Source organism: Pseudomonas sp. Kh14, from assembly GCF_900291005.1.
Taxonomy (GTDB): domain Bacteria; phylum Pseudomonadota; class Gammaproteobacteria; order Pseudomonadales; family Pseudomonadaceae; genus Aquipseudomonas; species Aquipseudomonas alloputida.
Genome location: NZ_OLKJ01000028.1, coordinates 57,539 through 166,871 on the forward strand (window position 1 = coordinate 57,539; position 109,333 = coordinate 166,871).

At 60.5% G+C, this 109,333-nt stretch carries 125 protein-coding genes and 4 pseudogenes (1 of these 129 only partly in view); 84 read left to right on the forward strand and 45 right to left on the reverse strand.

The window, feature by feature from the left end; all coding sequences use genetic code 11:
• The first annotated feature begins 285 nt into the window (after window positions 1-285).
• The gene (locus FQ668_RS13940) at window positions 286-1,227 is read left to right on the forward strand and encodes a helix-turn-helix domain-containing protein (RefSeq protein ID WP_014591135.1); all 942 of its coding nucleotides are present in this window, start codon (window positions 286-288) and stop codon (window positions 1,225-1,227) included.
• A gap of 85 nt (window positions 1,228-1,312) precedes the next feature.
• Here the strand turns inward: FQ668_RS13940 and FQ668_RS13945 are convergent, their stop codons facing one another.
• The 3 genes from FQ668_RS13945 to FQ668_RS13955 form a co-directional block, all read right to left on the reverse strand.
• Window positions 1,313-1,789, reverse strand: a complete 477-nt coding sequence (locus FQ668_RS13945) for a nuclear transport factor 2 family protein (protein WP_014591134.1) — start codon at window positions 1,787-1,789, stop codon at window positions 1,313-1,315.
• A 54-nt stretch (window positions 1,790-1,843) separates the two neighbouring features.
• A complete protein-coding gene (locus FQ668_RS13950; protein WP_076403846.1) occupies window positions 1,844-2,410 on the reverse strand; it encodes a TetR/AcrR family transcriptional regulator in 567 nt (188 codons plus the stop codon).
• 126 nt (window positions 2,411-2,536) lie between these two features.
• Window positions 2,537-3,427: a LysR family transcriptional regulator gene (locus FQ668_RS13955; protein WP_014591133.1), complete on the reverse strand. Its 891-nt coding sequence runs from the start codon at window positions 3,425-3,427 to the stop codon at window positions 2,537-2,539.
• Between the two features lie 105 nt (window positions 3,428-3,532).
• Here FQ668_RS13955 and FQ668_RS13960 point away from each other — a divergent pair, with 105 nt between their 5' ends.
• Together FQ668_RS13960 and FQ668_RS13965 are read left to right on the forward strand one after the other, a co-directional pair.
• Window positions 3,533-4,540, forward strand: coding sequence for a zinc-binding alcohol dehydrogenase family protein (locus FQ668_RS13960; protein WP_019438519.1), 1,008 nt, complete (start codon window positions 3,533-3,535; stop codon window positions 4,538-4,540).
• Between the two features lie 118 nt (window positions 4,541-4,658).
• Window positions 4,659-5,045 carry a putative quinol monooxygenase gene (locus FQ668_RS13965; protein ID WP_019438518.1) on the forward strand — a complete coding sequence of 129 codons (387 nt, stop codon included), beginning with the start codon at window positions 4,659-4,661 and terminating at the stop codon, window positions 5,043-5,045.
• Between the two features lie 109 nt (window positions 5,046-5,154).
• On the opposite strand, the gene FQ668_RS28550 is transcribed toward FQ668_RS13965, so the two are convergent.
• Genes FQ668_RS28550 through FQ668_RS13975 form a run of 3 tightly spaced genes read right to left on the reverse strand, consistent with a single transcriptional unit; the run spans window position 5,155 to window position 7,850 of the window.
• The gene (locus FQ668_RS28550) at window positions 5,155-5,298 is read right to left on the reverse strand and encodes a hypothetical protein (RefSeq protein WP_178095693.1); all 144 of its coding nucleotides are present in this window, start codon (window positions 5,296-5,298) and stop codon (window positions 5,155-5,157) included.
• Between the two features lie 56 nt (window positions 5,299-5,354).
• Window positions 5,355-6,266, reverse strand: a complete 912-nt coding sequence (locus tag FQ668_RS13970) for a magnesium transporter CorA family protein (RefSeq protein ID WP_023390185.1) — start codon at window positions 6,264-6,266, stop codon at window positions 5,355-5,357.
• Window positions 6,267-6,269: 3 nt separating this feature from the next.
• A complete protein-coding gene (locus tag FQ668_RS13975; protein WP_019438515.1) occupies window positions 6,270-7,850 on the reverse strand; it encodes a RimK family alpha-L-glutamate ligase in 1,581 nt (526 codons plus the stop codon).
• A gap of 94 nt (window positions 7,851-7,944) precedes the next feature.
• Here FQ668_RS13975 and FQ668_RS13980 point away from each other — a divergent pair, with 94 nt between their 5' ends.
• Window positions 7,945-9,039, forward strand: a complete 1,095-nt coding sequence (locus FQ668_RS13980) for a GNAT family N-acetyltransferase/peptidase C39 family protein (protein WP_019438514.1) — start codon at window positions 7,945-7,947, stop codon at window positions 9,037-9,039.
• Between the two features lie 91 nt (window positions 9,040-9,130).
• On the opposite strand, the gene grxC is transcribed toward FQ668_RS13980, so the two are convergent.
• Together grxC and FQ668_RS13990 are read right to left on the reverse strand one after the other, a co-directional pair.
• Complete coding sequence (gene grxC / locus FQ668_RS13985) at window positions 9,131-9,385, reverse strand: glutaredoxin 3 (RefSeq protein ID WP_019438513.1); 255 nt, start codon at window positions 9,383-9,385, stop codon at window positions 9,131-9,133.
• Window positions 9,386-9,398: 13 nt separating this feature from the next.
• Complete coding sequence (locus tag FQ668_RS13990) at window positions 9,399-9,917, reverse strand: carboxymuconolactone decarboxylase family protein (RefSeq protein ID WP_019438512.1); 519 nt, start codon at window positions 9,915-9,917, stop codon at window positions 9,399-9,401.
• 129 nt (window positions 9,918-10,046) lie between these two features.
• On the opposite strand from FQ668_RS13990, the gene FQ668_RS13995 reads away from it, so the two are divergent.
• On the forward strand, window positions 10,047-10,865 hold the full coding sequence (locus FQ668_RS13995) for an AraC family transcriptional regulator (protein ID WP_019438511.1): 819 nt from the start codon (window positions 10,047-10,049) through the stop codon (window positions 10,863-10,865).
• A 62-nt stretch (window positions 10,866-10,927) separates the two neighbouring features.
• Here FQ668_RS13995 and FQ668_RS14000 read toward each other — a convergent pair whose 3' ends face one another.
• Window positions 10,928-11,806: a LysR family transcriptional regulator gene (locus FQ668_RS14000; RefSeq protein ID WP_019438510.1), complete on the reverse strand. Its 879-nt coding sequence runs from the start codon at window positions 11,804-11,806 to the stop codon at window positions 10,928-10,930.
• Window positions 11,807-11,913: 107 nt separating this feature from the next.
• Between FQ668_RS14000 and FQ668_RS14005 the strand changes: the two genes are divergently transcribed.
• Entirely contained in the window at window positions 11,914-12,915 is a 1,002-nt protein-coding gene (locus FQ668_RS14005) for a zinc-dependent alcohol dehydrogenase family protein (RefSeq protein WP_026031938.1), read from the forward strand.
• 228 nt (window positions 12,916-13,143) lie between these two features.
• Here the strand turns inward: FQ668_RS14005 and FQ668_RS14015 are convergent, their stop codons facing one another.
• The 4 genes and pseudogenes from FQ668_RS14015 to FQ668_RS14030 form a co-directional block, all read right to left on the reverse strand.
• The gene (locus FQ668_RS14015) at window positions 13,144-13,659 is read right to left on the reverse strand and encodes a GrpB family protein (RefSeq protein ID WP_019438508.1); all 516 of its coding nucleotides are present in this window, start codon (window positions 13,657-13,659) and stop codon (window positions 13,144-13,146) included.
• A 118-nt stretch (window positions 13,660-13,777) separates the two neighbouring features.
• A pseudogene (locus FQ668_RS28995) lies at window positions 13,778-13,909 on the reverse strand (histidine phosphatase family protein); the annotation flags it as partial.
• Between the two features lie 51 nt (window positions 13,910-13,960).
• Entirely contained in the window at window positions 13,961-14,989 is a 1,029-nt protein-coding gene (locus tag FQ668_RS14025) for an SDR family oxidoreductase (protein ID WP_023389937.1), read from the reverse strand.
• A 3-nt stretch (window positions 14,990-14,992) separates the two neighbouring features.
• Entirely contained in the window at window positions 14,993-15,181 is a 189-nt protein-coding gene (locus tag FQ668_RS14030) for a hypothetical protein (protein WP_019438506.1), read from the reverse strand.
• Window positions 15,182-15,298: 117 nt separating this feature from the next.
• Here FQ668_RS14030 and FQ668_RS14035 point away from each other — a divergent pair, with 117 nt between their 5' ends.
• Entirely contained in the window at window positions 15,299-16,180 is an 882-nt protein-coding gene (locus tag FQ668_RS14035; protein WP_019438505.1) for a LysR family transcriptional regulator, read from the forward strand.
• Between the two features lie 130 nt (window positions 16,181-16,310).
• On the opposite strand, the gene FQ668_RS14040 is transcribed toward FQ668_RS14035, so the two are convergent.
• Window positions 16,311-16,874, reverse strand: coding sequence for a helix-turn-helix domain-containing protein (locus tag FQ668_RS14040; RefSeq protein ID WP_023389941.1), 564 nt, complete (start codon window positions 16,872-16,874; stop codon window positions 16,311-16,313).
• Between FQ668_RS14040 and FQ668_RS14045 the strand changes: the two genes are divergently transcribed.
• Window positions 16,869-17,867 carry an NADP-dependent oxidoreductase gene (locus FQ668_RS14045; RefSeq protein WP_019438504.1) on the forward strand — a complete coding sequence of 333 codons (999 nt, stop codon included), beginning with the start codon at window positions 16,869-16,871 and terminating at the stop codon, window positions 17,865-17,867. The genes FQ668_RS14040 and FQ668_RS14045 overlap by 6 nt on opposite strands.
• Before the next feature lie 46 nt (window positions 17,868-17,913).
• Window positions 17,914-18,702 carry an SDR family oxidoreductase gene (locus FQ668_RS14050; protein WP_014591118.1) on the forward strand — a complete coding sequence of 263 codons (789 nt, stop codon included), beginning with the start codon at window positions 17,914-17,916 and terminating at the stop codon, window positions 18,700-18,702.
• Between the two features lie 88 nt (window positions 18,703-18,790).
• Here FQ668_RS14050 and FQ668_RS14055 read toward each other — a convergent pair whose 3' ends face one another.
• From FQ668_RS14055 to FQ668_RS14065, 3 genes are all read right to left on the reverse strand, one after another.
• Window positions 18,791-21,229, reverse strand: coding sequence for a TonB-dependent receptor (locus tag FQ668_RS14055; protein WP_019438503.1), 2,439 nt, complete (start codon window positions 21,227-21,229; stop codon window positions 18,791-18,793).
• A gap of 78 nt (window positions 21,230-21,307) precedes the next feature.
• Window positions 21,308-22,144 (reverse strand): FecR family protein, encoded by an 837-nt coding sequence (locus FQ668_RS14060; protein ID WP_019438502.1) that lies wholly within the window; start codon window positions 22,142-22,144, stop codon window positions 21,308-21,310.
• Window positions 22,141-22,665, reverse strand: a complete 525-nt coding sequence (locus FQ668_RS14065; protein ID WP_014591115.1) for an RNA polymerase sigma factor — start codon at window positions 22,663-22,665, stop codon at window positions 22,141-22,143. Before FQ668_RS14065 ends, FQ668_RS14060 begins: the two co-directional genes overlap by 4 nt.
• Window positions 22,666-22,971: 306 nt before the next feature.
• Between FQ668_RS14065 and FQ668_RS14070 the strand changes: the two genes are divergently transcribed.
• From FQ668_RS14070 to FQ668_RS14095, 6 genes are all read left to right on the forward strand, one after another.
• Window positions 22,972-24,483, forward strand: a complete 1,512-nt coding sequence (locus tag FQ668_RS14070; RefSeq protein ID WP_026031937.1) for a diguanylate cyclase — start codon at window positions 22,972-22,974, stop codon at window positions 24,481-24,483.
• A 126-nt stretch (window positions 24,484-24,609) separates the two neighbouring features.
• Window positions 24,610-25,272 (forward strand): hypothetical protein, encoded by a 663-nt coding sequence (locus tag FQ668_RS14075; protein ID WP_019438500.1) that lies wholly within the window; start codon window positions 24,610-24,612, stop codon window positions 25,270-25,272.
• A 247-nt stretch (window positions 25,273-25,519) separates the two neighbouring features.
• A complete protein-coding gene (locus FQ668_RS14080) occupies window positions 25,520-26,080 on the forward strand; it encodes a nucleotidyltransferase family protein (protein ID WP_019438499.1) in 561 nt (186 codons plus the stop codon).
• Window positions 26,081-26,166: 86 nt separating this feature from the next.
• Window positions 26,167-26,583, forward strand: coding sequence for a GNAT family N-acetyltransferase (locus tag FQ668_RS14085; RefSeq protein WP_230678082.1), 417 nt, complete (start codon window positions 26,167-26,169; stop codon window positions 26,581-26,583).
• Window positions 26,584-26,784: 201 nt separating this feature from the next.
• Window positions 26,785-27,234: an NUDIX domain-containing protein gene (locus FQ668_RS14090; protein ID WP_033724970.1), complete on the forward strand. Its 450-nt coding sequence runs from the start codon at window positions 26,785-26,787 to the stop codon at window positions 27,232-27,234.
• A gap of 204 nt (window positions 27,235-27,438) precedes the next feature.
• Window positions 27,439-28,329, forward strand: coding sequence for a serine hydrolase (locus FQ668_RS14095; protein WP_033724968.1), 891 nt, complete (start codon window positions 27,439-27,441; stop codon window positions 28,327-28,329).
• Between the two features lie 92 nt (window positions 28,330-28,421).
• Here the strand turns inward: FQ668_RS14095 and FQ668_RS14100 are convergent.
• Together FQ668_RS14100 and FQ668_RS14105 are read right to left on the reverse strand one after the other, a co-directional pair.
• A pseudogene (locus FQ668_RS14100) lies at window positions 28,422-29,041 on the reverse strand (tyrosine-type recombinase/integrase).
• A gap of 110 nt (window positions 29,042-29,151) precedes the next feature.
• Window positions 29,152-30,108, reverse strand: coding sequence for a LysR family transcriptional regulator (locus FQ668_RS14105; protein ID WP_019438495.1), 957 nt, complete (start codon window positions 30,106-30,108; stop codon window positions 29,152-29,154).
• A 41-nt stretch (window positions 30,109-30,149) separates the two neighbouring features.
• Here FQ668_RS14105 and FQ668_RS14110 point away from each other — a divergent pair, with 41 nt between their 5' ends.
• Window positions 30,150-30,581, forward strand: a complete 432-nt coding sequence (locus tag FQ668_RS14110) for a GFA family protein (RefSeq protein WP_014591111.1) — start codon at window positions 30,150-30,152, stop codon at window positions 30,579-30,581.
• Window positions 30,582-30,952: 371 nt separating this feature from the next.
• Here the strand turns inward: FQ668_RS14110 and FQ668_RS14115 are convergent, their stop codons facing one another.
• Window positions 30,953-31,852, reverse strand: coding sequence for a LysR family transcriptional regulator (locus tag FQ668_RS14115; protein WP_019438494.1), 900 nt, complete (start codon window positions 31,850-31,852; stop codon window positions 30,953-30,955).
• 93 nt (window positions 31,853-31,945) lie between these two features.
• On the opposite strand from FQ668_RS14115, the gene FQ668_RS14120 reads away from it, so the two are divergent.
• From FQ668_RS14120 to FQ668_RS14150, 7 genes are all read left to right on the forward strand, one after another.
• Window positions 31,946-32,893: a ketopantoate reductase family protein gene (locus tag FQ668_RS14120; RefSeq protein ID WP_019438493.1), complete on the forward strand. Its 948-nt coding sequence runs from the start codon at window positions 31,946-31,948 to the stop codon at window positions 32,891-32,893.
• On the forward strand, window positions 32,890-33,288 hold the full coding sequence (locus FQ668_RS14125; protein WP_010953899.1) for a VOC family protein: 399 nt from the start codon (window positions 32,890-32,892) through the stop codon (window positions 33,286-33,288). The genes FQ668_RS14120 and FQ668_RS14125 overlap by 4 nt, the downstream gene beginning before the upstream one ends.
• On the forward strand, window positions 33,285-33,740 hold the full coding sequence (locus FQ668_RS14130; protein ID WP_019438492.1) for a MaoC family dehydratase: 456 nt from the start codon (window positions 33,285-33,287) through the stop codon (window positions 33,738-33,740). The genes FQ668_RS14125 and FQ668_RS14130 overlap by 4 nt, the downstream gene beginning before the upstream one ends.
• The gene (locus FQ668_RS14135) at window positions 33,737-34,969 is read left to right on the forward strand and encodes a CaiB/BaiF CoA-transferase family protein (RefSeq protein WP_014591106.1); all 1,233 of its coding nucleotides are present in this window, start codon (window positions 33,737-33,739) and stop codon (window positions 34,967-34,969) included. The genes FQ668_RS14130 and FQ668_RS14135 overlap by 4 nt, the downstream gene beginning before the upstream one ends.
• The gene (gene aroE / locus FQ668_RS14140; RefSeq protein ID WP_019438491.1) at window positions 34,966-35,784 is read left to right on the forward strand and encodes a shikimate dehydrogenase; all 819 of its coding nucleotides are present in this window, start codon (window positions 34,966-34,968) and stop codon (window positions 35,782-35,784) included. Before FQ668_RS14135 ends, aroE begins: the two co-directional genes overlap by 4 nt.
• Before the next feature lie 4 nt (window positions 35,785-35,788).
• Entirely contained in the window at window positions 35,789-36,226 is a 438-nt protein-coding gene (gene aroQ, locus FQ668_RS14145; RefSeq protein ID WP_014591104.1) for a type II 3-dehydroquinate dehydratase, read from the forward strand.
• A gap of 241 nt (window positions 36,227-36,467) precedes the next feature.
• Window positions 36,468-36,725, forward strand: coding sequence for a hypothetical protein (locus tag FQ668_RS14150; protein WP_014591103.1), 258 nt, complete (start codon window positions 36,468-36,470; stop codon window positions 36,723-36,725).
• Between the two features lie 51 nt (window positions 36,726-36,776).
• Here FQ668_RS14150 and FQ668_RS14155 read toward each other — a convergent pair whose 3' ends face one another.
• The 3 genes from FQ668_RS14155 to FQ668_RS14165 all read right to left on the reverse strand — a co-directional run bounded on the left by FQ668_RS14155 (window position 36,777) and on the right by FQ668_RS14165 (window position 38,645).
• A complete protein-coding gene (locus FQ668_RS14155; RefSeq protein ID WP_014591102.1) occupies window positions 36,777-37,469 on the reverse strand; it encodes an anti-sigma factor in 693 nt (230 codons plus the stop codon).
• Window positions 37,466-38,014 carry a sigma-70 family RNA polymerase sigma factor gene (locus FQ668_RS14160; RefSeq protein WP_010953906.1) on the reverse strand — a complete coding sequence of 183 codons (549 nt, stop codon included), beginning with the start codon at window positions 38,012-38,014 and terminating at the stop codon, window positions 37,466-37,468. Before FQ668_RS14160 ends, FQ668_RS14155 begins: the two co-directional genes overlap by 4 nt.
• Before the next feature lie 103 nt (window positions 38,015-38,117).
• Entirely contained in the window at window positions 38,118-38,645 is a 528-nt protein-coding gene (locus FQ668_RS14165; protein ID WP_014591101.1) for a DUF3455 domain-containing protein, read from the reverse strand.
• A gap of 216 nt (window positions 38,646-38,861) precedes the next feature.
• On the opposite strand from FQ668_RS14165, the gene FQ668_RS14170 reads away from it, so the two are divergent.
• From FQ668_RS14170 to FQ668_RS14180, 3 genes are all read left to right on the forward strand, one after another.
• Window positions 38,862-39,149 (forward strand): hypothetical protein, encoded by a 288-nt coding sequence (locus tag FQ668_RS14170; protein WP_012052457.1) that lies wholly within the window; start codon window positions 38,862-38,864, stop codon window positions 39,147-39,149.
• A 403-nt stretch (window positions 39,150-39,552) separates the two neighbouring features.
• A complete protein-coding gene (locus FQ668_RS14175; protein ID WP_014591100.1) occupies window positions 39,553-39,921 on the forward strand; it encodes a hypothetical protein in 369 nt (122 codons plus the stop codon).
• Between the two features lie 200 nt (window positions 39,922-40,121).
• A complete protein-coding gene (locus tag FQ668_RS14180) occupies window positions 40,122-40,430 on the forward strand; it encodes a hypothetical protein (protein ID WP_019438490.1) in 309 nt (102 codons plus the stop codon).
• Window positions 40,431-40,655: 225 nt separating this feature from the next.
• Here FQ668_RS14180 and FQ668_RS14185 read toward each other — a convergent pair whose 3' ends face one another.
• Entirely contained in the window at window positions 40,656-40,856 is a 201-nt protein-coding gene (locus tag FQ668_RS14185; RefSeq protein WP_014591097.1) for a hypothetical protein, read from the reverse strand.
• Window positions 40,857-41,025: 169 nt separating this feature from the next.
• Here FQ668_RS14185 and FQ668_RS14190 point away from each other — a divergent pair, with 169 nt between their 5' ends.
• Window positions 41,026-41,385: a hypothetical protein gene (locus tag FQ668_RS14190; protein WP_019438488.1), complete on the forward strand. Its 360-nt coding sequence runs from the start codon at window positions 41,026-41,028 to the stop codon at window positions 41,383-41,385.
• A gap of 42 nt (window positions 41,386-41,427) precedes the next feature.
• On the opposite strand, the gene FQ668_RS14195 is transcribed toward FQ668_RS14190, so the two are convergent.
• Complete coding sequence (locus FQ668_RS14195; protein WP_019438487.1) at window positions 41,428-41,634, reverse strand: hypothetical protein; 207 nt, start codon at window positions 41,632-41,634, stop codon at window positions 41,428-41,430.
• Between the two features lie 226 nt (window positions 41,635-41,860).
• Between FQ668_RS14195 and FQ668_RS14200 the strand changes: the two genes are divergently transcribed.
• From FQ668_RS14200 to FQ668_RS14225, 6 genes are all read left to right on the forward strand, one after another.
• A complete protein-coding gene (locus FQ668_RS14200) occupies window positions 41,861-42,841 on the forward strand; it encodes a quinone oxidoreductase (protein ID WP_019438486.1) in 981 nt (326 codons plus the stop codon).
• Between the two features lie 13 nt (window positions 42,842-42,854).
• Window positions 42,855-43,703 (forward strand): TauD/TfdA family dioxygenase, encoded by an 849-nt coding sequence (locus FQ668_RS14205; protein WP_012052451.1) that lies wholly within the window; start codon window positions 42,855-42,857, stop codon window positions 43,701-43,703.
• 54 nt (window positions 43,704-43,757) lie between these two features.
• The gene (locus FQ668_RS14210) at window positions 43,758-44,810 is read left to right on the forward strand and encodes a 3-keto-5-aminohexanoate cleavage protein (protein WP_014591094.1); all 1,053 of its coding nucleotides are present in this window, start codon (window positions 43,758-43,760) and stop codon (window positions 44,808-44,810) included.
• 127 nt (window positions 44,811-44,937) lie between these two features.
• Entirely contained in the window at window positions 44,938-46,218 is a 1,281-nt protein-coding gene (locus tag FQ668_RS14215) for an MFS transporter (RefSeq protein ID WP_019438485.1), read from the forward strand.
• Window positions 46,219-46,222: 4 nt separating this feature from the next.
• Window positions 46,223-46,876 carry a DsbA family protein gene (locus tag FQ668_RS14220; RefSeq protein WP_014591092.1) on the forward strand — a complete coding sequence of 218 codons (654 nt, stop codon included), beginning with the start codon at window positions 46,223-46,225 and terminating at the stop codon, window positions 46,874-46,876.
• Window positions 46,873-47,205 carry a Rieske 2Fe-2S domain-containing protein gene (locus FQ668_RS14225; RefSeq protein WP_019438484.1) on the forward strand — a complete coding sequence of 111 codons (333 nt, stop codon included), beginning with the start codon at window positions 46,873-46,875 and terminating at the stop codon, window positions 47,203-47,205. The genes FQ668_RS14220 and FQ668_RS14225 overlap by 4 nt, the downstream gene beginning before the upstream one ends.
• On the opposite strand, the gene FQ668_RS14230 is transcribed toward FQ668_RS14225, so the two are convergent.
• Entirely contained in the window at window positions 47,168-48,199 is a 1,032-nt protein-coding gene (locus FQ668_RS14230) for an AraC family transcriptional regulator (protein WP_019438483.1), read from the reverse strand. The two genes, FQ668_RS14225 and FQ668_RS14230, sit on opposite strands and share 38 nt — an antisense overlap.
• Before the next feature lie 246 nt (window positions 48,200-48,445).
• Here FQ668_RS14230 and FQ668_RS14235 point away from each other — a divergent pair, with 246 nt between their 5' ends.
• The 9 genes from FQ668_RS14235 to FQ668_RS14275 all read left to right on the forward strand — a co-directional run bounded on the left by FQ668_RS14235 (window position 48,446) and on the right by FQ668_RS14275 (window position 60,944).
• Window positions 48,446-49,024, forward strand: a complete 579-nt coding sequence (locus tag FQ668_RS14235) for an alpha/beta hydrolase (RefSeq protein WP_019438482.1) — start codon at window positions 48,446-48,448, stop codon at window positions 49,022-49,024.
• Window positions 49,025-49,098: 74 nt separating this feature from the next.
• Window positions 49,099-51,054, forward strand: coding sequence for a DUF1302 domain-containing protein (locus FQ668_RS14240; protein ID WP_019438481.1), 1,956 nt, complete (start codon window positions 49,099-49,101; stop codon window positions 51,052-51,054).
• Window positions 51,055-51,092: 38 nt separating this feature from the next.
• A complete protein-coding gene (locus FQ668_RS14245; RefSeq protein WP_019438480.1) occupies window positions 51,093-52,451 on the forward strand; it encodes a DUF1329 domain-containing protein in 1,359 nt (452 codons plus the stop codon).
• Window positions 52,452-52,472: 21 nt separating this feature from the next.
• Window positions 52,473-53,483 (forward strand): YCF48-related protein, encoded by a 1,011-nt coding sequence (locus FQ668_RS14250; RefSeq protein WP_019438479.1) that lies wholly within the window; start codon window positions 52,473-52,475, stop codon window positions 53,481-53,483.
• Window positions 53,483-55,948: an RND family transporter gene (locus FQ668_RS14255; protein ID WP_019438478.1), complete on the forward strand. Its 2,466-nt coding sequence runs from the start codon at window positions 53,483-53,485 to the stop codon at window positions 55,946-55,948. The genes FQ668_RS14250 and FQ668_RS14255 overlap by 1 nt, the downstream gene beginning before the upstream one ends.
• On the forward strand, window positions 55,941-57,719 hold the full coding sequence (locus tag FQ668_RS14260; RefSeq protein WP_019438477.1) for an acyl-CoA dehydrogenase C-terminal domain-containing protein: 1,779 nt from the start codon (window positions 55,941-55,943) through the stop codon (window positions 57,717-57,719). Before FQ668_RS14255 ends, FQ668_RS14260 begins: the two co-directional genes overlap by 8 nt.
• Window positions 57,719-59,371, forward strand: coding sequence for a fatty acid--CoA ligase (locus FQ668_RS14265; RefSeq protein WP_019438476.1), 1,653 nt, complete (start codon window positions 57,719-57,721; stop codon window positions 59,369-59,371). Before FQ668_RS14260 ends, FQ668_RS14265 begins: the two co-directional genes overlap by 1 nt.
• A gap of 201 nt (window positions 59,372-59,572) precedes the next feature.
• A complete protein-coding gene (locus FQ668_RS14270) occupies window positions 59,573-60,373 on the forward strand; it encodes an LPS biosynthesis protein (RefSeq protein WP_019438475.1) in 801 nt (266 codons plus the stop codon).
• Between the two features lie 70 nt (window positions 60,374-60,443).
• Entirely contained in the window at window positions 60,444-60,944 is a 501-nt protein-coding gene (locus FQ668_RS14275) for a methylated-DNA--[protein]-cysteine S-methyltransferase (protein WP_019438474.1), read from the forward strand.
• Between the two features lie 4 nt (window positions 60,945-60,948).
• Here the strand turns inward: FQ668_RS14275 and FQ668_RS14280 are convergent, their stop codons facing one another.
• Together FQ668_RS14280 and FQ668_RS14285 are read right to left on the reverse strand one after the other, a co-directional pair.
• The gene (locus tag FQ668_RS14280; RefSeq protein ID WP_014591082.1) at window positions 60,949-61,191 is read right to left on the reverse strand and encodes a hypothetical protein; all 243 of its coding nucleotides are present in this window, start codon (window positions 61,189-61,191) and stop codon (window positions 60,949-60,951) included.
• On the reverse strand, window positions 61,188-61,931 hold the full coding sequence (locus FQ668_RS14285; RefSeq protein WP_019438473.1) for a carbon-nitrogen hydrolase family protein: 744 nt from the start codon (window positions 61,929-61,931) through the stop codon (window positions 61,188-61,190). Before FQ668_RS14285 ends, FQ668_RS14280 begins: the two co-directional genes overlap by 4 nt.
• A 215-nt stretch (window positions 61,932-62,146) precedes the next feature.
• On the opposite strand from FQ668_RS14285, the gene FQ668_RS14290 reads away from it, so the two are divergent.
• Window positions 62,147-62,872 (forward strand): serine/threonine protein phosphatase, encoded by a 726-nt coding sequence (locus tag FQ668_RS14290; protein WP_019438472.1) that lies wholly within the window; start codon window positions 62,147-62,149, stop codon window positions 62,870-62,872.
• Here the strand turns inward: FQ668_RS14290 and FQ668_RS14295 are convergent.
• Window positions 62,820-63,434 carry a LysE family translocator gene (locus tag FQ668_RS14295; RefSeq protein WP_014591078.1) on the reverse strand — a complete coding sequence of 205 codons (615 nt, stop codon included), beginning with the start codon at window positions 63,432-63,434 and terminating at the stop codon, window positions 62,820-62,822. The genes FQ668_RS14290 and FQ668_RS14295 overlap by 53 nt on opposite strands.
• A gap of 83 nt (window positions 63,435-63,517) precedes the next feature.
• On the reverse strand, window positions 63,518-64,327 hold the full coding sequence (locus FQ668_RS14300) for an AraC family transcriptional regulator (protein ID WP_019438471.1): 810 nt from the start codon (window positions 64,325-64,327) through the stop codon (window positions 63,518-63,520).
• 131 nt (window positions 64,328-64,458) lie between these two features.
• On the opposite strand from FQ668_RS14300, the pseudogene FQ668_RS14305 reads away from it, so the two are divergent.
• The 3 genes and pseudogenes from FQ668_RS14305 to FQ668_RS14315 all read left to right on the forward strand — a co-directional run.
• Window positions 64,459-64,827 (forward strand): annotated as a pseudogene (locus FQ668_RS14305) (LysE family translocator); the annotation flags it as partial.
• 86 nt (window positions 64,828-64,913) lie between these two features.
• A complete protein-coding gene (locus FQ668_RS14310) occupies window positions 64,914-65,213 on the forward strand; it encodes a hypothetical protein (protein WP_144180298.1) in 300 nt (99 codons plus the stop codon).
• Window positions 65,214-65,216: 3 nt separating this feature from the next.
• Entirely contained in the window at window positions 65,217-65,687 is a 471-nt protein-coding gene (locus FQ668_RS14315; protein ID WP_144180301.1) for a hypothetical protein, read from the forward strand.
• 88 nt (window positions 65,688-65,775) lie between these two features.
• Here FQ668_RS14315 and FQ668_RS14320 read toward each other — a convergent pair whose 3' ends face one another.
• Window positions 65,776-66,396: a LysE family translocator gene (locus FQ668_RS14320; protein ID WP_144180304.1), complete on the reverse strand. Its 621-nt coding sequence runs from the start codon at window positions 66,394-66,396 to the stop codon at window positions 65,776-65,778.
• Window positions 66,397-66,580: 184 nt separating this feature from the next.
• Between FQ668_RS14320 and FQ668_RS14325 the strand changes: the two genes are divergently transcribed.
• Window positions 66,581-68,206 carry a recombinase family protein gene (locus tag FQ668_RS14325; protein ID WP_144180307.1) on the forward strand — a complete coding sequence of 542 codons (1,626 nt, stop codon included), beginning with the start codon at window positions 66,581-66,583 and terminating at the stop codon, window positions 68,204-68,206.
• 4 nt (window positions 68,207-68,210) lie between these two features.
• Here the strand turns inward: FQ668_RS14325 and FQ668_RS14330 are convergent, their stop codons facing one another.
• From FQ668_RS14330 to FQ668_RS14375, 9 genes are all read right to left on the reverse strand, one after another.
• Window positions 68,211-68,483 carry a hypothetical protein gene (locus tag FQ668_RS14330; protein WP_144180310.1) on the reverse strand — a complete coding sequence of 91 codons (273 nt, stop codon included), beginning with the start codon at window positions 68,481-68,483 and terminating at the stop codon, window positions 68,211-68,213.
• Window positions 68,480-68,674 (reverse strand): hypothetical protein, encoded by a 195-nt coding sequence (locus FQ668_RS29000; RefSeq protein ID WP_144180387.1) that lies wholly within the window; start codon window positions 68,672-68,674, stop codon window positions 68,480-68,482. Before FQ668_RS29000 ends, FQ668_RS14330 begins: the two co-directional genes overlap by 4 nt.
• Window positions 68,675-68,706: 32 nt before the next feature.
• Window positions 68,707-69,228 (reverse strand): hypothetical protein, encoded by a 522-nt coding sequence (locus FQ668_RS14340; RefSeq protein ID WP_144180312.1) that lies wholly within the window; start codon window positions 69,226-69,228, stop codon window positions 68,707-68,709.
• Entirely contained in the window at window positions 69,225-71,102 is a 1,878-nt protein-coding gene (locus FQ668_RS14345) for a DNA cytosine methyltransferase (RefSeq protein ID WP_144180314.1), read from the reverse strand. The genes FQ668_RS14340 and FQ668_RS14345 overlap by 4 nt, the downstream gene beginning before the upstream one ends.
• The gene (locus tag FQ668_RS14350) at window positions 71,099-71,908 is read right to left on the reverse strand and encodes a hypothetical protein (RefSeq protein ID WP_144180316.1); all 810 of its coding nucleotides are present in this window, start codon (window positions 71,906-71,908) and stop codon (window positions 71,099-71,101) included. The genes FQ668_RS14345 and FQ668_RS14350 overlap by 4 nt, the downstream gene beginning before the upstream one ends.
• Before the next feature lie 53 nt (window positions 71,909-71,961).
• On the reverse strand, window positions 71,962-72,279 hold the full coding sequence (locus tag FQ668_RS14355) for a pyocin activator PrtN family protein (protein WP_060710101.1): 318 nt from the start codon (window positions 72,277-72,279) through the stop codon (window positions 71,962-71,964).
• A gap of 158 nt (window positions 72,280-72,437) precedes the next feature.
• A complete protein-coding gene (locus FQ668_RS14365) occupies window positions 72,438-72,722 on the reverse strand; it encodes a phage antirepressor KilAC domain-containing protein (RefSeq protein WP_178095695.1) in 285 nt (94 codons plus the stop codon).
• Window positions 72,723-72,731: 9 nt separating this feature from the next.
• Window positions 72,732-73,043, reverse strand: coding sequence for a hypothetical protein (locus tag FQ668_RS14370; protein WP_144180322.1), 312 nt, complete (start codon window positions 73,041-73,043; stop codon window positions 72,732-72,734).
• 276 nt (window positions 73,044-73,319) lie between these two features.
• Complete coding sequence (locus FQ668_RS14375; protein WP_144180389.1) at window positions 73,320-74,051, reverse strand: LexA family transcriptional regulator; 732 nt, start codon at window positions 74,049-74,051, stop codon at window positions 73,320-73,322.
• A 78-nt stretch (window positions 74,052-74,129) separates the two neighbouring features.
• Here FQ668_RS14375 and FQ668_RS14380 point away from each other — a divergent pair, with 78 nt between their 5' ends.
• From FQ668_RS14380 to FQ668_RS14555, 36 genes are all read left to right on the forward strand, one after another.
• Window positions 74,130-74,393: a hypothetical protein gene (locus FQ668_RS14380; protein ID WP_144180324.1), complete on the forward strand. Its 264-nt coding sequence runs from the start codon at window positions 74,130-74,132 to the stop codon at window positions 74,391-74,393.
• A 586-nt stretch (window positions 74,394-74,979) separates the two neighbouring features.
• Window positions 74,980-75,498 (forward strand): phage regulatory CII family protein, encoded by a 519-nt coding sequence (locus FQ668_RS14385; RefSeq protein WP_144180326.1) that lies wholly within the window; start codon window positions 74,980-74,982, stop codon window positions 75,496-75,498.
• Complete coding sequence (locus FQ668_RS14390) at window positions 75,491-75,709, forward strand: TraR/DksA C4-type zinc finger protein (RefSeq protein ID WP_144180327.1); 219 nt, start codon at window positions 75,491-75,493, stop codon at window positions 75,707-75,709. The genes FQ668_RS14385 and FQ668_RS14390 overlap by 8 nt, the downstream gene beginning before the upstream one ends.
• Window positions 75,699-77,912 carry a VapE domain-containing protein gene (locus FQ668_RS14395; protein ID WP_144180329.1) on the forward strand — a complete coding sequence of 738 codons (2,214 nt, stop codon included), beginning with the start codon at window positions 75,699-75,701 and terminating at the stop codon, window positions 77,910-77,912. The genes FQ668_RS14390 and FQ668_RS14395 overlap by 11 nt, the downstream gene beginning before the upstream one ends.
• Window positions 77,909-78,274: a hypothetical protein gene (locus FQ668_RS14400; protein ID WP_098091301.1), complete on the forward strand. Its 366-nt coding sequence runs from the start codon at window positions 77,909-77,911 to the stop codon at window positions 78,272-78,274. Before FQ668_RS14395 ends, FQ668_RS14400 begins: the two co-directional genes overlap by 4 nt.
• 512 nt (window positions 78,275-78,786) lie before the next feature.
• Window positions 78,787-79,134, forward strand: coding sequence for a phage holin family protein (locus tag FQ668_RS14405; protein WP_039613516.1), 348 nt, complete (start codon window positions 78,787-78,789; stop codon window positions 79,132-79,134).
• Window positions 79,135-79,294: 160 nt separating this feature from the next.
• Window positions 79,295-79,894: a terminase small subunit gene (locus FQ668_RS14410; protein ID WP_144180331.1), complete on the forward strand. Its 600-nt coding sequence runs from the start codon at window positions 79,295-79,297 to the stop codon at window positions 79,892-79,894.
• A gap of 4 nt (window positions 79,895-79,898) precedes the next feature.
• Window positions 79,899-81,947, forward strand: a complete 2,049-nt coding sequence (locus FQ668_RS14415; RefSeq protein WP_144180333.1) for a phage terminase large subunit family protein — start codon at window positions 79,899-79,901, stop codon at window positions 81,945-81,947.
• Between the two features lies 1 nt (window position 81,948).
• Window positions 81,949-82,155 (forward strand): phage head-tail joining protein, encoded by a 207-nt coding sequence (locus FQ668_RS14420; RefSeq protein ID WP_056806607.1) that lies wholly within the window; start codon window positions 81,949-81,951, stop codon window positions 82,153-82,155.
• Window positions 82,152-83,633, forward strand: coding sequence for a phage portal protein (locus tag FQ668_RS14425; protein WP_144180335.1), 1,482 nt, complete (start codon window positions 82,152-82,154; stop codon window positions 83,631-83,633). The genes FQ668_RS14420 and FQ668_RS14425 overlap by 4 nt, the downstream gene beginning before the upstream one ends.
• A complete protein-coding gene (locus FQ668_RS14430; protein ID WP_144180337.1) occupies window positions 83,630-84,781 on the forward strand; it encodes a head maturation protease, ClpP-related in 1,152 nt (383 codons plus the stop codon). The genes FQ668_RS14425 and FQ668_RS14430 overlap by 4 nt, the downstream gene beginning before the upstream one ends.
• Window positions 84,778-85,125 (forward strand): head decoration protein, encoded by a 348-nt coding sequence (locus FQ668_RS14435; protein WP_088512452.1) that lies wholly within the window; start codon window positions 84,778-84,780, stop codon window positions 85,123-85,125. The genes FQ668_RS14430 and FQ668_RS14435 overlap by 4 nt, the downstream gene beginning before the upstream one ends.
• Before the next feature lie 60 nt (window positions 85,126-85,185).
• A complete protein-coding gene (locus FQ668_RS14440; RefSeq protein ID WP_144180339.1) occupies window positions 85,186-86,181 on the forward strand; it encodes a major capsid protein in 996 nt (331 codons plus the stop codon).
• A gap of 2 nt (window positions 86,182-86,183) precedes the next feature.
• The gene (locus tag FQ668_RS14445; RefSeq protein ID WP_144180341.1) at window positions 86,184-86,498 is read left to right on the forward strand and encodes a hypothetical protein; all 315 of its coding nucleotides are present in this window, start codon (window positions 86,184-86,186) and stop codon (window positions 86,496-86,498) included.
• Window positions 86,495-87,157: a hypothetical protein gene (locus FQ668_RS14450; protein ID WP_144180343.1), complete on the forward strand. Its 663-nt coding sequence runs from the start codon at window positions 86,495-86,497 to the stop codon at window positions 87,155-87,157. Before FQ668_RS14445 ends, FQ668_RS14450 begins: the two co-directional genes overlap by 4 nt.
• Window positions 87,150-87,680, forward strand: a complete 531-nt coding sequence (locus FQ668_RS14455) for a hypothetical protein (protein WP_144180345.1) — start codon at window positions 87,150-87,152, stop codon at window positions 87,678-87,680. The genes FQ668_RS14450 and FQ668_RS14455 overlap by 8 nt, the downstream gene beginning before the upstream one ends.
• Window positions 87,677-88,279 (forward strand): phage baseplate assembly protein V, encoded by a 603-nt coding sequence (locus FQ668_RS14460; RefSeq protein WP_144180347.1) that lies wholly within the window; start codon window positions 87,677-87,679, stop codon window positions 88,277-88,279. Before FQ668_RS14455 ends, FQ668_RS14460 begins: the two co-directional genes overlap by 4 nt.
• Before the next feature lie 7 nt (window positions 88,280-88,286).
• Window positions 88,287-88,607, forward strand: coding sequence for a hypothetical protein (locus FQ668_RS14465; protein WP_056804588.1), 321 nt, complete (start codon window positions 88,287-88,289; stop codon window positions 88,605-88,607).
• A 141-nt stretch (window positions 88,608-88,748) separates the two neighbouring features.
• The gene (locus tag FQ668_RS14470; RefSeq protein ID WP_256677201.1) at window positions 88,749-88,916 is read left to right on the forward strand and encodes a hypothetical protein; all 168 of its coding nucleotides are present in this window, start codon (window positions 88,749-88,751) and stop codon (window positions 88,914-88,916) included.
• Window positions 88,917-88,918: 2 nt separating this feature from the next.
• Window positions 88,919-89,245, forward strand: coding sequence for a GPW/gp25 family protein (locus tag FQ668_RS14475; protein WP_144180351.1), 327 nt, complete (start codon window positions 88,919-88,921; stop codon window positions 89,243-89,245).
• On the forward strand, window positions 89,242-90,222 hold the full coding sequence (locus FQ668_RS14480) for a baseplate J/gp47 family protein (RefSeq protein WP_144180353.1): 981 nt from the start codon (window positions 89,242-89,244) through the stop codon (window positions 90,220-90,222). The genes FQ668_RS14475 and FQ668_RS14480 overlap by 4 nt, the downstream gene beginning before the upstream one ends.
• The gene (locus tag FQ668_RS14485; protein WP_088512442.1) at window positions 90,219-90,941 is read left to right on the forward strand and encodes a phage tail protein I; all 723 of its coding nucleotides are present in this window, start codon (window positions 90,219-90,221) and stop codon (window positions 90,939-90,941) included. Before FQ668_RS14480 ends, FQ668_RS14485 begins: the two co-directional genes overlap by 4 nt.
• Window positions 90,938-91,804, forward strand: a complete 867-nt coding sequence (locus FQ668_RS14490; protein ID WP_144180355.1) for a phage tail protein — start codon at window positions 90,938-90,940, stop codon at window positions 91,802-91,804. Before FQ668_RS14485 ends, FQ668_RS14490 begins: the two co-directional genes overlap by 4 nt.
• A gap of 6 nt (window positions 91,805-91,810) precedes the next feature.
• A complete protein-coding gene (locus tag FQ668_RS14495; RefSeq protein WP_144180357.1) occupies window positions 91,811-92,572 on the forward strand; it encodes a hypothetical protein in 762 nt (253 codons plus the stop codon).
• Between the two features lie 17 nt (window positions 92,573-92,589).
• The gene (locus tag FQ668_RS14500) at window positions 92,590-93,054 is read left to right on the forward strand and encodes a hypothetical protein (RefSeq protein WP_144180359.1); all 465 of its coding nucleotides are present in this window, start codon (window positions 92,590-92,592) and stop codon (window positions 93,052-93,054) included.
• Between the two features lie 66 nt (window positions 93,055-93,120).
• Window positions 93,121-93,444 carry a hypothetical protein gene (locus tag FQ668_RS14505; RefSeq protein ID WP_144180361.1) on the forward strand — a complete coding sequence of 108 codons (324 nt, stop codon included), beginning with the start codon at window positions 93,121-93,123 and terminating at the stop codon, window positions 93,442-93,444.
• A gap of 63 nt (window positions 93,445-93,507) precedes the next feature.
• Window positions 93,508-94,674 carry a phage tail sheath family protein gene (locus tag FQ668_RS14510; protein WP_144180363.1) on the forward strand — a complete coding sequence of 389 codons (1,167 nt, stop codon included), beginning with the start codon at window positions 93,508-93,510 and terminating at the stop codon, window positions 94,672-94,674.
• Between the two features lie 12 nt (window positions 94,675-94,686).
• Window positions 94,687-95,196, forward strand: a complete 510-nt coding sequence (locus FQ668_RS14515; RefSeq protein WP_088512436.1) for a phage major tail tube protein — start codon at window positions 94,687-94,689, stop codon at window positions 95,194-95,196.
• 49 nt (window positions 95,197-95,245) lie between these two features.
• On the forward strand, window positions 95,246-95,542 hold the full coding sequence (locus FQ668_RS14520) for a phage tail assembly protein (RefSeq protein WP_098090186.1): 297 nt from the start codon (window positions 95,246-95,248) through the stop codon (window positions 95,540-95,542).
• Between the two features lie 131 nt (window positions 95,543-95,673).
• Window positions 95,674-99,534 carry a phage tail tape measure protein gene (locus FQ668_RS14525; protein ID WP_144180365.1) on the forward strand — a complete coding sequence of 1,287 codons (3,861 nt, stop codon included), beginning with the start codon at window positions 95,674-95,676 and terminating at the stop codon, window positions 99,532-99,534.
• A 9-nt stretch (window positions 99,535-99,543) separates the two neighbouring features.
• A complete protein-coding gene (locus tag FQ668_RS14530) occupies window positions 99,544-100,389 on the forward strand; it encodes a phage tail protein (RefSeq protein WP_144180367.1) in 846 nt (281 codons plus the stop codon).
• A complete protein-coding gene (locus FQ668_RS14535; protein WP_064490571.1) occupies window positions 100,364-100,570 on the forward strand; it encodes a tail protein X in 207 nt (68 codons plus the stop codon). The genes FQ668_RS14530 and FQ668_RS14535 overlap by 26 nt, the downstream gene beginning before the upstream one ends.
• Window positions 100,571-100,630: 60 nt before the next feature.
• Window positions 100,631-101,674: a phage late control D family protein gene (locus FQ668_RS14540; protein WP_144180369.1), complete on the forward strand. Its 1,044-nt coding sequence runs from the start codon at window positions 100,631-100,633 to the stop codon at window positions 101,672-101,674.
• A gap of 37 nt (window positions 101,675-101,711) precedes the next feature.
• A complete protein-coding gene (locus FQ668_RS14545; RefSeq protein WP_144180371.1) occupies window positions 101,712-102,281 on the forward strand; it encodes a glycoside hydrolase family 19 protein in 570 nt (189 codons plus the stop codon).
• The gene (locus tag FQ668_RS14550) at window positions 102,281-102,835 is read left to right on the forward strand and encodes a lysis system i-spanin subunit Rz (protein WP_144180373.1); all 555 of its coding nucleotides are present in this window, start codon (window positions 102,281-102,283) and stop codon (window positions 102,833-102,835) included. Before FQ668_RS14545 ends, FQ668_RS14550 begins: the two co-directional genes overlap by 1 nt.
• A gap of 151 nt (window positions 102,836-102,986) precedes the next feature.
• A complete protein-coding gene (locus FQ668_RS14555; RefSeq protein WP_144180375.1) occupies window positions 102,987-103,781 on the forward strand; it encodes a DNA adenine methylase in 795 nt (264 codons plus the stop codon).
• 74 nt (window positions 103,782-103,855) lie between these two features.
• Here FQ668_RS14555 and FQ668_RS14560 read toward each other — a convergent pair whose 3' ends face one another.
• From FQ668_RS14560 to FQ668_RS14575, 4 genes are all read right to left on the reverse strand, one after another.
• Entirely contained in the window at window positions 103,856-104,860 is a 1,005-nt protein-coding gene (locus tag FQ668_RS14560) for a hypothetical protein (protein WP_144180377.1), read from the reverse strand.
• 359 nt (window positions 104,861-105,219) lie between these two features.
• Window positions 105,220-106,881, reverse strand: coding sequence for an AIPR family protein (locus tag FQ668_RS14565; RefSeq protein WP_144180379.1), 1,662 nt, complete (start codon window positions 106,879-106,881; stop codon window positions 105,220-105,222).
• A 299-nt stretch (window positions 106,882-107,180) separates the two neighbouring features.
• A complete protein-coding gene (locus tag FQ668_RS14570) occupies window positions 107,181-107,387 on the reverse strand; it encodes a hypothetical protein (RefSeq protein ID WP_144180381.1) in 207 nt (68 codons plus the stop codon).
• A 275-nt stretch (window positions 107,388-107,662) separates the two neighbouring features.
• Entirely contained in the window at window positions 107,663-108,022 is a 360-nt protein-coding gene (locus FQ668_RS14575; protein WP_256677202.1) for a helix-turn-helix transcriptional regulator, read from the reverse strand.
• 128 nt (window positions 108,023-108,150) lie between these two features.
• On the opposite strand from FQ668_RS14575, the pseudogene FQ668_RS14580 reads away from it, so the two are divergent.
• A pseudogene (locus FQ668_RS14580) lies at window positions 108,151-108,414 on the forward strand (LysE family transporter); the annotation flags it as partial.
• Here FQ668_RS14580 and FQ668_RS14585 read toward each other — a convergent pair.
• Window positions 108,411-109,333 carry the 3' portion of an autotransporter outer membrane beta-barrel domain-containing protein gene (locus tag FQ668_RS14585; protein ID WP_019438469.1) on the reverse strand. It continues 1,555 nt past the right edge of the window, so only the last 923 of its 2,478 coding nucleotides appear in the window; its start codon lies off the right edge, out of view; its stop codon occupies window positions 108,411-108,413. The pseudogene FQ668_RS14580 and the gene FQ668_RS14585 overlap by 4 nt on opposite strands.

Genomic DNA, 109,333 nt, shown 5'->3' on the forward strand with positions numbered 1-109,333 from the left:
ACGTCGCTTTGTTCGCAAGGACAATCGTTTGGTTGGAAACGACAGCGCCGTAACACCCGCTTGAGGATGAGCCGCGATGGTGCAGCGTCGAGGGAAAAGCAGCATTTTTGCCCCGAAATGGGGAGCGATATGGGAGGTTTTAGAAAGCGCCTGTTGGCGCTATAAGGACGAAGGCTGAGATGGCCGCAGCATGGACCAGCGAATACCGCTGGCGTGAATATTGCCTACGCGAACTTCTGTAACAGTGCCCCTTTTTCGATATGCCACATGAAGGTGAGCGCCATCATGGCTGAGACCAACCACTATTCGACCCTTGCCGTTTCGCCATCCCGTCGCTTTGATTACTGGCGGGAGGTGGTCTGCCGCCATTGTTTGTCGGCAGACAGCAAACCCTCCTCGCAGAGCAACTTCGAGGGGGCGCTGCAGGTCAACGGCATCGGCCCGTTGGATGTCACGACGCTGTCGTCGCCGCTGCACCACTGGGTGCGCTCCGAGCAACACCTGCGCAGCGACCCCGCCGAAGATATATGGTTGGGAGTCACCCTGGACGGTTACGGCGAAATTGAACAACACAACCGCAAGGCCAGGCTCACGGCCGGCAATGTGTTTCTTTACGACGCAACCCAACCGTTTCGATTCAGCCTGGGTGGTACCGAAAACCACCTTATCCGCATCCCCCGGCCGCTGCTCGCACAGCGCGTCCCGCACATCGCTGACATCACCGCGCTGGTGCTGGAAGAGGGGCGCCCCGGAGTGATCCCGCTGCGGCAGATGATTGGCCAAGCGGCCAGTTATGCGCCGTTGCTGCAGGACGAAGGCGTCTCTCGGCGGTACTCCAACACCATCGTCGACCTGCTGGTGCTCAGCCTTGAGTTGCAGGACCTGAATACTACCCATCGAGAACTGGATCTTTATGGGCGAATCATGAACTACATTCAACGCCATTTGACTGAGCCGGAGCTGTCGATCGAGTCGATTGCCCTGGCACATCACGTGTCGACAAGGACGGTGACACGTGCGTTTGCCCGGCATCAGAAGTCACCGGTTGCCGAGATCTGGAAGGAACGGCTGAACGCTAGCCGCGCAGCGATTGAGTGTGGGCAGGTAAGGAGTGTTTCGCAGGCGGCGTTGGAGTTTGGTTTTTCCGACTTTTCGCATTTTAGCCATGCGTTTCGCAAGGCGTTTGGAGTGGCGCCGCATTCGTTGTTACGGCGCAGTAGGGGGTGAGGATTGAAACCTGCGGTTGGCCATGCTCTGCGCTCCTCAAACAAAAAACCTGATCCCCAATGTAAAGGATCAGGTTTAACCTGACTTACAGGCCCAGTTCGGTCAGCCCTGGGTGATCATCCGGACGGCGACCCAGTGGCCAGTGGAACTTGCGCTCGCTTTCCTTGATGGGCATGTCGTTGATGCAGGCGAAACGGCGGTGCATCAAGCCATCGGCTTCAAACTCCCAGTTTTCGTTGCCGTAGGAGCGGAACCAGTTGCCCGAATCGTCGTGCCACTCGTAGGCGTAACGGACGGCGATGCGGTTGTCTGTGAAGGCCCAGAGCTCTTTGATCAAGCGGTAGTCCAGTTCTTTCTTCCACTTGCGGGTAAGGAAGTCCCGAGCTTCTTCACGGTTGTTTGCAAACTCGGCACGGTTACGCCATTGGGTGTCCACCGTATAGGCCAGGGCAATCTTATCGGGTTCGCGGGTATTCCAACCATCCTCAGCGAGTCGAACCTTTTCAATCGCCGATTCGCGAGTGAAAGGAGGAAGTGGCGGACGAGCGTGTTCGTTGGACATGGTGGTGCCTCCAATCTTTTTGGATGGTTCAGTTGAGTGGGTATTTCTTTAACTTTAAGCGCTTGCGCGCTGCACGTCTTTGAGCAAGACCTTTGTGATTTCTCGTGCACTGTCGAGCGCGGTGTGATCACCCATGACGTGGGCCACGGTTATCGTGCCCTCTATAATCAAAAGAAGTTGCTTGGCCAAGCCAGTTGGATCGTTAACACCTAATTCGCTGGTCAGTTCTAGCGTGTAGTCCAGTAGCTTTTGTTTATGCAGTTTTGCGATCTGTCGAACAGGATCGTCTGCGTCACCCACCTCTCCGGCTGTGTTGATAAAAGCACATCCGCGAAAACCGTCTGACTCGAACCAACTTTTGAGGGCATCAAAAATGCCAAGGATGCGTGCTTCTGGCGTTTGCGCTTTTTCGCATTCACTTCTGAACCACGTCATCCAACGTATATCGCGTGCATTGAGTGCCGCCGCTGCTACGTCGTCTTTATTCGCAAAATAGCGATAAATACTTTTACGGGCGACGCCCGAGGTCTTTACCAAGAGGTCCATGCCCGTGGCGTGAATCCCGTTTTCGTAAATCAGCTTCTCGGCAGTCGCCAGGATTTTTTCGCGTGTATCGGTCATTGGCTTATCCATGTAGCCAGAGTAGAACGATCGTTCTCCCTGGTCAAGCATCTCTTTAAATTGTTCGATTGCGCGCGAGCGGGGCGCCGGCATGCGTTCGATCAGGGTGGCTGGCTTCCCGGCTGCTCAGTCGCGCTCCAGTTCGGCAAAGCGGCTGGTCAACCAGGCATGCAGCTGCCTCACCGCAGGAGACAACTGCTTGCGGTGCGGGCACACCAGGCTCAGGGGCATGGCGGGCCCGGGGTGATCCTGCAAGAGCACGACAAGTCTTCCCGCCAGCACATCGTCGCTCACATCCAGCCAGGACTTGTAGGTTATCCCTTCGCCGGCCACGGCCCAGCGCCGGGCGATATCGGCGTCGTCGCAGAGCAGGGCGCCACGCACCTGGACAGTCTGCGTTCCCAGTTGCCACTTGTCGTAAACCCGCCCCTGCTGCATGTACAGCAGGCACTGGTGTTCGAGCAGATCTTCGGGGGCTTGCACGGTGCCTTGCCGCGCGAGGTACTCGGGTGAGGCCACCAGCACCTTGCGGTTCCAAGGTGCCAGTGGCAGGGCTACATAGTTGGCGTCGGCGTTCAGGCCATAGCGGATGGCGATATCCACCGGATCGCGGAACAGATCGGCAATCTGGTCGGAGAGAAAGAAGCGCAGGTTCAACTGTGGATGCTCTCGGCGAAACGCCGTGAGCCAGGGCAGCAGCACGTTGCGTCCCAAATCGGAGGGCGCGGCCACCTGCAACGTTCCGCTGAGCTGGGCGCTTTCCTGACGCAGGTTGTCGCGCCCGTGCCTGAGGGCTTCCAAGGCGATCAGGGCCGAGGGTAGGTACTGCTCGCCTTCGGCTGTGAGGCGCAAGCTGCGCGTGGTGCGGGCAAACAATCGCACATCCAGCTCTCGCTCCAGGCGCTTGACTGCTTCGGCCGCCTGGCCGGGTAGCAGGTCGGCCTCGTGGGCCGCCGCGGTAAAGCTGCCCAGCGCGGCGCTGCGAACGAAGATGCCCAGGTCGTCGAGACGGATCATTATCACTCCTGCAATGAAAGTGTTGACGGGCAGGGCCCGTTTTTCCCGGGCGTCTGGCACGCCAGACTGAATGCCAAATCAAACCACATTCAGCAGCGAGTGCCTATGAAAGCGATCAGTTTCATCCACAAAGGCTTGCCTATCGAAGACCCTGCGTCTCTCCAGGACATCTTCATGCCCAAGCCCAGCCCTGGGCCCAGGGACCTTCTGGTCGAGGTCAACGCCGTGTCGGTCAACCCCGTCGACACCAAGGTGCGCGCCAGCACTTTCACGCGTGAGCCGAAAATACTCGGCTGGGACGCGGCCGGTATCGTCCGCGAAGTCGGGGCCCAGGTGACCCTGTTCAAGCCCGGAGACCGGGTGTACTACGCCGGCTCCATCGCCAGGCCCGGCAGCTACAGCGAATATCACCTGGTTGACGAACGTATCGTCGGGCATCAACCGCGTAGCCTGGGTGCAGCACAGGCAGCCGCGCTGCCGCTGACGGCCATCACCGCCTGGGAACTGCTGTTCGATCGCTTGGGCATCGTGGAGGGCGGCGGGGAGGGCGATGCCCTGCTGATCGTTGGCGCGGCCGGCGGCGTCGGTTCGATGCTGGTGCAGTTGGCCCGGCAACTGACCCGCCTGACGATTATCGGCACGGCTTCCCGTGCCGAGACCAGCAACTGGGTACGCGAACTGGGCGCCCATCACGTCATCGATCACAGTGCGCCGCTGCAAGGGCAGCTGCAGGCCTTGGGGATCGAGTCAGTCAGCCATGTCGCCAGCCTTACCCATACTGATCAGCACTTTGCGCAACTGGTTGAAGTGCTGCGACCACAAGGTCGCCTGGGCGTGATCGACGACCCGCAGACCCTGGACGTCATGCCGCTCAAGCGCAAGTCGCTGTCGCTGCACTGGGAGCTGATGTTCACCCGCTCGCTTTACGAAACCGACGACATGGTGCGCCAGCACGAACTGCTCGAGCGCGTGGCCGGGCTGATCGACCAAGGCATCCTGCGTACCACCCTGGGCGAGCATTTCGGCGCCATCAATGCCGCCAACATGCGCCGTGCCCATGCGCTGGTCGAGAGTGGCAAGGCGCGCGGCAAGATCGTCCTGGAAGGCTTCTGAAACCTGTTTGACAGACAACGGCGGACCGGTCGATCCGGTCTGCCAGGAGCCTGCATGCTTGAACGAACCGTGTTTCTCTGCGCCGCGCACATTCCCGGCGCTACGCCCGGTGAAGCGCATGCACACATTGAAGCAGGCACTACCGTGCCTGCTCTTTGCAACTGACCAGGAGCTTGATGTGAACCGACAAGATTACCCCCTCGTTTCCCTCGCCATCCTCACGGCCAAACCAGGCCAGGCACTAACGCTCAAAGCGGCCTTGCTGGCGTTGATCGAGCCGACTCGGGCGGAGCCCGGTAACCGCGACTACATGCTGTTCGAACGTAGCGACGAGCCAGGGACGTTCTACATGCGCGAGGCGTTCGATAACCAGCAGGCCCTGGACGCGCACCTGACCACCGCTCACTTCCAGCGGTTTGCTGAGCAGGCCGAACAGCTGTTGGCGGAGCCCTTGCAACTGATCTTCCTTGACCCGGTGTCATCTGCCGTTGCGCCCCATCCCTGAGGGAGGCCAGGCAATGCGACCCGCCCTGGGGCACTGTTACCTCGACCGATGTGGATGGCTGTTCTCGAGGACGTTGGCGCCAGTTTGCGAGTGGGTCGCCATTTCACTATCAAGGACGCTGCTGAACTTTGGTTGCCGGCTGCTTGATGCTGGGTTCTTCTGAGCGTACGGCGCGGTGTTCAAACAGACTTATCAGGGTGCCTGTAATTGCAATCAGCGCCAGCATAAATAATCCGATGTCTGAATTTTCCATGGTCTCGTCCTGCGGGTTGATGGGTACAGGTTGACACTATTTCTTGGCACGGCGGGTCATGCCATACGCCGTAAAGCCACGGCCATGGCCCCGCCAAGTACCGCCATGGCCAGCAGCAGCGTGGGGAACGTCAACCACCAGGGCAGGCCGGCGGTCATCATGCTGAACTCCGACATGCCGCCGATGCTGGCGAGCAGGTTCAAGGGCAGGAACACCACATTGATCATGGTCAGGTTGCGCAGCGCGTGGTTCATGCCGTTGTTGGCCAGGTTGCCGCGGGCCTCGATCAGGTTGGTGAAGACTTGGGCATGGATCTTCGCCTGCTGGTAGCTTTGCTCGTTTTCGATGATCAGGTCATTCAGCACTTCCAGTTGTTCGGGCCCGAAGCCGTGTTTCTGGCCATGGCTGCGCAGCAGGGCTAGCACGGCGCCATTGCTTTGAATGGCGTTGACGTAATACACCAGGCTTTCGCTCAGGCTGTACATCTGCACCAGGTGCTGGTTGTCCATGGACCGATCGAACTGCAGCTGGATTTCACGGGCCACCTGCTTTACCACCCGCAGGTGGCCCAGGTAGTGATGCACGCTCTCAGCCAGCATCGCCATCAGCACATCCAGTGGGGTACTCATGCCGGCCTGCCGGTCTACCCCGGCGAGTAGCGAGTTGGCGGCGCAGATCACCACCAGGCGCTTTTCGCTGAGTACAACGCCGAATGACGAGACATTGAATACCCGGCCATCAAAGCTTTCCGGGCGCTTCCAGATCAGGAACAGGTGATCGGGCTTGATCTCGATACGCGCCACTTCATCCGGGTCCAGGGAGGACTCCAGCGACTGGGCACTGACCCCCAGGCACTCGCACAACCGGGATTGCTCCGCTGCGTCCGGCGCGACACACAACCAGACGCTGGCTCGTTCCTCGGGGGCTTCAAGGAGAGCACCGTCTACGGCGAGGTAGTATTCGATCATCGTTTACCAGGCCTGGCCGAGGTGTTTACGCTCAAGCCGCTGCACGAAAGCCTGCAGCACTCGCTGGTAAAGCGCGTTACCCAGCACGGCGTCTTCGGTGCCAGCATCAAGGTTGGGGTTGTCGTTGACTTCGATCACCAGTACGCGGTCGCCGGTCTGCTTCAGGTCCACACCGTACAGCCCGTGCCCGATCAGCCTGGCAGTGTCGACGGCCAGCTTTACGACTTCGGGCGGTGCCTGTTCCACCGGGACCGCGCGGCACAGGCCGTTGACTTCGCCGGCCTGGGCCTTGTGGTTGTAGATTTGCCAGTGGCCCTTGGACATGAAGTACTGGCAGGCGTACAGCGCCTCACCGTTGAGTACGCCAATACGCCAGTCGTATTCGGTGTAGCAGTACTCCTGGGCCAGCAACAGTACCGAGTGTTCGAACAACTCCTGTGCCGCCGAGGCCAGTGCCTGGGCGTCGGCGACCTTGATCACGCCTTTCGAAAAGCAGCCGTCGGGAATCTTCAACACCAGCGGAAAACCGAGGCGCCGGCCCACAAGTTCGAGTTCCTGCGGGCGGTCCTTGTACAGGATCTCCGTGGCCGGTGCGCCGAGGTTGTGGCGTTTGAGCAGATCGGCGAGATACACCTTGTTGGTGCAGCGCAGGATGGAGGAGGGGTCGTCGATCACCACCAGGCCTTCGCTTTCGGCCTTTTTGGCAAAACGGTAGGTATGGTCGTCCACCCGCGTGGTCTCCCGAATGAACAAGGCGTCAAATTCGGCCAGGCGTGCATAGTCCTTCTTTTCGATCAGCTCTACATCGATGCCCAGCTGTTTACCGTTTTCGATGAATTGCTCCAGCGCCTCAGGATTGGACGGTGGCAGCGCCTCGGCCGGGTCATGCAGAATCGCCAGGTCGAACCGGGCCAGGCGTTTGGAGGCGGGCTGGCGCCACGTCCGGCGGTTGAAGGCATCCAGCGCGTTGGCAAACAAGTACTGCTGCTCATCCCGCAGTTTGTGCAGCGCGCCGGCCTTGATCCCGTCGATCTGCCAGGTATCACGCCTGCGAAACTCCACCAGCAAGACAGGGCAGGGGAACGACTCGAACAGCTGCCGACCGATATCCTGAAGGGGTTCAATGGCGGTCCGCCCGAAATACAAGGTGAGGGTGAAAGCCTCGGTGCTGCCATAGGGGTGATCGGCCAGGGCTCGCTCCAGCGTGCGTTCCAGGTCATCCAGCCCCACGCCATAGAGCGCCTTGCGGGTAAGCTCGCTGATGGTTCGCACCGACGGGAACACCTTGTGGCCCCGTGCCTCGGCGAGCAGCGAGCAGTAGTAGCCTTGCCCCAGATACTTGTAGCTGCGGCACAGGTTGATTACCTGCGTACGCCTCGCAACGTCGTCGCTGTGTTCAAAGTAATCCTGGGCCAGCATCAGGCTCTCGCTGGGAAAGTAGCTGGCCCAGTCTTCCTTGCGCTCCACCACGATCAACAAGCGGTTACCGGCGCTCCGCTTACTGGGTGGCTCCTCGGAGAGGGTTATTGTGGAAACTTCGGTTTTGGCCAATACTTCGGCCACGTTGGCTTGCACCGCTGACATGAGTATTCGATCCCTGTTGAAGAAGACGCCCCTTCAATAAATCACGGGTTTCCCGACCTGTCCCGGTTCGTTACTCAAACATTACGGTGTTGCCATGGCTTTTGATTTTCGCTTTGCATCGGTGGCCGATATCGATGCGCTGGTTGCCCTGGAGCAGGACTGTTTCACCCTCGACCGCCTGAGCCCGCGTAATTTCAACTGGATGGTGCGACGCGCCAATGCCTGCCTTATTGTCGCTGAACAACAGGGGCATCTGGCAGGCTATGCGCTGCTGCTGTTCCATCGCGGCACGTCACTTGCCCGTCTGTATTCAATTGCCGTAAGCCCGGCCTGGCGCGGCCATGGGTTGGGCCAGCAGTTGCTGGAGCAGGCCCAGGCAAGTGCGCTAGAGCGTAATTGCGCCTGGCTGCGCCTGGAGGTGCGCGCGGACAACCCTGCGGCCATCAGCTTGTACGAAAGCAATGGCTATCAACGCTTCGCTGTGGTTGAGAACTACTACGAAGACCACAGCCAAGCGCTGCGTTTCGAGAAGCGTATCCTGCGCAGTGCTCCGCCCCCTGCACGGCAAGTGCCGTACTACGCGCAAACGACCGAGTTCACCTGCGGAGCGGCCTGCCTTTTGATGGCCATGGCTGCGGTCGAACGGGGGCGGGCCATGCACCGCAGCGAGGAAATTCAACTGTGGCGAGAAGCGACCACCATCTTCATGACGGCAGGGCACGGCGGCTGCAGCCCGCAGGGGCTTGCACTGGCGGCCTGGCGCCGCGGGTTCGAAGTGTGCATGGTGGTCAGCCAGCCTGGATCGCTGTTCCTCGATGGGGTGCGCAGCGCGCAGAAAAAAGACGTAATGCAATTGGTCGAGGACGGCTTTGCCGGGGCGTTGGCCGAAACCGACGTGCATCAGGTGCTGGCGCCCGGCCTTGATGTGCGGTCAGCGTTGCAAGCCGGGTTCAGGCCGGTGGTGCTGATTAGCAGCTACCGTTTCACTCGTCTGAAAGCTCCGCACTGGATCTTGGTCACGGGTTGCGATGATGAATTCGTGTACCTGCATGATCCTGATGTGGATCACAGCCGCCAAAAACGCATACTGGACTGCCAGCATCTGCCAGTAAGCCATGCCGAATTTCAGCGCATGAGCAGTTTCGGCAGGCAGCGGGTAAGGGCCGCTGTGCTGTTGCGCGGGCGATAGAACGGCTGTGCAGGTGGGCACGTATGGCATGGGCATTGAGTGAACATGAATAGTGCTCCGGATGGGCTCACATGCCGGAGCACTTTGCGCTTCAAGCGTGAAGCAATGTCTCGAGCTGGCCCTTGCGGTCAAGACGGGCCAAGTCATCGAAGCCGCCGACATGCACCTTGCCAACAAATATCTGTGGGACAGTTCGGCGCTGGGATCGCTGCATCATTTCCCCCAGGTGCAGGGGTGACGTTTCAACGTTGATTTCGTCAGGGGTGATGCCCTTGCTCGACAGCAGTCGCTTGGCGCTCAGGCAGTATGGGCAGTGCGGGGTGGTATAGATAGTCACATGGCTCATGGCGGTTACCCTCCTAGCTTGCCGATGGCGGAAAGTCGATATCGGTAGCGGCGATGTTGTTCAGGTAGTTGGTCAGGGTTAACAGCGTGACCTGTGCCACCACCTCCACGATCTTGCTATCAGTAAGCCCTGCCTCACGCGCGGCAGCGATCTGCTCGTCACTCAACTGGCCGCGCCTTGCCGTGATCTGCTGCGCCAGTGCGGCAACCGCGCTGAGTGTGCCGGCTCGGGCTTGGCTTACGGCCTCATCGCTCAAACCCGCCTTGCCGCCGAAGAAGGTGTGTGCAGCCAGGCAGTAGTCGCACCCGTTGATTTCCGAAGTGGCCAGGGCAACGACTTCACGCTCGGCGGCGCTCAGTGAGCTTTTACCCAACGCTTGGGCGAGGCCCAGGTAACCATTGAGCGCCACCGGAGCGTGCGCCAGGGTCTTGAATGCGTTGGGAATGAAGCCGAGACCTTTTTGAATGCCTTCGAGGGCTGCGCGCGAGCCAGTAGGCGCCTGGTCCAGCGAGAGAGCGGTAATTCGAGTCATGGTCGTTCTCCAAAGGGTTGATTAACCGGCTTGTCTATCAAGCGTGGAGTCCATACTAGAGAGGCAGACTTTTCTTTCGGCTTCAGATCGTCGAAGTTATGCAACAGATCGTCTAAACCTGAGTGCGCTATGGACCGATTGTCGACCCTGCTTAAACACTTCAACCTGCACGCTAGCGCGTTTCACCAGGGTGGGTTCTGTGGAACCACCCACCTTGGGCACAGTGTCGGCCACGCCCATCTGTTGCGCTCGGGGCGTCTGGCCTTCAAGGACAAGCGTGGCCAGCGAATCGAGTTGACCGAACCCACCCTGATTCTGGCGGTGCGCCCGCAGGAGCATCACTTGCTGGCCACCGCCGCCGATGAAGCGGAGTTAGTGTGCGCCACCCTGCAGTTCGATGGCGGCGCCAACAATCCGCTGACCCTGGCTTTGCCGGACTTCATCATCAAGCCCCTCGGCGAATTGCAAGGCCTTGATGGCACCCTTGACTGGCTGTTCGAAGAAGCCTTTGGAGATGAGTGTGGTCGTGATGTCATTCTCAATCGCTTGTTCGAGCTGATGATCATTCAGCTGCTTCGCCACCTGATCGCCAGCCGCAGCATCGCCTCGGGAATGATGGCGGGTCTGGCCAATGCTCAGCTGTCTCGCGCTCTTGTGGGGATCCACGATGAGCCGCAGCGCAATTGGTCGGTGGCGGAACTGGCGAATCTTTCGGGCATGTCGCGGGCAAGCTTCGCTTCGCACTTTCGCGAGATCGTGGGTATTACGCCTGCGGACTACCTGGCGAACTGGCGCATCAGTTTGACGCAAAAACGCCTTCGCGAAGGGCGCCCCATTGCCCTGATCGCCGATGAGGTCGGCTACGAAAGTCCTTCTGCGCTAGCCCGAACCTTTCGCCGCAAGGTGGGCGCGAGCCCGAAACAATGGCTGCAGCAGGGAACGGTGTGACGCCTGGTCGACCGACTTGCACGCCAGGGAATGAGCAAGGTCCTGCGCCTCATCGGGGTGGCTTACACGTTCTCCCGAAGAAAATCGATGAACGCCATCGTCCTTGCCGAGCGGCGCCGCTCACGGCTGAACACGGCGCTGACCGGCAGCGCGGTCGTCTGGTATTCGTCGAGCAGGCTACACACGCTACCCTGCTCGAAGTCTGAAGCAAACAGCCATTGCGCAGACAGGGAGATGCCCAGGCCACCGAGGACCATTTCACGAATGGCCTCGCTGTTGTTGCTGGTGACGTTGCCTTTGATTGCAACCTCAAGTGCTTCGCCACGATGGGTGAAGTGCCAGCGGTCGTAATGCTCAAGCAAGGTGAAGGCGATGCAGTTGTGGCCTGCCAGTTCGGCGGGCTCGCGTGGCTGGCCATGGCGATCGAGATAGGCCGGTGCAGCATAGACTCGCCGTGTGCTGGTACCCAGGGGCACGGCCACCAGCCCCTCGCTTTTCACCACACCAATGCGGATGGCCAGGTCGATGTTTTCCATGAGCAGGTCTTCGTTGTAATCGTTCAGGCGCAGGTCGATCTGCACATCGGGGTGGCGCTGTAGAAAAGCCCCGATCAGGGGCGCTATGCACAGCCTCCCATAGCTGACCGGTGCGGCAATTCGCAGGGGGCCGGCGATCTGCTCCTGGCCGCTGGCGAAGCTGCGCGTGGCATGCTCCAGCTGGCTGAGAATCTCCTGGCAGTGGCTGTAGAAGCGTTGCCCTTGATCGGTGAGGGCGAGGTGCCGGGTGCTGCGGGCGAACACGGCTCCGCCCAGGTACTGCTCCAACGCACGGACCTGCTTGCTGACTGCCGGCTGCCCCATGTTCAGCTCCCGAGCCACTGCGGAAAACGAGCCACGCTCCACGACGCGCACGAAGATGCGCATGCTGTCGAACAGATCCATCGCTATTGGGCCTCTTTGGGGAATAAGTAATATCCAAATTTGGTTTCTTATCGGAATGAGGAAGACGATGCAACCTGTAAGCGTCCACTCATTCAGAGGTTCCCGTCATGAATCAGACCATGCTTGCCGCTATCGCCGAATCCGCCCAGACCCCGCTGGTCGTGCGCCACATCGCCCGCCCTGTGCCCGGTAAGGGACAGGTTTTGGTGCGGATTCACGCCGCCGGGGTCAACCCGCTCGACACCAAGATTGCAATCGGTGCGGGTGCTCACGCCCGCCAGGAGTTGCCGGCCGTGCTCGGCCTGGATCTCGCCGGTACGGTCGTCGAACTGGGCGAGGCAGTTGATGGCTTCACGCCTGGCCAGGAGGTCTTCGGCATGGCCGGCGGAATCGGCGGCGCCCAAGGCACCCTGGCCGAATACATCGCCGTGGATGCCAGGCTGATTGCATCAAAGCCGCATGCACTCGGCATGCGTGAGGCTGCCGCGCTGCCGTTGGTATTCATCACCGCCTGGGAAGGTTTGGTAGATCGCGCCAATGTTCGTAGTGGTCAGCGTGTGCTGATTCATGGCGGCGCAGGTGGCGTCGGCCAAGTTGCGGTGCAATTGGCCAAGGCTCGCGGTGCCGAAGTCTACGCCACCGGTTCCGCGGGCAGTCTAGACTTCATTCGCTCGCTGGGGGCCACGGCAATTGACTATCAGGCGCAGGGTGTAGAGGCCTATGTCGAACAATATACGGCCGGGGAAGGTTTCGACATCGTTTATGACACCGTCGGCGGCAGCACGTTGGACGCGTCATTCAAGGCAGTAAAGCCTTATACCGGGCACGTACTCAGCTGCCTCGGTTGGGGCCAGCACAGTCTCGCGCCTTTATCCTTCAAAAGTGCCACCTACTCGGGCGTATTTACCCTGGCACCGCTGCTAACCGGCAAGGGACGCGAACACCATGGAAGTATCCTGCGCGAGGCCGCCGTTCTGGCCAATGCCGGGCAACTGGCGATCCGGGTGGACCCGCAACAGTTTGCATTGGATGAGGTCAACGACGCTTTCCGACAGGTCGCTGAAGGTCGCGGCAGGGGCAAGACGGTTATCCAGTTGATAAGTGAATAGTCTCCTGAGCTTTATCAATCAGTAATTACCCGCCAGAAACGCCCGCTTCAAGCCTTGGCTGGCCTTCGCAAACAACTGCCAAAGGCGGACATGGCAAGTGATCATGAAAGTCGTTCCTTGATGTGAGGGGCTTTGTTCCAGGCGGCCGGCGGCCGGCCAAGCTGGCCGCAATCGAAGTGGTGACTTCGTCGCTACTGTCGGGAGGAAAGGGTGTGCCAGAAAAATCGATCATTCACGCGTGGTTATACCGGCATGAAGCAGCGCCGCGATAATGAAAGGCGCCTTTTTCTCTAGATACTCAGCCATCCCACCCGTATTGCTCGACTCCAACTGAAGCTTCAGCGTTTCATACTGTTGGCGGATCGAGGCATCGCGCCTAAGCAAATCTCTGAACCCCAGCATCTGAGTGATCGTCAGGTGGTCGCGGGTACAAACATGGAGCTTGTGCGTGCGAATCCCATCCACATTGCGCCGGTAGAAATGATGGCCCTCTGACAGATCACTTCCCCGTACATACCCCAAAGCCATCAACACCTCGTCCCGCGTCGAGGTATTGCGATGCGCGTGAACCTCAATGAGCACATCGAGTTCGGGCTTCGCCGCCAGCCCTGGGACAGACGTGCTTCCAACGTGGTGGATAGCAATCAGTTCAGCGTCGAATGCCGAGGCAATGAGTGGCTTGTCTGTCAGGAAGCGGGCGGGCCATGTGGGATCGTAGGGGGTAATCTTGCTGGTCAGTGCCATGTCCGTTCCTTGGCGATAACTACTTGAGGCGCCGGATTGTCCATCAAGGCGTGTGCATTTACCACCGACTTACAGGTCAATAACTGTCGGCAATATGTGTATTCGGAATCCGGGCGATTCACGCTTCAACACCCGCATATCGATAGACCGTCGCACTCCAATACTGGCTGCCGGTACGCGTTTGGCGTTTCCATCCGTCTGCCATCAGGTGCTTGGAGATCATCCGATTCATGAAACCATGACCGAACAATGGCTGCGACTCGTTTTGGCTGGCCGTGGCGCATCAGGATTATTTCCCCGCTCACAGTAGGCTGCCTTTTTCAAACCAGCCGTGATCACGGTACCACGCCACGGTGTCGGCGATTGTCAGCTCTAGTGCCCGGAAACTCAGTCCAAGCTCCTGTTCACTCTTGCGGTGGTCGAAACGGGTGCGGTCCTGCTCTCGAACCAGTAGACGCAACGTGGCCATGCTCAGCAGAATGGGTCTGCCGGTCAGGCGCGCATAGATCTCCTGCACAGCCGCCAAGGTGTATAGAAAGGGCAGCGGTATTTGTCGGGCTGGTGTCTTGACGCCCGCCATGCGTCCTAAAACAGGCACCAGTTCGCGCATTGTCATATGTCGGCCCGCCGCGAGATAGCGCTCACCTCGGCGCCCATGTCTGGCTGCGGCAATTTGTGCCAATGCCACATCGCGGGCATCGACAATGGAAAAACTGCCAGGGATCAACCCGGGCAATTTGCCCTGTACCACATCGTTGACCAATTGCCCCGACGAGGTTGGGCCAATGTCGCCAGGCCCCCACATCCAGCCAGGCAGGACCATACAGGCATGCATCTGGGGGTGGCTCTCAAGGAACGACAACACGACACGGTCAGCGAGGATCTTGCTGCGGTAGTAGTCATCTGCGTCGGCGTCGGCCCTCAGGCAGTTCTCCTCGATGGACGTGCCAGGTGCGCCGTCGAGCACAGCAATGGAAGACGTATGGATGAACCGTCGTATGCCGGCCCGGTAGGCCTGCTCAAGCAGGCGCCGCGTACCCGACACGTTTATCTGTTCGAGTTCGTTCCAGTGGCTGCCGCCCTTGTAGCTATCGCGGAAGAACGCGGCTGTGTGAAATACCGTATCGCAGCCTTGCAGCGACGCTGCGAATGCGTCGACCTTGGCCATGTCCCCAACGACCAGTTCCACCCCCGGCAGATTGTTGAACTGCTGTTCACCTTTGGCTTTTGAGCGGACCAGGCCTTTGACCGTGTAGCCGCGAGCGACCAATTCACGCACCAGGTTGTTGCCCAGCAAGCCGGTTGCTCCGGTCACAAATACGCTGCGCATGGCTCAACACGCTCGCTGTTCGGTTAACGGCAGCAACACGGCGCTGTCGAAAAAGGCCTTGTCATTGACGACCCGACCCATGGTATCGAGGTGGATGCAATCGTCGCCAACCACTGCAAGCAACGCCTCTGGATCTGGTCGTTTGAAAGCGCCAGAGGCGTGCTGCGCATAGACGTTGGGGGTGATAGTCATAAAATCCGGTCCATTCGTATCGAAGGGCTATAGATATACCTTTGAGGGGGCTTTCGAAAAACAGCAATCATTGCATAATGGCTTTGCATATTCGCAAAGCCAGGAATGACTGACAGTATGACGTTGCACGCAAATTGGGATGATCTTCGCCTTCTGCTGGCCGTCTCGCGACGTGGCAGTTTTCTTCAGGCTGGACAATTGCTCGGTATCGCAGCTTCTACATTGTCACGCCGCCTGACCCAACTTGAGATTGCAGTGGGCGAGCCACTTGTCGAGCGCGGCGTTGAAGGGTGCCGGCTGACGTCCCGGGGGCAATCCCTGGTGGAAGTTGCTATCGCTGCAGAATCAGGCTTGAGGCGGCAAACCCTTTCTGGCACATCGCAGCAGCCTACCGAGCTGTCCGGCAGTGTGTTGGTCAGTGCAGGGGAGGGGTTCTCGGATTACGTTCTGGAGGCGATAAGGCGCTTTACATCCCTGCACCCGCGTTGCTCCGTGGAGCTAACGGTGGCAGCCGACTTTCACAAGATCGCCCGCGGTGTGGCAGATGTTGCTGTGCGCACCGCCCATCTGGGGGAACCGTCACTGATTTATCGACCCATTGGCCGGCTCGCCTACGGCATCTTTGCTGCCCCGGGTTATCTGAAGCAATTTCCAGGCGTGACACTTACCACGGCAGTCAGTGTGTCCTTGCTTCCCCCGCTGCATATTTTGCCGCAAATGCGAGCGGCAAAGGCCGCAGGTCTGGACCGCGCGCAGATCAGCGTGAACTCGTTCGCCGTGCAGCTCCAGTCGGTGAGGCGAGGGATGGGGGTGGCTGTGCTGCCCCGTATCGCGGCTACCGATTTGGTCGAGCTGTTCCCGCATCTCCAGCTTCCAGATATGGAGATCTATTTGGTGACCCGGCCTCAGGCCTTGAAGCAAGCTCACATCAAATGCTTTTTTGACACCTTGGAGCGGGTTCTGCTCGAAGCCCTATCCTCGGCACATGTCGACGGTTGATCCACCAGCACCCTGATCACTGCGCAGCACCTCACTGGCCGTCGACCCGTCCCCCAAACCCGCAGGCATTCTTCGGCCGAAGACGGCATGGTGCTGCACGCCCGCTGGTTCCAAGGCTGCAGAGGTCGTGTCAATTTTCCTCAGGTGTGACAATGCGCAGGGGGCGCGTGCCGATCTTCGCCCCCGTAATCTCGTCCACGGCGACAGCTTTGATTTCTGTGCCTGTTTGCGCATCGAAGAAGCGAGTCAGCTTACCACCGCCTCGGTATTGCTGGCCCCATGCACCAATCATGAACAGCACAGGCAGAAAATCGCGACCCGCAGCGGTCAGCAGGTACTCCTCCCTAGGCGGGTGCTCCGAATAACGCCGCTTCTCCAGTAATCCTTCCTCCGTCAGTGTCGCCAGCCGGCGGGTCAGCATTGTCGGTGCAATACCCAGGCTTTTCCTGAATTGGTCAAAGCGAGAAAGGCCGGCATGGGCATCACGCAGGATCAATATGCTCCAGGCATCACCGGCAACTGCCAGGCTGCGGGCGATCGGGCACGGGTTATCGCAACTATTTTTCACGTCCATACTATTTTGATAGTGACCTGCCTGCGAAAGGGTAGTATTGTCTGTATCAAATCGATAGTAACACCTCGATGACAAGCCATCCACCCGCAAAAACCAATGATGAATAGCCGAACCATGCAAGCACTGACCTTCAAGCGCTACGGCAAGTCACCCGACATCGGGTTGGCCGACGTTCCCCGCCCCACGCCAAAGGCTGACGAATTACTGGTGCAAGTCCACGCTGCTGGCCTGAACCCGATCGACAACATGATTCCAACGGGGATGTTCAAGCCTGTATTGCATTTCCAGCTGCCAGCCACCCTGGGCAGCGATCTGGCCGGCATCGTGACCGAGGTGGGTAGCAATGTGACCCGCTTCAAGCCAGGCGATGCTGTCTTCGCCAGCATCTTCGATCTTGGCACAGGGGCGATTGCGGAATTCGCGGTTGTGCCGGAAAGCGCCGCCGCGCTGAAACCGGCCAATCTGAGCTTCGAGCAGGCGGCGTCGATCCCGATGGTCGGTCTCACCTCATGGCAAGCGCTGAAAGAGCGCCTCAAGCTTCAGGCCGGGCAGAAGGTGTTCATTCCTGCCGGGTCGGGCGGTATCGGTACGTTCGCAATCCAGTTGGCCAAACACCTCGGTGCAAAGGTGGGCACCACCACCAGTACAGGCAACGTTGACCTGGTGCGCGCTCTGGGGGCGGACGAGGTTGTGGACTACAAGGCGCAGGATTTCGAGACCGTGCTGCGCGACTACGACGCGGTGCTCGGCACCGTAAGGGGGGATGCGATTGAAAAATCCATGTCCATCCTCAGACCCGGAAGCCAGATTGTCTCGCTCATTGGCCCACTGGATGCTGCGTTCGCCCGGGCCAAACGCCTGAACCTCCTCCTGACCTTCGTGTTCGGCCTGATGAGCCGCAAGATCATGCGCCTGGCAAAGAGGCGGAATGTCCAATACTCGTTTCTTTTCGTGCAGCCCGACGGTGCCCAACTCGCCGAAATCGGCAAGCTTCTGGACACCCAGCGGATTCGGCCGGTGATCGACCGGGTATTTCCGTTCGAGGACGCAAAGGGTGCGCTTGAGTACCTTGCTCAAGGGCGTTCCAAGGGCAAGGTCGTAATCAAGATGTGACTGCCGCCGTATTTCTCACACAACCATCGACATAAAGGTAACGTCCATGACCACACGTCCGACCGTACTCATTACCGGCGCCTCCAGCGGCATTGGCGCCACCTACGCCGAGCGTTTCGCCCGTCGTGGCCACGATCTCATCCTTGTGGCGCGCGACACATCGCGCATGGAGGCGCTTGCATTACGCTTGCGCGAGGAAAGCCATGTGGCCGTTGAAGTGCTGCCAGCCGACCTGACCAGCTCGGCAGACCTGTCCGTGCTTGAAAGTCGGCTGCGCGACGACGCCAATATCGGCGTGTTGATCAACAACGCGGGTATGGCCCAATCGGGTGGTTTCCTGGACCAGTCCGCTGAAGCTATTGAGCGCCTTGTCACGCTCAACACCACCGCGCTGACGCGGCTCGCTGCTGCGATCGCGCCGCGCCTAGCGCAGTCGGGCACTGGTGCGATCGTCAACGTGGGTTCAGTGGTGGGTTTTGCGCCCGAGTTCGGCATGTCCATTTACGGCGCTACCAAAGCCTTCGTGCTGTTTCTGTCACAGGGGCTGAGTCAGGAGCTGTCACCCAAGGGCGTCTACGTGCAAGCCGTGCTGCCGGCAGCGACCCGTACCGAGATCTGGGCGCGTGCCGGCATTGACGTCAACACACTCCCGGAGGTGATGGAGGTCGGTGAGCTGGTCGATGCTGCACTTGTCGGTTTCGATCGTCGCGAGTTGGTAACCATCCCGCCACTTCATGTTGCCGAGCGCTGGAATGCGCTGGAAGGTGCGCGTCAAGGGCTGATGTCTGACATTCGACAAACCCACGCGGCTGAACGATATCAGCGCCCACTGTGAACGCGTGATTGTGTACGAATGATCGAATCCGCCACCCAGGAAACAATGACCACCAGGCTCGTAATCGGCCTGGTGGTTTTTCACCACCTTACCAATTGTGCGTATAACTGGCAGTCAACACAGTGCCTGGCGCCGGCAAATGGCTGGTGTTGTTGTTATTGCGCAGCAATTGGCTGTAGAGCGGGTAATAGGCGCGATTGAACAAGTTCTGGATGCCGACGCTTACCTTGTCGTCGGCAGAGATCTGGTACTGGCTGACCACGTCTACTGTCGTATAGGTACTTACCTGATGCCGACCAAAGCTGTCCACACCGTCGAGCCTGTAGTCCTTGGCGTCGAAGAACGTGGCTTGCAAGCGGTTGCTCCAATCCAGGCTCGGCTTGTACTGAACGTAGGCAGTCAGCTTCAGGGGGGGAACACGATAGCCGGTCATGTCTTGCCAACCTTTGCCGTCCGGCTTTTCTCGCCCGCGCATCCAGGTAGCACTCCCCCCTGCGCCCCACACCGCATCGTCCGATAGCCAATCGGCACTGGCTTCAGCACCGTAGATACGCTCCTTTGTGCGGGTCAGAATCAAGCCATTGTTGAAACTTTGCACGTCCCCCAGTTTGGAGGTGGTGTAGAACAGCGCCAGGGTGCCGAGGGTGTTGCTACCTAGCTCTCCTCGCCAGCCAAGCTCATAGTTGTTGGTTTTGACCGGTTCCAGGTTCGATGCGCCGATGTCGAAGCCACGGCGCGCATTGCGCAACTGAATGCCCACGTCGGGCAACTGGAAGCCCTGGCTGAAGGAGGCGTAGATTTCCTGGCCGAGTACCGGTGAGTAGACAATGCCCAGGTTCGACAGCACCGCATCGTAATGAATGTCCCCACCCTTCACTGCCACAGGGGAGGCAGCCCTGGATTCGGACAAAGGGACGAAGTCATCGAATTCGGCGGTGGAGTATTCGTAGCGCAGGCCGCCGTCGACCGACCAGTGCTCATCGAAGCGATGCTGAAGCTGCGCGAACGCACCGGCGCTTCGGGTCTTGAGCGGGGGCATGTAGGTGAGCTTGCCGGTCTTGTCGAAGACCAGGCCGCCACTGGCGTCATAAGCCGCAGGGTCGAAGACGTCGAGCGGCATGTCGCTGCGCTCCTGGTTATAGTCGCCACCCCACACCAGCTCGGTACTGCCGCTGTCGCCAAGTGGCGTGCGCAGGGTCAGGCGGCTGCCGAACACTTCGCTGTTCTGCATGATCTGGTCCACGTTGCCGCCGCGGGTTGCAACGGCCCGGGCGTCGAACGGCGTGAACCGGGTGAAGTAGTCCCGGTAATACATCTGGGCAGAAAGTCGGCTGCCGAGAATGTCGAGGTTCTCGTACTCCAGGTTCAGCAGGGTGTTGCGAATGCGGTTCTGTTCGTCGAGATCCAGGCCCTTGATCGCATTGGCCGGCACCGAGCCTGCGGGGAGTTTCGCGACGCTGGGGTCTGTAGCGTAGTCGGTGTCCTGGCGTGCATCGTAATGGCTGATGGCGAGCTGGATTCGCTGGTTCTCGTCAATGTGCAGCCCCAGCTTGCCGCCAATGTTGTAGATGTTCGAATCGAACAGGTCGCCCTGACTAGGTTCCGGAGCGATCCGGTCGCCGTGCGCATCGTACGAGGCACCGATGTGGCGGGTACCGAAGTCGAACGAGTAGTCCACCGCGCCCTGAGAGCCTGCAAAATACTGCTGGAATTGGCCCCCCAGGCCATCGCTGCCCAGGCGGGTAAGTGGCGAGGTGGCGCTCAGGCTGGTTTCGGCACGGTTTTCACCGCCAGCAGGTCGTGTAGTGATGGCGATGATGCCCCCCGTGGCACCGCTGCCGTATATAGCGCTGCTGCCACGAATGACTTCGACCCGTTCGATCAGCGCCGGGTCGATGTTGGCCAGGTTGCGCGAAGAGTCGCGGTTGGTATTGAGCGGCACCCCGTCGACCATGACCAACATGCTGCGCCCACGCAGGGTCTGGCCGTACTCGGTGACGGTGCGGCTGGAGTCGGACATGCCCGGAATCGCCTTGGCCAGTACCGTGGCCAGGCTCTCTGAACCCTGGCGCAGCTCCTGCAGTTGTTCATGCTCGAGAACAGTGGACTGCCGCGTCGCGGACACCAGGCTACTGCTGGTGCGCGAGGCCGTGATTTCCATCTGCGCCATTTCCACGGGTACGCTTCGGGTTTCGGAACTGGGTGCAGGGGAGCCTTGCGCGATGATGACGAAGGTGCGCTCATCCTTGGCCTGTACTTGCAAGCCACTGTCCTTGAGCAGCGTTTGAAGTGCTTCCTCAGGTGTGAACCGCCCCTTCACCGCGGGCGCGTTTCGGCCTGCACCGAGCTCGCTGGCAAAGATGATCTGTACCGAAGACTGCTGAGCAAGGGCGTTGATGGCCTCCCCAAGCGGCGCGGCAGGGAGATCCACGTTCACCCGTTCCCGGCCCTGGGCCGACATTGCGATGAGCAGGCTACTGGCAAGCAATGACAGGCGTAGTTGGCGACTGCGGAGGGGAAAATGCACTTCTCGAGTTCCTTTTATTGGCTGGGCTTTTTTCAATAGCCGCCATGGGAATCGAGAAACCCTACCTGCGCTTGATTATTATTTTCTTGTCGATTTACGTTGAATCCGGACGCTGCCATCCTCTTGTTTCAACACGGCGACGGGCAGGATGCTCGGTAACAGATCCAGCAGCAGGTCGACATGGTGCGTCTCGAAGACCCCTGTCACCTTGAGTGCAGCCAAGCTTGGGTCGCTTAGCTCAATGGATGCCTTGCGATAGTGACGCAACAACGACACCGCTTCATCCAGCGGCGTCTGCTCGAACACGATGCGATCATCTTTCCAGGCCATCGCCTTGGAGGCGTCGACCTTCGCCACTGGCATCAGTTGCCCGCCAATCGAGTCGACCTGTTGCCCTGGCCTGAGGGTGACAGGCGCTTGCGCGGCAGTTGCCACGGCGACGTCCACTCGCCCACGGGCCAGGGTGACACGAACCGCCTCGTTATCCAGGCGGCGAACATTGAACAGCGTACCGAGCACCTCGACTTTCGCCAGGCCAGCAGATACTACGAAGGGGCGGTACACGGCCGAGGACACATCGAAAAGGGCCTGCCCACTGCGCAGGTCGACTTCGCGGCTGAGCAGGCGCCAGCTGATATCGACATGCGTGCCACTGTCGAGCAGCAGTTTGCTTCCATCGCTCAGCAGCACAGCGCGCCGCTCACCCATGGCGGTAGCGAGACGCTCGCTCTTGTAGGCCGGGTTCAACCAGGCCAGGGCTGCAAAAGCGATCGCAACTGCTAGTGTGATACCTGCCGACTTCACCGCTTTCGAGGGGGCCGGCCTGGTCGGTGGCAGGGGGAACAGATGCTTGAGCTCTTCGCGATGTCGCCCCAGCGCTTCGTCCAGTGGCGCCTGTTCGGGCTGCTTGGTCATGGATGCACCTCATCGCGCCCAAGCCGTTGCCTGCACGTCGCCAACCCCAGGCGGAGGTGCTTTTCCACTGTCTTGATGGAAATACCGAGACGAGCGGCTACTTCTGCCTGGGGAATTTCGTGAACTTTATGCATGACAAAAACGGCCTGGCAGCGAGGTGGGAGGCCGGCGATAGCGCTCACGAGCAGTTGAAACTCGCGCTCGCTGTCATACCGGCTCATCGGCGTGGCTGCCGGGCAGGCTACCTCCGGGAGCTCGGAAACTGCCTCTACCCAGGCGCCTCGGCGGCGATCGCTACGATAGCGACTCACGGCGGTGTCGTTGGAGATTTTCCGTAGCAACGCTAGCGGGGTCCGAACGTTTTCTTTCTCACCGCGCTCAAGCAACTGCACACACACGTCATGCACGACATCGCGCGCCAGGCTTCTGTCGCCGAAGCGTCGGCGAATGTGGTCCACCAGGTCGTCATAGTGACGTACCAATGTAGACAGCAGCGTCGGTTTGGCGGGATCGAGCGACACGATGCATCCTGAAAAAGGTAGGCTCCGAAAACAAGACGCAAGTGTAAATGAGAAATAGTTGCGAATAAACAAGCGACAGCGTCGAGCCATGCAAATTCACAGGAAGGTCAGAAATAGTCAGTCCGTTGGCATTGGCGCTGGCTTCAAGCTCAGCGCTTCGACATGAGTAAATCTGTCGGACATTCCAATAATTTAGGTGTGCTATATTTTGGGGCATGGACCAGATAGTTACATCCTGACCGTTTGGTTACTGACAGCGTGTCGGCGCTCAGCGTGGTCTTTAGGGAAAAAGGCGTGTGAATTGACGTGAAGCGTGACATCCACCTTGTTGTGCTACTGCTATCGGTCATAGGTTTTTCTCTCGCCTCGCTAACGCTGTGGAAGGTCATGGCCTCTCGCGAGCGCGCCTTGGAAGACATCAATGTCCATGGCCTGAACCTAACCCAGGCACTGTCTACCTATTCGGAAGGTATCGTCCGACAGAGCTCGATGTTGCTGCTCGGCCTGGTCGAGCGCCTGGAAACCGAGGGCGCCGGACCTGCGCAGATCGAACGGCTGGGTCAGTTGGTCAAGCGTCAGCAACCGTTGATGCCGCCAATGAGCGGCATCACCATCTATGCCAAGGATGGGCGCTGGCTCATGTCGTCCAACCGTCCAACCCCCGTCAGCGCCAACAGCAGCGACCGGGCCTTTTTCATCCACCACCGTGACGACCCGTCCCGCGACCCCTTCATCGGCCTGCCAATCCGTAGCCGGGTCACCCAGGAGTGGGTGATCACCATCAGCCGGCGATTCAACGATGACCGCGGTGAGTTCGCCGGCGTTGTTGCCATGACACTTGGCGTGGAAAACTTCCTGCAGCTGTTCGGCAAGCTGGACGTTGGCCATGACGGTGCCATCGGGCTGACCTTTACCGACGGCTCCCTGCTGGTGCGCTATCCGTTTCGGGAACAGGACATGGGGCGCAACTTTTCGAAGTCGCCAATCTTCGCCAAATACCTCATCGACCAGTCAGCCGGCACCGCTTCATTCACCTCCAGCCTGGACGGCGTAGAACGCCTCTATGCGTTTCGCAAGAGTGACAAGCTCCCCCTGGTGACAACGGTCGCGCTGGGCAAGCAGGAAGCACTTGCAGCCTGGCGGCTCGAGGCGCTGCTGTCGTCGCTGGTGGTCGCTGCGCTGCTGGCACTGACCGGAACCATTGGCTGGCTGCTGATTCGAGCCATGAGCCGGCGAAGTGCGGTCGAGAACGAGCTTCGACTGACCCAACAGCAGTTGCTTGAGAGCAACCAACAGCTCGAAAGCCTGGCGATGCACGATGCGCTGACGGGGCTTGCCAACAGGCGCTGCTTTGACGAAGCGCTGACCCAGGAGATCCGCATGGCCCATCGAAACGGGACCCCGCTGGCTTTGCTGATGATCGACATCGACCACTTCAAACGCTACAACGACACCTATGGGCATCCGGCTGGCGACGCCTGCCTGCAGCAGATGGCTTACCTGCTCTCTTCCTGCATCCGCCGCCCTCGCGACCTGCTGGCGCGCTACGGGGGGGAGGAAATGGCCGTGATCCTGCCCGATACCGACATCGACGGAGCGGCTGTCGTTGCCCGGCTGATGCATGAGCGCCTGACCTTGCAACCTGTCCCTCACGAAGGCAGCCCTTTCGGGCATGTGACCGCCAGTATCGGCATCGCCTGCTGCGATGGGACGACCCTCGACAGCCCGCCATCGCTAATTGAACGCGCCGACCGGGCGCTTTATATCGCCAAGCAAGCGGGCCGCAATCGCCTGCAAGTCGACCGGGCGAATGCATAAAGCCAATGACAAGGAAAGTATTGACGCAATCTCATTTCGGCAAAGGCCAAAAGCGGATATCTGCGTAAGCTCTGAAGCAATAGTGGTGCCGTGCCTGGCCGGGCAAATGGAGGATCAGGATCTGGATTGGATCTCAACTACACCCTGAATCCTCTCGGCAACGGCACGTACCTGTACCTCAATGGTCAATTCGACTACGACTGCGCCGCCGCTATGCTCTACAGCGCGAAGTCTGGCCAGCCTTTGGGTGCAGCGATTAGCAACACTTGCCGCTCGAGCTACTTCCTACAACAAGAGAAGCTGCGAATGGCAGGAAAACCCTACGACAAAGGGGCGCCTGCTTACGACCCCTACAACCCGCCCAACACTTACTGGGCCAAAATTGTTGCTCGAACCACCAGCCAGCTGGAGGCGGCCAGTCAATTCAATGTGCGCTTTGCGGGGTATCCGCAGTTAGACCGCAACGGCAAGATCACCATCCGTGTGCAGTTCATGGGGGTAGCCCTCGGCCAATATGCATCCTTGGTGACCGTACCAGAACGAACAGAGGTCCTGCTGGACGACCCGCAGTTTGAAGCGGCGTTGCGCAAGCAATCCCAAGGATTGAACACGGTGATCCCCCAAGTGATTTCATGCGATGCGGTGCTGGACTACAGCAAGGCAGTCGACAAAGGGCCGCGTCCCAGCGGTATTCCCAATGGGGAGTACTCTCGCTATGAGGTGCAATTTGTGGTGAAAAAAATGGGCTGCCAGGATCAACAGCGCCATTTTTCCACTGTGATTCGGTAACTCAACTTAGCCAAGAAAAAACCTTTCAGTGTCGGTCAACCGCAAAGCCAATTGCCGAAGGTCTAGTGTCTGGGGCTGCCCTTCAGGAAGGGCAGCTATGGGTCGAAAGCGGACGGTCGTGGGCTGGCGCTGCCGACTCAATGCTGCTCTTGGTGGATAGCGGCAATCGAGTTGTACCGGTGTCTTCACTGGTCACACTGTCGGCAGGTAAGCTCGGCTTTCTGCGACGACACCAAGGACGGCATACATGTGTTCCCTTAGCAATGAGCAGCTATTAGAGATCGTCCATCAGAACCCGATAAACCGGGCGCTGTTGGAGACGCTACCAACACTCGAAATTCCGAATTCCATGTTGGTCGCAGGGGCGTTGTTCCAGACGCTCTGGAATCACCGCTCGGGAGAACCTGTCGAGTGGGGCATCAAGGATTATGACATCGCCTACTTCGACGCAGACTTGTCATGGGAGGCGGAAGATCGAGTCATAGCTAAGGTTCAGCAGGCGTTCTCTCATTTAGGCATCAACGTCGAGATCCGCAATCAGGCCCGCGTGCATTTGTGGTACGAAGAGAAATTTGGCGGGGCCTACCCACCGTTGGAAAAGGTAACGGATGGTATCGACCGCTATCTCATTCGATCGACCTGTCTAGGCGTTGATGCCGGTACTGGTAAGCTCTATAGCACCCATGGCTTGAACGATCTCTCGAACAACTGGCTCAGGATGAACGAGTTGAATCCACGCCCAGATTTATTTAGAGCGAAAGCTGCCAGCTATCAGGCTCGCTGGCCATGGCTTCAATTGGTTGAATGAGCGTCAGCCAGTGGTAGCAGGCGTGGATCAGCAGAGCATAGAAAGCAGAGACCGATGGAATGGCGCTACGACTAAGAAAAGCTTGCGTGACCGATCTACCGGCCATTTACCGCGGCGAGGAGAGCTATATCCGTTCTTGGGAGCCAGTGCATGAAGCTTTCTGGCGTCGTGATCTTGAGCGGCATCTGACGCGGTGGGTAGAGAACTTCGACCATCTCACAGTCGCTGTCATCAACGATGTGTTCGCTGGATATTCACTGTGGATTCCAGAGGGTGTCTACGCAGAGCTTTGTACCATCCACGTAACCCCGGGCTCTCGTCGCAGCGGCGTTGGCGCTAAGCTGCTGAAAGCGTACATGTGCGATGCCGCATGTCAGAAATTCACTCGATTACGGTTGAGTGTGCGGCCAGACAACCCTGCAAGGTTGATGTACCAGAAAGCGGGTTTTTCATGCACAGGTGTGGGTGCGCAGGGTTATTTGATCTATGAGCGTCTTGCTTGAACAGTTTGGTGTGCGGCAGCGTTTGATCGATAACGGCTATTTGCGACCGGCAGCCAGCGACTCGAAGCAACCTTTCGCGAAGGGTAAGTATTGGATAAAAGTAAATCCAAGATACGGTGCTGGCCTCAATGATTCGGCTTCCTGCCCCTCAAAGCAAAGGCGTAACATGAATCGCCATTTATGTCGCATAGGGAGATTGCGATGACCCCCGACAAAGTCTGTCCTGTGGTGCTCTCGTATTCGCTACCTACCAAGATTCTTCTGTTCAGGCACCCTTTGGCAGGCACGCAACTGGTGAAGGGCACTATCGAGAATGGAGAAACACCCAGCGTGGCTGCATTGCGTGAGCTGGCAGAGGAGACCGGAATTGTTGACGCAGTGATCGGCAGCGATCTAGGTTGCTGGAAGGCTGATCACCAACATCAGGTGTGGTCGTTTCACCTTTGTCGCGCAGGGCGCGAACTGCCCGAATCTTGGGTTCATCAGACGCTGGATGATCACGGCCACCGCTTCGATTTTTTCTGGGCTTCGCTCGACAACCTGCCCTACACCGACTGTCACCCAGTCTTCCAGCGAGCACTGGTATTTTTATGCGAAACACTGAGAGCGTCCGGCCATTGGAGAGATGAGGGGCCCCAGCACGATCATTGAACGGCTGGTCGAAAGCAGCCGGTCACCACTGGCCGCGCTATTGACCCATGGCGGCTGTTCGTGGAAGGTAGTAAACGGCCGCCAGTGAGCGTTCGCGTGGAAACCTCGAATCAAAAGACATCAGATTGAAGGGGGGCGCGGTGGTAATAGGGTATGTTGTCGCCCAATCTCCAGACTCAACTGTCATTCTCGCCCGAGTACTCGATGCTGATCTCTACCCTTATCGACGGCCGATTGATAACGCCACCCCTGCAGGACGAACCTCTCGTACCCTGGTGGAGTTTCACGAAAACGGTGTTAGCCGCGACAGCCCTGACGTTAGTGCGCGATGGTAGGCTCGACTTGGATGCTTCCCTTCCCGAGGGTGATTTCACTTTGCGCCAACTTCTGCGTCACGAGGCGGGCCTGGCGGACTATGGCGAACTTCCCGAGTACCACGCCGCCGTAGCCAATCATGAGTCTGCATGGCCCGTAGGCGAAATGATGGAGCGCCTGGATGGGCACCGACTCCGATACAGCCCTGGTACGGGTTGGCATTATTCGAATGTTGGTTTCATGCTGGTAGCCCAGATCATCGAGCGTGCTGCCGATCTGTCGCTCGCAGACGCTCTCAAGCAGCAAGTACTGAGGCCGCTCGACATATCGACGGTTCGCTTGGCAACGGAACGTGCTGATCTGAATGGGAAGTACCTGGACAGGTCGTTGAGTTACGACCCCGGCTGGGTATATCACGGATTGCTGATTGGCCCTGTTTCACAAGCTGCCTGGCTCCTAGATGGCGTGCTTGCTGGAGATCTCCTACCGGACAATCTGCTTCGGGAAATGCAGACGACGCGAGTACTGGGTGGCCCAATGACAGGTCGGCCTTGGTTGGCGCCTGGTTACGCGCTCGGCATGATGCGAGGCGGAATCGAGGATGATCTGATGTTGGCTGGGCATACCGGATTGGGGCCAGGCAGTGTTATCGCGGTCTATCGATGTTCCGTTGGTAACTCCGCCGCATGCTGTGCAGTTCACTCGATTCGGGCGGATGAGGCAGGCGTCGAAAAGCTGGTAGTTCAAGAAATACGAGCGGTGCTGGCAGTGACACGCTGAAGTTACGCGTGCCTCTCGGTGCGGCCTCTCTTCGCAACGTCCGCTATGGGTCGGACAGCGACGGTCATAACTCGACCGCCGCTGTAGGCCTCTCAGGCCTCCGTCTGCTGCGCCACCTCCAATGCGTCATCGACTTCAATACCTAGGTATCGCACCGTGCTTTCAAGCTTCGTATGGCCGAGCAGGAGTTGAACTGCCCTCAGTTTTTTTTCCTGCGATAGATCAATGATGCCTTCGTACGTCTCATCGTGTGGGTACCGTACATTGCTGGGTCAAGGCCAATAGCCTTTATCCACGCTTTGACGATTCGGGCGTACTGCCGAGTGGAGAGATGCACTGAGGCGTGTAGCCGGCTTGGAAAAAGGCAATCCTCGCTATGGAGACGAGCTTGATGTATCCACGCCTCAAGGGCCAGCCGCGTTTGCTCTGTAATCTCAAACTGTACGGGGCGCTGGGTTTTCTGCTGCATCACCATTGCTCGTGATGACACGTGCTCCCCATGAGCAACGTCGCGTACGCGAAGCTTGGTCAGATCGCAGGCTCGCAGCTTGCTGTCGATGGCCAAATCGAAGAGAGCTAAATCACGAGTGTCTTGCGCGATTTGAAGCCTCACCCGAATGGCCCAGATATCTTTCAGTCGAAGCGGGGCTTTCTGCCCGACCAGTTTCCCTTTGTTCCAAGGCTGACGTCTGTTGGTTGTAATAGCTTTCATGGCTTGTCCTCCATCTGAGGGAGGGCAAGGATGGCCAACTCGGCCCAGAGGCGCTAACCGACCCATTGCAGCCGTTTAGACAAAGCAGTGGATGCTACGGCCTACGCTGCTCACTGATCGGCCAAGCATAGATACTGATGTAACTGCTCTCCAAGAACCTCGAACGCCTGAGCGATCCTGTTAATTTTGCGCAGGTCATTGTGCATTGCGATCCACACCTCAACCTCAAATCCAAAATCGTGTGGTAGCACATGTACCAGGCCGTGCGATTTTGCGATTTGCGTCGGGCAGAGTCCGAAGCCTAAGCCCGCTCTCAGAGCGGCCAGCTGAGCAAGGTGATGATCAGAGGCAATGGCGAAATGCTGGTCGGCATCGCACAGACCAGAGTCGATAAACCGACGCAAATCCGCTGAGCGTCTGTCTGGCCCGATCAGCGGTCGCTGGCGCAGCGACAGCAGGGAGGCTGGATTACCGTAGCGCTCCAGGCACCCGGCACTGGCATGGATGCCAATCTGCAAACTGCCGACACGCCGCACCGTGATATCCGCTTCATTGGGCCGCATCAGCCGCACCGCAATATCCGATTGCAGCCTGGCGATGTCTTCAAGGGCATCGCTTATGCTCAGCTCAAGTTTGAGTCCGACGTATTCGTAATGGAAAGGGCGCAGCAGGTCGGGCAATACTTCGACGCCAAGCAACTCGCCACAGGCAAGCCGGACTGTACCGTGATCCATCGACGCTTCAGAGCTGGCCATGCGGTTGAAGGTTTGCGCGGCCAGATCCATGGCCTCCACATGTTCGATCAGGCGCTGCGCTCCAGCAGTAGGCGTCAGTCCTTGAGGTGTGCGGGTGAACAGACTCACACCGAGAGCGTGTTCAAGACAGTCGAGGCGCCGGCGCGCAGTGGCCTGGGCGATACCCAGCAGCTTCGCGGCGCCGCTCAGGCTACCAGAGCGCAACACGGCGAGAAATACACGCTGGCTTTCCCATTCAATACCGCTCATACATTCTTGGCCAACAGTTGCTCCTAATTTGATCTTCTGCCCGAGCCTGTGAAAAGCGATCATTCGCCCACATTTTTCCGGGCGTCATTGTAAGGAACTAACGCATGAGAATCACCGGTCAGTGCCGATGTGGGCAAGTCACCCTTGAGATCGTGGCGCGGCAATTGCCGCCGCTGTATGCCTGCCACTGTTTGAACTGCCAGCGCTGGAGCGGCAGTGCGTTTGGTCTGCACATGCTGAGCGCGGCTTCGGCTGTTCAGGTGTCTGGCGAAACGGCGATCTTTGAGCATGAACACCAAGGTCAAACGTCTACCCAACATGCCTGCGGTACATGTCATACCCGGCTGTTCAACGAGACGACGGCAGTACCCGGCATGCGAGTGGTACGGGCCGGCATCCTGGAAGGGGCTGAGCGCTTCGAGCCGGTTGCGCATATCTGGACTCGGCGCAAGCAGCCATGGCTGGTGCTGCCGGGAGCTATCGCACAATGGCAGGAGAGCCCCACGCCAGAAGCATTCGCCGCCGCATTAGGGTAAAAGAGCTTGCTCTTCCATAAGTGAAGGTGTCGCTCGCCAAGCGGCAAATTATCAGGGTTGACTACGTCCGCTTCGGGTCCAGGCTGTGTGAAAACCCAAGCGGTTCTCTGAAGAGCGCGAGCGTACGTGAAATCTGAAATGGATTGGTTATTCAGCTAACCCAGATTTCGCGCAGGAGCGCGAAATTCTGGTCGTTTTCTTACCAGTCGGATCGCGCCAAGCGTTTTCACACAGTCTGGGCCGAGAGCGGCCGGTCGTGAATGCCAATTTACGACCCAAGCCCATCCTTCGCGAAGATAGGCGTGCGGCCAGAGCGGATGGCCTAAATCAGACCTGTTATCTAAGCCGAAACGGGATCATGCTTGGCGGGCTTACTGAAACAATCCGCGAACGACTTCCCTCAACCATCGATTTCCATTGTCCTGATGATAGCGGGCATGCCAATGCTGTTTGACCGTGAATCCCTCCACTTCGAACGGGCAGTCATGCACCTGTAGCCCATACATATCGGCCAGTGTCTGCCCGATATGCCGCGGCAAGGTGCCCAGTAGGTCGGTAGTTCCGATTATCTTCCCCAACCCGAGAAACGCTGGCAGCTCCAGCATGATCCGCCGTTCGATCCCGGCCCGCGCCAATCCCGCTTCCAGCAGCTTCTGCCCGGTGCCGAAACTGATCTGCACATGCCCCTCGGCCCGATACCGCTCCAGGCTCATGCCATTGCCCAGGCGCGGATGCTGCGGGTTGCTCAGGCACACCCAGTCCTGCTCGAACAGCACCTGCTGATACATCCCCCCGCCCAGCCAGGGCACGAAGCCGATGGCCAGGTCCGCTTCGCCCGATTCCAGCGCGCTCTCGGTATTGCCGTCGATCCGCGCCGCCTCCAGGCGGATACCCGGCGCATGGCTGCGCAGATGGTTGAGGATGCTGGGCAGCAAGGTGATGTGGCTGGCATCGCTGACACACAGGCGAAAACGCCGCTGCGCTGTGGCGGCGATGAACTGCGGCTCCCAGGCGGTCAGCCGGCGCAGCGATTCCAGCACCTCGCGGCACGGCCCTATCAGTTGATCGGCGCGCGGGGTAGGGGCCATGCCGCCCGGCGTGCGCACGAACAGCGGGTCGTTCAATTGCTCGCGCAGGCGCGCCAGCCAGATGCTGATGGTCGGCTGGCTCTGCCCCAGCTGTTCGGCGGCACGGGTCACGCTGCGGCATTGGTACAGCACGTCGAACAGCTGCAGCAGCTTGGGTTCGGGCAGGGCCTCCAGGCGAGTCATTATTGAAAATCTCAATAGCTGTATTGAGGCCATTGTATAGCGCAAATAAACCCTGCTGCATAAGGTGATCGCAAATCACAGGAGGTCTGCGACGTGAAAATCTGCATTCTGGGCGCCGGTGCACTGGGTTGCGCCATTGGCGCGGCCCTGAGCGAGGCAGGGCATGAAACCTGGCTGCTGAACCGCGGCCGCGCGCACGTCGAGGCGATGAACCAGCATGGGCTGCGGGTGCAGGACGAACGGGGCGAGCGCTATGTACCGGTCAACGCAGCCATCGAAGCCGAAGACGTTGGCGTGACCGATTTGGTGGTGGTGCTGGTGAAGTCGTTTCACACTGCCGAGGCCATCGCCGGTGCCCTCGCGCTGATAGGCCCGCAGACGCTGGTGCTGTCGCTGCAGAACGGGCTCGGCCACGAGGACATCCTGGCCGAAGTGGTGGGTCGCGAGCGGGTGCTGGCTGGCAAGACCTATGTCGGCGGCGTGCTCCTCGCGCCGGGCTCGATCCGCGCCGGTGTGGCCGGCAAACAGACCTTCATCGGTGAGCTCGACGGCCAGCTGACGCCCCGCGTGCAGGCCATCGCCGAAGCGTTCAACAATGCCGGGCTGGCCACCACGGTCAGCGACAACATCCTCGGCACCATGTGGGACAAGCTGCTGGTCAACGTCGCCACCGGTGCGTTGAGCGGCATCACCATGCTCAGCTACGGCCAGCTGTACAGCGAGCCGCTGCTGGAAAGCACCGCCAAGGCCGCCGTGGCCGAGGCCATCGCCGTGGCCGAGCGCGCCGGCATCCGCTTGAGCCTGACCAGCCCCGAGGCTGCCTGGTCACTGGCCGCCGAAGGCCTGCCGGCGAGCTTCCGCACCTCGATGCTGCAGAGCCTGGAAAAAAACTCGATCACCGAAATCGACTTCATCAACGGCTCCGTCGTGCGCTGGGGCCAGCGCCATGGCGTGGCCACGCCGGTCAACGCGACCCTGGTGGCCTGCATCAAGGGTATCGAGCGCGCCATGGCCGATCACCAGAAGGGAGAAACTCCATGAGCCAGCCAAAAGCCTACCTCGAACACGTGGCGTTCTGGGTGCAGGACATTCAGTGGCATATCCGCTTTTTCAGCGAGGTGTGCGGCATGACCATGCGTGAAGTGCAGGGTGACGTCGAGCAACCGGCGCAGTACTGGACACTCGGCGGCCTGCAGTTCATTCACCAGCCGGACTTCGCTGGCCCGGAAGGGCGCCTGGCGCACCTGGGCATCATGTGCGAAGACCTGGAAGCGGCACTGGCCGCCGCCCAGCGCTTTGGCGTCAGCGAAATGCCCCAGGGCCGCAACTGGCTGCGCCTGCCTGATGGCCTGGCGGTGGAGTTCATCCAGGCGCTGCCGGCCAAATGCGTAGCCCAGGCACTGGCCATCGACCCGCGCGCGGAGGTGCAGGCATGAGCGTGATTGAAAAGTACTGGGACGATGCCCGCGAAGGCGATGAGTGCATCAGCCCGACCTACACCGTGACCCGCGAACGCATCCTGGCCTACGCCGACCTCACCGGCGACCACACCCCGGTGCATGTCGATGAGGCCTACGCCAACGCCAGCCATTTTGGCTGCCTGGTCGCCCACGGCCTGTTCGGGCTGTCGATCGCCGACGGCCTGAAGACCCAGTGCGAGTACCGTTTCGTGCCGGGCATGTCGCTGGGCTGGACCTGGGACTTCGTGCTGCCGATCAAGGTCAACGACGTGCTCCACGTGCGCATGCGGGTGGGGGCGATGCGCCCGAGCAACAGCCGGCCTGGCTGGGGCATCGTGGTGCTGCCTTCGGAGCTGATCAACCAGCACGGTGAAGTCGTGCAACGTGGCGAGCACCGGTTGATGGTGCCGCGCAGGGTAGCAGCATGAGCCAGGCATTGCCATTGGCGGGTATCCGCGTCATTGACTACAGCCACTTCCTCGCCGGCCCCTATGTCGGCCGTTGCCTGGCGGCGCTCGGCGCAGAGGTGATCAAGGTCGAGCGGCCGGGTAGCGGCGACGCTGGCCGCCAGCATGCGTTCACCCTGGACGACCAGCAGAGCGGTTATTTCCTGCAGCTGAACATGGGCAAGCAGGGCGTCAGCGTCAACATGAAGGACCCGCGCGGCAAGGCGTTCATGCAGCGCCTGACCGATTCGGCCGACGTGTTCATCGAGAACTACCGCCCCGGCGCCCTGGACAAGCTGGGCCTGGGCTACGCCGAGCTGTCGGCGCGCAACCCGCGCCTGGTGTACTGCTCGATTTCCGCCTACGGCCATACCGGGCCAGACGCCCACCGCGCCGGCTTCGGCCTGATCGCCGAGGCCAAGAGCGGGATCATGCAGATGGTTGGCGTGCCGGGCGAGGCACCGCCGCTGCTGCGTATTTCCCTGGGCGACATGTACACCGGCATCCACGCGGTGGCGGCGATCAATGCCGCGCTGCTCGGCCGGGTGAGCAGTGGCCGTGGCCAGCACATCGACATGGCGCTGTACGACACCCTGGTGTCGATGCACGAATACGCGGTGCAGTGTTACACGCTGTCCGGTGGCACTGTGTTGCCCCAGCAGACCGGCCACGACATGCCCACCTCGACCCTGTACGGCGTGTTCCGCGCCACCGACGGCGACCTGGTAATCGCCGCCCAGGTCGACGATGCCTGGCAGCGCTTCGCGGCCATGCTCGAAGCTAACGGCGGCCCGCCCGGGTTCGGCAGCGACTGCCGCTACCACAGCCTCAACGGCCGCAACGCCCATCGCGAGGCGATCCTGGCGGTGGTCCGCGACTGGGTTGGCGCGCGCCGGGTGGCCGAGATCCTGGCGTTGCTCGATGGCATCGACATCCCCAGTGCCAAGGTCCAACGCATCGACGAGGTGCTGGCCGACCCGCAGATCCAGGCACGCAACATGGTCATCGAGCAACAGCACCCACGCTACGGCACGCTGCGCCTGGCCAACCTGCCGTTCCGCTTTTCCGACTGCGACACCACGATTCACCAAGTAGCCCCGGACCTTGGCCAGCACAACGCCGAAGTGGCCGCCGGGCTTGGCTTCAGTACTGAAGAAATCACTGCCTTGCAGGCGGATGGCGTGTTGTTTACCCACGGAGATGCACGATGAGCGACCGCTACGCAGTGATCGGCCGACCGATCAATCACACCAAGTCCCCGCTGATTCATGGCCTGTTCGCCCAGGCCAGCAACCAGCGGCTCGAATACGGGGCTATCGAGGGCTCGCTGGACGACTTCGAAGCCCAGGTACTGCAGTTTTGTAGCGAAGGCGGGAAGGGCATGAACATCACTGCCCCGTTCAAGCTGCGTGCCTTCGAGCTGGCTGACCGGCGCAGCGAGCGGGCGCAATTGGCACGGGCGGCCAATGCGCTGAAGTTCGAGGATGGCCGCATCGTCGCCGAGAATTTCGATGGCATCGGTTTGCTGCGGGACATCGAGCGGAACCTTGGCGAGCCGCTGCGCAACCGCCGTGTGCTGCTGCTGGGTGCTGGCGGCGCGGTGCGCGGGGCGTTGCTGCCGTTCCTGCAGGCGGGGCCTCGCGAGCTGGTGATCGCCAACCGGGACATGGCCAAGGCGCTGGCGCTGCGTAACGAGCTCGATCACTCGCGTCTGCGCATCAGCCGCTACGAAGCGCTGGAAGGTCAATCGTTCGACATCGTGGTCAACGCCACCTCGGCGAGCCTGACCGCTGACTTGCCGCCACTGCCGGCCGATGTGCTGGGCGAGGCGGCCTTGGCCTACGAGCTGGCCTATGGCAAAGGCCTCACGCCTTTCCTGCGCCTGGCCCGCGAGCAGGGCCAGGCGCGCCTGGCCGATGGCGTCGGCATGCTGGTGGAGCAGGCCGCCGAGGCGTTTGCCTGGTGGCGCGGGGTGCGGCCCGACACACGTGCGGTGATCGATCAGCTGACGATTCCCCTGGAGTAGGTCGATGGTCGCCAATGTACTGATGCTGCACGGCATCAACCACAACATGTTCGGCAAGCGCGACCCGCGCCAGTACGGCACAGCGACCCTGGCCGACATCGACCAGGCATTACAGGCCCTGGGCGAGGAGCTGGGGGCGCAGGTCGAGAGCTTCCAGAGCAACTTCGAGGGCGCCATGTGCGAGCGCATCCATCAGGCCCATGAGGACCGGGTGGATGCCGTGCTGATCAATGCCGGTGCCTGGACCCATTACAGCTATGGCATTCGTGATGCGTTGGCCATTATCGAAGTGCCGGTAGTTGAAGTGCACATGTCCAACATTCATGCCAGGGAGCCATTCCGCCATCACTCGGTATTTGCCGAGGTGGTGCGCGGGCAGATCTGCGGGTTTGGTGTCGAAACCTACCTGCTGGCGCTGCGTGCGGCGATGAGCATGGTCTGAGCAGGGCGCAGGGGTCGGCTCTGCGAGTGGGTTTACCCGCGAAGCAGGTGACACGGGGCATGCGGTGACGGCGCCTGAAGTGACCGTAGGTGTGGCGGGTGTCGTGCTGCCTACCCATCCAGCATGGATGGAAAGCCAGTAGCGACTTCCGTGACTGCATAGTACGGTCCGCCTTCAACAAGCCACCCGGTTCGTTGCCTCCAACCCCACGGACCGGGGCTCTCATGACCTGGGAGGTCGAATGGACGTCGCTACAACGATCAGTCAACAAGAACTGGATAACGCCTTGGTCGCGTTTGCACGCTACAAAATCGGAGAAATCAAGATCTTCGACTTGGAGCAGGCAATGAGCTTCGAAGCAGGCCAAGCCTTGTCCCAAAGCGGGCTGGTCCGGTTCTCAATTACCAAAATGGTGTCAGGACGTTATCGCATCAGCGATGAAGGAGAGAACGCCATCACAGAGGCTGGGCGGGATCGCCTTGAGGTGATCCGCGCCTGACCATAGGTCCAGCTTGCGAAGGCCGCAGTCGCGTTCTGCGGCCCTGTCGTGTCATATCACTTTCACCGCGCGACCAATGAACTTCACCGGCCCTGTCGGCAGACCGGTCGGCGAGCCACCGGCTTTCTCCAGCGTCAGCTCGAACAGTTGATTGGCCTCCAGGGGTGGCAAACTTTCCAGCGGAACCCGATAGGGTTCGCCCGGTTTGACCAGGCCAAGCGAAACCGGAGCACGCCATTGCTCGCCCTTGGTCCAGAACTGCAGGGCCATGCCGTCGGGGACCTTGTCTTTACCCAGCGGCAGCAGTTCGATCATGTGGCTGTCGCTGGCCTGCACCACCCAGCCGGGGGCCTGGCTGTTCGGCGCCACCAGTACCACCAGGTATTCCGTGGTAGGGGGGGGCGTGGTCAGCAAGGTAAACGCCAGCAGCAGGCTTGCAGCAAGCCCTGCGGCGCTGAGCCCTTGCCACAGGCCGAGGCGTTGCCACCAGCGAGCCTGCGTGCGCGGTGCGGGTAGCTCATCGAGGCTGCGCTGGATACGGCGCCACAGGCGGGGGCTCGGTGGCTGCGGGGTAGACAGCGCGGTCAGCTCCAGCAGCCGGGCCTCCCAGGCATCCACGGCGGCGCGAAGCGCGGGGTCGGTACGCAGGCGTTCGGCCGTTGCGGCATATTGCTCCGGCGACAAGGTCCCCAGCACGTATTCCCCGGCGAGGCTGTCCAGTTCTTCGGCAGAATCGGGCTTCATTCCAGACACTCCCGTAGCGCTTTGAGGCTGCGTTTGATCCAGGCCTTGACAGTGCCCAGTGGCGCGCCCAATAAACCGGCTATCTCGGCGTGGCTGCAGCCGTCCACGTAGGCGTGCAGGATGCAGCGTTGCGGTGCGGGCTGCAGTTGTTCCAGGCAGCGGTAAATCTTTGCTGAGCCGGACCAGAGGTCAAGGTCATCAACCCTCCCGTGCAATGTTGACGCAGTTTCGGTGTCGGCATCGGTCAGTACAGTTTCACGGCGGGTATCGCGTATCGAATTCAGCGCCAGGTGGCGGGTAATGCTGTAGATCCAGCCTCGAGCCGAGCCGCGCGCCGGGTCGTAGCTGGCTGCGCGGGTCCAGATGCGGATGATCGCATCGTGGACGATGTCTTCTGCGGTGGCGTCGTCACGTGCGATACGCCGGGCAACGCCCAGCAGGCGCGCGCCTTCGTGATCGTAGAGCGCCTGCAGGGCCCGCCGGTCACCCTGTGCACAGGCTAACAGGCAGCGGTGGAAGTCGAAGGGGGCGGCCGGCGAGTTCAACGTGTGTGGCTTCCTTGTGTAAGGCAAGTACCCCGGCCATCCAGCCGGGGGGCTTGCCATCGAGCGTAGATCATCACTCGCAGGGCGTAGGGTCAGGTGCGTGTCACTTGGCTGTCCAGAACACATAGTCAGCCTGGTACTGGACGACCTGCCTGGCACCTTTGTTCTGCGCCGTGCAATCGACTGACGGCGCCACACCGCCGCGGGTGGCCAGGCGCTGGATATAGCTGACACCTTGCATGGCGCCTTTGCCTTCGGCCGGGTTGGCCTTGACCAGTTGATAGGGGATGGCGCCTTTGTCCGCCGGTGCCACTGCCAGCTGGGTACCGGTGACCTTCGAGCCATCCTTGGCCTGCCAGGTAGCGGGTGGGCCAAAGTAGTCGCCCACCTGTTTACCGGTACGGTCATTGAGCACTGCCTTGGGGCCGACGAAAGTCCATTCGGTCTGACCGGGGGTGTTGGCCTTGTCGCGGCACTCGTAGGTGATCTCGCCGACGCCGACGGTTTCGAGCAGGACGCGATGGCCATCAGGGACTTTGACCGCTTCTGGCAGCGCGGTCTGGGCGTGGGCGGGCGGCAGCGCAAGGGCGAGGCTGCAGGCAAGCAGGCAGGCGGAATATTTCAAGTTCATTTGCAGTGCTCCTGAAAGTCATTGGGCCGGGCAGTCAAAGGCCGCCCACTAGCAATACCCGCCAACGGGTGGACTGGATGCACGGAATGAAAAAAAATGCGTAGCGAGATGCCCCTGCATGTGCTTGCCTACCATCTCGAACGAGCGATGAGCCTCTTCGCCATCGCAGGACTGCTTTAACGCGCGCACCCCGACAACCCCACGAGGACACTGCAAATGAAGCGTTTGTTACTAGGCCTGTTGCTTGCCGCATCGGGCGCTGCCCACGCCGGTATTCCGCTGTTGAACGCAACATGCCCCGGCAATATCGAGGTCCATGCCGATAAAGGTGGGCCTGTTTACATCAACGGCAAGGAAGCCACGCTGAAGAAATTCAATGACAACTATTTCGAGGCCAAAGGTGGCGGGGTAACCGTATCGTTGTCGATCAACCCGGACGGCTCGCCTGACGTCTCGTATACCGGTAAGAACAAAGCCAATGGCGTATGCCAGATCAAGGACTGACTGCGCGATCGCGCTGTTTGGCTGGCGCGGTGTCAGCGGGCTGCATCACGGCGCTGGAACGGGAATTGCTGTGACCCCTGAGACATTGATCATGCGGAGTGCGCAGAAATGACTCAGGATGACCGCTATTACATGATTTTCAGCGTGGTTGCTGTGCTGGTACTCGACCTGGCGGCGACTTATGTGTTTCTCAATGCCATTCCCTGACCCCGGTTATGGGGTAGGCCTTACTCGTAATCGGGGGCAAGGCAGGGCGTGAGGAAAACGCCCCGAACCCTATATAGCAAACAAACCTGATGCCCTGTTGTCGTTGAGCAGTAACATGGGCAGGACAAAACCAAAAAAAGGGCAGGCTGCTTGGCAACATTTCCCAGTTTTCGACGGGGCTGCAGGAGCGTGTCGCGTGAAAAACTCAAGTTCGCGAGCAGGTGCAATACTGGTAATCGGGGCAGCCTCGTTGTTCGTCGCAGGCTGCGCACAAAACCCTGATGTGCGTGACAGCCACGATTATACCGCTGGCACTACCGTGAAAAGCTCACCCGCCTATCTGGGCTGCGTCAAAGGCGAGCTACAAGGGAATGTGAAAACCTATGAAGTCGAGGGTGATAACGCGGTCAGGCTTTTCGTCGAAAGCACTGACCCTGACAAGGCAGAGGGTCTGGTAGAGTTGCGGGGCACGGGAAGCGAGCGCCACTTCACGGCCTATCAACGTGATGCCTGGTACGACCATGGCAGGTTGCTGGATGCTGCACTGATGTGTTCAAAAGCGTAATCATCCAACCCCACACCAATAGCCCGCCGTCAAGAGCGGGCTTTTAGTCTGCCGATCGCCTGACCGGCAACGTTCAAAAAAGGGCGGGTGGGGCCGGTATGGCCTGAGCAGCGTTGCTTTGCATTTGCCGGCCCCGCCCGTAATAATCGTTGTATTTGGATGGAGAGTCGCAGGTGGAAGCAAGAAGCGTAGTCGCCGAAATGTTCATTGGGATTCCGACGCATTTCTGGGTTTTGCCTGTTGCCGGCCTGGTTGCCTACTACGGGCTGAAGTGGTCCGCCAGATCCAGTAATCGTGCCACCCTGCTACAAGCCTCGACTTACCTGTTATTGCTGGTACTGGCCGTTCTGCCCAACGGCTTTTATGCACTGTTTCCTCCCGCGCCCGAGCCGGATGTGCTGTTGAATCAATCACCGTTGCCCAACTATGCAGGGCGTTTCTACCTGGATGCGTTCTATGTCTTCAGTGGCTGGGCGCTGAGCAAAGTGGTCAAGTTGAAGTTCAGCTGAGTCTCAGCTCGCATTCCTGATGCACTGACTGGATCAGTATTTGCTTACCCCTTTTGAAACCGGTGCATCTGGGGGATACAGCAATGCTCTCTGAAGATCTGTACATCATGTTCGTGATTGTCGGTAGTGTGCTGGCCCTGGATATAGCAGCCATCGTGTTGTACAGGGGAGCCAAGCCCTGAGCCCGCATTTGGTTCGCAATGGGGCCGGAACATCATGAGGTCTTCAGCTTTTCTGCTGTACCTGCAGCACCGAACCCTTGTCGTCAGTTACCAGCAATCCGCCGGCGTCGGTGTCGTCTGATTGTCGTTCGGCAAGAGGTACGTCCGGCGAGCGAAAGATGCTACGGCCTTGTTCACCGGTTTTAAGGGTGACGAGTTTGCCGTTCTGATAGAAGAACTGAGTGTTGTTGACGTTGGTTTGCATGGTCTGAAGCCCCTGCCGAGTCGTGGTGTGATGTGCCATGGGCAGTTTCACTGTTGCGGCGTGACCCTGCTACTGGCAGAAATATCAGGTGCGCTGCACAGATCCCGCTTGGGCGCCGTCCTGCAGCAAGACTTTGGTTGATTAGTAACGCGGCGTCACCCCCGTTAAAATGCAGCCTATCCATAACGGCCGATTGCAAATGCCTGACTTTCGTATTTTTATCGCCACTGTGTTGGTCGCCAGCCTCGCCGGTTGCGCAACCCCCGGCAAACCCACTGCCAGCCAACTGACCAGGAAATCGCCGCAGCAGTACGCCGCCTGTGTCCTGCCCAAATGGCAGGCGCTGGCGCCACAGGCCACGCAGAAGTCAATAGCCCACGGCTACCGGCTCACGGCGCCAAGCGCCGTGGCAAGTGACGATGTGCTTGATGTGGTCGACGCTCACGAGGGCAGCCGTGCGACCTTCTACAAGGGCAGCTTTCTGTCTGGCGACAAATTACGCCAGGCTGCCAAGCAATGCCTGGATTGAATCAGTGACCCGAGCGGGTTGAGCCGCCCCGATCGCCTGTAGTTAACCCAACTCATCCCGCTTGTTCAAATGCTCGCACTTCACCTGCGCCTCCTTCCGGCTCGGATAGCTGGGCTTGAGCCGCTCCTTTGCCTGATTGTCATAAATGTCGAACCCTCCACACACGGTAGCGGCGTAGTAGCGGCTGCCAACGCGGAACGATTCCTTTTCGATCGGTACAGCGGGAACGATAACGAATCTTGGTTGCATTTTTCGTGCCTCCCCAGGCAGAGATTTAAGTATTAGTCTCGCAAGAGGTAACCATCAAGCAGCCTCATGAATAAAGGCGCTGGTCCGAACGCCGGTGGGTCGACAGTACTGTCATCAAATGAAAACCCGCTGTCGTCCGATGCGAAGCACCCCGCAAGCCAAGGGCATACAGTCCAATCACCAGCACTGACGCCTGACGTCCAGATCGATGATTGGAGAGACAAGCATGTCCAAAGTGGTACGTTTCCATCAGACCGGTGGCCCCGAGGTTTTGCGCTACGAGGACGCCGAGGTTGGCGAGCCCGGCCCTGGGCAGGTACGTTTGCGCCAGGTGGCGGTGGGCCTGAACTATGCCGACACCTACTTTCGTAACGGCACTTACCCGATCACGCTGCCCAATGGCATCGGCGTGGAAGCTGCCGGGGTGGTGGAGGCGGTGGGCGAAGGCGTGACGCAGGTGGTGGTCGGTGACCGGGTCACCTATACCGGTTTCCTCAATACCCTGGGTGCCTATTGCACCGAGCGCCTGATCCCCGCAGCGGCGCTGATCAAGCTGCCGGAAACCATTGCCTTCGAGACTGCTGCCGCCATGACCATGCGTGGCCTGACCTCGGCCTACCTGTTACGCCGGCTGTATGACTTCAAACCCGGTGACAGCGTGCTTCTGCATGCGGCTGCTGGCGGGGTGGGCCTGATTGTCGCGCAGTGGGCGCGGCTGCTTGGGCTGAACGTGATCGGCACGGTATCCACCGAGGCCAAGGCCGAGGTGGCCCGCGCCCATGGCTGCAACCACATCATCAACTACAGCGTCGAAGACGTCGCCAGCCGCGTGCGCGAACTGACCGACGGGGTAGGGGTGAACGTCGTGTTCGACAGTGTCGGCAAGACCACCTTCACCGGCTCGCTTGATTCGCTCAAGCGTCGCGGGCTGATGGTTTGCGTCGGCACGGCGTCGGGCAGCATCCCGCCGTTCGACCCGCAGTTGCTGGCCATCAAGGGCTCGTTGCAGCTTACCCGCCCGGCACTGGCCGACTTCATCGCCGATCCGGCAGAAAAGGCTGACCTGGCCGGCGAATTGTTCGACCACGTCAGCAGCGGGCGCATTCGTATCGAAATCAATCAGCACTACGCCCTGCAGGACGCGGTACAGGCCCACCGTGACCTGGAAGCCCGCAAAACCACGGGCTCGTCGATCTTCGTCATCTGAAGAGGGCAACAGCATGCACATTGAACAACTGACCTGCGCGATCGGTGCCGAGGTGAGTGGCGTCAACCTGGCCGATGCGATTCACGATGACGAACTGTTCGCCCAGTTGCGCCAGCAGTTGCTCCAGCACCGTGTGCTGTTCCTGCGCGACCAGCATTTCAGCCGTGCCGAGCACGTGGCCTTCGCCCGCCGCTTCGGCGAGCTGGAGGACCACCCGGTGGCCGGTAGCGACCCGGAGCACCCGGGGCTGGTGCAGATCTACAAGCGCCCGGACCAGCCCAACGACCGCTATGAAAATGCCTGGCACACCGATGCCACCTGGCGTGAGGCACCGCCCATGGGGTGTGTGCTGCGCTGTGTGGAATGCCCTCCGGTAGGCGGCGATACCCTGTGGGCGAACATGGTGCTGGCCTATGAAAACCTGCCAAACGATGTAAAGGCCAGAATCGAAGACCTGCGCGCCCGCCACAGCATCGAGGCCAGCTTTGGCGCTGCAATGCCGCTGGACAAACGGCTGGCACTCAAGGCGCAGTTCCCCGACGCCGAGCACCCGGTCGTACGCACCCACCCGGAAACGGGCGAGCAGGTGCTGTTCGTCAACGCCTTCACCACCCACTTCAGCAACTACCACACCCCGCAGCGGGTGCGTTTCGGCCAGGATGCGAACCCCGGTGCCGGCGACCTGCTGCGTTACCTGATCAGCCAGGCCTACCTGCCCGAATACCAGGTGCGCTGGCGCTGGAAGCCCAACAGCGTGGCGATCTGGGACAACCGCAGCACCCAGCATTACGCGGTCATGGACTACCCGCCATGCCATCGCAAGATGGAGCGTGCCGGGATCAAGGGCAGCCGCACGTTCTAAGCCTGCCGCCGTCACTGGCGGTAACCGCACAATAACAATAGCGAGGACTACAGCATGCAATTCTTCGACGATTCGTTGCACCCGGAAAACATGGAAAAGGTGGTCATCACCGTCGCCCCTTATGGCCCGGAGTGGATGCCCGAAGACTTCCCTGAAGACATTCCGCTGACCATGGACGAGCAGGTGCAGAAGGCCGTCGACTGCTACGAGGCAGGCGCCACCGTGCTGCACTTGCATGTGCGTGAGCTGGACGGCAAAGGCTCCAAGCGCCTGTCCAAGTTCAATGAGCTGATCGCCGGGGTACGTGAAGCTGTGCCGGACATGATCATTCAAGTTGGCGGTTCGATTTCCTTCGCCCCGGAAGGCGAAGGCGAGGCGGCCAAATGGCTGTCGGATGACACCCGGCACATGCTTGCCGAGCTGACGCCGCGGCCCGACCAGGTGACCGTGGCCATCAACACCACGCAGATGAATATCATGGAGTTGCTGTACCCCGAGTACCTTGAAGGCACCTCGCTGGCCAGCCCCGCAATCCATGCCGCCTACAGCGAAATGACCGTGCCGGCCGGCCCGGCCTGGGTCCGCGAGCACTTGCGCCGCCTGCAGGCCAGCCATATCCAGCCGCATTTCCAGCTGACCGGCATGCATGCGCTGGAAACCCTCGAACGCCTCGTGCGCCGGGGTGACTACATGGGGCCGCTGAACCTGACATGGATCGGTATTGGTGGCGGTTTCGACGGCCCCAACCCGTTCAACTTCTTCAACTTCATCCACCGCGCGCCGGACAGCTGCACCCTGACTGCCGAATCGTTGCTCAAGAACGTGCTGCCGTTCAACACCATGGCGCTGGCCATGGGCCTGCACCCGCGCTGCGGCAACGAAGACACCATCATCGACCAGCACGGCAAACGCTTCACCTCGGTGCAGCAGGTCCAGCAGACCGTGCGCGTGGCCCATGAGTTGGGGCGCGAGATTGCCAGTGGTAAGGAGGCCCGCGCCATTTACCGCATCGGGCAGCAGTACGACAGTATCGAGCAGACGCTGAAAGCCAATGGCATGGCGCCGAACCGCCAGGCGGGTGAGAAAGGCGTGCCGCAGCGCACTTGATGCGGCCATGGCAGGCCCGGTCTCTTCGCGGGCGTACCTGCGAAGAGGCCACAAAACGCAACGTGAGTTCTGGCTGTTACCCATAACAACAAAAACAACACCCACGCTTCACACCCAAGGAGGCAACATGGCCACCTATCTCGTCAGCGCCGAAGACTCCGGCACCGACACTGCCAACAGCATCCCCCGGCGCTATGCCTGGGTCGTCTTCGCCTTGACCTTCGGCCTGTTGATCTCCGACTACATGTCGCGCCAGGTGCTCAATGCAGTGTTTCCGCTGCTCAAAAGCGAATGGGCATTGAGCGACAGCCAGTTGGGCTTGCTCAGCGGCATCGTCGCGCTGATGGTCGGCCTGCTGACCTTTCCGTTGTCGCTGCTGGCCGACCGTTTCGGCAGGGTACGCAGCCTGGTGCTGATGGCCGTGCTCTGGAGCCTTGCCACGCTCGGCTGTGCCCTGGCGGAAAACTACTCGCAAATGTTCATTGCACGCTTCCTGGTCGGGGTCGGCGAGGCCGCCTATGGCAGTGTCGGCATTGCCGTGGTGGTCGCGGTATTCCCCCGCGACATGCGCTCGACGCTGGCCGGGGCGTTCATGGCGGGCGGCATGTTCGGCTCGGTGCTTGGCATGGCCTTGGGCGGGGTGTTGGCCCAGCACCTGGGCTGGCGCTGGGCATTCGCCGGCATGGCATTGTTCGGCCTGGTGCTGGCGATGCTCTACCCCGTCATCGTCAAAGAGCGGCGCATTGCGCCCAAGTGCGCGCAGCAGGCGCTGGACAAGGCCAGCCACCCGCTGCGCACCCTGTACAGCAGCCGTTCGGTCATCGCCGCCTATGTCGGCAGTGGCCTGCAGTTGTTTGTCGGCGGCACCCTGATCGTGTGGATGCCCAGCTACCTGAACCGCTATTACGCCATGGGCACCGACCGCGCCGGGGCGATCGCCGCCGTCATCGTGCTGTGCAGTGGTATCGGCATGATTCTCTGCGCCATGCTCTGCGATCGCCTTGGGCGGCAGCGCCCGGACCGCAAGATCAGCCTGGCCATCGGCTATTGCCTGGGCAGTTGCGCGCTGCTGAGCATAGCCTTTGCGTTGCCTGCCGGTACCGCGCAACTGGTGCTGATCTGCCTGGGCATGATGATAGCCGCCGGCACCAATGGCCCGTCCAGTGCCATGGTCGCCAACCTTACCCACGCTGCTGTGCATGGCACGGCATTCGCCACCCTGACCTTGGCCAACAACCTGCTGGGCCTGGCCACCGGTCCGCTGATCACCGGTCGGGTGTCTGACCTGATCGGGCTTCAGGCGGCGCTGCAGTGGGTGCCACTGACAAGCATTGCAGCGGCGGCTGTGTTCTGGGTTGCCAAACGTCACTACCACCGCGACATGGATCGTCTGCGCGCCAGGAGTTGAAACTGTGAAACAGCAATTGTCCGTCGAGGTGTTCTTCGATTTCGTCTGCCCCTGGTGCCTGATTGGCCAGCGGCACTTGCAGGCTGCGTTGTTGCTGTTGCAGCGTGAGCAGCCACACGTGCAAGTGCAGGTTCACAGGCAGGGCGTGCAGTTGCTGCCGGGGCTGCCAGCCAATGGAGTACCCTTCAAACAGTTCTACCTTCAACGCCTGGGCAGCGAGCAGGCAGTGCGCGAGCGCCAGGCTCAGGTGCGCGCCGCTGCCCGCGTGGTGGGGGAGGATATCGACTTCTCGCGCATCTGCCGCATGCCAAACACCGGCAACGCCCACCGGTTGATGCAGCGGGCCGGCAGTCTGCTTGGCGCGTCGCAACAGCAAGCGTTGCTGGAGCGGCTGTTCATTGCCTATTTCCACCAAGGCCGCGACCTCGGTGATAGCCGCACGTTGCTCGGCATCGCCGAGAGTTGCGGGCTAAAGGCCGCGCAGGTAATCGATTGTCTGCGTGATGATGGCAGCCCGTTCCTCGAAGGTGCAGGGCGTGCAGGCAGTGCCGTGCCACGTTATCGCTTCAACCTGGGCCCTCTGATTGCCGGGGTGCGGCCAGCCGAGGCGCTGTTTGCCGCGATGACCGACGCCTTGTCAGAGAGGGTGCAGGCATGAGCCTGCGTATCGCCCTGAACCCCAGCCAGCTGCCGGAGCGCAATGGCCGGGTGCTGCTGGCCTGCGAGGGCCGCAGCGTAGCGTTGTTCAATGTCGCCGGTGCGCTCTATGCCATCGACGATAGCTGCCCGCACCAAGGGGCGTCGCTGTGTGGCGGGCGCCTGGAAGGGCGGGTGATCCAGTGCTGTGCCCACGGCCTGCGCTTCGACCTGGCCAGCGGCTACCTGGTCAATTCCAAGGCGTTGAAAGTTGCCAGCTACCCGGTGCAGCAGGAGGGTGATGCGGTGTTCATCACCCTCGATAGTGACGGGCCTGGGGAGCAGGGCTGACACTGCGTGCCCGCCAGCTGGCCGGCGGCATGCCGTACTGGGCGATGAACCAGCGGGTGAACGAACTGGGCATCGAGTAGCCGAGCATATCGGCTATGCGACCCAGCGAATAGCTGGGGTTCTCCAGGTAGCGCATCACCAGGTCACGTCGCACGCTGTTGATCAGGTCCTTGAAGGTCAAGCCGCTGTCTTCCAGCCGCCGCTGTAGGGTGCGTACGTTCATGCCCTGGGTTTGCGCCACTTGCTCGAGGGTGGCCCGCCCCATGGGTAGCAGCAGGTAGATGGTCTTGCGCAGCTCCAGCTCCAGCGATGGCTCGCTGCCTGCCGGCAGCGTGTCCAGGTAGCGCCGGGCCAGGCGGGCCATGGCTTCGTTGGCCAGCGGGCTGGCACTGTCGAGGTCGGCGGCAGGGCAGACGATGCCGTTGAACTCGCTGCCAAACACCAGCGTGCAGCCGAAAATGCGCCGGTGAATGGCGGGGTCGGCGGGGGCCGCATGGGTGAAATTGGCGCTGATCGGGTGCCAGTGCGTGCCTAGCAGCGCCGCGCACAAGCGCATCATCACGCCGATAGCCAGCTCGGTGGCCTGGCGGCTACAGGGCGCGCGCTCGCTGATCACCTCTTCGCGAATGACCACGGTCTTGCCAGCTTCTTCGATATGAATGGCCAGCGCGTCATTGAGCAGGTGGCGGTACTGCACGATCACCTGTAGCGCGTCGCGCAGGTTGCGTTGGTGGCTGAGCAGCAGGCTGATTTCGCCGAAGTCCGACAACTGGCGCAGTTCGGCCATGCGCAAGCCGAAGCTCTCGCAGTGGCTGGCGCTGGCGGAAGCTTCCAGCAGGTTGATCACGCTGGCCACCGGGATACGCCGGTTGGGGTCGTCGAGCAACGCCGCGCTGAGGCCCACTTGTGCCAGCAGTGTGTGGGGGTTGAGGCCCAGGTGGCGGGACACTTCCAGGTAGTTGGTCAAGCTGGCGGCGCGGACGAGGGCAGGCATTTTTATTGTTATCCCTATTGTTCAGGCAACCTGGCGCTTTCAGGCAGCAGCACAAGGCTGTTGCGACAAAAAGCACCTGGCTTGCAGGTGCACGGGTTTTATAGCCTGCGTGTCATCAATTGAAAAGCAAAGCCCTGTTCGGGCCATTGTCATCAAATGAAAAGTACCTGACGCCCAATGTGAAGCACCCGGGGGGAGGGCTGTTTACTGTGAACCTCAACAGCTACACCGCACACGAGGTTCACCGTGGAAAAACTGCAAACCACTGCCACCGTGTTGATCGTCCCTGGCCTGCGCGACCACGTCGCCGATCATTGGCAGACGCTGCTTGCCAGCCGCCTGGCGAAGGTGCGCAGCGTACCGCCGCTGAAGGTTGACGGCCTTTGCTGCAACGCCCGGGTCGAGGCGATCCAGCGCGAACTGGAGCAGATCGACGGCCAGGTGCTGCTGGTGGCGCACAGTGCCGGCGTACTGATGGTCGCCCACTGGGCCGCGCGTTACCGGTGGCCGATCAAGGGGGCTTTGCTGGCTGCCCCGCCAGACCTCGACGCCCAGTGGCCGGCGCACTACCCAAGCCCGGCCAGCCTGGCCGCCCAGGGCTGGTCGCCGTTGCCAACCACGGCGCTGCCGTTCCCGAGCATTGTCGCGGCCAGTAGCAATGACCACCTGGCCAGCTACGACGCCGTTAGCGAACTTGCCCGCCATTGGGGCAGTGAGCTGGTCAACCTGGGCGCCGTCGGCCATCTCAACCCGGCTTCCGGTTTTGGCCCCTGGCCGTTGGCCGAGGCCCTGATCCGCCGTCTGGACGCCGAAACCCTGCAGTAACGCATGGACGCCCCAGCCACGCCCGCAACAGACGGGCGGCGTAAAAAACAATAACAATACGTGGAGCCATCGTAATGCCAGAACACCGCATTCACCATGCCGTGAAGCCACAGCGCTGCCTGCTCGCCTGCGCCGTCGCCCTGCTCACGCTGCCCGCCGCCCAGGCCGTTGAAGTCCAGACCGGCAATGAAGACTGGGCCGTGCGCTTGGACAATACCGTCAAATACAATTATGGCGTGCGCACGGAAAGCGCCGACAAGCGCATGCTGGGCACGCCCAACAGCAACGACGGTGACTACAACTTCCGCAAGGCCGGCACCAACATCACAAACCGGGTCGACCTGCTGACCGAGCTGGATGTGGTGTATCAGGGCAACACCGGTTTTCGCGTCAGCACTGCCAGCTGGTACGACAAGGCCTACGACAACACCGGCTCCAACAGCAACCCGTTCGTCAATGGCAACGGTGATCAGTCGGGCATCAGCCCCAGCCTCAATGGCCTGCCGGGTACTGGCATACCCCTGGGCAGCCCGCACCTGAGCAACTACGCCCAGCGATACTACAACGGCCCATCGGGCGAAGTGCTGGATGCGTTCGTATTCATGAGCCGTGACGTGGGCGAAGCGTCGCAGGTCAGTGCCAAGCTGGGCCAGCACAACCTGTTCTGGGGGGAAACCTTGCTCAACCCCGTGCATTCGCTGAGCTATGGCCAGTCCGGCCTGGACCTGGCCAAGCTGGCGGCCTCGCCAGGTACCGAGGCCAAGGAGCTGTTCGTCCCTCGCAACCAACTGTCGACCTCGTTCCTGGTCAACTCCGAACTCACCTTGGGTGCGCAGTACTTCTTCGACTGGGATGCTGCCCGCTTGCCCGAAGCGGGCACCTACTATGGCGGCGCCGATGTGGTAGGCGAGGGCGCGCAGAGCTTCCTGCTCGGCCACACCGGCACCCCGGGCTTGATCCCGGTGCGCGGAGCGCTGACCACCATCCGCCGCGGTCATGACCTGACGCCCGGCAAGAGCGGCGACTGGGGCATCATGGCCAGGTGGTCGCCGCAATGGCTGGGCGGCACCCTCGGTTTCTACTACCGCAAGACGTCCGAGATTCTGCCCCAGGCCTGGCTCGATGCGCGCGGCATGACCGTGGCCAGTGGCCCTTTCGGCAACCCGCCGGGCAGCCGCCAAGGGGCGGTCGGTAACCTGTACAACTCGCTGCAAAGCACCACTTACCAGTTCGCCTACGCCGACAACATCGACATCTATGGCCTGAGCCTGTCCAAGGATGTGGCCGGCATCAGCGTCGGCAGCGACCTCAACATCCGCCACAACATGCCGTTGGCGAGTATCCCGGCAATCGTCAGTGCCCCCGGCCAAGGTGGCCTGGGTGGTGGCTTCGGTTTACTGCCGTCGCGCCTGCCCGGCAGCGGGGTGGTCTACGACGTACCCAAGGATGGTGACAGCCTGAGCGCCACTGGCGACACCCTGCATTTCACCGTCAACGGCCTGATGACGATGGGTGACACGCCACTGTTCGACTCGGCAACCCTGCTGGGTGAGCTGTTCTACAGCAACCTGCTCAAGCTCGATAGCCATAACGAGGCTTTGTACAAAGGCAAGGGCAGCTACCGCGGCATCGACAAGGCGACCCGCGACAACTGGGGTATCGCCGTCAACTTCACCCCCACCTGGTACCAGGTGTTGCCGGGCATGGACTTGAGCATGCCGTTGTCGGTCAACGTCGGCCTGGACGGTGTCTCGCCGGTGCAAGGCGGCGGCGCCGAAAACACCGGCAATTACGCGGTGGGCTTCAGCGCTGCGATCTACAACCAGTACTTCGTCGACCTCAAGTACGTCGACAGCTTCGGTGAGACCAAGGCCTGCAAGGACGGCCAGACCGACGGCAGCACCCCCAATGCCCTGGACGGCGAACAGGATTACACCTGCTACGGCGGCGGCTACGCCTCCTTCTCCGGCGGTGGCGCCACCACCGAAGACCGTGGCGCGCTGTACCTGACCGTCAAGACGACCTTCTGAGTCCTGTTTCCTACCGCCTACACAGGAAGACAACCATCATGACCTTCGTACGTACCCTGCTGGCCTCGTGCCTGTCGCTGGCCGCGCTCAACGCCGCCCAGGCTGCCGTTTCCCCTGACCAGGCTGCACACCTGGGCAACAACCTGACCACCCTCGGCGCCGAAAAGGCCGGCAATGCCGACGGCTCTATCCCGGCGTACCAAGGTGGCCTGCTTACCCCGCCGGCCAGCTATCAGAGCGGCGCCAGCATGCGCCCCGACCCGTTTGCCAGCGAGAAACCGTTGCTGGTCATCAATGGCAAGAATGCCGATCAGTACAAGGGGCAACTGACCGCCACTACCCTCGAACTGCTCAAGCGTTACCCCAGCTACCACGTTGACGTGTACCCGACTCACCGCAGCGTCGCGCTGCCGCAGGCGGTGCTGGACAACACTCGCAAGAACGCCACCGGCGCCAGAAGCCAGGAGGGCGGCACCGCAGTGGACAACGTGCTGCCGGGCATTCCGTTCCCCATTCCGCAGAACGGCGCCGAGGCCATGTGGAACTTCCTGCTGCGCTACCAGGGTGTGAGCATGACCGCCAAATACGACTCCTGGAACGTCGATGCTGCCGGCAAACCGACATTGTCGACCACCGGCCAGGCCCACATCAGCTACCCGATCTACGAGGACATGGCCAAGCCGATCGGCGCCAAGGACACCTACTACCAGATGAAACTGGTGTACACCGGGCCCGCACGCCGTGCCGGTGAAGCAATGATGCTGCGCGACGCTGCCAACCCGCTGGTGCAGCCGCGCAGCGCCTGGCAGTACCTGCCGGGCCAGCGCCGGGTCAAGCTGGCGCCTAACCTGGCCTACGACACGCCCAACCCGGGCACCTCCGGCTCTGGCACTTACGATGACGTGTTCGTCTTCAACGGCGCGCTGGACCGTTACGACTGGACCCTGGTCGGCAAGCAGGAAATGTATGTGCCTTACAACACCTACCGGCTGACCTACAACACCGATGTCAAGCAGCTGATTACCCCCAATCACCTGGCGCCGCAGTTTGTACGCTGGGAAAAACACCGCGTGTGGGTGGTGGAAGGCAAGCTCAAGGACGGCGCGCGTCACATCTACCACAAGCGCCGCTTCTACCTCGATGAGGACAGCTGGATCGCGCTGGCCTCGGACCAGTACGACGCCCGTGGCCAGCTGTACCGGGGTTCGTTCGCCTTCCTTACCCAGAGCTATGACAAGCAGACCCCGGACGCCACGCCGTTCATGATCTACGACCTCATCGGCGGCACCTACAACCTCAACGGCGTGGTCGGTGCCTACGGCGGCATCCGTTACATCGACCCGTTGTCGAAAACCCAATGGTCGCCCGATTCGCTGGCCGGCAACGGCATTCGCTGAACGCACGGAGCAGAGGTTCCAATGTCTGTCTTCAAACGATGCAGCGTGGTGATGCTGGCCCTGGCTGCGCTGCATGGCGCGGCCCAGGCAGCGCCATTCACCGATGTGCTGGATGTGCCCGCCATGCCCAGCGCCCTTGCCAGCAGCAGCGCCCTGCGTGATGTGACCCTGGCCGGGCAGCGCCTGGTCGCGGTCGGCCCGCGCGGGCACATCCTGTATTCCGATGACCACGGCGCGCACTGGCAGCAAGCCCAGGTGCCGGTCAGCGCCGACCTGAATGCGGTGAGCTTCGCCACGCCCGAGCTGGGCTGGGCGGTGGGCCATGACGGTGTGGTCCTGCACAGCCGTGACGGTGGCATGCACTGGCAAAAACAGCTGGACGGCCGGGTACTGGCCGAACAGCTGCCAGGCGCGGGCACCGACAATGCCTTGCTCGACGTGTGGTTCGGCGATGCCCGCACGGGCTACGCGGTGGGGGTGTTCAACCTGCTGCTTCGCACCACCGATGGCGGCAAGCACTGGCAGCCGTGGCTCGACCACAGCGACAACCCGCAAGGCTTGCACCTGACCAGCCTGGCCGCGGTGGGCGACGAGCTGTTCATCACGGGCGAGCAGGGCCTGTTGCTGAAGTGGGACGGCAAGCGCTTCGTCCGCGTCGTCACACCCTACGCCGGCACCCTGTTCGGCGTCGTTGGCAAGCCCGGTGTGCTGCTGATTTACGGCCTGCGCGGCCACGCCTACCGCAGTACCGATGGCGGCCAGCAGTGGCAACTGATCGACACCGGGATCAACGCCAGCCTCACCGCCGCCGGTATCGACCGTGACGGGCAGTTCTGGCTTGCCAGCCAGGCCGGTGACCTGTTGCTCAGCCGCGATGACGGCGCCAGCTTCAAGCCGGTAGCCCACAGCCCCCGCAGCCCAGTCACCGCACTCGTCAGCGATGCCGGTAACGGCCTGGTGCTGGTGGGCGAGCGTGGCGTGCGCAACCAGGCCGGTAACCCCACGCCGCATCCTGACAAGAGAAGACCCTGATGGCCGCTACCCGCCAAGATACGCTTCCGGTAATCCGCAACCTCGCCGATTTCGACCCACGCTCGGGCAATTGCCTGGAACGCCTGGTGTTCAACCATCGCTGGCCATTTCTGCTGTGCATGCTGCTGGCAACCTTGGTGCTCGGCTTCATGGCGGCGACGCGCCTGGAGCTGCGCCCCAGCTTTGACAAGATGCTGCCGCAGAGCCACCCCTACATACAGAACTACCTGGAAAACCGCGCTTCGCTGCGCGGATTGGGCAATGCGGTCCGGGTGGTGGTAGAGAACACCCACGGTGATATCTTCGACCCGGGTTACCTGCAGACCCTGCGCCATATCAACGACGAACTGTTCCTCAGCCAAGGCGTGGACCGGGCATGGGTGAAGTCCTTGTGGAGCCCGGCGGTGCGATGGACCGAGGTTACCGAGGAGGGTTTCCAGGGCGGGCCGGTCATGCCTGACGGGTATCAAGGCGCAGGCGGTGATATCGAACAGTTAAGGCAGAACATCGAGCGTGCCAACATCGTCGGCAGCCTGGTAGCGCGCGACTTCAAGTCGAGCATGCTGGTGGTGCCGCTGCTCGACCAGGACTCAGCCACCGGCAAAGGCCTGGACTACCATGTCTTTTCGCAAAAGCTCGAACAGTTGCGCAGTCAGTACCAGGCCAGCGGCCAGTACCGCATTCATGTGATCGGCTTCGCCAAGCTGATGGGCGACCTGATCGACGGCCTGATCCAGGTGATGGCGTTCTTTGCGCTGGCTGTGCTGACCAGCCTGGTGATCATCTATTGCTATACCCGTTGTGTGCGCAGCACCTTGCTGGTGGTGGTGTGTTCGCTGACTGCGGTGGTATGGCAGCTGGGTATCGTCGCCTGGCTGGGCTATGCCATCGACCCGTATTCGATCCTGGTGCCGTTTCTGATCTTTGCCATCGGCGTGTCGCACGCGGCGCAGAAGATGAACGGCATCCTTCAGGACATAGGCCGCGGTACGCACCGGCAGATTGCCGCCCGCTATACCTTCCGCCGCCTGTTCGTGGCCGGGGTCACCGCACTGCTGGCCGATGCCGTGGGCTTTGCGGTGCTGATGCTGATCGATATTCCGGTGATCCAGGACCTGGCAATCACCGCCAGCATTGGTGTGGCGGTGCTGATTTTTACCTCGTTGCTGTTGATGCCGGTGGCGCTGTCCTATGTCGGTGTAGGCCGCAAGGCTGCCGAGCGAGCGCTACGTATCGATGCTCGCGCGGATCAGCACCGTGGCTTCGGCCGGCTGTGGGCGCTGCTTGACCGATTCACCGAACGCAAGTGGGCCAGTGCTGCACTGCTGGCTGCCCTGGCGTTGGCCGCCCTTGGCACCTGGGGTAGCCTCCAGCTGAAAATCGGCGACCTCGACAGTGGCGCCCCCGAGCTGCGTGCGGATTCGCGCTACAACCTCGACAACGCTTACATCACCCAGCACTACGCACTGTCCAGCGATACCTTCGCGGTCATGGTCAAGACGGCCCCCGAAGGCTGCCTGCAATACCAGACATTGATCCTCGCCGACCGCCTGGCCTGGGAGCTGCAGCAACTGCCGGGTGTGCAGACCACCGTGTCGCTGGCAAACGCGGTGCGCCAGATCACTGCGGGTACCTACGAAGGCAACGCGCGCCTGAACAGCCTGCAGCGCAACCAGGACGTGCTCAACTACGCCGCCCAGCAAGCCTCGGTCAACGCCCCGGAGCTGTTCAACAACGACTGTTCGCTGATGCCGGTGATCGCCTACCTCAAGGACCACCGCGCCGACACGCTGGCCCAGGTGGCTGTAGCGGCTGAGCGCTTCGCCCAGGCCAACAGCAGTGCTGATCACCAGTTCCTGCTGGCCGCCGGCAGCGCGGGCATCGAGGCCGCCACCAACGAGGTGGTGCGCGAGGCCAACCACCGCATGCTGTTGCTGGTGTACCTGGCGGTGACCCTGTTCTGCCTGGTCACCTTCCGCAGCTGGCGAGCGACGCTGGTGGCAATCCTGCCGCTGATGCTTACCTCGGTGCTGTGCGAGGCGTTGATGGTGGCCATGGGCATCGGCGTCAAGGTCGCCACCTTGCCGGTGATCGCCCTGGGGGTGGGCATTGGCGTGGACTACGCGCTGTACCTGCTCAGCGTGCAGTTGCACTACCAGCGCGCCGGCCTGAGCCTGGCCGACGCCTACCAGAAAGCCCTGGCCTTCACCGGTCGGGTGGTGGGGCTGGTCGGTATCACCTTGGCCGCTGGCGTAGCCGGCTGGGCCTGGTCGCCAATCAAGTTCCAGGCCGACATGGGCCTGCTGCTGACCTTCATGTTCCTGTGGAACATGCTCGGCGCGCTGGTGCTGATACCCGCGCTGTCGCACTTCCTCCTGCGTGGCCAGGGCGCCCCGGCAGCTGCCGATGCCCAGGCGCCGGCGCTTTCTCAAACCCAAGAAACCGAGTGCTCGCCTCATGTCTGATTACCTTGCGCCACTGCGCGACATGGATTTTCTGTTCAACGAAGTGTTCGACATCCCGACCTGGTGGGCGCAAACGCCCGACCTGGCCGAGGTGGTCGATGGTGACACTGCCAGGGCCATACTCGAGCAGGCCGGCAAGCTGATTGCCGAGCGAGTGGCGCCGCTCAACCGCAGTGGGGACGAGCAGGGCTGCCGCTGGGAGGTTGGCCAGGTACGCACGCCCGACGGCTTCGCCGATGCCTACCGGGCATTTGCCGCTGACGGCTGGGTAGGTGTCGCCGGTGACCCGGCCTACGGCGGCATGGGCATGCCGAAGGTGATCGGTGCCCAACTCGAAGAGATGCTCAATGCCGCCAACCTGTCGTTTGGCCTGTACCCGATGCTGACCGCCGGGGCCTGCTTGGCACTGCTCAACCATGCCAGTGAGGCTTTGCAGGCGCTGTACCTGCCACCCATGTACCAAGGGCGTTGGGCCGGTTCGATGTGCCTGACCGAGCCCCACGCCGGCACCGACCTGGGCCTGATCCGCACACGTGCACAACCCCTCGCCGACGGCGGCTACCGCATCAGCGGCACCAAGGTCTTCATCACTGGCGGCGAGCAGGACCTGACCGAGAACATCATCCACCTGGTGCTGGCGCGGCTACCGGATGCACCGGCCGGCCCCAAAGGCATCTCGCTGTTCCTGGTGCCCAAGGTGCTGGTCGACGCCGACGGCGTGCTTGGCGAGGCCAATGCAGTGAGCTGCGGCTCGATCGAGCACAAGATGGGCATCAAGGCCTCGGCCACCTGCGTGATGAACTTCGACGGCGCCATCGGCTACCTGGTCGGCGAGCCGAACAAGGGCCTCAATGCCATGTTCACCATGATGAACTACGAGCGCCTGGGCGTGGGTATCCAGGGGCTGGCGCTGGGCGAGCGGTCTTATCAGGGGGCCATCGCTTATGCCCGTGATCGTCTTCAAGGCCGCGCGCCGTCGGGTGTCGAAGCGCCGTCGCAGTATGCCGACCCGATCATCGTCCACCCGGATGTACGCCGCATGCTGCTGACCATGAAAGCGCTGAACGAGGGCGGGCGGGCATTTTCCACCTACGTGGCGTTGCAGTTGGACATGGCCAAATACAGCGACGACCCGGCTACACGCGCCAATGCCGAGGCCAAGGTGGCGTTGCTTACGCCGGTAGCGAAAGCCTTCCTCACCGACATGGGACTGGAGACTACCCTGCACGGCCAGCAGGTGCTGGGTGGCCACGGCTATATCCGCGAGTGGGGCCAGGAGCAGTTGATTCGTGACTGCCGCATTACCCAGATCTACGAAGGCACCAATGGCATCCAGGCGCTCGACCTGGTAGGGCGCAAGCTGTTTGGTGATGGTGGCAAGGCCTACCGTGGCCTGTCTGACGAAATCGTCAGCTTTGCCCAGGCGCTGCCAGTGGCGCACGCCGAGTTCAGTGCGCCACTGCTGGCTGCCGTGCACAACCTTGACGAACTGAGTGCCTGGCTGCTCGACCGCAGCCAAGGCAACCCGCGCGAGCTTGGCGCGGCGGCGGTGGAGTACCTGCACGTGTTTGGCTACACCTTCTACGCCTACCTGTGGGCGCGCATGGCCGTGGTGTGCCAGGGCCAGGCGGCACCAGAGCCGTTCCACCTGAGCAAGCTCGGCACCGCGCGCTTCTACTTTGCACGCCTGCTACCACGCATCCACTCGCTCAGCGCCAGTGTCAGGGCCGGCAGCGATAGCCTGTACCTGCTCAAGGCCGAGCAACTGTGATGGCCGCCAACATGCTCACCACTCGCGTCATGCCCCGGGCCGAGCAGGCCTATGCCTATCCGCTGCTGATCAAACGCCTGCTGCTGTCGGGTGTGCGCTACCAGCCCAACCAGGAAATCGTCTACGCCGACAAGCTGCGCTACACCTACACCACGTTGCTGCAACGCATCCAACGGCTGGCCAACGTGCTGACCACGGCCGGGGTCAAGCCTGGCGACACGGTGGCATTGCTCGACTGGGACAGCCACCGGGCACTGGAATGTTTCTTTGCCGTACCGATGCTGGGGGCAGTGTTGCATACGGTAAACGTGCGGCTGTCCAGCGAGCAGGTGCGCTACACCATGAACCACGCCGAGGATCGGTGGGTACTGGTGCATGACGACTTCCTGCCATTGATGCAGCAGCTATGCGCCGACCTGCCGGCAGTCGAGGGCATCATCCGCCTCAGCGACGGCGCTGCCGCCGCGCAGACAGTGCCTTTGCTGGGCGAATACGAAGCCATGCTGGCGGCTGCAGCGCCACAGTTCGAATTTGCCGACTTCGACGAAAACTCGCTGGCCACACTGTTCTACACCAGCGGCACCACCGGCAACCCCAAGGGGGTGTACTTCAGCCACCGGCAACTGGTTTTGCATACCCTGGTCGAGCAGGGCACCTTGGCCGCGTGTGGCGAGGTACCGCTGCTGCGCAGCGGCGATGTGTACATGCCGATCACGCCCATGTTCCACGTGCATGCCTGGGGCGTGCCCTATGTGGCCACGGCGCTGGGCATCAAGCAGGTCTACCCCGGGCGATACGAGCCCAACCGCCTGGTGCGCCTGTTCCATGACGAGGGAGTGACGTTCTCCCATTGCGTGCCGACGGTGCTGCAAATGATGCTCGACAGCGAGCAAGGGCGCTGCACCGACCTGACCGGCTGGAAGATGCTGCTGGGCGGCAGCGCCCTGACGCTGAGCCTGGCCCAGCGTGCCAGCGCACGCGGCATCAGTGTGCATTGTGGCTACGGCATGTCGGAAAGCTGCCCGCTGCTCAGCATCACCCACTTGAGCACCGACTTGCTGGCACAGCCCATGGCGCAGCAGCTGCCGCTGCGCATCGATGCCGGTGTGCCAATTGCCTTGGTGGACCTGCGTATCGTCGATAGCGAGGGCAGGGAAGTACCGCACGATGGTGCAAGCCTTGGCGAAATCGTGGTGCGCGCGCCTTGGCTGACCCAGGGTTACCTGCACGAACCGGAGCAAGGCGCGGCGCTGTGGCTGGGTGGCTGGATGCATACCGGTGACCTGGCCTGTATCGACCCGCTGGGCGTGGTGCGCATCCGCGATCGCATCAAGGATGTGATCAAGACCGGTGGCGAGTGGGTCAGTTCGGTGGCGCTGGAAAACCTGATCAGCCAGCACCCGTCCGTCGCCTCGGTCGCGGTGATCGGTATTCCTGATCCACAGTGGGGGGAACAACCTTTGGCCTTGGTGGTCTGTCATGACGGTGTGCAGTTGGACCAGCCGGCATTGGCCAGGCACCTGCAGCCGTACGTTGACAGCGGGCACCTGGCCAAGTGGGCCGTACCACGGCAGGTGCGGTGTGTGGACGAGATCCCCAGGACCAGTGTGGGCAAGATCGACAAGAAACGCATTCGCCAGACTGCAATGTAGAGGTGGCTTGCGATGCTTGGGGGCGCCTTGCGCCCCGTCTTGTTGCTGACGTGGTCTTTGCCAGCGCGCAGCCCCAAAACCCCGCCAAACAAGGGAGTGGCGGTTGACTTAAGTTCACCCAGGTAAAGTTAGGTAAAAGCGGCCACGGCATATACACGGATCAGTATTGTGGTTTGTACTGTCCAGTTAAAGATGCCATTGATGAACACACTTCCGTCGCAGCCAAGCGCTGAACGCGGGGCGTTCTCCGGTTTCGAGGCGTGTCGCAATTCCCAGCAGGGCCCCGTGGTGATCCTTGCCTCCGGCGCTTCTGCCAAACATTTTCCGCTGGGCGAGTTTGCGCACTTGCCCATCATCACCATGAATGGGTCGGTCGCCATGACCGCCGAACACGGCGTCAAACCCTTCTTCTACGTGTGCACCGACAAAAGCTTTTGCCAGCAACAGCCGGCCTTGTTTGCCACTGCCGTGCGCGACAGCGAACGCCTGGCCCTGTGGCCAGAGCAGTATGCGCGTGCCGATGTGCCAGCCCACACCCAGTGTTATGCCTTGCACAAAGCCGACACGCCGAGCCTGCTGGACGGTTTGCGCGGCCATGGTGACAGTTGCGTGTGCAACCGGGCACTGTGGAGCAAACGCAGCCGCTCGATCGCCTTCAGTAAAGACATGGCCCATGGCTTTTTCGATGCCCGCACGGTGGCTTACGTAGCCTTGCAGTTGGCCTATCACCTGGGCTTCGAGGAAGTGTTGCTGGTGGGGGTTGACCTCGACCAGAGCGTCGGGCGCTTTTACGAGGACGGCCAGGGCCCGTCTTCGCCGTGCGGGCTCGACCAGCATTGGGACAGCCGCATCCTGCCGTCGTTGAAGCTGATGGCCAGGGAAGTGGTCAGCGAGCATTTCCACGTCTACAACCTGTCGGCAACATCACGCATTCCCGCTGAGCTGATACCCAAGGTCACGCTCAGCCAGGCGCGACGCATTGCCGGCTGCGCAATGAACTGAGCAAGAAAGCGGGTGCATCAAAGACTGTGGATGCGTACAGTGGGCCGATCGCAACCTGCAGGAGCCTGCTATGTCCAGCGCATTCACGATCATGCCATCGCCCGTCGGCATGCTGACCCTTGTGGCCCGTGGCAATTGCCTGGCAGCCGTATTGTGGGAAGAGGAGCGGGAAAACCGCGTACGCCTGGGCACCCTGCACCGGGACGACCAGTGCCCGGTACTGCGGGAAACCGCTCGCCAGCTGGGCGAGTACTTTGACGGCAAGCGCCAGCGTTTCGAGCTGGCACTGGACTTTGCCGGTACTGAGTTCCAGCGCCAGGTGTGGGCCGCGTTGCTGGCGATACCGTTCGGCGAAACCCGCAGCTACAGCGATATTGCCCGGCAGCTCGGCAATCCTAGGGCGGTACGCGCGGTTGGCGCTGCCAATGGCCGCAACCCGATTTCAATCATCGCCCCCTGTCACCGGGTAATCGGCGCGTCGGGCAGCCTGACCGGCTTTGCCGGTGGCCTGGCGGCCAAGCAGTATCTGCTGGCGCTGGAAGGGCGGCAAAGCCTGGCGCTGGACCTGTAAGGCGTCAACCGAACCCGCTGGCGATCAGGCAGGCCAGCACGGCCAGCACCGAGCCGGCGATCAGGGTGTATTGCCGCCGGGCCTGACGTGCGCGGGGCTCGACCTCACGCAGGTACTCGCCGGGCGTAGGCGCATCGGGCCGATGGCGCAAGCCCTCGGCCACATCGGCAAGTTGACCCTGAATCAGCAAGCCGACCAGGCAGTAGGTGCTGGCGTAACTCAACAACGCTAGAAACAGATAGATCATGCAGGGTACGGGTTCAAGGGCAGGGTGATCGCGCTGGCACTGCGGGTGTCGAGTACGATCAGCCCTTCACTGTGGCCATCCAGGCTGGCCAGCAAGTGCCCCTGGCTGTCCCATGCCGCAGAACCGCCAGCACCGATGAAGGTGTCGGCCGGCCCTACACAGTTGGCCATCAACACTGGCATGCCCAGCTCGCGTGCCACCTCTGGGTAGTGCGCATATCCCTCGCGGATACCCTTGGCGGTTTTCGCAACGCTGACCAGGTACAGGTCGGCACCGCGCTCGCGGGCCACGGCGGCATGCGCCATGAACATCGATTCGTAGCAGATCGCCGGCGCCACGCGGTGCTCACCCACCTCCAGCAGCAATGCCTGATTACCTGGGGTGAAGTAAGGCAGCTCATCATCATGCAAGCGCTGCTTGGCATAGACCTGGCGCGGCGCCTCAGGGCAGAAGATGGGCATGCCGATGCGTATGCCGTCGGGTGTCGGCAATGGCAGGCCCACGGCAACCGTAATGCCCAGGCGGTCGCAGGCTGCCTGCAGCGGGTCCAGGCGCGCGGAGGTGACGGGCAGGGCGGCCTGGCGCGCCACACTCGGCTCATAGCCGGTCAGCGACAGCTCGGGGAACACCACCAGTTCGGCACCCAGGGCCGCAGCCTGCTCGATGCAAACCAGATGGCGCTGGAGGTTGCCTGGCAAATCGCCCTTGAGCGACGCCAGTTGTACGGCGCACAGTTTCATCAGAACCATTCCCTGGTGAAGATTGACGTGCCGAGCATACTACCGGCACCAACGCCTGTTCCAGTGAAGGGTTTTCAGGAAGCCTGGGGGGCGCAGCAAAACGCCCCCCACCACCTGCGCAGCCACGGTACCTTGTGCCATGCTGTCCAGTGACAGCGCCATGAGCAGGGCCCGCGCGAAGGCGGGCAGGGTGCTACCAGCGGAGGAACACTGTAATGGCACGGTTTCGGCGGCTGATCGCCAATATCCGGGGACGGGATCTGGCCGTGGGCGATATCCATGGCCACTTCCAGCGCCTGCAACAATGCCTGGATGCGGTAGGGTTCGATCCGGCGGTGGACCGACTGTTCAGCGTAGGTGACCTGGTCGACCGTGGGCCGCACAGCGAGGCAGCGCTGGAATGGCTGGCCCAGCCTTGGTTCCATGCCGTCCAGGGCAATCATGAGGCCTTGGCAATCACCCGCGTGCGCGGTGGGCGGCTCGACCTGGGCATGTACCGCGCCGCCGGGGGTGGTTGGTTCCTCGACTTGCCGCGGCGCGAGCAACTGCGTTTCGTGGAGCGTTTCGAGCAGTTGCCGATTGCCATGGAAGTGGAGAGTGCGGATGGTCTGGTAGGCCTGCTGCATGCAGACAGTCCGTTTGCCGACTGGGCGGTATTACGCTCCTGGCTGGAACTGGATGACGACCCTGAGGTGCGCCAAGTGTGCCAGTGGTCGCGTCGGCGCCTGAAAGAGGGTGACACCCAACCGGTGCAGGGCCTGCGAGCCCTGCTGGTTGGCCACACCCCAGTGCTGGAGGCCAAGCTGCTGGGCAATGTGTGGCACCTGGATACGGGGGGATGGGCCAGCGGCCATTTCACCTTGGTCGACATGCGCACCTTGCAACGGGTCAGCCCCGAGCCAGATGCAGCAACAACGCCCCTGCCAACATCACCAGCATGATCCCCGAGGCCCGCTCCAGCCACGCCAGGCTGCGGGCGAATCGCCGCAGTACCCGCTGGTTGCCGATGGCCACGGCGACCAGCAAGTCCCAGAGCAGGACGATGCTGAACATCCATACGGCGTAGGCCATTTTCCAGCCGGCGCTGACGCTGGCGACCATGCTGGCCAGGCTGGCATAGAACAACCCGTTCTTGGGGTTGAGGATGCCGGACAAGAAGCCCATGCCCAAACTGCGCCACCAGCCATGAACCCGCTGGCTGCCTGCTACTGTGCCCAGGCTGGTTTGCCCGGCATGGCGCAGGAACAGCACGCCGATGTACAGCAGGTAGCTGGCGCCGGCCAGTTGCAGGGCGGTGAACAGCGGGCTGCCCTCCTGCAGTACTGAAAGCCCGGTGAAGGCTATGAGGATGAACGCGCCATTGGCCAGCGCTATGCCCAGGCAGGCGCCGCTGGCGATGCGCCAGCCGCTGTTGATCGAGTTGCGTGCGACCAGGAAAAAGTCCGGGCCGGGTGAGAGCAGGGCAAGGAAGTGGGCGAGGGCGATGATCATGAATTGTTGCATTGGGGGCTGCTCTACGGAAAAAACCGCAGTCTGCTGCCGGGCCTGTTCTGGCGTATTGAACAATATTGCACATGCAGCAGCCTTCAGTTTCCTCGGTACTGCCCCGGCGTAACCCCCACATGGGCCTTGAACACCCGCTGGAAATGGCTCTGGTCAGCAAACCCAAGCTGGTAGGCCACTTCCGCCAGGGCCAGGCCTTCACTCAACAGTTGCCGCCCGCGATTGACCCGGGCATTCAGCAGGTAGGCATGCGGTGTAAACCCGGTAGCCGCTCGAAACGCGCGGATCAGTTGATAGCGCCCAAGCCCCGCCTCCCGCGCCAACACCTCCAGGCTCAATTGCGCAGGGTCCTGGTGTTCGATGCGTGCCAGCAACCCGCTCAAGGTAGCTGGTTCCAGGGCGGGGGCCGCTGTCAGCGGTGGGTGCGCGGAGAAATCCAGGTCCCCAAGAAAAGCAATCAGCGCCGCATCTTTCTCGCCGTTGCAGGCACTGGAAAACAGTAACCTGTTCAGATCGCAGAACTGCCGATATACCTCAGCCTCCCTGCAGATACGCACCGGTTCGCCGGCTTCGATACCGCCAAGGCCCGACTCCAGGCGTAACTGCGTCAGCCAGTCGGCATCCACATGCAGCATCTGATAGCTCCACGCCAGGCCGGGGGCCGGGTTGCAGGCATGCACGCGGTGGGCCGGGACCAGTACCAGCGTGCCGGGTGCCAAGTGATGCTGCCCGTCGGCAGCCCCGGTGAAATGGCTGCGGCCAGCATCCACCGCACCGATGGAAAACGTCGGGTGGCTGTGAGCCTTGTAGCAGGCCCGGCTGTGGCAGGCGCGCCGGCTTTCGACATGTGCCAGGGCCGGGTCGCGCCACAGGGCGGCGTGGGAACGGGGCATTACAGGCTCCTCGGTATTGTCGGCAGGGTAACAGGTGCCCCGCACCCGTACAGTTTTTATCGCTGGCTGTTACTTGACCGCAGGGCCCGAAACCCACCGAAATAGAGGGCTGTTGTCAGAGGAAAACGAGAATGGACCTTTCAAGCCTGCTGCTCTTCATCCCCGCCTGCTTCGCCTTGAACATGGCACCAGGGCCTAACAACCTGTTGTCACTGCACAACGCCAGCCGTTACGGCCTGCGCACCGCATGCGTGGCCGGCGCCGGCCGTATCCTTGCCTTCTGCGGCATGATCGCCCTGGCAGCGATGGGCCTGGCAGTGGTGTTGCATACCAGCGAATACCTGTTCCTGGCCATCAAGGTGGTGGGCGCGGCCTACCTGTTCTACATCGCCTGGCAACTGTGGCGCGCACCCGTGAGCGAGACCGTGGTGGCAAGCGATCACCCAGGCGGTACTTGGCGCCTGGCGCGCCAGGAGTTCTGGGTGGCGGCCGGCAAGCCTGCTGATTGCTAATATAAATTTATTTTTTCTTTCACGGAGCTATAATGGCGGAAGTAGATTTGAGTTCCGCATGAGTTGGTGAAAAAATGATCGATTTTGACAGGGCAATACAAGTGGCTTGGGCTAATGTCGAAAAGCTTGTTCCTAATGCAAAAAACATTACTCTTGAAGGAGTGCTGATTTCCAGCGATAACAAGCTATACGAAGTGACGTTTAGCTATGATATTGAAAGGTTACCAGGACTTTCAATCGGGGCAGCTTCAGCGGTTACTTCAAATATCGAAATGCTGACCAGGCTTGTCGGGAAAAGAAGAGAGTATAAGGTTTTTCTAGTTGACTCTGAGTCAGGTCAGTTTAGGGGGTTCAAGAAGTATAAAGAGGACTGATTCTTGGGCAAGAAAAGACTAATTATTGATACTAATCTATTCTTGTTGCTTGTGATCGGCTCTGTTGATGAGGGGCGGTATATAAAAAGCTCAAAGCGCTTGGGGGCGTATACAGAAAAAGATTTTCAATTGGTGCTTGAGGTCATGCGAGCACATAGCGAAGTATGCTTAACCTCTTATATTGCTGCTGAAGTTTCAAACTTGATTGATTTGAGTGATTATGCGCGCGAGCGCGCATTCGAGTTTGCTGGTTACTATTTTTCAACTTTTACGCAGGTGGATACAGTGTTAAAGGTAGACTGCCTGCATCGGGACTTTAAGGGGTACGGCATTACCGATTGCTCATTAGTATCACTTGCTTCTGATTTTATGATACTGACGAATGATCAGCGGATGCTTGGTGCTCTTTATGCTGTAGCGCCTGATAATATACTTCCTTTCGAGCTTGCTCGTACCTTGTATGGTAGAAGCTAGGTTCTTGGCTCTGCACATACAGTGACAACCTACGCAGTAAGTTGTCACTGTATGCGGGAGTCGTTTCGAGCATAGTATATATCTGGCTTCAGGTGCGCCGTGACGCTAGCAGTACTGAAGCTGCGCCTGACAAGAGTACTGCGCAGATGCGGTTGAAAAGACGCTTTCCTTTTGGCTCAGTGAACCAGCGCCGCAAGTGCAGTCCGATCAATGCATAGCCTGCCAGTGCGATCACTTCGAGTACCAGGAACAGAGCACCTAGCATCGCAAACTGCGGCGCGACATCGTGCGCCGGGTCTATGAACTGCGGAAGAAATGCTGTGAATATCAATATTGCTTTTGGATTTCCAGCTGCAATAAGAAACTCTTGTTTCGCTAGACTCACAATGTTTCTTGGTTTTGCATCATTCGAATCCTGATTCTGAATCTTTGCTGTCCAAAGTTTAAAAGCCAAGTAGAACAGATAAACAGCGCCAAGAAGCTTGATGCCAAGAAATACCAGCTCGGACGTTTCAAGTACAGCCGTTAATCCCGCTGCTGCGAGCGCTATCATTGCTGCAAAAGCAATTAGCCTTCCGACGCCTGCAAGACATGAAGCCCAGAAGCCATAATGTGTGGCGTTATTAACTGAAAGCAAGTTATTTGGGCCGGGAACCATGTTCAGTGCAAAGCAAGCCGGTATGAATATGAGTAGCGTGGAGATGTTCATGATTCCTCGTTGTTTTTGTGATTTTTTGCGTGGACATCATTGATGAAGTCGTTTCTTTTTTCAATCCCCTGCGTGCTGAGCGCGGAATAGCACCATCATCACTGCATGATCATATGTCCATTGGCTAACCCTTTGAGTGGTAATATATACTTCAGATTTTCACGGTTAGAGTGGAATCAAGGGTATGCAAGCGTCTCAAGGATTGGTCTACAGCTATCTGCGGTTCTCTGACCCGCGCCAAGCGGCAGGGAACAGTGCGGACAGGCAAGCTGAGTATGCGAAGTCATGGGCTGCGGCGAGGGGTCTCACACTAGACCAGTCGCTTTCCTTGAGGGATGAAGGCCTCTCCGCCTTTCACCAGCGGCATATAAAACAGGGCGCCTTGGGCGTCTTCCTGCAAGCTGTTGATGAGGGGCGTATCCCGGCCGGCTCTGTATTGGTCGTTGAGGGCCTGGACCGTCTCAGCCGGGCAGAACCGATACAAGCGCAAGCGCAGTTGGCTCAGATCATTAATGCGGGCATTACCGTGGTCACTGCGAGTGACGGGCGTGAGTACAACAGGGAACGGCTTAAGGCGCAGCCAATGGACCTGGTCTATAGCCTTCTGGTCATGATCCGGGCTCATGAAGAGAGCGACACCAAAAGTAAGCGCGTGAAGGCCTCAATCAAGCGCTTGTGTGAAGGCTGGATCGCTGGACACTACCGTGGTTTGATCCGCAATGGCAGCGACCCTCGCTGGGTCCGCTTCGTCGACGGTCGCTGGGAGTTGATTCCTGAGCGTACGGAAGTTGTGCGATTTGCCATCGAGAAGTATCGCGAAGGGTATGGCGCTGATCGAGCCTTCAGTATGATCCAGGAACGGGGCTTCGATACTTCTTATCTAGGGATCTCTCCACAGCAGATTTATCGTCTGATCAAGTTAGTGGCTTTGAAAGGTGCGAAGCATATTTGTGTCGACGGTGAAGACTACCTGCTGGAGGACTACTATCCACGGTTACTCTCGGATGTTGAGTTCGAGGAATTACAGCTATTGCGTGGTCAGCGAAGTCGTCGGCGAGGGAAGGGGGTCATTCCTGGGATAGTGACTGGTATCGGTATAACTTACTGTGGCTACTGCGGCACGGCAATGACCGCGCAGAACGTGATGCATAAGGTTCGACCTGATGGGACTTTGACGGATGGGCATAGGCGTATCATGTGCATGTCCTACATGAACAAAGGTGGGTGCGATGTTGGCGGAAGTTGTAGCGTCGCACCTGTCGAACGGGCTGTTATGTCGTATTGCTCAGACCAGATGAACCTGCTGCGTTTACAGCAGCCAGCAGGGCCGAGTGGCGACCTACAGCAAGGGGTTATGAGCTCGCGAAAGCAGGTGGCTGATCTCGAAGTCCAGCTCGGCCGGCTTACAGAAGCGTTGGCATTGGGGGAGGGTGATGGCGTTTTGCCGATTACGTTCCTGCGTAAAGCCCGTGATCTCGAAGAGCAGTTGACTAAGGCTAGAGCAAAGCTGCTCCAGGCTGAACGAGAGCTGGCCGGCATCGCCTCCAGGCAGAGGCCAGCAGACGCGAAGCTATGGTCGGATCTAACCGCCGGCGTTGAGGCGCAGGAGGTCGAGGCGCGGGATAAGGTTCGGCAATTGATGATCGATACTTTCGAGCGCATTGTGGTTTACATGCGTGGTGTATTGCCAGAGGGGCGCAGGGCTTGGTACATCGATGTCCTGCTGATTTCCAAGGCAGGGCAGCGCCGATGGCTTAGGGTCGAGAGAAAGTCTGGAAAGTGGGCGGCCGGTATGGACCGCCCAGGGTGAATCTTTAAGCTGACTTTTTGTTGTCCAGTGGGAGGCCAGGTGGGCTAGTGTGGACCACCAGGTGCCCTTGTCCCTCCCAGAAGTTTTCCTGTACCTCCACACATACGCGCCAGGCCGCCCATGCCACGTCTTTTCCGGCTGCAAGGATGTTGCCGTACTCATCAATGATTGCCATCTGGGCGGGGGCGCCTGACTCGCTCTTGGCGGTGAAGCCAGTGCTGACTGTCGCTGATAGCTTTGCACCCGCCAGTTTTGGGTTAGGTACTACAGTCTTCATTCAGTATTTCCCCCACGGGCGTCGGCCCGTTTACCCAATGCACGTTTTGCGGCCACGTTGGCCATGTAGGCTGCCCACTTGTCCCCCTGCCGCTGTTGGCGGATCTGGCTGCATTTCGTGTGTCGCCGGGTCGACCTACCTTTGCCGCAGATATCACAGATGGCGGGTAGGTCGAGGCTGTGTGAGGCCATGGGTGGGCGGATGCGTGCTGTTGTCTTGGTAGTCATGGCTGCACCTCCAGAACATGCCTGTGATGGAAGTGCCGGGCCTTTCCGGTTTTCACATTGGTGCCGAAAAGCTCGCCTGGCCTGCTCCAATAAGAGCCATAACCAGTGATTTCCACAGTAATGAAATGGCCTCCTACATCGGCCAGCACTTTGGTCCCCTTGGGGTATGAGTGCTGGACTGCTGCGGAATATCGGCGATTGGCAAAGTCAGCTGCCCTCATGGCGTCCTGCGCGTCGTTCATGTCGACGGCCAAATCTACGAGATCCGGTGTTTCGACCAGAATGGCAGAGTCGATCTGTTGTTCGCCGTTACGGGTTGCATCGAGCTTTGACACGTACAGCCCGCCTGAGCCACACCAGATGGTAATTGGTGTCAGTCGATAGGTAGCTAGCTCCGACATCTGCCGGAAAACCTCTTGGGCGATCAGCTCTGTGCTCATGTCGTGGAGGTGGCGGACGGATGAGAGTGCGTGCTCAAGCGAGGTCGTGGTGAAGATGATGTGTTGAGTGCGGCTCATGCTGCCTTCCTCGCTTGCTGGTCGTTGTGCTGGATATGGTGCTTCCAAGGATCATTGGCCCTGGCGAGGGCAGCCATTGGCGGCGGACTGACGCTGTTGCCGCACATGTGGACCTGTTCGGTCTTGGTGAACGACTTGCCATGGGCGCCTTTGTCGATGATGTAGCCGGCCGGGAAGCCCTGGGCGCGGTAGAGCTCGTGCGGCTGCAGCATGCGCAGGCAGATGTCGACGATCACATAAGGAGTGCCCTTCACCAGCACGGTGACCAGACCCAGGCGGTCCCTGGTGGTGACCGTTGGCGCTGGAGCGTCTGCTGCGCTGGTGTTCTCGGTGCCGTAGTAGCTGATCAGGAACGCTGCGACGCGCAGGGCGCCTTGTTCATGCTCCGGCGACAGCTTGTATTCGATCAGAGCGTGATGCTCGGCGCCGGCAGTCATCGTCGGTACCGGCTCTTCCACGGCCCGGCCAACGCAGTTGCGCCGGAGCGTGGCCAGGCTGGCGGTCACCAAGCGCTGCTGGCTGCCCGTGTTGGTGACTGTGGTCAGCGGCTCGTCTGCGCCCTTGGCTGGTGTGGTGTTAAATCCGCCGTTCGCCTGCTCAATGAACGCGGTGCAGACGCCCATGGCATGCGCAGCACCTGCCGGCCGCTTGTAGTTGCCGCCGCTGGTGATGGTTGGCACCGGCTCCGTCACCGGTGTGCCTTCGCTGTGGAAGCGGAACTTCACCAGGTACGCCGCAGCGAGCGCGTGCTTCACGCCGCCGGCTACGACCGTGCCCAACGGCTGGTCTAGTCCGGGGGCGCGCTGCTGCTGCCCGTTTCGCTCGCCGTAGCCAGTTTGGACCAGGGTAGGGCTCGCCATAGCGAACGACCCGCCGCGCGGCCAGGATGTAATGGTGCGCAGCGGCTCATGTGCGGAATGCGCCAACTCACCCGACCAGTTCGCGATCGGCACGATGAATGGCTGTGGGTTGTCCAGCACGAACTTCTTCATGCCCTTTGCCACACGGCGCAGCGTTGCGGGCGCCAACTCCTTCTTACGTCCGAAGATGCTCTTGCTCGGCACGCCCCAATCGATACAGTCGGCGGCGGTGCGATACTTCTGCTGGCCCTTGGCTGGGTTCTTGGCGTGGGTAGGCTCTGGCCACACGATGGGCTGGCGATCGCAACGGGCGATCATGAACAGACGCTCGCGGCTGGTCGGTGCACCGAAGTCGCAGGCCTTGATAACCCGCCACTCCACCTGGTAGCCCATGCCCTCCAGCAGATGAACGAATCGGCGCCAGGTGATGCCGCGGCGATTTGGGTCGGGCACTAGGAACTGCTGCTGCACTGGTACCCGTTCACCGACGGCGGCCACGGTGCCATCCAGCTTCATCACCCGGCCGGTGGCCTTGTCGCGCTTGGCGATCAGCGGACCCCATTGCAGGATCTGCTTAACGTTCTCTAGGCTGATCACCCGAGGCCTCTTCTTACCAGCCCACTTCAATCCGATCCACGACAGGTTGCGGATCTCGCGCTTGCGGGGTTGTCCACCTGCCGCTTGGCTGTGGTGCGTGCAGTCTGGGCTCATGTGGAACCAGCCAACGGGACGGCCCTGGCACTCCTCGTCGGGATCGCCCTCGAAGACGTCGGTCTGAAAGTGGCGTGCATGCGGATGGTTTGCCGTGTGCATGCTGATGGCTGCTGCGCTGTGGTTCTTGGCCACGTCGACCTTGCGACCCAGGCCCATTTCCAGCCCGGTACCGGCGCCTCCGCCTCCGCCTCCGCAGAAGAAATCGACCACAAGTTCGTCGTCCTGTGGATGGAGCGCCAAGCCAAACTGGGTTTTGAAGTCGTGCGCTTCGGGCAGTTTTGCTGCGGAAAGGGACGTCATGCCGCGTCCTCCACCAGGGCGGCGCTGGCATGTATACCGCGCAGTTGGGCATGGACGCGAACTGCGAAGGCCTGGATGTCCCGCTGCTGTTGCATGGCCCGTTTGCGGCCTGGCTCTGTGCCTGGAAGGGCTTTCCAAGTTGCCTCGGCCAGGCGCAATGTCTCGGCCGCATTGGTCAGCAGGTCATAGTCCGATCTGGTTACCGGCATGCCCTGATAAGACTGATCTGCAGGGATCAGAAACCCGGCTTGCTGCAGTGCGGCTTTAATTGCCTGTGCCATCTGCTCGGATGTAGCGTAGGCACCGGCTTGCTCGGCCAATGTCGTCTCCATTGCGGCGACAATGCAGCTGACTGGGGAGGGGGGCGTATACCCCTCGGCAGGCTGCGCGTGCGGGCGATTTTTAGCGATTAGCGTTGCATCAGCGGGCGCTGCCTCGCGCAGCTTGTTGTGGGGTATCAGGGCCCCGGCGGGGCTGCTGAAAGGTGGAATAATGCCTGCTGCTTCGCAGCAGAGGCTTTTTGTTTTTTGTGCGTCGACAGCACGGATTTCGCTGAGCGAAGCGGGAGTGGCTTCGATGAGTTCCTGTTGTGTCGCGTGCCCGCTTCCCTCCGAGGTCAAGCCCTGTGGTGGTATCCCCATGATGGTGGTGGTGGTGCGACAGGCATCGCCCAGCAGGAGATCAAAAAGCAAGCCGCGTTGGTGGTGGGCGCGGCCTGCTTTCCGGCCAAGGAAATAGGCGTAGGTATACAGTCCGACTATGAACGCACTGATAACGATGAGGGCGATGACCTGTTGGGTGGTCATGGGTCTAACTCCTTGTGGTGTGCGGGCCGGTGGTGGCGGCCCTTGCTGGGGTGTTACTGCTTTTCTTGCTCGGGTTGTCGAGATTGCTTTTCATCCGCCAGGTAAGCCCTGCTATCGATCAGAGCGGCGACATGGCGGATGTGGGCGAACTTCAGGGCTTTCTGGCTGTTGTCCAGCGTGGTGATGGGCAAACAGATCCGTCCTACCTTCAGTTGCTCGGCAAAGGTGTCTTCATTGAGGTTGCGGAAGTACTGCACGCGCACCTTGTCGAGTGGGATGAGCACATCGCCAAAGGTTCGGTACAGCAGTTCAACGGTGGTTGCATCAGGTGCGTGCGGCAGGCGCAGCGCGATTTGGTTGGTATTGCTCATCAGGCTTCGGGCTCTCCCTGAGCTTGTGGCGTGACGGGTGGTGCCAAGTGATCTCGCAGTGCTTGCGTACCAGGTCGCGCCATTCTTCAGGAACCTCCTGGAGCGCAGCGTTGCGCTCCTCACGGGTCTTGAACTGGAGGATCTGGGTCGCGTACTGCCTAGGCCGCATAGCGCTTGTCTTCCGGTGGTGTCGGAAGTTGCAGATCGAGACGTTCGGCAAGCCAGGGGATCCCGGCCTGCTTCACGCGTGTCGACTCGCTGTACTGCATGCCGGCTTCGGGGTGAAACCAGCTGCCCTCTTTGATCCGCAGGTATTCGCGGTCGCGGGTGGGGTAGCGGGGCAGATTGCGCTCGGTCAGCAGTTCGTTCTCACGCATGCGGCGGATCAGCTCGTTCCGGCTGATCCCGAAGTGCTTGGAGGTCTGTGCAAGTGTGCGTTCCAAGTCCACCTCCTAAGCCACGTCGGCGAGCACAGGCTCGACATGTGGCATGTCGGCTGTGTCCAGCTTGCCGTTGGCGATAGCTTCGAGATGCGCCGCAACCTTTTGCGCACTGGCGAGGTTGTTCGCTGGCAGCGTCAGGCTGTTCACCGTCGAACCCATGCGGATCACCACAGTGACCTGGTCGAGATAGACCTCGGTCTGCATCGTGGCCTTGGCACGGGCGCCATTCGACTCGTCGCGTAGGATGTGGGTGAATTGCCCGGTCAGGTTGGTCTGCGCCTTGAGGCAGACAAAAGCGTTGCGGCTAAGTGCAAAGCTCATGCTGCGTGCCCTCCGTCGTTAGGGGGCGTGCAGCTAGGAGCGTGGAAGGACGATGGGCGTTTGGTTGCGACAAATGCGCAGCCGTGTTGCTTGGCCAGTCGCCGGACCTTGAAGGTCAGATCGATGGTCGCGGCTGATGGGTGGACGTGCAGTGATGCCGTAGTGTGCATGGTATTGCCTCACTCTGTGGTGGAAGAGCGAGGCAAATATCAACCAGTGGTTGTTTTGTGTCAACCGAAAATTGATTTTATCGGCGAGTTGCAGATCGTGGATAGCTCATTCGGGTATGAAAGATCCCACTACTTTCCCACAAATGTGGGTTTCTTCCGTGATGTCTATGATTGGATACTGTGGATTGATTGGCCTGAGGTACTGGCGCCCTGCGTCTGCCACAAGCACCTTGAACGTCACTTCATTGGTCCTTGGCACCCTTGCTATAACGCGATCGCCTGTGTGTGCCTCAACCTCCGGATCGACGAAAATGATGCACCCGGTTGGGTAGCTTCGTCCTGGCCCTGGGTTCGTCATTGAGTCCCCAAGTACCTTTAGGGCATAGCCGCTATTGCTAATCGGAACCGGGCAGGACAACCAGCTATCTGCTTGGTAAGGCTCAAAATTTGAGATGGCTTCGCACCATGCCCCAGCTTGAACCCAGGAAATTAGGGGTACCTTCCCGAATCGCTCAAGTATCCCACTCACATTGGATTGATCGCCGACCTGGAGTTGGTGAGCCTTGTTGCTAGGGGCCTGAGCTTTGGGAAGCACTCCGTACTCTAGCCATTCGCGGCGTACATTTAACCAAGCGCAGAGCGCGGTCATGCTGTCGGCTTCAGCTATTGCCTCCCCATTCAGCCATTTACTGATGGCTTGAGTCGTTTTATCAACCCCGACCAGTTTCAATTGCTTGTGAATGTCCACTCCTCGACCTCGGCTTCTGACGCCGGCATCGTCAAGGGCTTCGTGTAGTCGTGCGCTGAAGGCAGCGCGTAGCTCGTTTTTGTCAACCATGGGTTGATGGTTGCACAGAGCTTGCGCAATAGTCAGTTGATCTATAATATCAACTCCGGGTTGATAATGGAGGTTCACATGCTGCAGCCCGACGATTTTCCAAATGCGATTGCATTCGCTTTTGAGGCTGTTGGAGGTATCGGTGCTGCTGCCAAGGTATGCGGTAGAAGCTATCAGGCTTTGAACAAATGGCGCTTAGCTGGCTCATTGCCTCGAACGGATTACACCGGCGAGACCAAATATGCAGAGCGCTTAGCGCTTGCTGCGGGGCAAAAAGGCAATCCATTTAAGGCTTCCTGGTTGCTTGAAACGGCGGCTCCTCAAAGGCAGCGGCCCATATAGAAAAAAGGCGACCCAAAGGTCGCCTCGTTTCCCCCCGTAGTACCACCACAGTGCTACCGGGCCGCGTTCAAGGATGTGGCGCACACCACGAAACAACTCTCCTTGAGCACGTTATGCCTGGCACGGATGCCAGGAGCCGCTTTCTCCACCACAGAGGGGGCGGCGTTACCGGAAGAGTCCTTGGACAGTACCGGTAGTGACTCTCTCAAGACACGCGGCGAGTGTAACACCACCCCTCGTCGCTGGCACTGGCAGCCTTCACGGGGTAATGCCATGTGCCACAACGGAGGCGAGTTATCGCCTCCAAAGGCCTGCAGTAGCACCACGATACTGCCGGCCGCGTGATAGGTAGGCGGGCACACCACACAGGTCCGTTTGCCTTGATCGCACCCCCAGGCAGGGAGCCGGGGGGCACCTCCTTCACCACGGGAGGTGGCTGTTTCGCCTGGGGCAGTCGATGGATAGACGCCCCGGCCTGAGGCCGTAAAAGCCTCTGCTACCCAGCTATTTACTCTCTCAACCGCTATGCGACGCATGCACCACCACTGTATGCCGCAGGCACTGGCTACCGAAAAGGACCAACGCCATGAGCCGAATTGCAATGAGTTGCACTGAGCGCGCCAAGCGCGAAGTGCTGCCCCTCGAACTCGCGCTGTACCACGCTGTGCGGGACTACACAGGCGGTGCTGCCGCCATTGCCGCCACCACCGGCCGTAACGCCACCACGCTCCAGCACAAACTGTCTCCCACCCACCCCACCCATATCGTCAATGTTCAAGAATTCAGTGAGATCTTGGAACTGACCAGGGACCCGCGCATCCTTGACTCGATTCACGCCCTTGTCGGCGACACCATCTGGCAAGAGCTGTCTGACGTATACACCCATGACATCCCTGAAACTCTGACGATGGGCCTTGCCGCTTTTTTCCGGCAGGTTGCCGATCTGTCCGAAACCTGGGCTCGCAGCATCGGTGACGGAAAGGTCGACGATCAGGAACTGGCTGAGATCCAGCACCAGGTGTTCCGAGGGATTCAGGGCTTATTGGGCATGTATCGCCGGGCCGAATACGTCAACCAGACTACCCGGGGGGCTCGCCGTGGCTGATATTGCTGACCTGGCGAATGATCGCGCCCAGTGGCACCTGGATCTGGTTCTGTCTACTCGGGCGCCTTTGCCTGCGAGTGACTCGCTCGAAGAGTGCCTTGGATGTGGTGGCCCCATTCCGGAGCCGCGCCGTTTAGCAGCTAAAGGCTGCCAGCGCTGCATCGAGTGCCAGGGGCACTTCGAGAAGAAGGGGGCTCGCTATGCTGGATAAGGTACTAGACCAGTTGCTTGACTATGGCCTGCAGCCTGATCAGCCCTTGATCTTCGGCAAGCTGACCCGCTGTCGCACAAAGGACGACAAGGGCAAGGAGAAGAACGGCTGGTATGTCCTGCATGAGCATTTGGCCGAGAAGGGACAAACTCTGATCTTCGGCAGCTTTGGCGATTGGCGCCTGGGCGAAACGCAGAAGGTGAAGACTGATGGCCGAGGCCTAACCCCGGAAGAGCGTGAAGTGATGCGGGCCCGGCAGGCCGATGCCAAACGACGTGCTGCAGAGATCGCGGCCAACGCTGCGCGTCGTGCAGCCAAGCGGGCGGAAGCTCTGTTCAAGCGGATGCCCGAGAAGGGGCGTAGTGCTTATCTTGATCGAAAGCAGGTGGTCGGTTTTGGCGTTCGTTACGCACCGAAGTCTGGCGCGGTGCTCGTCCCGATGCAGAATGCTCAGGACGCCATAGTCGGCTTGCAGGTGATTTTCCCGGCGGTCCAAGAGGATACTGGGCGCGACAAGTCCTACTGGCCGCACGGCATGGCCAAGGATGGTGCTTTCCACATGATCGGTGGCCATCCCGAGCCAGGGGAGCCGGTGCTGGTGTGTGAGGGGTACGCCACAGGCGCTAGTCTGCACATGGCGACCTCCCAGGCGGTGGCCATTGCATTCGATGCGGGCAACCTGATGGCTGTGGCCAAGCACATGCGCGAGCGTTTCCCCGGCCGATCCATCATCATTTGCCGCGATGACGACTGGAAAACGAAGCGGCCGACGGGCGAGCCTTGGAATCCTGGTGAGGAAAAGGCCAACAACGCTGCTGTGGTGGTAGGTGGCCAGGTGGTCGGCCCGATCTTCTCGGTCGAGCGCGAAGCCAAGTGGACCGATTTCAACGACCTGCACTGCGCCGAAGGCCTCGAGGCAGTTCGTCGGCAGGTCACGGCGGTGATCAAGCCCCCGGCTACTGGTGGCTGGAAAGACATGCTGGCCAGGACCGAGAGCGGCGCCCTGATCGCTCATATGCAGAACGTCGAACTGATCCTTGCCAATGATGAACGTTGGAGCGGTGTGATAGGCTACAACGCCTTCAGCTCGAAGATCATGCGTCTTCGTGCCGCGCCCTATGGCGGTGTGCCGGGGGAATGGAGCGACATCGACGACATGCGCGTGATGAAGTGGCTGGCTCAGCAGGGGTTGCGTGTCAAGGCTTCCCATGTGGTCGAAGCGGTCAGTGTTGTGGCGCACGACAACTCCTTCCATCCGGTGTGTTCCTACCTGGCCAAGCTCGAATGGGATCGTGTGCCACGCCTCGAGCGCTGGCTTCATGAAATCTTCGGCGTCCCACGGAACGAATACAGCGCCAAGGTCGGGAAGCGCTGGTTGATCTCGGCGGTGGCCCGAGTGATGAAGCCCGGTTGCAAGGCGGATGCGGTGATGATCCTCGAGGGCGCGCAGGGCGCGGGTAAATCAACGGCGCTGGGCATCCTCGGCGGCGAGTGGTTCATGGACACGCCCTTTACCCTCGGTGACAAGGACGCGTTCCAGGCGATCCGAGGCAAATGGATCGTCGAGCTGGGGGAGTTGGACAGTTTCAACAAGGCCGAGAGCACCAAGGCCAAGCAGTTTTTCTCGGCTTCGATCGACACCTACCGCGAAAGCTATGGGCGAAGAACGAGCGACGTGCCACGCCAGTGTGTTTTCGCGGGAACCACCAACCAAGATGAATACCTCAAGGACGCCACTGGTAACCGGCGATATTGGCCGGTCGCTTGCGTCAAGGTCGACTTGGAGGCGTTGCGCAGGGTGCGTGACCAGCTGTGGGCTGAGGCAATGTTCTGCTACCAAGCAGGTGATATCTGGTGGGTCACCCGTGAGGAGGAGGAGCTGTTTACTGCGGAGCAAGAAGAGCGTTTCGTTGTGGATGAATGGGAGGGACCAATACTTGATTGGCTTGAGGCCTCCCAAGTCGGTGAGACGGTCACCGGCAGTGAAGTGCTGGGGCAGGCGCTGAACCTGGATCCAGGCCATTGGGGGAAGCCCGAGCAGATGCGTGTGGGGTCGATCATGCACCGCCTGGGTTGGCGTCGGCGGCGGCTGGCGGCGCTGCCGAAGAGCGGCAAGCGGCCTTGGGCGTATCAGAAGCCCGAGGGCTGGGGCCGTACCAGCGACTTGGAGCAATCCACACAGCCGAAGGAGGAGTGCTTTTGATCAAGCACATTGATGAGATGCTGAAGCTGTGGGCGCAAGAGCTGCACACGCCAGATGTTCACGGTGGCGGTTCGGGTGGTGGTAGCATGCTCGGGCTCCTCATGGACTGCCGAGGTGATCTGATCCGTGGTACCAGAGGAAGTCGGGTACTGCTTGATGAGTCTGCGGACATCGAGATCATCGTGAACAAGCACCTGGCCCCTCAGTTGTACGTCATTGTGAAAGAGCACTACTGCAACCAGGACAGCCTGCTCGAGCAGAAAATGGCGTATTGCAGGTGCAGTAGGAAGACGTACTATGAGCGCCTGCACCAGGCCCATGTGGCTATTCAGGGGTTGTTGAAAGGGAAGAGGGCTGCATGATCCGCCACCTTTGGTCCTACCGTCCCGCTGCGGTCCTGCCGTGTTTTTCGCAGGTTAGCCCAGTCCCAGCCCGCGCAGTTCGCGGGCTGTCCCACCGTCCCACCGCTCACACGAAGGCGCGCACATAGGGCGCATGCAACGCGTTACACGCGCGTTGCGCGCAGCGTGCTTTTAATATCTCTCTTTACACGGGAAAGGGTTAATAACAGTTAGACAGTAGGACAGCCCTTGATTTTCGGGGGCTCCACAGGTCCCACTATCGCCACCTCCATTGGGACCTATGGGGCAGCGCCAAAGTAAAGCTAAGCCGGGAAGGTGTATTCCCCCGAGATTCGCCAGACATTCCCAAGACGTTTACCCCTTATTGCCGGGTGGCATTAAAACCCGCTTGCTGCCAGGAAACTCGACCTGCAAAATGTACCCATCTTCGAGACGTGCGGGCGCACAAAGCGGCCCGCCAAACACTGAAAACCCCGGCCTTGGTGCCGGGGTTTTTGCATTTGGGGGATTCGATGAACAGCGAGCAGCAAGCGTTAGTTGAGATGCCAATCTGGTTGGTGATCTTCCTGTCCTTGGTCGGCGGCGTCTCAGGCGAGATGTGGCGGGCCGACATGGCCGGCGTTAGCGGCTGGTTCATTTTCCGTCAGGTGCTGCTGCGTTCAGGCGCCTGTGTAGTATGCGGGCTGTCGACCATCATGCTGCTGTACTCGGCCGGTATGTCCATGTGGTCGGCAAGCGCCATTGGTTGCCTCACCGCTACTGCTGGTGCGGATGTCGCCATCGGCTTGTACAAGCGCTGGGTCGCCAAGCGTCTGGGCGTCTGCGATGTCCAGCCCCGGAGTGGTGAACCTGGTCAGTGATCTGACCGCCAGCCCCGGCGGGGCCGGGGACCCTGGTGATATGGCCGGGGTGCGGGGCAGGAAACCCGCGGCTCTTCGCTAGCGGACAGTTCACCAGCTTAGTGAACTGCGGTGAACTGGTTAACCCCCCGAATTCATTGGGTGAACTGGACTTTCCGACATGACTTATCTCACCAAATCGGAGTTCGCCGCCCGCCACGGATGGTCGAAATCCTACGTTTCAAAACTCGGCAAGCAAGAGCGCCTGGTGCTTTGCTCGGACGGCAAGGTCGACGTCGAAGCCACCGAGGCGCTGCTGGCCGAATCGGCCGATCCGAGCAAGGCCGCCGTCGCGGCTCGGCATGAAGAAAACCGAGTCGAGCGGGATGTGCGTAGTCACCTCCAACCTGGCGGCGACACACCTGCGGTGCAGCAACCGGAACTGTCGCCTTCTGGTGGCCCTAATTTCCAGCGATCGAAGGCTCATCGCGAGTTCTACCTTGCGGGTCTGGCGGAGACCGAGTTCTACAAGGTTCGAGGCAATCTGGTTGAGCGGGCCGCAGTCGAAGGCGCGGCGTTCGCAGCGGGGAGGCTGCTTCGTGAGCAGTTTTTCGGCTTGGCCCCACAGCTAGCTGGCGAGCTGGTTGGGATGAGCGACTTGTGGGAAGTCGAGAGGCACCTCATTGACACTTTCCGTCGGGTCTTCACCGAAGCCGCAAACATGAACAGCGCCGATCTCGAACAGGCCATTGGCCTGAAAAAATCCACTAACCAGAGCTGAGCTTATGCCCACCGGATACGCAGACGGTGCAGAGGTGTACCGCGAAGCGTTTTGCCGTGGGCTTACGCCTGACCCTGATCTTTGGGTCGACGAATGGGCAGATGAGTACATGCGAATCCCGCGTGGTACCGGTGCCGCAGAGCCTGGCAAGTATCGCACCGCGCGTACGCCGTATGCCCGCGAACCTATGCGCTGCCTGTCACCTGCTCACCCGTGCAAGCGGGTGGTAACCAAAATCGCCTCGCAGCTGATGAAAACGCAGATCGCCCTGAACTGGATCGGAGCGCTAATCCACATGGCTCCGGCCAACATCTTGACGCTACTGCCCACCGGGAGCTTGGCGAAGCGGGTGTCTTCTCGGATCGGCAAGACCATCGATTCAGTCCCTGAGCTGAAAGCGCGGGTGGCGGCTGTCCGGTCCAGGGATTCCCGTAATACATTGGATACCAAGGAATTTGATGGTGGCGCACTGTTTGCCACTACGGCCGGCTCGGCGGCCAACCTGTCTGAGCTTTCGGCTCGGTATGTGTATGGCGATGAGGTTGATCGATGGGAGGTGGACGTCAACCAGGAAGGTGACCCGATCAAGCTGGCCGAAGCTAGGGGTAGTACGTTTGGGCGTAACGCTAAGTTCTACTTTTCTAGCTCTCCGCTCATCAAGGGCATGTCACGAATTGATGACCTCTACATGATGGGGGATCAGCGGCACTACTACGTGCCTTGCCCGCATTGCGGGCACATGCAGGTGTTGGTCTGGGAGCGGCTGTTGTATTCGGCTGATTTCAGCACCACGCACTACCAGTGCGCGGGATCTGAGTGCGATGTGCTCATTGAGGAGCACCACAAGGCAGATATGCTGACCAAAGGTGAGTGGCGCGCTCATGCGCAAGGTGATGGCGAGACGGTGAGCTTCCACCTAAGTGCGTTATATGCCCCTTTAGGTTGGCAATCTTGGGCCACGTTGGCTCGGGAATATGAAGAAGCCAAGCTTGCTCAGAATCGCGGCAATCTGCACCCCATGCAGGTTTTCTACAACACCCGGTTGGCTGAGGTCTGGGATAGCGCAATTGAGCAGACCAAGGCCGAGGTGCTGCAGGCCCGCGCGCTGCAGGAGGACTACGTCCTGGGCACCTTGCCTGTGGGAGCGCTGGCGCTGACGGCCTCCGTTGACGTCCAAGCCAACCGCCTCGAGATGATGGTTATGGCCTGGGGCGCCGGCATGGAGCGCTGGATAGTAGATCACCAGGTGATCCCTGGCGACCCGGCCGACGAACGTACCTGGGCTTTACTAGATGACCGCTTGAAGCATCGCTACCGGCACCCTTGTGGGGTGAGCCTCGCGATCCTGGCCACTGGCATTGACTCCGGCGGTCACCATACGCATGAGGTCTACCAGTTCACCCGTGTGCGTCGATGGCGCAACGTGTTCGCGCTCAAGGGTGCGAGCAAGCCGGGTAAGGCTGTGATCGCCCAGCGTCCGTCACAGGTTGACGTCACCTGGAAAGGCCAGACCGAACGCAATGGTGCCGAGTTGTGGATTGTTGGTACCGACACGGCCAAAGACTGGATCTACAACCGTTACAACTTTGAAAAAGGGCCTGGCGCGCTGCATTTCGCCAAGGACCTGCCCGATGAGTTCTTCCAGCAGTGTGTCGCCGAGCGCAAGGTCGTCCGGTACGTGAAGGGTCATGAGCGGTTCGAATGGATCAAGAGCAAAGCAGAGCGAAACGAGGCGCTTGACCTCATGGTGTACAACCTGGCCATGGCCTATTTCCTCGGCCTTCACCGCTACGTCGAGCACGACTGGGACAAGCTGCGGCAGGCGCTCGCGCAGGCGAGCCTCTTCGAGCAAGGCGAACCGCAGCCAGCCCGGCCCCAGGCTGCCGAGCCCGACGCCGACGATCAGGACGAAGACGATACACCGTTGAGGTCTGCAACTCCGCCGGCGCCGGTCAGGCGCAGCGATCCGCCGCCACCCCAGCAGGCCCCTCGGGCGGCGCCGCAACCCATGCAACGCCGCAGCTCCAGCAGCGGCTACCTAAAGAGACGCTGACATGGCATACACGAAAGCAGACCTCGCCACCGTCGAGCGTGCGATCGCGCGTGGTGAAAAGATCGTTCGGTACTCGGACCGCACCGTCGAGTATCGAACGGTTGACGAGTTGATCAAGGCCCGCGATCTGATCCAGTCCGAACTGGTCAAGGCAGCGGGGCCGCGCTCGCGCGTTACACGCCTCTACCACGGGGGCAAGGGACTATGAGCGGGCGTTACATGTCCATCGGCCGCTCGGGAATCTTGGTGCCCGAGCGGATCAAGGCCAGCTACGAAGGCGCCGCCGAGGGGCGGCGCTCGTCAGGGTGGGATGCGCCGGATACCGGTGTGAACAGCCTGATCATGCCGGCCTTGCGCAACCTGCGTTCTCGCTCGCGCAGTGCGGTGCGCAATGATCCATACGCTGCCAACGTCATCGATAAGCGTGTCAGCAACCTGATCGGCACCGGCATTACGCCGCATCCACAGCTCGCCGACAAAGAGGTGCGCAAGGCGATGCAGGTCCTGTGGGAGGACTGGGTAGATGAGGCTGATGCTGATCAGCTCACGGATTTCTACGGCCTGCAGGCCTTGGTGGCCCGAACGGTCGAGCAGTCGGGCGAATGCTTCGTTCGCTTGCGTCCGCGCCGGTTGGAGGATGGCTACGCCGTGCCGCTGCAGCTGCAATGCCTGGCCCCAGAGTTCGTCCCGCACGACAAGTTCGAGGTGACCCGCTTCGGCAATGTCATCCGCGCAGGGATCGAGTTCAACGGCATGGGGCGGCGGGTGGCGTACTGGTGCTATCGCGTCCACCCCAGCGACAAGTCCTCGCTGAATGTCGGCTACAACCAGTTGGTACGTGTCCCCGCCGAGCAGATGCTCCACATCTTCGAGCCACTGGAGCCGGGGCAGCTGCGCGGTGTGCCGCGCCTCGCGCCCGTCCTGAAGCGCTTGCGCAGCCTGGACAACTTCGATGATGCGGTGTTGTTCCGGCAGGAAGTGGCCAACCTGTTCGCAGGTTTCGTGCGAAAGCCAGCGCCGGATGGTCGGCCACAGCTTGATCCTATAACCGGGGCGGCCGTCGACCTCGACCGGGATGGGTTCACGCCAATGGTGGGTTTGGAGCCCGGCACGGTGCAGGAGCTGGGGGCAGGCGAGGAGATCGAATTCTCCGATCCGCCGGACGCAGGCAACAACTACCGCGACTTCATGCGGCAGCAACTGATAGCTGCTGCTGCCGGTACCGGCTTGCCCTACGAGCTGATGACCGGCGATATGCAAGGCGTGAACGACCGGGCGATCCGCGTGGTGCTGAACGAGTTTCGACGCCGGCTGGAGCAGCTCCAGTTCCAGGTCTACGTCCACCAGTTGTGCCGTCCTGTGCGGAAAGCTTGGTTAGACATGGCTGTGCTGGCCGGGGCGCTCGACCTGCCGGACTACTCGCAGCGGCGCCGCGAATACCAGCGCACCCGCTGGGTGCCCCAAGGCTGGGCCTACATCCATCCCGTTCAAGACGTCCAGTCCCGGCAGATGGAAATCGCGGCTGGATTCACCACTCGCAGCGAGACCTGCTTGCGCAACGGTACGGATGCCGAAGTGGTGGACGAAGAGAACGCCGCCGATCTCGCCAGGGCGAAGGTCCTGGGTATCAAGTACAGCACTTTGTCGGCGGTCGATGACGATCCCGACGAAAAGGAGAAAACATGACCCCCTTGAAACCCCTCCGTATTTTCAACAAGGCGCCCACGCAGCAGCCCGAAAACGAACAGCACTGGTACCGGATCAGCGCTGCCACTAAAGTCGAGGGCGCTGCAGACGCTGAGCCAACCCCGATCGAGATCTACATCTATGGCGAGATCGGTGGCTGGGGCATCACCGCCAATCAGTTCCTCCGCGACCTGAAGGCAGTCGATGACGGTGTCTCACCGGTTCAGGTGGCCTTCAACACCAACGGTGGCGACCTGTTCGAAGGCGTGGCCATCCACAATGCGCTGCACCGGCTGGGCGAGCGCTGCACCGCCCGTATCGATGCGCTGGCTGCCAGTGCAGGTAGCGTAGCGGTATGCGGCGCCCACCGGGTGGTGATGGCGTCCAACGCGATCCTAATGATTCACAACCCCTACACCTGGATCGAAGGCGACGCCGAAGAGCTGCGGCGGGTAGCCGATGTGCTCGACCAAGCCTTCGAGGTGATCATTGCGGCTTACAAGGCAAAATCGCCTGACATCGACGAAGTCGAGCTGCGTCGCCTGGTCAACGCTGAAAGCTGGCTGACCGCTGAGGAGGCGCTCGCGCTCGGGCTCGTCGATGAGATCGGCTCCGGCGTGCAAGTCCGCGCTTGTCTGGGCAATGGCGCGGCCATGGCCCGCTATCAGAAAACCCCGCAGGCCTTGCTTGATCAGTTGGCCAGCAAGCCGCCGGCTGAAGACCCACTAAGGCCGCCTGCGCCCACAAAACCTGAAGTTGCTGACGCAGCGACGCTGGCGCTCATGATCACTCAGGAGTGCGCCAAGGTTGGAATCGGCAACCTGGCTGAAACGCTTATAGCTTCGACCAAGCTGATTGACGCTAGCACGGTGCAGGCAGCGCTGAAGAAGGCCAAGGCCGTGCACGGTCTTTGTGTCGCGGCGCGGTTGCCCGAGCTCGCGAAAGAGTACGTCGCTGCCGGCCTGGACGCTGATGCGGTGCGGGCGCGGCTGTTCGAGAAGATTGTCAGCTCCGGTAAGGGCTTCGAGATCAACAACGCCTTGCCGCCGGCCGACGATGAGCAGGAGAAGGTCAAGGCGCAGTTACCCAATCCATCCAGCATCTGGGCTGCCCGCCGGCAGGCCGCCAATAAAGGAGCACGACCATGAGTAACATCCGCCAGGAGCCGGTGCACGCCGGTGAGTTCCTGCTCTCCGAGGGTGCAGGAAAGATATCCCGCGAAGCCATCAACGTCGCTGCTGGTCCTGGTCTGGTCGCTGGCCAAGTGCTTGGCCTGGTAACAGCCAGCAGCGAATTCACTGCCTACGACCCCGCTGCAGAAGACGGCAGCGAAAAAGCCGTGTGCATTCTCTATGCCTCGCTCGGCGAGTCCGAAACAGTTCGGCGTGGCCGCGCGGTGGTTCGGCTGGCCGAGGTCAGTGAGGCCCTGCTGACCGGCATCGACGCCGATGCGGAACAGGCATTGGCAGCGCATTTCATCATCCTGCGCTGACCCGACTCTCTCTCATCCCAACCCCGCCCTGAGCGGGGTTCTTACTTTTTGGAGTACCTCATGGCTGAAATTGCCATTTTCCAAGACGACGCGTTCGGCGTTGCAGCACTCACCGCTGCTATTAACGATCAGGAATACGTGCCAGGACGCCTCGCAGCTCTTGGCCTGTTCCAGGAAGAGGGTGTCGCCACCCTTACCGTGCAGATCGAGAAAGACGGCGACACGCTTGCCCTGGTGCCGGCGGGTGAGCGCGGTACCTCTGGTCTGGTGGTGGGTGGTAGCAAGCGCACTCTGATCCCGTTCAACACTGTTCACCTGCCGCAGCGCTTTGCGATCAAGGCAGATGAGATCCAGGGTATTCGCGCGTTCGGCACGCTGACGGAACTACAGGCCGTACAGGATGTGGTCAACAAGCGTCTGGCCAAGGCGAAACGCCAACTGGATGCCACTCACGAGTTTCATCGGATGGGGGCAATCAACGGCAAGGTGCTCGATGCAGACGGCTCGTTAGTGCTGTTGGACATCTACAAGGTCTTCGGGGTGTCGCAGCAGAAGCAGTCGATGGGGCTGAATGACCCGAATGCCAACATTCAGGTGCAGTGCGTGGATGCCCTGGACATGCAAGAAGATGCGCTCGGCAACGTGACCACTACCGGTGCCCGCGCTTTCTGCGGCAAGACGTTCTGGAAGAAACTTATCGCCCACTCTTCGGTTGTCGATACCTACAAGGGTAGCCAGCAGGCCGCATCGCTTCGTGGCGACGGGCGTGAAACGTTCGAGTTCGGTGGTATCAGCTGGGAGCGTTACCGGGGCAAGGTAGCGGGTGTTCCGTTCGTCCCTGACGATGAAGCGCGCCTGGTGCCGGAGGGTGTTTCCGAACTGTTCCTGTCTGTCTACGCGCCGGCAGACTACATGGAAACCGTCAACACCGAAGGCTTGCCGTATTACAGCAAGCTGGAGGAGATGCCCTTCGGTAAGGGTGTTGCAGGTGAGGCTCAGTCCAACCCGTTGCACATCTGCACGCGTCCCCGTGCAGTTATCCGTCTGACCGCCTGATCATGGGCTTCCGCGACCTGATCGACGACGTGGACGCGGTGGTGTTCGATGTTCTGGGCGATACCGCTCTAATCGAGGGGCGTGAAGTGCTGGGTATGTTTTCGGCGCCGTGGCTGCAGCCCAAGCTCGGCCAGATCAATACTGGCCTGCGTGAGCCGCACCTGGTCATCCGCGTTGGTGACAACGCGGGTGTCGATACGCGGCAGAGTGTGGTGGTCGATCTCCCGCCAGAGGACGGTGGTGGCAACTACATCATCACGCGCATAGAGCCAGGCGGCGACGGCCTGGTAACGCTCGTTCTGAGGAAAACACCATGAGTGTCGGCAGCTATCACAAGTTGTCAGCCAGTGCAGGGCTGTTGACCCTGCAGATGAGCCCGGAAGACGTCAAAGGCTTCGAGGACTTTGCCAAGCTGGTACCCAAGGCCATGTCTGCAGCTCAACGACGTGCGATTAACAAAACGCTTCGCTGGCTTCGCGGGCAGGTTGCGCGTGAGGTGGGGCGGCAAGAGCGTATCGCTATCGCTGCTGTGAGGCAGCGGATTAAGGCTTTCCCGATGGGTAGCAACGGGCAAGGAAAGCTGTGGTTCGGTATCCGACCCATCGAAGCCAGTCGCGCTGGTCGTCCTCGGCAAACCCGAACAGGTGTCTCGGTGGCTGGGCGCCGGTACCCGGGGGCGTTCTATCGGCAGGTATACGGGGGCAAACCGGATATCTGGATTCGCACAGCCAGCAAGCACTTCGATGCTGCCGACTACCCGGAAAGCGAAGTCTCCGGTGGCGGTGGACGGCGGTCCGGCTGGATTTCCGAGAACGACAGTCGCTTCCCGTTGGCGAAGGCGAAGATCTCGCTCGATGACGTTCGACCTCACTTCGAAGCCTGGACTAACCGCGCTCACGAACGGTTGAAGGTGGTCCTTGAACAAGAGCTGAACTTTGAACTGCAGAAGTATTTGCGGAGAACAGGCAATGGTTGATGACCCAATACCTCTCGCTGGGATCTACGCGGCGATTGAACAACACATCAGTGCTGCCATCCCCGGGCTCGCCTATGTCGGCACCATGCCGGACGGGATCGAGGTCGTGCCGATGCCAGCGATAGTGCTGGAGTTGGCTGGCCTTGAGAGTGCGGACAAGGATCCTGGCACAGGTGAAACTGCCGTCGATGCTCGCTTCGAGGCGCGAGTGATTGTTGGCGTAGAGGTGCCCAACTGTCTGCATGTGGCCGCTTTCGCTGCGGCCCAGCTGGCGGTCCTGCTACGGATGCAGTCCTGGGGCTTAGCCGTTGAGTTTGCCCAGTTCGTAAGGGCAGAGCGGGACTGGAGCCGGCCCGAGCTGGATAGTTACGCGGTCTGGGTGGTTGAGTGGACCCAGGTCATCTATCTCGGAGAGGAAGAGTGGCCGTGGCCACGAGAACCCGGCCCGCTGGTGGTCGCCTTCGATCCTGACAGTGGTCTAGGCAACGAGCATCTCTACCAATCGCCTGAGGCTCTGGAGTGAGTTACGCGAGCGCCGAGCACGACCGGATGCTGGCCTGCGTCGTGATCAAAGGCTATGTGGTAGCGGTCGACCTGGATGCTGGCAAGCTGCGCATGTCGGACGGTACCGGCTGGAGCAGTGCCTGGGTGCGCTGGCACTCGTTGGCTGCCGGCAAGGCGCGACACTGGCGTGCACCAAGTCTGGGGGAGCAGGGCGCGCTGATCAGTCCTAGCGGTGACCCCGCTCAGGGCACTTTCATTCCCGGCCTGTACGGCAATGCCGGCGAGCGTCCGGACAACCGCGACCATGTCGAGGTGTGGCGCTTCGATGATGGCGGGTCCCTGGTCTACGACTGGGCGGACAATAGCTACACCATCAAGCTGCCCACCGGCACGGTCAACATCGAGGTCGGCAGCAGCAAGGCGGTACTGACCGACGACGCGATCACCGCCAAGTCGACGGCGATCGGTGCCGAGGCCGAGAGCATCACGGCCAAGGCAACCATGATCACCCTGCAGGGCGCCGTGCAGATCGATGGGCCGTTACAAGTAACGGGCGACATCCTCGGCCTCGGGAAAATTATCGACACCACCGGCAACACGCCGAACCACAAGCACTGAGGTTGATATGGCTGAACAGGACCCGCAGGCCCCGATTAATGGGACCGACCGTCACATGGTCGAAAAAATGGTTGGCTACGGCATCACCGGCTTTGCGGATCACTTCCGCATGCTGAGCTACTGGCGTCGGCTGCTGGCGGGTGAGAACGACCCGGAAGAAATCGCTCAAGGCCTGGCAATGGCGCTTATGTCTGGGCGCTACATCCCTACGCCGCGGCCGACCCGAGCCCCGGCCATCACCATCAACGTGTCGGGAAACCTCGATCCGGAGGCGCTGGCAAGTGCAATCAAATCGGCGGTTGAGCAGGCCTTTGCCGGCCATCGCTGATCCTGAAACTCAATCCATAGAGGCCCGCTTTTGCGGGTTTCGTCTTTTCTGGAGATCCTTATGGCAGTCAAGAGAACAGCTGCGGATGACGCAGCTACGGACGCGGCCGCCTCCGCTGCTGAACCTGTCGCGCCGGCCTGCGTGTCCTTCACTGACAGCGCCTACACCTCGCGCTCGCTGTTCCTGCAGGCAGGCAACAATCTGCGCGAGTTCAACGTGCTGGCCGGCCGCGTGACCGTCCCGGCCGACGACGACGAGGCGCTGGCGTTCCTGAGCGGGCACGCTGACCTGCAGCGTCTGGACGGCTAACCATGATTGGCGTGGACCGGCGAACCGGCCAGCCACTTTCGGGCCTCGATCACCTGAAACAGTCGATTGAGGACATTCTGACCACCCCCTTGGGTAGCCGGCGCATGCGGCCTGAATACGGCAGCCACCTGCGCCGCTTTGTCGACCTGCCGGTTAACGAAGGCTGGAAAAGCGCTGTGCAGGCCGAGGTGGCCCGCGCCTTGGGCCGCTGGGAGCCGCGTGTCCAGCTGGAGCGCGTCAAGGTGATTTCCGTGCTCGATGGCCAGATTGGTCTGGAACTGACAGGCCAGTACCTGGGCAACTCGGCCGTCGTGGAGGTGAGCGCATGATTGACCTGTCTTTGCTGCCCCCGCCCGATGTGGTGGAAACCCTGGACTTTGAGACGCTGTATCAGGAGGTGCTGGGCATCTTCCGTGGCCACATGGGCGACCAGTGGACGGCGCTGTTGGAGTCTGAACCGGTCGTCAAGCTGATGGAGGTGATGGCCTACCGTGAGCTGCTGATGCGGGCGCGGGTCAACGCGGCGGCCAAGGCCAGCTTGCTTGCTTATGCCAAGGGGGCCGACCTGGACAACCGCGCCGCCGACTACAACGTGCGGCGGCTGACGATCCGCACGGCCGACCCCGATGCAGTGCCGCCGGTGGCGGCGGTGATGGAAGACGACGATGCGTTGCTCTATCGCACGCGGCTGTCGCTTGAGGCGCTATCGGTGGCCGGAAGTCGCGGGGCGTATGAGTACCATGCCCTAAGCGCTTCGGCCGAGCTGGCTAACGTTTCGGTCGACTCGCCCCGGTTTTCTGGGGTGGAGGTCGATGCCGCAGTTAAAGCGCTGCTGCCGGATGGAGCCATTGTAGTGGTCTGCGACTACGACGCCGGTCTGGCCAACCCGCTACCCGGCGATGTGTCGCTGGCCATCCTGCCCAGGCTGGACAGCACCACGCCGCCGGCGCAGCTGGTTGCCACGGCGCAGGCGGCGCTGTCGGCCGAAAGCGTGCGACCTGTCACTGATCGCCCGCGCGTGCAGATAGGCGCCCCGATCGACGTCAGGATTCAAGCCGTTCTGCATGTTAATGCGGGGCCTGATCCGGCGGTGGTCCAGGCGGCTGCCCGCAAAGGCCTGGACGCGGCCATTGCCAAGGCGCGAAGCCTGGAGGGGCAGCTGACGCTGTCGGCGATCTACGCGGCGTTACACGTAACAGGCATTAGCCAGGTTGATCTGGTGTACCCGACTGCAGGCATCGTGTGTGACAAGCGTCATTACCCCAACTGCACGTCAATCACGCTGACCACGAAGGTGGCGACGTGAGCCTGTTGCCGCATAACGCCACCCTGCTGGAGCGCTCGCTGGAGGCGGCCAGCGAGCAGGGCATTGACCCGGAAATCATCCGAGGCATTGCCGATTCGACGCGCTGCCCGCCGGACTTCCTGCCGTGGCTCGGTTGGGCCTGGAAGGTCGAAGGCTGGGAGGCGGCCAACACCACCGCCCAGCGCCGTGAGCTGGTCCACGAGGCGATTCCGGTCCACAAGACCAAGGGCACTGTCGGCGCGATCCGGCGGGTACTCAAGGCGGTGCGGGTCAACGCGGATTACAAGCCCTGGCACGAGATCCCGAACGCGGCCCCGTACACGTTCCAGCTCACCGCTTGGGCGAATGAGAACCGCGAGGGAGAGGGCTCGATTATCTCGCCGCAGTTGGGGGAGCGTTTGCGCGCTCTGGTCGACGCGGCAAAGAACGAGCGCAGCCACTACGAGTTTCGCCTGGGAGCGCGCTTCGATGGCGGTCTGTTGTTCGCCAATGTTGCCCGAGGGCGCGGCCTGCACCGCCTGAGCATGAATGCCCAAGCGGTGCAGATCGACGTGGCGGTGCAGGGCCTGCAGTTCGCCAATGCCACCCGGTCGCTCGGCGTGTCTCGGCGTTCTGTCGAGGCCCTTGGCGTGCCGATCAATGCTGAATCGGGCTTTGTGGTCGCCAGTGCGACCCGTGCCCTAGTCGTCGTGCGCAGCACGATGGAGGCTGTTCTATGAGTACCGCGTTACAACCTGTGATCACCAAGGTGGGGCTGGCGGCGATCCTGCGTGCCGATAACACCGGCATAGCAGCGCAGATCACCCATGTTGTCCTGGGCACCTCGGGCTACACGCCGTCGGCCGATCAGAAAAGCCTGGTTGCGCAAACGGCCAAGTACCCGATTGCCGGCGGAGAGCGCCTGAGTAGCACCTTGCTGCACCTGACCGCCCTGGCTGATGGCGACCGCGCTTTTTGGGTGCGGGAAATCGGCTTTCTGCTGAGCGACGGCACCCTGTTGGCGGTGTGGTCCGATTCATCCACCCCGCTGGCCTACAAGTCGGCGGACACCGACTTGCTGCTGGCCTATGACCTGTCGCTGGCGGCGCTGCCGGCGGACAGCGTGACGATCATCAGCAACGAGGCCGGGCTGAGCCTGAGCTTGGCCGGGCCGCTGGCTGCGCAGGCGCAGGCATTGATTGCCGAGCAGATGCGCGGCCTGCAGCGGCAAGACCAGTTAGACCAGCAAGGCCAATGGCAGCGCGTGGCGGGTGAGCAGCTTTCCCGCTTGCTGTCGCGCATGTCGGATGTGGAACGACGCCAGGAAGCCGACCGCGAAGGCCTGGCCAGCGGGGTTATCGGCAACGCCGCCGCAGTGGTGGCCGACCAACTGCGCGGCCTGCAGCGGCAGGATCAGCTGGATGTGCTGGCCGAGGCCTTGCGACGGGCCGGCGTAGTGCTCGACAACCATACGCAGCGTCTGCAGGCCGCAGAGCTGCGCCAAGACACCGACCGGGAAAACCTGTTGAGCGTGTCAATCAGCAACGCAGCGGCCGTCATCGCGCTGCAAACCTTAGTAAGCCAAAACACCTTTGGAGCATAAGACCCCATGAGTCTCGAATCTGATGTAGCCAACCTGGTCACGCAAACCAACAAGCTGATCGACTATTTCGGCACCAAGAAAAGCGAAATCGACAAGGCTGTCGCAGCGGCCATCGCCGCTGCGCCGGAAACCTCGCGCTCCTGGTATGTCGATCCGGTCAATGGCCTTGATACCAACCCCGGTACCCAGCTGTTGCCTTTCAAGACAATCAACAAGGCTATCGCGGTCACCCCGCCCAGCGGCGTTTGTACTGCATACGTCATGGACGACTACGACATGCCAGCCGGTATCGGCTCGCTGAACTCGGTTCTAATCCTGTCGGGCGTGGCGAAAAACGGTGTACGCCCGAAGCTCAAGCCCAAATATGTCACCAGCACCGACGCCAACAACGTCACCACCACCAACATGACCGGCCTCAACATGTATCTGGCATCGAACCTGATTTCGATCCGAGACATGGATATCTACCTGCCGTCTCCTGCAGGTTTCAATCCGGCGCCGAACAACGCCCGCGCTGGTTCGTTCTTCCGTGGCTTCTCTAGCGTGAACGTGCCTACCGTCTTCAACGTGTCGCTGGAAAACGTCGCGGTCACCATGGCGCCGGATTGGTTCGGCAACTTCATCGGCGTTACTGCGAGCAGCGTGATTCTGGCCACCACTAACGTGCAGTTCCCGAGTGGCTTCGCTGGCCGCTACGTCAGCAACGTGGCCGCCGGTGCCCTGGTGAAAGACCTCGGCCACGTCATGTCCAACCTCGCTTCCCTGTAATTCGGAGACCAAGCCCCATGCAAACCCGTAACTTGAGCATCGACTTTGGCGGCGTGTTCTACGCCGGTTACAACTACGAAAACCTGCCGCTCGGGGCGGCCCTGCTGGTTGCTGTGAGCCAGATCGATCAGGCGGCGGATGTGTCGCGCGCGACGGTGATCAATGACCCGTTGCGTGCCCTGGAGCACCAGCGCGCTGCCGATGAGGCCCGTGCATTCCAGCAGGCCGGTTATGTCGGCGAAACCCCGGCCTACGTCAAAGCCTGGGCCGATGCGGCAGATCTGGAGCCGCAAGCCGCTGCCGACAGCATTCTGGCCGAGGCCGAGGCCTGGAATCAGGCGCTGTTGAGCCTCCGCACCTTGCGCCTTAAAGGTAAGCAGGAAGTGCTCAGGGCTACCTCGCACGCCGAGGCCGAGACCATCACCGATGCGACCATTGCCGCCATCAAGGAAAGCGCGCAGGGCGTAGGCATCGACGCCTAAGCCTGGTTCTTCAGCCTGTAACCCCAAGGGCCGCTAAGCGGCTTTTTTTGTGCCTGGAGGGCACGCATGAATCGAACCCACTTCGAGCACGTCCTGGCGGCGTTGCTGATCATGGTCGCCCTGTGGGGCGTCCTAGCCTGGCTGGGCTTCCCCGCTGGCCACTGGGCCGGCGCCGCTGCCGGCATCTTCTTTTTCGCTGGTCGCGAGTACACCCAGGGCGAGCGCAACCTGGCGCACGTCGAGGCGGTGCATCTGGCCAATCTGCGCTGGTACGACGGCCTGCGCATCTGGCGATGGACCGTAGACGGTCGCCTCGACTTCTTCTGCCCTCTGGTGGCCTGCCTGATGGTGGCGCTGCTGGTCGAGGTGCTGCAGATCCTGCAGCGCTGACAGGTTTATTTCTCCCATCCTCGGGCCGCGCATGACGCGGCCCTGTGCTTCCTGGAGTTTCAAATGTCTGGTTTTTTTCACGGCGTTACCGTAACGAACGTCGACACCGGCGCGCGCAACGTCGCGTTGCCGTCGTCCTCGATCATTGGCTTGGTCGACACCTTCACCGAAGGCGCCGGCGCCACGGCCAAGGCCGGCGACCTGGTGCTGATCACCAACGAGCGTGAGGCGGTCGCCGCGTTCGGCGCGGCCTCGGCCATCACTAAGGCCTGCCAGGCCATCTATGCCCGCTCCAAGGCGGTGATCGTCGCTACCGGCGTGGCCAAGGTGGTCGACGGTGCCGCGCAAACCTCCGGGATCATTGGCGGCGTGCAGGCCAGCGGAAAGCGTACCGGACTGCAGGCGCTGCTCGATGGCAAAAGCCGTTTCAATGCGCAGCCGCGCTTGATCGTCGCGCCCAAGCACAGCGCGACCCAAGCGGTGGCCACCGCCATGCAGTCGATTGCGGAAAAGCTGCGCGCGGTCGCGATCATCGACGGCCCTGGCACCACCGACGAGGCGGCCACCACCTACGCCAAGTCGTTCGGCTCCAAGCGCCTTTACATGGTCGACCCCGGCGTGCAGCTGTGGGACACCACCACCAGCGCGACCATCGACGCGCCGGCCTCTGCCTGGGCTGCAGGCGTGTTTGCCTACACCGACAGCGAATACGGCTTCTGGTCGTCGCCGTCCAACAAAGAGTTTGTCGGCATCACCGGCACCACCCGTGCCATCGAGTACCTGGACGGCGACGAGACGTGCCGGGCCAACCTGCTGAATAACGCCAACATCGCGACCATCATCCGTGACGACGGCTTCCGCCTGTGGGGCAACCGCACGCTGTCGAGCGATTCGAAATGGGCGTTCGTCACCCGTGTGCGGACCATGGACATGGTCATGGACGCGATTCTGTATGGCCACAAGTGGGCGGTAGACCGGGGTATTACCTCCACCTACATCCGCGATGTGACCGAGGGCCTGCAGGCCTTCATGCGCGACCTGAAAGCCCAGGGCGCAATCATCAACTTCGAGGTCTACGCCGACCCGGTGCTCAACACGGCCAGCCAGCTCGAGCAGGGCAAGGTGTACTGGAACATCCGCTTTACCGACGTTCCGCCGGCTGAAAACCCGAATTTCCGTATCGAAGTCACCAATCAGTGGTTGACCGAAGTCCTCGACCAAGTCGCGTAAGGAGCGCATCACATGGCAATGATTCCCGAAATTCTGGCCAACATGAACCTGTTTGTGGACGGTGTCAGCTTCCAGGGCGATGTGCCCAGCCTGACCTTGCCCAAGCTCACGCTGAAGATGGAAGAGCACCGCCCTGGTGGCATGGACATGCCTATCGAGATGGACGTGGGCATGGAGAAGATGGAGTCCAACTTCACCACCACCGGCGTGCGTAAAGAGTCGCTGAAGTTTTACGGCCTGGCTGATGGCAACGCGTTCAACGGCACTTTCCGTGGATCGTTCAAGGGCCAGAAGGGGGAAACCAAGGCGGTCATCGTCACCCAGCGCGGCACCTTGAAAGAGCTGGATATGGGTGACTGGAAGCCGGGCGACAAGGCAGAGCTCAAGCACGCTGTGGCCCTGACCTATTACAAGCTGGAGGTCGCGGGTGAAGTCATCTACGAGATCGACCCGGCCGGCATGAAGCGCGTCATCAATGGCGTCGACCAATTGGCCAGCCAGCGCCGCGACCTCGGCCTGTAATCCCCCCCTGCCTTTCCCGCATTCCTTTTCGTATCAAGGACCCAAATCCATGGCCAAGCCACTGCCGAAATTCATCAAACTGGAAGCCGACCGCGTCACCGTAACGCTGACCAGCCCGGCCCAGCTCAACGGCGTTCAGCAAGACACCATCACTCTGCGGGCGCCAACTGTGCGCGATATCCGTAATTCGACCCAGACCTCGGACGGCGACGACGAGCAGCGCGAGCTGAACCTGTTCGCCTCCCTGGCCGACGTTCACGTCAAGGACCTGGAAGGCCTCACCTACAAGGACTACAACCGCCTGGCGACCGGTTACAACTTTTTGGTGCGAGACGACGAGCTTTAATCCCGCCACACAGAAGCAAGCAGCCAAGCGACTTGCGGCTGAGTTGAATTTCTCCGCCGCAGAGATCCTGACCATGTCCTACGCGGACATGGTCTGGTGGCTCACGGATTGAGCTTGCACAGGGGGCACCGATGGCAAGCAGGCTAGCGTTATCGCTGGTGATCGGGGGGGCTGTTGCCTCATCGGTAGGCGCAGCGTTCAAGACGGTCGAGAACGGCATCCAGAAGCTGGAAGCCAAAGGCAACAGGGCCAAGGTGCTGAAGAGCACCATTGGCGAAACCATCAAGCTGCGCGAAGAGTGGAAGCGTGCGCACGACAGCGGTGCTGCGGGTGCTGACAAACTGCAGCGCAAGCTGGACAGCAATCTGGATACCTTGCGCAAGCAGGGCATCGAGGTTGGTCGCCTCAGTCGTGAATATCAGCGGCTGGGGCGTGAGGCGAAGAGCGCCGATCTGCAGCTCAAGGGGCACCAGCAACTGCAGGCTGGCAAGGCCTCGATGAAGTCGAACATCGGCCAGGCCGTAGTTGCCACGGGCATGGCCGCAGTGCCGACGATGATCAGCGCGAATTATCAAGCGGTCATCCGTGACATTGCGATCAAGGCCGACATTGTCAACAAGCCGGAGGAGCGGCAGCTTACCCGGACGGTGATCGATACCGCCCAAGACACAGGCATGTCGCGCAACGATGTGGCTGACCTGGTCAACCAGCTGGTCGGCGCTGGCATGGAGCTGGACAAGGCGTTGTCGTATGCCCCGGTCGCGGCCAAGTTCGCGATTGGCCAGGGATCTTCGGGTGTCGACACTGCATCAATGATCCAGGCGCTGCAGCAAAACGCCAAGATCAGCGATCCGAAGGTGATGCAGCAGGCGCTGGAGGCGATCGCCTACCAAGGCCAGGCGGGTAGCTTCGAGGCCAGCGACATGGCCAAGTGGTTCCCGCAGTTGCTCGCCGGCATGGAGAAAAACGGGATCACCGGATTGGATGCGGTGACCTCGCTCGGCTCGATGTTGCAGGTGCAGATGAAGACCGCCGGCAGTTCGGACGACGCGGCGAACAACTTCAAGAACTGGATGGAGAAGATCGGTTCTGGCGAGGTGGTCAAGGCCTATAAGGACGCTGGCATTGATTACCAGTCGTCGCTGAATACCGGCCTGCAGAAGGGCATGAACGTCATTGAGGCGTCCATGGCCCTGGCCATGAAGTACGTCGAGGCAACCGATCCGGCGAAGGCCAAACAGATCGAGGCGGCCAAGGCCAAGATCGACAAGGAAGTCGACCCTGAGAAAGCCAAGGCCGCACTGGACGCGCTGGAAAAGACCCTGCGCACGGGCGATATCTTCGCCGACATGCAGGTCAAGGCGGCGTTGACTGCTTACGGGCAGAACAGAGGGTTGTATGAGGAACTCAAAGCCGACTCGCAAAAGGCTTCGGGCATCCTCGACAAGAACCTCGCCGAGCGCCGTGAAACCTCGGCGCAGCAGTGGGCCGAGACGGTCCAGGCGGCAGACGACGCAATGCGCAGCATTGGCGACGCTATCCGTCCGGCAACTGATATGGCGTCCAAAGGCCTGACTGCCGTCGCCCGTGGCATTACCTCGCTGTCTGACAGCTTCCCGGCTGTCGTCGCTGGCATAACCGGTACCGTGGCGGCCATCCTCGCACTCAAGACTGCATCCAGCGCATTCAAGATCGGGCGTGGTGTGTTGAACATCGCGCGCGGTCGAGGCTTGGAGAGGATGGCCGGCCGGGCGGGCCGTAGCGATCGTACGCCCATTGAGCAGCCTAAGACGGGCAGCAAAGTGGTCGATACCGGCCTTGGCCTGCTGGGAAAGGTGTTTGGAGCCACGCCGAAGGATGCGGCGCCGGCGAACGACCCGCTAGCAGGCCGTGATGACACGCAGCGGGTGTTCGTGGTCAATGCCGATGCATTTAGCGGGATCGGCAGTAGCGTCACAAACAGCGCCTCTGCTGCACCTGCCCGGGGTAGTCGTAGAAGCCGGCGCCGGGCTCGCAGACGAGAGGCAAGGCAAGCGTCCCCAGCACGGCCCGGGGTGAAGGTTGAGGCGCCCAAGTTGCCACTGGTGAAGCCCGCTATTCCAGTTACTGCGCCGAAGATGGTAGCCGGCGTTGAAGAGTTGGGAAGGGTTGCCCGCTCGGTGCGGGGCGTTACGCGTCTTGCCAAGCGACTGCCTGGCGGGAATGTGATTGACGCCGGTGTTGCTGCGATTGATGTCGCGATGAACGCCAGCTCTCAAGACGAGAAGGCAGAGGGGTACGGTGGTGCAGCTGGCAGCCTTGCGGGAACGCTTGCCGGCGCGGCTGCTGGGGCGGCCATCGGTTCGGTGGTACCGGTCATAGGTACTGCAGTAGGTGGCGCAATCGGCGCTGTACTGGGTGGCATGGGTGGCGAGTCGCTCGGCGGGTGGCTGGGTAAGCGCTGGTTTGGCGATGAACAACCCGAGTCCGAGGCCACGGCGAAGCCGGAAAGTCCGCCGGCGCATGAGGAGGCGGTACAGGTAACCTTGGCACCGGCGCAGAAGGACAAGCCAGATCCCAAGGCTGTTAACTCGGCCCCCTTGCCTGCAGCGCCGAAGGCTGCTCTTGTAACGGCGGTTGTGATCGACAACCGTGAGCCTGTTACCCAGCCAGTGCCGGCGGCGCCGGTACCGGCCCTGGGTGGCACGGTGCACAACGTAGCACCCCCGGTGCCGGCCAAGTCTGAGGTGTGGTATGACCCACTAGATCCGGCGTCCAAAGACCCGTACGTGGTGCCCGCCCCGACGGCCAACGAGGTGCGCTTACCGGGGGCGGCTCTGGTGCGGTCGCCGGCGCAGCCAGAGCCTCAACCTGAGGCCGCGCCGATTGTGCAGGAGCCGCCGCCGAAGTTGGGCGACACCGTGCGAGCCGTGGCCATCCCGGCCCCGACTGAGTCTGAGGTGTCGTATGACCCGCCGGACCCATCGACCAAAAAACCGTACGTGGTGCCCGCGCTGACGGCCAGCAAGGCGCGTATCCCGGGTGCGGCACCGGTGCGGCCACCGGTGCCGCCCGAGCCTCAACCCGAGTCGGTGCCGATCCTGCAGGAGCCACCGGCGAAGCTAGGCGACACGCTCCGCGCGGTGACCGCTTCGGCGCCGGCGCAACCTGAGCCTGTGGTCGAGCCTGAACCAGCGCCGGTGCTGCAGGAGCTTCCGAGGTTGGGCAAAACGGTGCGAGCGATGTCCACCCCGGCCCCTGCGGAGCCTGAAGCGTTCGACCCCGCATCCAAGGATCCGTACCTGGTACCGGCATTGACGGCAAACAAGTTGCGTGTTCCGGGTGCGCCGCCGGCGCAACCTGACCCTGTGCCTGGACCAGTGCTGCAGGAAGCGCCGAAGTTGGGCAACTCAGTGCGAGCCGTAGCTACACCAGCGCCGACTGCGCCTGCAGTGTCGTATGACGCGCGCGACCCCGAGTCCAAGGATCCCGACCTGTTGGCGGCGTTGACGGTCAACAAGGTGCGTTTCCCGGGGGCAGGCCTGGTGCCACCGCAAGCCCAACCGCAACCGGTGCCGGTGAAGCTGGGCGAAACGGTACGCGAGGTCCCTGCTAAATCAGCGCCGGTGCCTGTGGTGATCGATAGTCGCGAACGTAGGCCCGCCGCCGATGGCGCACCTTCGCCACCTGTCCCACCGTTGGCAACGCTGCCGGCCGGTTTCGGGGATGTGGTGCGTGACATGGTTGTCAAGTCGGCACCGTTGCCACCTCGGGTGCTCGAACTGGCTCAGCCAGCCAAAGCGGCTGAGCCTGTGGTGGTATCGGCGCCGAAGGTGGATCAGGCGTTTTCGTTCTCGCCAACCATCAAGATTGACGTGCAGGGCGATGTGAAAGACCCGTCGCAGGTTGTCCGTGAAATCGAGACGCCTCTGCGCCGGCTGTTTGAGGCTTGGCAGCGCGAAGCATCGGCGCGCATGGCGTCGGCTCAACTGTTCGACCAACCGCATGTTTAAGGAGGGCCTATGGCCTACATGGAGCAACTGGAGTCTTCCCTGTCCGGGCTGGTTTCAGCGGGGGAGGCCGGGCGCAAGGGGGTGGATGGCATGCTGTCCCCACTCAATAGCGCTGTCGGCAGCATCACGGGGGCCGCCTCGGAGCTGGAAAACGTCCCGTTCGTGGGGCCTGAGGCCGGTGCGAAGCTTGGCCGGATAGTGCGCAGTATCAACGTGGCACAGTCTCAGGTGGGGCAGGTGGCTTCGATGTATAGCCGAGGAGTCACCGGCGCTACTCAGGTGCAGGAGCGGCTCGGTACTTTCAAACAAATGGCGGCCAAGGTCACAGCACAGGCCGGCCGGGTGGCGGGGCTGGTCAGCCCGTCACTGTCCAACGTGCTACCGACCGGCGGGCTGCTGGGTTCGGCCACTCCGTTACCTGAGGCGGTCGCTCCTTACCCGCACTTGCTGATCATCCAGCCGCACGATCCGAAGAAACAGCCGTATTACTTCAACCTGGGCACCGCCGCCTTTGATGAGTTGAGGCGTCAGACGTCGTTCCGTTGGGCTGGCCAAGAGCGTCTGCGGCGGAGCGTCGCCCAGCAGGCAGTGGGCTTGGGCGAGGACAAGATAACGCTCAAGGGCGCGATCTTCCCCCACCACAAAGGTGGCATCAAGCAACTGGGCGTGCTGCGTAGCATCGGTCGCAACCTGCAAGCGCTGAAGCTGGTCACGGGGTACGGCGAGGTGCTGGGCGATTGGTGCCTGGTCAATATCGAAGAGGAGCAAAGCCACCTGCTGGCTGGTGGCATCCCCCGTAAACAGGCCTTCAACCTGGAATTTGTGAGCTATGGCAACGACCTGCAGAACGTCTGACGGAGATCTGCTCGATGTGATCTGTCAGCACCATTACGGGAATCTCAATGGCACGGTCGAGGCAGTGCTCGATGCCAACCCAGATTTAGCCAGGGAGGCACAGCCTTACCGCGCCGGCCTGCTGATAATGCTGCCCGATCTGTCGGCGCCGGCGGTCGAGCTACTGCAGCTGTTCGACTGATCCCGCGCTATGCGTAACGAAGCCCCGCCCCGTGCGGGGCTTCCTGTTTCTGGAGTAAGCATGAAACCGACGTATCGAATCATCGCGGACCGCAAGGAAATCACCGCGCTGATCAATGACCGCTTGCTGTTGCTGCGGATCTCGGACAAGCCTGGCATGGAGTCGGATGAGTTTGAGCTGCGCATTGACGATCGCGACCAGGTAGTTGCGTTGCCTGCCCGGGGTGGTGTGGTGGAGGTTCTACTGGGCTACGAGGGGCAACCGCTAAAGCGCATGGGCGCCTATACGGTCGACGAAGTGCAGTTGTCTGGTCCGCCTGATGAGCTGACCATTCGCGGCAAGGCCAGCGACATGCGTGGCAGCGGTAAGACCACCCGTAGCGGCAGCTGGGAGAATGTGCCGCTGTCCGAGATTGTCACTGAAATCGCCAAGCGCAACGGCTGGGAAGTGGTGTGCCCGGTCACGACGAAGGTAGAGCGGATCGATCAGCGCAACGAGTCGGACTTCAACTTTGTCACGCGCTTGGCGCGGCAGTACGACAGCACGGCCAAGGTTGCCCAAGGCAAGCTGCTGGTGATGCCCCGGCAGGGTGGGAAGAGCGCTTCGGGCAAGTCACTGCAGGTCATCACCGTCAACAAGACGGACGTCTCCCGCTACCAGTTCCGGCTAAGCGACCGCAGCACGCAGAAAGCCGTGAAAACCCAGCACCAGGATCAGAAAACCGGTGCTTTGAAAGTGGTCCAGCTGGACAACGACGAATCGCCGGACGGCCTGCCCCCGGTTCACACCGACCGCCATATCTACCCCAACGAGACTGCTGCCACACAGGCCGCCAAGGCGCGGCTGGCCGCGTTCAACCGCAGCACCGCCGGCGTGCGCCTGGAGATGGCGGGCCGGCACGACCTGTTCGCGGAGTGCATGGTGAATGCCCAGGGCTTCAAGGTGGGGCTCGATGGCGAGTACCTGGTGGAAAGCGTGGAGCAAGTGTTCACGGCCAGCGGGTGGACGACGACCGTGGAGTGTAACGGCGGCAAGAAGGGCAAGGCCAAGGCCTCAGGCAAGAAAAAGAAAGACGACAAGCCGCTCAAGGTTGAGCAGCTTTAACCCTCATGGCCGCACACGGCCATCACTGGAGAAATCAATGGCTATCTCAGTTCAACAGTTGCAACAGATCCTCCCCAACGCCGGCCGAAAAGCCGGCGTTTTTGTTCCTGGCCTCAACGCAACCATGGGCAAGTACTCGATCATCACCCCTCGGCGTATGGCGGCGTTCCTTGCGCAAGTCGGCCATGAGTCGGGCCAACTGCAGTATGTGCGAGAGCTCGGTAACGATGCCTACTTGGCCAAGTACGACACCGGGCGGCTGGCGGAGCGCCTTGGCAATACTCCGGCGGCTGACGGCGACGGTCAGCGGTACCGTGGCCGTGGGCTCATTCAGATCACCGGCCGGGACAACTACGAAGCCTGCAGCGAAGCGCTGTTCGGTGACAGCCGCTTGCTCAACACCCCCGACCTGCTCGAGCAGCCCGTCTACGCCTCGCTGTCGGCCGGCTGGTACTGGCAGCGGGCAGGGCTCAATAGCCTCGCTGACAAGGTGCTGCAGGCCGATGACTCGGTGTTCGAGCTGATCACGCGCCGTATCAATGGTGGCCTGAACGGATTGAAGGATCGCCAGGCGCTCTACAAGCGTGCGCTGGAGGTGCTGCAGTAATGCCGCTGAATTGGCGTATCGCACTTCTGGCCGTGGCGATCGGGCTCTATGCCGGCGGGCGTGGGGCGTGGGTTTGGCAGGCCAGCGAGTACGGAAAGCGGTTGGCTGACCAGGCTGCAGATTATGTCCAGCAGTTGGCAGATAAGGATCGGGCTTACGGTCGTGAGCGTGAGGAAGCTGCAGCTGCAGCCCTGGAGCATTTGGCTGAACAGAAAAGTCAGCGCAAAGACCTGGAGGATCGCCTGCAGGAGCAGGGCAAAACACATTGGAAGGAGATGAACGATGCACAACAGATTCAAGCTCGCCTGCGTGACAGGCTGGCTACTAGTGACTTGCGGCTGTCAGTCCTTGTCGACGCCGGAGCCTTTGCCGCCCCGGGTAGTGACCGTGGGGTGCGAGAAGCCGCCGGCACCGGAGGCGTGGTTCATGGAGCCGTTCGCGCCCAACTTGACCCAGCGCATGCTCAACGAATTGTCGGCATCACCGACGACGGTGACCGAGGACTGATCGCACTGAAGGCCTGCCAGGCCTACGTCCGCGAAGTCATCAAATGAAAAGAGGCGAGCCGGGTGGATGCGCCAACATCCAGCTCGGCCCGCCGAACCCGCAGACCCTTCCTGCAAGTCCAGCCGTGGCCTCTGCCTTGTGCACAAAGCGCGGCGAGCCTAACACCTGTTTATCCATACAGTAAAGACTTGCATACCTATGACCTCTCCAATTATTCCCTGGATGGGTGGCAAACGCCGCCTGGCCGACCGCTTGATCCCCCTCTTTCCCCCTCATGAGTGTTACGTTGAAGTCTTCGCCGGCGGTGCCGCATTGTTCTTCATGCGTCCTCAGCCCGCCCCAGTGGAGGTGCTGAACGATCTCAACGGTGACCTGGTCACCCTCTACCGCGTTGTGCAGAACCACCTGGAAGAGTTCGTGCGCCAGTTCAAATGGGCGCTCAGCTCCCGGCAGATCTTCGAGTGGCAGAAGATGACGCGCCCTGAAACCTTGACCGACATCCAGCGCGCCGCCCGGTTCTTCTACCTTCAGCAGCACGCGTTTGGTGGCAAGGTCACTGGGCAAACGTTCGGTACCGCCACCACTGGGCCGGCCATCAACCTGCTGCGCATCGAGGAGAACCTTTCCGCCGCCTGGCAGCGTCTCGCCGGCACCTACGTCGAGAACCTGTCCTGGCTCGCCTGCGCCGAGCGCTACGATCGAGCGCACACGTTCTTCTACATGGATCCGCCGTACTGGCAGACCGCCGGCTATGGCGTGGATTTCCCGTTCGAGGAGTACGAGCGCATGGCCGAATTCATGCGTCGGTGCAAGGGCAGGGTGATGGTCAGTATCAATGACCACCCGGAAATCCGGCGTACTTTCGACGGCTTCCACTTCGAATGTCTGGATATCCGCTACAGCAATACAAACCAGCGACAAGGCAAGGCAGAAGTTACGGGCGAGCTGGTGACCATGAACTGGCAACCTTCCTCACTAGGCGGCTTGTTCTAGAACTTTGATGCGACGGAGCAGTAAGAACAGTGCCAAGTACACTGGTATCGCTCCGTCTATTTCACGGTAGAAAATTATTTCGAGAGTGTATAGCAGTCGGTGGTGGCTGTTTGGATTAGATCGGATTCAGTAATTCTAATGGCTAGGCTGTATGTTCTGAAGAGTTTTTCGATTTGAGCTCTTAGTTCTTTATTTGAAAGTTTGTCTTCTAGGCCTAGTTCGGAGTCGTAATGTGTTAGGTGCAGGCTCCGAGCATTGGATATTTTGCTGGGAGGCGGCGGCGCGAGGACGACCCTATGAATAAAGCTGTTTAGGTCCTTAATCCTTAGCTGCTGGTAATGTTGGTCGTTAATCGTGCTTTGGTTGTGTTTGTAGGAGAATTTGATTTTATTACTGTCCGGCCAAAGCATAAAGCGGACCTCGTTTTCGTAACTGAAGTGCAGCGCCTTAGAGAAGTAAGGGCGCATTACTAGATCGTCTTCATGAAACTGCGAGGTTCGATGGTCGAGATATTCAATTTTGTTGATAGTAAGATTATAACCTTCGGCGATCTCTAGGTTGTCCACAACGGCACCGACAGTGGTCTCGATGCATACTGATTTCCCTAGTGTGATTGCACATTCTTGACAGCCGTTTTCATGGCGACAGTTGCTCCCGGAGCTTCCGTATAGCTGCCACATTGCTTGGCATTCATGTCTTAAATCAGTCCAGCAGCTAGCATAAAGCCATGAGGTGATGTTCTTTATGAACGCGTCGCCATCTATCTTCTTTTGGTGACCAAGAATCGAAGGGAAAGTTTCATCAAGGATTGCGGTACTGATGCTTACTAGAGTGTTAGATTCTTCTACCGTGCGGGGAGCGGTCCCTGGCCATCTCTGGATGGCTAGGTCAAGGACGGAGACTGAATTGCTGATATTGTGGTAATTTCGTCTATTTATGCCGCCTTCCAGATGGTCCTCAAATTTGTCGAATCGTGAAAAATAGAGTGATTGGTTTTTTATTAGTCGTTCGAGATTTTCATAGGATAAGTAGCGTTTAATTATTGTGTTTCTAGGAATTTCAATCTTCACTTGTCCCATTCGAATGCTCCAAAATATCTGGCTTGTTAGTTAAGGGGCGCGTGGTGGGCATTGGCGTGCAGAGCTAGAATAGACCAAAGCAAGCGGTTGCTGAAGCCTATTTGGGGTGGATGTTTACAGATAGAACGCTTTTATTCGAGACTGCAGGACGAGCATGAGCAATTGAGCTGGATCTATGACTCGCCCGATGGGTGAATCTTTCGATGCCAGCTAAACACGGAGTGGTCGGAGTATTTTACGGTTGTGGGTCGGCGTCCAGCTTGGCCAACCCTCTGACTTGTGACGTTGTCGATAAGCTCTCTAAACGCTAGATGTCGGGGCGAGCGAGGCCCGCCCCATACAGCACAATCGGGGTATTTTTATATCAGCTCGGACAATGCTTTTGCTTTGCCTCGTGCTACATCTTTTTCGTAACTGCGGCGAAGTTTTCCACGCAACTCCCGAATTTTCGCAGGGCTCTTCAAATCGCCTTTGTAGTCGAACTGATCGCCTGCGCTTTCTACTTCAAAGTTTAGGTCAATGATTAGGGAGTCTAAAACTTCTTCGATGGACTCTAAGAACTTATTAAGGTTTTTCGAATCAAAAAGGGTTTTTGGGTGTTTAATGATTTCAGTTGATTGTGCGTCGGAGCGCATGAGGTCTGCAATTGTCGACAGTAAAAAAAATCTTGTCAGTCCGTATTTGGAGAGCGGTTTGTATTTGATTTTTTCGGTTGCTCGAATAATTACTTCCATGATTTTTTGCAAGAAGATTATTCTGTGTGCTGTCACGGCGGGTCTTGCAAAAATATCGTTATATTTGTCATCAAATAGTTTGTAAACCTGATGGCATGACTCGGGCTCTAAAAGGTCAAACGCCAAGAGTAGGCGACCGGCTTCCTCGTTAGTGATTATTTCCTTGCCAGCCTTTATTTCTTGACCGCGCTTGATTTCATAGGCGTATGCGCCCCCTTCTACTTTTTGGAATTCTTCAAGTAGTCGAACTTGGACCTCGTTGTTTGACTTGAGGTCCCTAGGTTTGATGGCGTTCTGATTGTTGCTGTTAATCGTGATTTTTTTGGCAAGCGTTGGATCTTCGATTTTTATGATCTTCGCAAGAACTCGCAAATCTTGGCTTAGATGGTCCATCGATTTTCTGAATGTTGAGATGCTTTGAGCGCCATTAACGACTACATAGTTCGTGATTACAAGCGTCTCGCCGTCAGGGTGTGCGTCGGTGCACAGGATCGTTACACCGTTATGATAAAGGGTAAAGTTTTCGTGCTCGGATTTGTCTAAAACACTCTCGCGCAACGCCTTGTTGACCTTAGTGTTGCCGAGCGAATGACGTACGTTCTGCGAAAATAAGGATCCGTCGTCAATGCCCGCTAGCTTAACAAGTTCGACGGCTTGAACTGGAAGTATGTAGGTTACTACTTCGGAGCCAGTATTGATTGTCATTGGTGAAACGTAGGATGTATCGAAGGAAAATGAACCTTGAACACCTGCCTCTTTGTTTATGTCGATGTATTCGCTAGCGATAACGTTTCGATCATAAACCCTCATTGCATTGTGCTGCTTTAAGAATTCCTCGCCGTTGACGTCCAGTGGTTGGTTGCAGATAAAAGCACCAATTACCGTATAGCCGTTGGCGATAAGCTCCTTAATTTTATTTCGGGTGAGGGCGGTCTTGAGTTCTTGGTTTGCGCCCCCGTCTAAAAGGGCTTGTACCGATTCAGGGGTGTCAAGTTGGCTTATGGTTCCTGCAAGCTCGCGCAGGGGCGCATCGCCGATCGAAGATTCTTTTTGTTTTAGTTTTCCCTGTAGGATAATTATTTCTTGCTTTGTGTGATCAACATAAATTCCATCGATGCCCCGATCGTTAGGCCGGTCACACACAGCGTCGTCGGCATCGACTGGATCAAGCCTGAAAATATTCTCCAAAAACCAGTTCAGGAACGCTATGGATTCGCCCCTCCCTTTTGCCTCGTATGTGCCGAGTATTTTTTGAAGGCTGGGGTACTTAAGTTCGTCTGGAGTCATAGCGCGTCCTCTGCAAGCCAGGGTGTTGCGAGCGAGCTTATCCTAATCGCCGGTGACAGTGAATCTAGGTTTGTGGGGTAATCTGGGTTGTGCGGATCTGGAGCCCAGTCCTACGCAGCCTAGGAACGGCTCCATAACATTCGGGTGATCCAAAATTTGTATGCTTGCATGTCTATGGCTTTGTAAGCCGGCCTTTGTATATGCTGCTTGCGATAGAGCGTGCCCAATCCATTATCGGCGCTGATCATCTCTAGATTCTGTCTGCGGTGCGCTGAAGCCGGCGCTGCCTGCGCGATTGCTCATGTCCGTAAGCGTTCTACCCCGGATGAAATTGCCTCAGCATGGGTATCGAGGGTCGCTAACGCGGCCATGACGTTTTCATGTATGTGGACTGAGCCGCGATGGCTTACCCATAGCGAGAGCTCCTCCAGAGCCGCTCTGATGGCGACCTGGTTCAGATGCAACAACTCAAGGGTGTCGGCTGTGGTTGATGCTTGGTCATCCATGCGCATGCTCCAGATACGGGAATTCTTAGGGCAATTTTAGGGCAAATCCTAGGGCGTGTGAGGCCTATACAGGCCGTCCGCTAAAGCCAGAATTGTCGTTTGTGCTGGCCTCCAGAGGCCTACCGAGACTCCCGGGCGGGTTCAAATCCCTATCCCGTTTGTTAGGCTCCGTGCAGCTGCGGTTCGGCTATCGTGGAAGGTTGTAGCGTTGAAAAAAGGCGAGCCGGGTAGCTCAGCTAAAGTCCGGTTGGCCCGCCTAACCTTTGATCGCTCTATTATTCGATCAAGTGGTAGTCGCCTCTGGTTCTGGGATCAGCTGTAGCGCCTCGGCAGTCATCAGAACGCAGGGGAGGGTGCCCAGGGAAGAAAATGAGCCCTTCCGCTTCAAGAGCAAAAGCGAGCGCCTGCATTGTGACGCGCCGCAGCTCATTCCCGAGCTCGACTCTACGGATCGCTTCTGGCGAAACGCCCGAACGAAATGCCAGTGCTTCTACACTCCATTCAAGGGCTAGGCGTGAAGGTTCGCAGTGCTCTGAACGGAACCCTAAGGGAAGGTCGGCGAAAAATTCTTCCATTTCTTTCGGGATCCCTTCTTCCTTGGTCTGTATCGGGAAGCTAATGATGTCGGCCGTCATGGTCACTACTCGTTATGCTGTATGTGCATACAGTATAACGGGGAAGCCATCTAGGGCAATGGCCCCAGTTAAAGTCCGGTTTTCGAGAGGGCGGTGTGGTTATATGTAATATATATTGCGATTCGTTAGGTAACCCCAAGGCCATCCTGATCTTCACCGCCTTCCTGCCGCAGTTCGTCTCGGTCGGTAGCAGCACCCCGGTGAGTGAGCAGTTCCTTTGGCTGGGTGCGTTGTTCCTGCTGCTGGAATGGGCGGCCATTGCCATCTACTCAGGCCTGGGCGCCTACATGCAGCGCTGGTTCAGCCAGCCCGGCCCACGCCGGATGTTCAACCGGGTCAGCGCGTCCTTGCTGGGTTGCGCGGGCCTTGGTCTGTTGGCTGCGCGCCGCTAGAACTGCCAGCGCACGCCCAGGTTGACGCCGCTGGCTTCCTGCTGGCGGCTGTCCAGGTTGGCGGTGTACTGCACGCCGCCATGCAGGCTCAGCGCTTCGTTGACCTGCGCTACCACACCGCTTTCCAGTTGCACTGAGGTATAGCGGTAATCGGTCTTGATCTTGTCTGCGTCATCGAAGCTCAAGGTGTCGCGCCCACCGTCGCCGTGCCACAGGTTGACCTGCGCATAGGGCTGCAACAGGCGCCCGCTGCTTCCCGTGAACGCACCCTCCAGGCGCAGGCCCAGGCGGCCGGTCAGCTCGACCTGGGCGTCATGACTGATGCGCGAGACGCTGTCGCTGGCGCTGTCCAGCGCGACCTTTTGCGCAATCAGCTGAGCTTGCGGTTCCACGCGCCAGCGCTCGGACAGGGTGATGGGGTAGCCCGATTCCAGTGAAGCTGTCCAGGCGTGGCCGTCGACGTTCAGCGTGTCGCCACGATCGGAGCGGGCGCGGCCATCCAGGCGGGTGTATTGCAACACCGCGTCCAGGTACGCGCCCTGTGGCCCGACCAGCGTCCAGTAGGTGCCCACGCTGTCGCCATCGAGCTTCAGGTCGCCCACGCTGCGGTCGTGAACGGCCAGGGCAAACCCTTTGACGTCGGCGTCCAGGCGGCTATGGCTTACGTAGATACCAACATGCTGGCGGTAACCGTTGTCGCCAACCTTGGCATACAGGTCCTGGCCCACCTTGAAACCGTACAGGTCGCCGTCCAGGCTCGGGCTGACCGTGCCGCTCCATTGCTGGCGCAGCGTGCCGCCGTAGGCTTGCCCCCAGCTGGCGGGCATGGCGCTTTCACCCTGCAGTAACAGCTGGTCGCCCTGGCGTTGGTGGAAGGTGCCCAGTGCCTGACGGGCGATGATCGCGGCACCCCGCGGCG

Bases quoted from the DNA above. Each gene is read 5' to 3' on its own strand.
- FQ668_RS13940 (WP_014591135.1), top strand. From the start codon at position 286: ATGGCTGAGACCAACCACTATTCGACCCTTGCCGTTTCGCCATCCCGT.
- FQ668_RS13945 (WP_014591134.1), bottom strand. From the start codon at position 1,789: ATGTCCAACGAACACGCTCGTCCGCCACTTCCTCCTTTCACTCGCGAA.
- FQ668_RS13950 (WP_076403846.1), bottom strand. From the start codon at position 2,410: ATGACCGATACACGCGAAAAAATCCTGGCGACTGCCGAGAAGCTGATT.
- FQ668_RS13955 (WP_014591133.1), bottom strand. From the start codon at position 3,427: ATGATCCGTCTCGACGACCTGGGCATCTTCGTTCGCAGCGCCGCGCTG.
- FQ668_RS13960 (WP_019438519.1), top strand. From the start codon at position 3,533: ATGAAAGCGATCAGTTTCATCCACAAAGGCTTGCCTATCGAAGACCCT.
- FQ668_RS13965 (WP_019438518.1), top strand. From the start codon at position 4,659: ATGCACACATTGAAGCAGGCACTACCGTGCCTGCTCTTTGCAACTGAC.
- FQ668_RS28550 (WP_178095693.1), bottom strand. From the start codon at position 5,298: ATGGAAAATTCAGACATCGGATTATTTATGCTGGCGCTGATTGCAATT.
- FQ668_RS13970 (WP_023390185.1), bottom strand. From the start codon at position 6,266: ATGATCGAATACTACCTCGCCGTAGACGGTGCTCTCCTTGAAGCCCCC.
- FQ668_RS13975 (WP_019438515.1), bottom strand. From the start codon at position 7,850: ATGTCAGCGGTGCAAGCCAACGTGGCCGAAGTATTGGCCAAAACCGAA.
- FQ668_RS13980 (WP_019438514.1), top strand. From the start codon at position 7,945: ATGGCTTTTGATTTTCGCTTTGCATCGGTGGCCGATATCGATGCGCTG.
- grxC (WP_019438513.1), bottom strand. From the start codon at position 9,385: ATGAGCCATGTGACTATCTATACCACCCCGCACTGCCCATACTGCCTG.
- FQ668_RS13990 (WP_019438512.1), bottom strand. From the start codon at position 9,917: ATGACTCGAATTACCGCTCTCTCGCTGGACCAGGCGCCTACTGGCTCG.
- FQ668_RS13995 (WP_019438511.1), top strand. From the start codon at position 10,047: ATGGACCGATTGTCGACCCTGCTTAAACACTTCAACCTGCACGCTAGC.
- FQ668_RS14000 (WP_019438510.1), bottom strand. From the start codon at position 11,806: ATGGATCTGTTCGACAGCATGCGCATCTTCGTGCGCGTCGTGGAGCGT.
- FQ668_RS14005 (WP_026031938.1), top strand. From the start codon at position 11,914: ATGAATCAGACCATGCTTGCCGCTATCGCCGAATCCGCCCAGACCCCG.
- FQ668_RS14015 (WP_019438508.1), bottom strand. From the start codon at position 13,659: ATGGCACTGACCAGCAAGATTACCCCCTACGATCCCACATGGCCCGCC.
- FQ668_RS14025 (WP_023389937.1), bottom strand. From the start codon at position 14,989: ATGCGCAGCGTATTTGTGACCGGAGCAACCGGCTTGCTGGGCAACAAC.
- FQ668_RS14030 (WP_019438506.1), bottom strand. From the start codon at position 15,181: ATGACTATCACCCCCAACGTCTATGCGCAGCACGCCTCTGGCGCTTTC.
- FQ668_RS14035 (WP_019438505.1), top strand. From the start codon at position 15,299: ATGACGTTGCACGCAAATTGGGATGATCTTCGCCTTCTGCTGGCCGTC.
- FQ668_RS14045 (WP_019438504.1), top strand. From the start codon at position 16,869: ATGCAAGCACTGACCTTCAAGCGCTACGGCAAGTCACCCGACATCGGG.
- FQ668_RS14050 (WP_014591118.1), top strand. From the start codon at position 17,914: ATGACCACACGTCCGACCGTACTCATTACCGGCGCCTCCAGCGGCATT.
- FQ668_RS14060 (WP_019438502.1), bottom strand. From the start codon at position 22,144: ATGACCAAGCAGCCCGAACAGGCGCCACTGGACGAAGCGCTGGGGCGA.
- FQ668_RS14080 (WP_019438499.1), top strand. From the start codon at position 25,520: ATGTGTTCCCTTAGCAATGAGCAGCTATTAGAGATCGTCCATCAGAAC.
- FQ668_RS14090 (WP_033724970.1), top strand. From the start codon at position 26,785: ATGACCCCCGACAAAGTCTGTCCTGTGGTGCTCTCGTATTCGCTACCT.
- FQ668_RS14095 (WP_033724968.1), top strand. From the start codon at position 27,439: ATGCTGATCTCTACCCTTATCGACGGCCGATTGATAACGCCACCCCTG.
- FQ668_RS14105 (WP_019438495.1), bottom strand. From the start codon at position 30,108: ATGATCGCTTTTCACAGGCTCGGGCAGAAGATCAAATTAGGAGCAACT.
- FQ668_RS14110 (WP_014591111.1), top strand. From the start codon at position 30,150: ATGAGAATCACCGGTCAGTGCCGATGTGGGCAAGTCACCCTTGAGATC.
- FQ668_RS14115 (WP_019438494.1), bottom strand. From the start codon at position 31,852: ATGACTCGCCTGGAGGCCCTGCCCGAACCCAAGCTGCTGCAGCTGTTC.
- FQ668_RS14125 (WP_010953899.1), top strand. From the start codon at position 32,890: ATGAGCCAGCCAAAAGCCTACCTCGAACACGTGGCGTTCTGGGTGCAG.
- FQ668_RS14130 (WP_019438492.1), top strand. From the start codon at position 33,285: ATGAGCGTGATTGAAAAGTACTGGGACGATGCCCGCGAAGGCGATGAG.
- FQ668_RS14135 (WP_014591106.1), top strand. From the start codon at position 33,737: ATGAGCCAGGCATTGCCATTGGCGGGTATCCGCGTCATTGACTACAGC.
- aroE (WP_019438491.1), top strand. From the start codon at position 34,966: ATGAGCGACCGCTACGCAGTGATCGGCCGACCGATCAATCACACCAAG.
- aroQ (WP_014591104.1), top strand. From the start codon at position 35,789: ATGGTCGCCAATGTACTGATGCTGCACGGCATCAACCACAACATGTTC.
- FQ668_RS14150 (WP_014591103.1), top strand. From the start codon at position 36,468: ATGGACGTCGCTACAACGATCAGTCAACAAGAACTGGATAACGCCTTG.
- FQ668_RS14155 (WP_014591102.1), bottom strand. From the start codon at position 37,469: ATGAAGCCCGATTCTGCCGAAGAACTGGACAGCCTCGCCGGGGAATAC.
- FQ668_RS14165 (WP_014591101.1), bottom strand. From the start codon at position 38,645: ATGAACTTGAAATATTCCGCCTGCCTGCTTGCCTGCAGCCTCGCCCTT.
- FQ668_RS14170 (WP_012052457.1), top strand. From the start codon at position 38,862: ATGAAGCGTTTGTTACTAGGCCTGTTGCTTGCCGCATCGGGCGCTGCC.
- FQ668_RS14180 (WP_019438490.1), top strand. From the start codon at position 40,122: ATGTTCATTGGGATTCCGACGCATTTCTGGGTTTTGCCTGTTGCCGGC.
- FQ668_RS14185 (WP_014591097.1), bottom strand. From the start codon at position 40,856: ATGCAAACCAACGTCAACAACACTCAGTTCTTCTATCAGAACGGCAAA.
- FQ668_RS14190 (WP_019438488.1), top strand. From the start codon at position 41,026: ATGCAGCCTATCCATAACGGCCGATTGCAAATGCCTGACTTTCGTATT.
- FQ668_RS14195 (WP_019438487.1), bottom strand. From the start codon at position 41,634: ATGCAACCAAGATTCGTTATCGTTCCCGCTGTACCGATCGAAAAGGAA.
- FQ668_RS14200 (WP_019438486.1), top strand. From the start codon at position 41,861: ATGTCCAAAGTGGTACGTTTCCATCAGACCGGTGGCCCCGAGGTTTTG.
- FQ668_RS14205 (WP_012052451.1), top strand. From the start codon at position 42,855: ATGCACATTGAACAACTGACCTGCGCGATCGGTGCCGAGGTGAGTGGC.
- FQ668_RS14210 (WP_014591094.1), top strand. From the start codon at position 43,758: ATGCAATTCTTCGACGATTCGTTGCACCCGGAAAACATGGAAAAGGTG.
- FQ668_RS14215 (WP_019438485.1), top strand. From the start codon at position 44,938: ATGGCCACCTATCTCGTCAGCGCCGAAGACTCCGGCACCGACACTGCC.
- FQ668_RS14225 (WP_019438484.1), top strand. From the start codon at position 46,873: ATGAGCCTGCGTATCGCCCTGAACCCCAGCCAGCTGCCGGAGCGCAAT.
- FQ668_RS14230 (WP_019438483.1), bottom strand. From the start codon at position 48,199: ATGCCTGCCCTCGTCCGCGCCGCCAGCTTGACCAACTACCTGGAAGTG.
- FQ668_RS14240 (WP_019438481.1), top strand. From the start codon at position 49,099: ATGCCAGAACACCGCATTCACCATGCCGTGAAGCCACAGCGCTGCCTG.
- FQ668_RS14245 (WP_019438480.1), top strand. From the start codon at position 51,093: ATGACCTTCGTACGTACCCTGCTGGCCTCGTGCCTGTCGCTGGCCGCG.
- FQ668_RS14250 (WP_019438479.1), top strand. From the start codon at position 52,473: ATGTCTGTCTTCAAACGATGCAGCGTGGTGATGCTGGCCCTGGCTGCG.
- FQ668_RS14255 (WP_019438478.1), top strand. From the start codon at position 53,483: ATGGCCGCTACCCGCCAAGATACGCTTCCGGTAATCCGCAACCTCGCC.
- FQ668_RS14260 (WP_019438477.1), top strand. From the start codon at position 55,941: ATGTCTGATTACCTTGCGCCACTGCGCGACATGGATTTTCTGTTCAAC.
- FQ668_RS14265 (WP_019438476.1), top strand. From the start codon at position 57,719: ATGGCCGCCAACATGCTCACCACTCGCGTCATGCCCCGGGCCGAGCAG.
- FQ668_RS14270 (WP_019438475.1), top strand. From the start codon at position 59,573: ATGAACACACTTCCGTCGCAGCCAAGCGCTGAACGCGGGGCGTTCTCC.
- FQ668_RS14275 (WP_019438474.1), top strand. From the start codon at position 60,444: ATGTCCAGCGCATTCACGATCATGCCATCGCCCGTCGGCATGCTGACC.
- FQ668_RS14280 (WP_014591082.1), bottom strand. From the start codon at position 61,191: ATGATCTATCTGTTTCTAGCGTTGTTGAGTTACGCCAGCACCTACTGC.
- FQ668_RS14285 (WP_019438473.1), bottom strand. From the start codon at position 61,931: ATGAAACTGTGCGCCGTACAACTGGCGTCGCTCAAGGGCGATTTGCCA.
- FQ668_RS14290 (WP_019438472.1), top strand. From the start codon at position 62,147: ATGGCACGGTTTCGGCGGCTGATCGCCAATATCCGGGGACGGGATCTG.
- FQ668_RS14295 (WP_014591078.1), bottom strand. From the start codon at position 63,434: ATGCAACAATTCATGATCATCGCCCTCGCCCACTTCCTTGCCCTGCTC.
- FQ668_RS14300 (WP_019438471.1), bottom strand. From the start codon at position 64,327: ATGCCCCGTTCCCACGCCGCCCTGTGGCGCGACCCGGCCCTGGCACAT.
- FQ668_RS14310 (WP_144180298.1), top strand. From the start codon at position 64,914: ATGATCGATTTTGACAGGGCAATACAAGTGGCTTGGGCTAATGTCGAA.
- FQ668_RS14320 (WP_144180304.1), bottom strand. From the start codon at position 66,396: ATGAACATCTCCACGCTACTCATATTCATACCGGCTTGCTTTGCACTG.
- FQ668_RS14325 (WP_144180307.1), top strand. From the start codon at position 66,581: ATGCAAGCGTCTCAAGGATTGGTCTACAGCTATCTGCGGTTCTCTGAC.
- FQ668_RS14330 (WP_144180310.1), bottom strand. From the start codon at position 68,483: ATGAAGACTGTAGTACCTAACCCAAAACTGGCGGGTGCAAAGCTATCA.
- FQ668_RS29000 (WP_144180387.1), bottom strand. From the start codon at position 68,674: ATGGCCTCACACAGCCTCGACCTACCCGCCATCTGTGATATCTGCGGC.
- FQ668_RS14340 (WP_144180312.1), bottom strand. From the start codon at position 69,228: ATGAGCCGCACTCAACACATCATCTTCACCACGACCTCGCTTGAGCAC.
- FQ668_RS14345 (WP_144180314.1), bottom strand. From the start codon at position 71,102: ATGACGTCCCTTTCCGCAGCAAAACTGCCCGAAGCGCACGACTTCAAA.
- FQ668_RS14350 (WP_144180316.1), bottom strand. From the start codon at position 71,908: ATGACCACCCAACAGGTCATCGCCCTCATCGTTATCAGTGCGTTCATA.
- FQ668_RS14355 (WP_060710101.1), bottom strand. From the start codon at position 72,279: ATGAGCAATACCAACCAAATCGCGCTGCGCCTGCCGCACGCACCTGAT.
- FQ668_RS14370 (WP_144180322.1), bottom strand. From the start codon at position 73,043: ATGAGCTTTGCACTTAGCCGCAACGCTTTTGTCTGCCTCAAGGCGCAG.
- FQ668_RS14375 (WP_144180389.1), bottom strand. From the start codon at position 74,051: ATGGTTGACAAAAACGAGCTACGCGCTGCCTTCAGCGCACGACTACAC.
- FQ668_RS14380 (WP_144180324.1), top strand. From the start codon at position 74,130: ATGCTGCAGCCCGACGATTTTCCAAATGCGATTGCATTCGCTTTTGAG.
- FQ668_RS14385 (WP_144180326.1), top strand. From the start codon at position 74,980: ATGAGCCGAATTGCAATGAGTTGCACTGAGCGCGCCAAGCGCGAAGTG.
- FQ668_RS14395 (WP_144180329.1), top strand. From the start codon at position 75,699: ATGCTGGATAAGGTACTAGACCAGTTGCTTGACTATGGCCTGCAGCCT.
- FQ668_RS14405 (WP_039613516.1), top strand. From the start codon at position 78,787: ATGAACAGCGAGCAGCAAGCGTTAGTTGAGATGCCAATCTGGTTGGTG.
- FQ668_RS14410 (WP_144180331.1), top strand. From the start codon at position 79,295: ATGACTTATCTCACCAAATCGGAGTTCGCCGCCCGCCACGGATGGTCG.
- FQ668_RS14415 (WP_144180333.1), top strand. From the start codon at position 79,899: ATGCCCACCGGATACGCAGACGGTGCAGAGGTGTACCGCGAAGCGTTT.
- FQ668_RS14420 (WP_056806607.1), top strand. From the start codon at position 81,949: ATGGCATACACGAAAGCAGACCTCGCCACCGTCGAGCGTGCGATCGCG.
- FQ668_RS14425 (WP_144180335.1), top strand. From the start codon at position 82,152: ATGAGCGGGCGTTACATGTCCATCGGCCGCTCGGGAATCTTGGTGCCC.
- FQ668_RS14430 (WP_144180337.1), top strand. From the start codon at position 83,630: ATGACCCCCTTGAAACCCCTCCGTATTTTCAACAAGGCGCCCACGCAG.
- FQ668_RS14435 (WP_088512452.1), top strand. From the start codon at position 84,778: ATGAGTAACATCCGCCAGGAGCCGGTGCACGCCGGTGAGTTCCTGCTC.
- FQ668_RS14440 (WP_144180339.1), top strand. From the start codon at position 85,186: ATGGCTGAAATTGCCATTTTCCAAGACGACGCGTTCGGCGTTGCAGCA.
- FQ668_RS14445 (WP_144180341.1), top strand. From the start codon at position 86,184: ATGGGCTTCCGCGACCTGATCGACGACGTGGACGCGGTGGTGTTCGAT.
- FQ668_RS14450 (WP_144180343.1), top strand. From the start codon at position 86,495: ATGAGTGTCGGCAGCTATCACAAGTTGTCAGCCAGTGCAGGGCTGTTG.
- FQ668_RS14455 (WP_144180345.1), top strand. From the start codon at position 87,150: ATGGTTGATGACCCAATACCTCTCGCTGGGATCTACGCGGCGATTGAA.
- FQ668_RS14465 (WP_056804588.1), top strand. From the start codon at position 88,287: ATGGCTGAACAGGACCCGCAGGCCCCGATTAATGGGACCGACCGTCAC.
- FQ668_RS14475 (WP_144180351.1), top strand. From the start codon at position 88,919: ATGATTGGCGTGGACCGGCGAACCGGCCAGCCACTTTCGGGCCTCGAT.
- FQ668_RS14480 (WP_144180353.1), top strand. From the start codon at position 89,242: ATGATTGACCTGTCTTTGCTGCCCCCGCCCGATGTGGTGGAAACCCTG.
- FQ668_RS14490 (WP_144180355.1), top strand. From the start codon at position 90,938: ATGAGTACCGCGTTACAACCTGTGATCACCAAGGTGGGGCTGGCGGCG.
- FQ668_RS14495 (WP_144180357.1), top strand. From the start codon at position 91,811: ATGAGTCTCGAATCTGATGTAGCCAACCTGGTCACGCAAACCAACAAG.
- FQ668_RS14500 (WP_144180359.1), top strand. From the start codon at position 92,590: ATGCAAACCCGTAACTTGAGCATCGACTTTGGCGGCGTGTTCTACGCC.
- FQ668_RS14505 (WP_144180361.1), top strand. From the start codon at position 93,121: ATGAATCGAACCCACTTCGAGCACGTCCTGGCGGCGTTGCTGATCATG.
- FQ668_RS14510 (WP_144180363.1), top strand. From the start codon at position 93,508: ATGTCTGGTTTTTTTCACGGCGTTACCGTAACGAACGTCGACACCGGC.
- FQ668_RS14515 (WP_088512436.1), top strand. From the start codon at position 94,687: ATGGCAATGATTCCCGAAATTCTGGCCAACATGAACCTGTTTGTGGAC.
- FQ668_RS14520 (WP_098090186.1), top strand. From the start codon at position 95,246: ATGGCCAAGCCACTGCCGAAATTCATCAAACTGGAAGCCGACCGCGTC.
- FQ668_RS14525 (WP_144180365.1), top strand. From the start codon at position 95,674: ATGGCAAGCAGGCTAGCGTTATCGCTGGTGATCGGGGGGGCTGTTGCC.
- FQ668_RS14530 (WP_144180367.1), top strand. From the start codon at position 99,544: ATGGCCTACATGGAGCAACTGGAGTCTTCCCTGTCCGGGCTGGTTTCA.
- FQ668_RS14535 (WP_064490571.1), top strand. From the start codon at position 100,364: ATGGCAACGACCTGCAGAACGTCTGACGGAGATCTGCTCGATGTGATC.
- FQ668_RS14540 (WP_144180369.1), top strand. From the start codon at position 100,631: ATGAAACCGACGTATCGAATCATCGCGGACCGCAAGGAAATCACCGCG.
- FQ668_RS14545 (WP_144180371.1), top strand. From the start codon at position 101,712: ATGGCTATCTCAGTTCAACAGTTGCAACAGATCCTCCCCAACGCCGGC.
- FQ668_RS14550 (WP_144180373.1), top strand. From the start codon at position 102,281: ATGCCGCTGAATTGGCGTATCGCACTTCTGGCCGTGGCGATCGGGCTC.
- FQ668_RS14555 (WP_144180375.1), top strand. From the start codon at position 102,987: ATGACCTCTCCAATTATTCCCTGGATGGGTGGCAAACGCCGCCTGGCC.
- FQ668_RS14560 (WP_144180377.1), bottom strand. From the start codon at position 104,860: ATGGGACAAGTGAAGATTGAAATTCCTAGAAACACAATAATTAAACGC.
- FQ668_RS14565 (WP_144180379.1), bottom strand. From the start codon at position 106,881: ATGACTCCAGACGAACTTAAGTACCCCAGCCTTCAAAAAATACTCGGC.
- FQ668_RS14570 (WP_144180381.1), bottom strand. From the start codon at position 107,387: ATGGATGACCAAGCATCAACCACAGCCGACACCCTTGAGTTGTTGCAT.
- FQ668_RS14575 (WP_256677202.1), bottom strand. From the start codon at position 108,022: ATGACGGCCGACATCATTAGCTTCCCGATACAGACCAAGGAAGAAGGG.